This window comes from Streptomyces sp. PTL18, assembly GCF_059510295.1.
Window position 1 is genome coordinate 1 of record NZ_JCAJZO010000015.1, and the last position, 115343, is coordinate 115343.

85 protein-coding genes, 12 pseudogenes and 1 riboswitch (1 of these 98 running past the window's edge) are annotated in these 115343 nt (G+C 69.6%); of the genes and pseudogenes, 54 read left to right on the forward strand and 43 right to left on the reverse strand.

What is annotated here, in order from left to right:
• Positions 1-621: 621 nt before the first annotated feature.
• Positions 622-1089 (reverse strand): hypothetical protein, encoded by a 468-nt coding sequence (locus AC5WS8_RS25315; RefSeq protein WP_496105763.1) that lies wholly within the window; start codon positions 1087-1089, stop codon positions 622-624.
• Positions 1090-1512: 423 nt separating this feature from the next.
• Here AC5WS8_RS25315 and AC5WS8_RS25320 point away from each other — a divergent pair.
• The 4 genes and pseudogenes from AC5WS8_RS25320 to AC5WS8_RS25335 all read left to right on the forward strand — a co-directional run.
• Positions 1513-2915: pseudogene (locus tag AC5WS8_RS25320) on the forward strand (IS1380 family transposase).
• Between the two features lie 367 nt (positions 2916-3282).
• Positions 3283-4368, forward strand: a complete 1086-nt coding sequence (locus tag AC5WS8_RS25325) for an integrase core domain-containing protein (RefSeq protein ID WP_496105764.1) — start codon at positions 3283-3285, stop codon at positions 4366-4368.
• A gap of 244 nt (positions 4369-4612) precedes the next feature.
• Positions 4613-4851 (forward strand): annotated as a pseudogene (locus AC5WS8_RS25330) (telomere-associated protein Tap); the annotation flags it as partial.
• Positions 4845-5091: pseudogene (locus AC5WS8_RS25335) on the forward strand (transposase); the annotation flags it as partial. The pseudogenes AC5WS8_RS25330 and AC5WS8_RS25335, both read left to right, overlap by 7 nt.
• A 242-nt stretch (positions 5092-5333) precedes the next feature.
• Here AC5WS8_RS25335 and AC5WS8_RS25340 read toward each other — a convergent pair.
• Positions 5334-6425, reverse strand: coding sequence for an ArsR/SmtB family transcription factor (locus tag AC5WS8_RS25340; RefSeq protein WP_496105765.1), 1092 nt, complete (start codon positions 6423-6425; stop codon positions 5334-5336).
• Positions 6426-6555: 130 nt separating this feature from the next.
• Here AC5WS8_RS25340 and AC5WS8_RS25345 point away from each other — a divergent pair, with 130 nt between their 5' ends.
• Positions 6556-7200 carry a LysE family translocator gene (locus AC5WS8_RS25345; RefSeq protein WP_496105766.1) on the forward strand — a complete coding sequence of 215 codons (645 nt, stop codon included), beginning with the start codon at positions 6556-6558 and terminating at the stop codon, positions 7198-7200.
• 46 nt (positions 7201-7246) lie between these two features.
• Here the strand turns inward: AC5WS8_RS25345 and AC5WS8_RS25350 are convergent, their stop codons facing one another.
• Positions 7247-7834, reverse strand: a complete 588-nt coding sequence (locus AC5WS8_RS25350) for a TetR/AcrR family transcriptional regulator (RefSeq protein ID WP_496105767.1) — start codon at positions 7832-7834, stop codon at positions 7247-7249.
• Positions 7835-7943: 109 nt separating this feature from the next.
• Between AC5WS8_RS25350 and AC5WS8_RS25355 the strand changes: the two genes are divergently transcribed.
• The 6 genes and pseudogenes from AC5WS8_RS25355 to AC5WS8_RS25380 all read left to right on the forward strand — a co-directional run.
• The gene (locus tag AC5WS8_RS25355; RefSeq protein ID WP_496105768.1) at positions 7944-9536 is read left to right on the forward strand and encodes a CocE/NonD family hydrolase; all 1593 of its coding nucleotides are present in this window, start codon (positions 7944-7946) and stop codon (positions 9534-9536) included.
• 93 nt (positions 9537-9629) lie between these two features.
• On the forward strand, positions 9630-10010 hold the full coding sequence (locus AC5WS8_RS25360) for a DUF6069 family protein (RefSeq protein ID WP_496105871.1): 381 nt from the start codon (positions 9630-9632) through the stop codon (positions 10008-10010).
• A gap of 69 nt (positions 10011-10079) precedes the next feature.
• Complete coding sequence (locus AC5WS8_RS25365; protein ID WP_496105872.1) at positions 10080-10541, forward strand: cupin domain-containing protein; 462 nt, start codon at positions 10080-10082, stop codon at positions 10539-10541.
• Between the two features lie 52 nt (positions 10542-10593).
• Positions 10594-12093: a long-chain-fatty-acid--CoA ligase gene (locus AC5WS8_RS25370; protein ID WP_496105769.1), complete on the forward strand. Its 1500-nt coding sequence runs from the start codon at positions 10594-10596 to the stop codon at positions 12091-12093.
• A gap of 883 nt (positions 12094-12976) precedes the next feature.
• The gene (locus AC5WS8_RS25375; protein ID WP_496105770.1) at positions 12977-13363 is read left to right on the forward strand and encodes a hypothetical protein; all 387 of its coding nucleotides are present in this window, start codon (positions 12977-12979) and stop codon (positions 13361-13363) included.
• Positions 13364-13456: 93 nt separating this feature from the next.
• Positions 13457-14296 (forward strand): annotated as a pseudogene (locus AC5WS8_RS25380) (IS256 family transposase); the annotation flags it as partial.
• Positions 14297-14394: 98 nt separating this feature from the next.
• Here the strand turns inward: AC5WS8_RS25380 and AC5WS8_RS25385 are convergent.
• Positions 14395-14871 (reverse strand): MarR family winged helix-turn-helix transcriptional regulator, encoded by a 477-nt coding sequence (locus AC5WS8_RS25385; protein ID WP_496105771.1) that lies wholly within the window; start codon positions 14869-14871, stop codon positions 14395-14397.
• Between the two features lie 43 nt (positions 14872-14914).
• Between AC5WS8_RS25385 and AC5WS8_RS25390 the strand changes: the two genes are divergently transcribed.
• From AC5WS8_RS25390 to AC5WS8_RS25400, 3 genes are all read left to right on the forward strand, one after another.
• Positions 14915-15814 (forward strand): alpha/beta hydrolase, encoded by a 900-nt coding sequence (locus AC5WS8_RS25390; RefSeq protein WP_496105772.1) that lies wholly within the window; start codon positions 14915-14917, stop codon positions 15812-15814.
• Positions 15815-15958: 144 nt separating this feature from the next.
• Complete coding sequence (locus AC5WS8_RS25395; RefSeq protein ID WP_496105773.1) at positions 15959-16168, forward strand: transposase domain-containing protein; 210 nt, start codon at positions 15959-15961, stop codon at positions 16166-16168.
• A 126-nt stretch (positions 16169-16294) separates the two neighbouring features.
• Complete coding sequence (locus tag AC5WS8_RS25400; protein ID WP_496105774.1) at positions 16295-17371, forward strand: transposase; 1077 nt, start codon at positions 16295-16297, stop codon at positions 17369-17371.
• Between the two features lie 334 nt (positions 17372-17705).
• Here the strand turns inward: AC5WS8_RS25400 and AC5WS8_RS25405 are convergent, their stop codons facing one another.
• Entirely contained in the window at positions 17706-18686 is a 981-nt protein-coding gene (locus AC5WS8_RS25405) for a GlxA family transcriptional regulator (RefSeq protein WP_496105775.1), read from the reverse strand.
• 128 nt (positions 18687-18814) lie between these two features.
• On the opposite strand from AC5WS8_RS25405, the gene AC5WS8_RS25410 reads away from it, so the two are divergent.
• The 3 genes from AC5WS8_RS25410 (at position 18815) to AC5WS8_RS25420 (ending at position 21198) form a co-directional block, all read left to right on the forward strand.
• Positions 18815-19780 carry an NADP-dependent oxidoreductase gene (locus AC5WS8_RS25410; RefSeq protein ID WP_496105873.1) on the forward strand — a complete coding sequence of 322 codons (966 nt, stop codon included), beginning with the start codon at positions 18815-18817 and terminating at the stop codon, positions 19778-19780.
• A 31-nt stretch (positions 19781-19811) separates the two neighbouring features.
• A complete protein-coding gene (locus AC5WS8_RS25415) occupies positions 19812-20132 on the forward strand; it encodes an NIPSNAP family protein (protein ID WP_496105776.1) in 321 nt (106 codons plus the stop codon).
• A 79-nt stretch (positions 20133-20211) separates the two neighbouring features.
• Complete coding sequence (locus AC5WS8_RS25420; RefSeq protein WP_496105777.1) at positions 20212-21198, forward strand: SMP-30/gluconolactonase/LRE family protein; 987 nt, start codon at positions 20212-20214, stop codon at positions 21196-21198.
• Positions 21199-21276: 78 nt separating this feature from the next.
• Here AC5WS8_RS25420 and AC5WS8_RS25425 read toward each other — a convergent pair.
• From AC5WS8_RS25425 to AC5WS8_RS25435, 3 genes and pseudogenes are all read right to left on the reverse strand, one after another.
• A pseudogene (locus tag AC5WS8_RS25425) lies at positions 21277-22344 on the reverse strand (IS256 family transposase).
• A 169-nt stretch (positions 22345-22513) separates the two neighbouring features.
• The gene (locus tag AC5WS8_RS25430; RefSeq protein ID WP_496105778.1) at positions 22514-23569 is read right to left on the reverse strand and encodes a Ca2+-dependent phosphoinositide-specific phospholipase C; all 1056 of its coding nucleotides are present in this window, start codon (positions 23567-23569) and stop codon (positions 22514-22516) included.
• 273 nt (positions 23570-23842) lie between these two features.
• The gene (locus AC5WS8_RS25435; protein WP_496105779.1) at positions 23843-25108 is read right to left on the reverse strand and encodes an alkyl sulfatase dimerization domain-containing protein; all 1266 of its coding nucleotides are present in this window, start codon (positions 25106-25108) and stop codon (positions 23843-23845) included.
• A gap of 66 nt (positions 25109-25174) precedes the next feature.
• Between AC5WS8_RS25435 and AC5WS8_RS25440 the strand changes: the two genes are divergently transcribed.
• The 3 genes and pseudogenes from AC5WS8_RS25440 to AC5WS8_RS25450 form a co-directional block, all read left to right on the forward strand.
• Positions 25175-26335 (forward strand): RsbRD N-terminal domain-containing protein, encoded by a 1161-nt coding sequence (locus tag AC5WS8_RS25440; protein WP_496105780.1) that lies wholly within the window; start codon positions 25175-25177, stop codon positions 26333-26335.
• A 727-nt stretch (positions 26336-27062) separates the two neighbouring features.
• Positions 27063-30401, forward strand: a complete 3339-nt coding sequence (locus AC5WS8_RS25445; RefSeq protein WP_496105781.1) for a lectin — start codon at positions 27063-27065, stop codon at positions 30399-30401.
• Between the two features lie 111 nt (positions 30402-30512).
• Positions 30513-30644: pseudogene (locus tag AC5WS8_RS25450) on the forward strand (IS3 family transposase); the annotation flags it as partial.
• On the opposite strand, the pseudogene AC5WS8_RS25455 reads toward AC5WS8_RS25450, so the two are convergent.
• The 6 genes and pseudogenes from AC5WS8_RS25455 to AC5WS8_RS25480 form a co-directional block, all read right to left on the reverse strand.
• Positions 30608-30813: pseudogene (locus AC5WS8_RS25455) on the reverse strand (IS1380 family transposase); the annotation flags it as partial. The pseudogenes AC5WS8_RS25450 and AC5WS8_RS25455 sit on opposite strands and share 37 nt — an antisense overlap.
• Positions 30814-31304: 491 nt before the next feature.
• Positions 31305-31478: pseudogene (locus AC5WS8_RS25460) on the reverse strand (group II intron maturase-specific domain-containing protein); the annotation flags it as partial.
• 630 nt (positions 31479-32108) lie between these two features.
• Positions 32109-33383 (reverse strand): COG4705 family protein, encoded by a 1275-nt coding sequence (locus tag AC5WS8_RS25465; protein ID WP_496105782.1) that lies wholly within the window; start codon positions 33381-33383, stop codon positions 32109-32111.
• A gap of 38 nt (positions 33384-33421) precedes the next feature.
• Positions 33422-34690 carry a sensor histidine kinase gene (locus tag AC5WS8_RS25470; RefSeq protein WP_496105783.1) on the reverse strand — a complete coding sequence of 423 codons (1269 nt, stop codon included), beginning with the start codon at positions 34688-34690 and terminating at the stop codon, positions 33422-33424.
• Positions 34681-35334, reverse strand: coding sequence for a response regulator transcription factor (locus tag AC5WS8_RS25475; RefSeq protein ID WP_496105784.1), 654 nt, complete (start codon positions 35332-35334; stop codon positions 34681-34683). Before AC5WS8_RS25475 ends, AC5WS8_RS25470 begins: the two co-directional genes overlap by 10 nt.
• A gap of 189 nt (positions 35335-35523) precedes the next feature.
• Positions 35524-35865, reverse strand: a complete 342-nt coding sequence (locus AC5WS8_RS25480) for a hypothetical protein (RefSeq protein ID WP_496105785.1) — start codon at positions 35863-35865, stop codon at positions 35524-35526.
• 419 nt (positions 35866-36284) lie between these two features.
• Between AC5WS8_RS25480 and AC5WS8_RS25485 the strand changes: the two genes are divergently transcribed.
• A complete protein-coding gene (locus AC5WS8_RS25485) occupies positions 36285-38522 on the forward strand; it encodes a transglycosylase domain-containing protein (protein ID WP_496105786.1) in 2238 nt (745 codons plus the stop codon).
• Positions 38523-38666: 144 nt separating this feature from the next.
• Here the strand turns inward: AC5WS8_RS25485 and AC5WS8_RS25490 are convergent, their stop codons facing one another.
• Both AC5WS8_RS25490 and AC5WS8_RS25495 read right to left on the reverse strand, forming a co-directional pair.
• On the reverse strand, positions 38667-40205 hold the full coding sequence (locus AC5WS8_RS25490) for a sensor histidine kinase (protein ID WP_496105787.1): 1539 nt from the start codon (positions 40203-40205) through the stop codon (positions 38667-38669).
• Positions 40202-40969 (reverse strand): response regulator transcription factor, encoded by a 768-nt coding sequence (locus AC5WS8_RS25495; protein WP_496105788.1) that lies wholly within the window; start codon positions 40967-40969, stop codon positions 40202-40204. The genes AC5WS8_RS25490 and AC5WS8_RS25495 overlap by 4 nt, the downstream gene beginning before the upstream one ends.
• A 606-nt stretch (positions 40970-41575) precedes the next feature.
• Between AC5WS8_RS25495 and AC5WS8_RS25500 the strand changes: the two genes are divergently transcribed.
• The 4 genes from AC5WS8_RS25500 to AC5WS8_RS25515 all read left to right on the forward strand — a co-directional run bounded on the left by AC5WS8_RS25500 (position 41576) and on the right by AC5WS8_RS25515 (position 47552).
• Positions 41576-43159, forward strand: a complete 1584-nt coding sequence (locus tag AC5WS8_RS25500; RefSeq protein ID WP_496105789.1) for an IucA/IucC family protein — start codon at positions 41576-41578, stop codon at positions 43157-43159.
• A 111-nt stretch (positions 43160-43270) separates the two neighbouring features.
• Entirely contained in the window at positions 43271-44992 is a 1722-nt protein-coding gene (locus tag AC5WS8_RS25505; RefSeq protein ID WP_496105790.1) for an IucA/IucC family protein, read from the forward strand.
• Positions 44989-46200 carry a type III PLP-dependent enzyme gene (locus AC5WS8_RS25510; RefSeq protein ID WP_496105791.1) on the forward strand — a complete coding sequence of 404 codons (1212 nt, stop codon included), beginning with the start codon at positions 44989-44991 and terminating at the stop codon, positions 46198-46200. Before AC5WS8_RS25505 ends, AC5WS8_RS25510 begins: the two co-directional genes overlap by 4 nt.
• Positions 46197-47552 (forward strand): MFS transporter, encoded by a 1356-nt coding sequence (locus tag AC5WS8_RS25515; protein ID WP_496105792.1) that lies wholly within the window; start codon positions 46197-46199, stop codon positions 47550-47552. The genes AC5WS8_RS25510 and AC5WS8_RS25515 overlap by 4 nt, the downstream gene beginning before the upstream one ends.
• Before the next feature lie 279 nt (positions 47553-47831).
• Here AC5WS8_RS25515 and AC5WS8_RS25520 read toward each other — a convergent pair whose 3' ends face one another.
• Entirely contained in the window at positions 47832-48932 is a 1101-nt protein-coding gene (locus AC5WS8_RS25520; RefSeq protein WP_496105793.1) for a metallophosphoesterase family protein, read from the reverse strand.
• 109 nt (positions 48933-49041) lie between these two features.
• Between AC5WS8_RS25520 and AC5WS8_RS25525 the strand changes: the two genes are divergently transcribed.
• Positions 49042-49479: a hypothetical protein gene (locus AC5WS8_RS25525; protein ID WP_496105794.1), complete on the forward strand. Its 438-nt coding sequence runs from the start codon at positions 49042-49044 to the stop codon at positions 49477-49479.
• 44 nt (positions 49480-49523) lie between these two features.
• Positions 49524-50015: a hypothetical protein gene (locus AC5WS8_RS25530; protein ID WP_496105795.1), complete on the forward strand. Its 492-nt coding sequence runs from the start codon at positions 49524-49526 to the stop codon at positions 50013-50015.
• A gap of 63 nt (positions 50016-50078) precedes the next feature.
• Here AC5WS8_RS25530 and AC5WS8_RS25535 read toward each other — a convergent pair whose 3' ends face one another.
• Complete coding sequence (locus tag AC5WS8_RS25535; RefSeq protein WP_496105796.1) at positions 50079-50657, reverse strand: TetR/AcrR family transcriptional regulator; 579 nt, start codon at positions 50655-50657, stop codon at positions 50079-50081.
• 271 nt (positions 50658-50928) lie between these two features.
• Between AC5WS8_RS25535 and AC5WS8_RS25540 the strand changes: the two genes are divergently transcribed.
• Genes AC5WS8_RS25540 through AC5WS8_RS25555 form a run of 4 tightly spaced genes read left to right on the forward strand, consistent with a single transcriptional unit; the run spans position 50929 to position 55760 of the window.
• On the forward strand, positions 50929-51510 hold the full coding sequence (locus AC5WS8_RS25540; RefSeq protein WP_496105797.1) for a (2Fe-2S)-binding protein: 582 nt from the start codon (positions 50929-50931) through the stop codon (positions 51508-51510).
• Entirely contained in the window at positions 51507-52517 is a 1011-nt protein-coding gene (locus tag AC5WS8_RS25545; protein ID WP_496105798.1) for an FAD binding domain-containing protein, read from the forward strand. The genes AC5WS8_RS25540 and AC5WS8_RS25545 overlap by 4 nt, the downstream gene beginning before the upstream one ends.
• Positions 52514-54640: a xanthine dehydrogenase family protein molybdopterin-binding subunit gene (locus AC5WS8_RS25550; protein ID WP_496105799.1), complete on the forward strand. Its 2127-nt coding sequence runs from the start codon at positions 52514-52516 to the stop codon at positions 54638-54640. The genes AC5WS8_RS25545 and AC5WS8_RS25550 overlap by 4 nt, the downstream gene beginning before the upstream one ends.
• A complete protein-coding gene (locus tag AC5WS8_RS25555; RefSeq protein ID WP_496105800.1) occupies positions 54633-55760 on the forward strand; it encodes an XdhC family protein in 1128 nt (375 codons plus the stop codon). Before AC5WS8_RS25550 ends, AC5WS8_RS25555 begins: the two co-directional genes overlap by 8 nt.
• Before the next feature lie 184 nt (positions 55761-55944).
• Here the strand turns inward: AC5WS8_RS25555 and AC5WS8_RS25560 are convergent, their stop codons facing one another.
• Positions 55945-57174, reverse strand: a complete 1230-nt coding sequence (locus AC5WS8_RS25560; protein ID WP_496105801.1) for a hypothetical protein — start codon at positions 57172-57174, stop codon at positions 55945-55947.
• Positions 57175-57535: 361 nt separating this feature from the next.
• Between AC5WS8_RS25560 and AC5WS8_RS25565 the strand changes: the two genes are divergently transcribed.
• Entirely contained in the window at positions 57536-59242 is a 1707-nt protein-coding gene (locus AC5WS8_RS25565; protein WP_496105802.1) for a sigma-70 family RNA polymerase sigma factor, read from the forward strand.
• Between the two features lie 861 nt (positions 59243-60103).
• Here AC5WS8_RS25565 and AC5WS8_RS25570 read toward each other — a convergent pair.
• The 3 genes from AC5WS8_RS25570 to AC5WS8_RS25580 all read right to left on the reverse strand — a co-directional run bounded on the left by AC5WS8_RS25570 (position 60104) and on the right by AC5WS8_RS25580 (position 62670).
• The gene (locus AC5WS8_RS25570) at positions 60104-60511 is read right to left on the reverse strand and encodes an NUDIX domain-containing protein (RefSeq protein ID WP_496105803.1); all 408 of its coding nucleotides are present in this window, start codon (positions 60509-60511) and stop codon (positions 60104-60106) included.
• A 260-nt stretch (positions 60512-60771) separates the two neighbouring features.
• On the reverse strand, positions 60772-61881 hold the full coding sequence (locus AC5WS8_RS25575) for an MFS transporter (RefSeq protein WP_496105804.1): 1110 nt from the start codon (positions 61879-61881) through the stop codon (positions 60772-60774).
• Between the two features lie 219 nt (positions 61882-62100).
• The gene (locus AC5WS8_RS25580) at positions 62101-62670 is read right to left on the reverse strand and encodes a TetR/AcrR family transcriptional regulator (RefSeq protein ID WP_496105805.1); all 570 of its coding nucleotides are present in this window, start codon (positions 62668-62670) and stop codon (positions 62101-62103) included.
• A gap of 100 nt (positions 62671-62770) precedes the next feature.
• On the opposite strand from AC5WS8_RS25580, the gene AC5WS8_RS25585 reads away from it, so the two are divergent.
• Positions 62771-63679 (forward strand): alpha/beta hydrolase family protein, encoded by a 909-nt coding sequence (locus tag AC5WS8_RS25585; protein ID WP_496105806.1) that lies wholly within the window; start codon positions 62771-62773, stop codon positions 63677-63679.
• A 255-nt stretch (positions 63680-63934) separates the two neighbouring features.
• Here the strand turns inward: AC5WS8_RS25585 and AC5WS8_RS25590 are convergent, their stop codons facing one another.
• Complete coding sequence (locus AC5WS8_RS25590; RefSeq protein WP_496105807.1) at positions 63935-64387, reverse strand: hypothetical protein; 453 nt, start codon at positions 64385-64387, stop codon at positions 63935-63937.
• Positions 64388-64443: 56 nt separating this feature from the next.
• A pseudogene (locus AC5WS8_RS25595) lies at positions 64444-64633 on the reverse strand (transposase); the annotation flags it as partial.
• Between AC5WS8_RS25595 and AC5WS8_RS25600 the strand changes: the two are divergent.
• Positions 64617-64951 (forward strand): annotated as a pseudogene (locus AC5WS8_RS25600) (transposase); the annotation flags it as partial. The pseudogenes AC5WS8_RS25595 and AC5WS8_RS25600 overlap by 17 nt on opposite strands.
• A gap of 53 nt (positions 64952-65004) precedes the next feature.
• Here AC5WS8_RS25600 and AC5WS8_RS25605 read toward each other — a convergent pair.
• From AC5WS8_RS25605 to AC5WS8_RS25625, 5 genes are all read right to left on the reverse strand, one after another.
• On the reverse strand, positions 65005-66771 hold the full coding sequence (locus AC5WS8_RS25605; protein WP_496105808.1) for an FAD-dependent monooxygenase: 1767 nt from the start codon (positions 66769-66771) through the stop codon (positions 65005-65007).
• Between the two features lie 96 nt (positions 66772-66867).
• Positions 66868-67008 (reverse strand): hypothetical protein, encoded by a 141-nt coding sequence (locus tag AC5WS8_RS25610; RefSeq protein WP_496105809.1) that lies wholly within the window; start codon positions 67006-67008, stop codon positions 66868-66870.
• Between the two features lie 83 nt (positions 67009-67091).
• Complete coding sequence (locus tag AC5WS8_RS25615; RefSeq protein ID WP_496105810.1) at positions 67092-67442, reverse strand: DoxX family protein; 351 nt, start codon at positions 67440-67442, stop codon at positions 67092-67094.
• Positions 67443-67462: 20 nt separating this feature from the next.
• Positions 67463-69373 carry an acyl-CoA synthetase gene (locus AC5WS8_RS25620; RefSeq protein WP_496105811.1) on the reverse strand — a complete coding sequence of 637 codons (1911 nt, stop codon included), beginning with the start codon at positions 69371-69373 and terminating at the stop codon, positions 67463-67465.
• 130 nt (positions 69374-69503) lie between these two features.
• On the reverse strand, positions 69504-69632 hold the full coding sequence (locus AC5WS8_RS25625; protein ID WP_496105812.1) for a hypothetical protein: 129 nt from the start codon (positions 69630-69632) through the stop codon (positions 69504-69506).
• Between the two features lie 150 nt (positions 69633-69782).
• Here AC5WS8_RS25625 and AC5WS8_RS25630 point away from each other — a divergent pair, with 150 nt between their 5' ends.
• Both AC5WS8_RS25630 and AC5WS8_RS25635 read left to right on the forward strand, forming a co-directional pair.
• Positions 69783-70442: a TetR/AcrR family transcriptional regulator gene (locus tag AC5WS8_RS25630; RefSeq protein ID WP_496105813.1), complete on the forward strand. Its 660-nt coding sequence runs from the start codon at positions 69783-69785 to the stop codon at positions 70440-70442.
• A gap of 257 nt (positions 70443-70699) precedes the next feature.
• Positions 70700-71653, forward strand: coding sequence for a diacylglycerol/lipid kinase family protein (locus tag AC5WS8_RS25635; RefSeq protein WP_496105814.1), 954 nt, complete (start codon positions 70700-70702; stop codon positions 71651-71653).
• A gap of 43 nt (positions 71654-71696) precedes the next feature.
• On the opposite strand, the gene AC5WS8_RS25640 is transcribed toward AC5WS8_RS25635, so the two are convergent.
• Complete coding sequence (locus AC5WS8_RS25640) at positions 71697-71846, reverse strand: hypothetical protein (RefSeq protein WP_496105815.1); 150 nt, start codon at positions 71844-71846, stop codon at positions 71697-71699.
• 187 nt (positions 71847-72033) lie between these two features.
• On the opposite strand from AC5WS8_RS25640, the gene AC5WS8_RS25645 reads away from it, so the two are divergent.
• The 4 genes from AC5WS8_RS25645 (at position 72034) to AC5WS8_RS25660 (ending at position 78729) form a co-directional block, all read left to right on the forward strand.
• The gene (locus tag AC5WS8_RS25645; RefSeq protein WP_496105816.1) at positions 72034-74496 is read left to right on the forward strand and encodes a SpoIIE family protein phosphatase; all 2463 of its coding nucleotides are present in this window, start codon (positions 72034-72036) and stop codon (positions 74494-74496) included.
• Between the two features lie 67 nt (positions 74497-74563).
• Complete coding sequence (locus AC5WS8_RS25650; RefSeq protein ID WP_496105817.1) at positions 74564-76993, forward strand: SpoIIE family protein phosphatase; 2430 nt, start codon at positions 74564-74566, stop codon at positions 76991-76993.
• A gap of 313 nt (positions 76994-77306) precedes the next feature.
• The gene (locus tag AC5WS8_RS25655) at positions 77307-78224 is read left to right on the forward strand and encodes an NADP-dependent oxidoreductase (protein ID WP_496105818.1); all 918 of its coding nucleotides are present in this window, start codon (positions 77307-77309) and stop codon (positions 78222-78224) included.
• Positions 78225-78345: 121 nt separating this feature from the next.
• On the forward strand, positions 78346-78729 hold the full coding sequence (locus tag AC5WS8_RS25660; protein WP_496105819.1) for a hypothetical protein: 384 nt from the start codon (positions 78346-78348) through the stop codon (positions 78727-78729).
• Between the two features lie 306 nt (positions 78730-79035).
• Here the strand turns inward: AC5WS8_RS25660 and AC5WS8_RS25665 are convergent, their stop codons facing one another.
• Complete coding sequence (locus AC5WS8_RS25665; protein ID WP_496105820.1) at positions 79036-79692, reverse strand: TetR/AcrR family transcriptional regulator; 657 nt, start codon at positions 79690-79692, stop codon at positions 79036-79038.
• A 138-nt stretch (positions 79693-79830) separates the two neighbouring features.
• On the opposite strand from AC5WS8_RS25665, the gene AC5WS8_RS25670 reads away from it, so the two are divergent.
• Positions 79831-80670: a patatin-like phospholipase family protein gene (locus tag AC5WS8_RS25670; RefSeq protein WP_496105821.1), complete on the forward strand. Its 840-nt coding sequence runs from the start codon at positions 79831-79833 to the stop codon at positions 80668-80670.
• A gap of 305 nt (positions 80671-80975) precedes the next feature.
• Here the strand turns inward: AC5WS8_RS25670 and upp are convergent, their stop codons facing one another.
• From upp to AC5WS8_RS25695, 5 genes are all read right to left on the reverse strand, one after another.
• Entirely contained in the window at positions 80976-81698 is a 723-nt protein-coding gene (gene upp, locus AC5WS8_RS25675; RefSeq protein WP_496105822.1) for a uracil phosphoribosyltransferase, read from the reverse strand.
• Between the two features lie 26 nt (positions 81699-81724).
• Positions 81725-83566, reverse strand: a complete 1842-nt coding sequence (locus AC5WS8_RS25680; protein WP_496105823.1) for an HAD-IA family hydrolase — start codon at positions 83564-83566, stop codon at positions 81725-81727.
• A gap of 35 nt (positions 83567-83601) precedes the next feature.
• Positions 83602-84555 (reverse strand): pseudouridine-5'-phosphate glycosidase, encoded by a 954-nt coding sequence (locus AC5WS8_RS25685; protein WP_496105824.1) that lies wholly within the window; start codon positions 84553-84555, stop codon positions 83602-83604.
• A gap of 31 nt (positions 84556-84586) precedes the next feature.
• Positions 84587-88726, reverse strand: coding sequence for an amino acid adenylation domain-containing protein (locus tag AC5WS8_RS25690; protein WP_496105825.1), 4140 nt, complete (start codon positions 88724-88726; stop codon positions 84587-84589).
• Between the two features lie 303 nt (positions 88727-89029).
• Complete coding sequence (locus AC5WS8_RS25695; protein ID WP_496105826.1) at positions 89030-90274, reverse strand: CynX/NimT family MFS transporter; 1245 nt, start codon at positions 90272-90274, stop codon at positions 89030-89032.
• Positions 90275-90350: 76 nt separating this feature from the next.
• Here AC5WS8_RS25695 and AC5WS8_RS25700 point away from each other — a divergent pair, with 76 nt between their 5' ends.
• Entirely contained in the window at positions 90351-91028 is a 678-nt protein-coding gene (locus tag AC5WS8_RS25700) for a FadR/GntR family transcriptional regulator (protein ID WP_496105827.1), read from the forward strand.
• A gap of 9 nt (positions 91029-91037) precedes the next feature.
• Here AC5WS8_RS25700 and AC5WS8_RS25705 read toward each other — a convergent pair.
• Positions 91038-91333: pseudogene (locus tag AC5WS8_RS25705) on the reverse strand (transposase family protein); the annotation flags it as partial.
• Positions 91334-91542: 209 nt separating this feature from the next.
• On the opposite strand from AC5WS8_RS25705, the gene AC5WS8_RS25710 reads away from it, so the two are divergent.
• Positions 91543-91674, forward strand: coding sequence for a hypothetical protein (locus AC5WS8_RS25710; protein ID WP_496105828.1), 132 nt, complete (start codon positions 91543-91545; stop codon positions 91672-91674).
• A gap of 275 nt (positions 91675-91949) precedes the next feature.
• On the opposite strand, the gene AC5WS8_RS25715 is transcribed toward AC5WS8_RS25710, so the two are convergent.
• Positions 91950-93869 carry a hypothetical protein gene (locus tag AC5WS8_RS25715; protein WP_496105829.1) on the reverse strand — a complete coding sequence of 640 codons (1920 nt, stop codon included), beginning with the start codon at positions 93867-93869 and terminating at the stop codon, positions 91950-91952.
• Between the two features lie 100 nt (positions 93870-93969).
• Positions 93970-94836 (reverse strand): hypothetical protein, encoded by an 867-nt coding sequence (locus AC5WS8_RS25720; RefSeq protein WP_496105830.1) that lies wholly within the window; start codon positions 94834-94836, stop codon positions 93970-93972.
• Between the two features lie 315 nt (positions 94837-95151).
• Here AC5WS8_RS25720 and AC5WS8_RS25725 point away from each other — a divergent pair, with 315 nt between their 5' ends.
• A complete protein-coding gene (locus tag AC5WS8_RS25725; protein ID WP_496105831.1) occupies positions 95152-95742 on the forward strand; it encodes a hypothetical protein in 591 nt (196 codons plus the stop codon).
• Between the two features lie 441 nt (positions 95743-96183).
• Here AC5WS8_RS25725 and AC5WS8_RS25730 read toward each other — a convergent pair whose 3' ends face one another.
• Positions 96184-97980 (reverse strand): carbohydrate-binding module family 20 domain-containing protein, encoded by a 1797-nt coding sequence (locus tag AC5WS8_RS25730; RefSeq protein ID WP_496105832.1) that lies wholly within the window; start codon positions 97978-97980, stop codon positions 96184-96186.
• 407 nt (positions 97981-98387) lie between these two features.
• On the opposite strand from AC5WS8_RS25730, the pseudogene AC5WS8_RS25735 reads away from it, so the two are divergent.
• Positions 98388-98594: pseudogene (locus tag AC5WS8_RS25735) on the forward strand (hypothetical protein); the annotation flags it as partial.
• Positions 98595-98690: 96 nt separating this feature from the next.
• On the opposite strand, the gene AC5WS8_RS25740 reads toward AC5WS8_RS25735, so the two are convergent.
• Together AC5WS8_RS25740 and AC5WS8_RS25745 are read right to left on the reverse strand one after the other, a co-directional pair.
• The gene (locus AC5WS8_RS25740) at positions 98691-99209 is read right to left on the reverse strand and encodes a hypothetical protein (protein ID WP_496105833.1); all 519 of its coding nucleotides are present in this window, start codon (positions 99207-99209) and stop codon (positions 98691-98693) included.
• A gap of 109 nt (positions 99210-99318) precedes the next feature.
• The gene (locus AC5WS8_RS25745) at positions 99319-101271 is read right to left on the reverse strand and encodes an APC family permease (protein WP_496105834.1); all 1953 of its coding nucleotides are present in this window, start codon (positions 101269-101271) and stop codon (positions 99319-99321) included.
• Between the two features lie 487 nt (positions 101272-101758).
• Here AC5WS8_RS25745 and AC5WS8_RS25750 point away from each other — a divergent pair, with 487 nt between their 5' ends.
• From AC5WS8_RS25750 to AC5WS8_RS25780, 7 genes are all read left to right on the forward strand, one after another.
• Complete coding sequence (locus AC5WS8_RS25750; protein WP_496105835.1) at positions 101759-103672, forward strand: NAD-binding protein; 1914 nt, start codon at positions 101759-101761, stop codon at positions 103670-103672.
• A 519-nt stretch (positions 103673-104191) separates the two neighbouring features.
• Positions 104192-104281, forward strand: a complete 90-nt coding sequence (gene kdpF, locus AC5WS8_RS25755) for a K(+)-transporting ATPase subunit F (RefSeq protein WP_016434100.1) — start codon at positions 104192-104194, stop codon at positions 104279-104281.
• Between the two features lie 32 nt (positions 104282-104313).
• Positions 104314-105975: a potassium-transporting ATPase subunit KdpA gene (gene kdpA / locus AC5WS8_RS25760; RefSeq protein ID WP_496105874.1), complete on the forward strand. Its 1662-nt coding sequence runs from the start codon at positions 104314-104316 to the stop codon at positions 105973-105975.
• Positions 105975-108116, forward strand: coding sequence for a potassium-transporting ATPase subunit KdpB (gene kdpB / locus AC5WS8_RS25765; RefSeq protein ID WP_496105836.1), 2142 nt, complete (start codon positions 105975-105977; stop codon positions 108114-108116). Before kdpA ends, kdpB begins: the two co-directional genes overlap by 1 nt.
• A gap of 5 nt (positions 108117-108121) precedes the next feature.
• Positions 108122-108736: a potassium-transporting ATPase subunit KdpC gene (gene kdpC, locus AC5WS8_RS25770; RefSeq protein ID WP_496105837.1), complete on the forward strand. Its 615-nt coding sequence runs from the start codon at positions 108122-108124 to the stop codon at positions 108734-108736.
• A 94-nt stretch (positions 108737-108830) separates the two neighbouring features.
• Positions 108831-109514, forward strand: a complete 684-nt coding sequence (locus AC5WS8_RS25775) for a response regulator (RefSeq protein ID WP_496105838.1) — start codon at positions 108831-108833, stop codon at positions 109512-109514.
• Between the two features lie 2 nt (positions 109515-109516).
• Positions 109517-112063 (forward strand): DUF4118 domain-containing protein, encoded by a 2547-nt coding sequence (locus AC5WS8_RS25780; RefSeq protein ID WP_496105839.1) that lies wholly within the window; start codon positions 109517-109519, stop codon positions 112061-112063.
• Positions 112064-112149: 86 nt separating this feature from the next.
• Here the strand turns inward: AC5WS8_RS25780 and AC5WS8_RS25785 are convergent, their stop codons facing one another.
• Entirely contained in the window at positions 112150-113139 is a 990-nt protein-coding gene (locus AC5WS8_RS25785) for a helix-turn-helix transcriptional regulator (RefSeq protein WP_496105840.1), read from the reverse strand.
• Between the two features lie 93 nt (positions 113140-113232).
• Here AC5WS8_RS25785 and AC5WS8_RS25790 point away from each other — a divergent pair, with 93 nt between their 5' ends.
• Both AC5WS8_RS25790 and AC5WS8_RS25795 read left to right on the forward strand, forming a co-directional pair.
• The gene (locus AC5WS8_RS25790) at positions 113233-113631 is read left to right on the forward strand and encodes a VOC family protein (RefSeq protein WP_496105841.1); all 399 of its coding nucleotides are present in this window, start codon (positions 113233-113235) and stop codon (positions 113629-113631) included.
• 97 nt (positions 113632-113728) lie between these two features.
• Positions 113729-113909, forward strand: a riboswitch (M-box (ykoK) riboswitch).
• 353 nt (positions 113910-114262) lie between these two features.
• Positions 114263-115343, forward strand: the 5' portion of a protein-coding gene (locus AC5WS8_RS25795; RefSeq protein WP_496105842.1) for a magnesium transporter MgtE N-terminal domain-containing protein. It continues 266 nt past the right edge of the window; 1081 of the gene's 1347 nt are visible here — the first part of the coding sequence; the start codon lies at positions 114263-114265; the stop codon falls past the right edge of the window.

Sequence of the window (115343 nt, forward strand, 5' to 3'; positions counted from 1 at the left end):
AAAACCGTATTCGTGGGCCGCCGCACAGCCCTCTGGCGGTGGCCTGCACCCATTTTTGTGCAGCGACGAACGCGAGGCCCTGATAAGTCCCCGTTGCCGCCTCGGCGGACCGTCGGGCAAGGCCCTCGAGGGCGCCCGCTTCTTCGCCCGGCAGGACTCCCAGCACGCTGCTGCATGCCGGTCAGTCGGAGCCGTGACCGCTACGTACTACGCCGACGGCGGGCGCGAGAGGCTCAGGGAAGCCGCCGTCCCATCTTCGCTGAATGCCGGTTGTGTCCCTTTGTGTCCCACCACTCTTCGAGATGTGCATGGACGAGGTGCACTAGCTGCCGCAGTCGGTCGGGAGAGGGTGCAGGCGAGGTGAGCACATCGACCCAGGACTTGTCGCCCCAGGGTAGAGCGACCACCCAGCGCTCATCCGGGCGGCCTTGGCGGCCCACAGTGAGCCAGTACGTCAACGTCACGCTGCGGTCCGGATGGTGCTCGACCGACATCTTGTTGACGTCGAAACGGAGTCCGTCAGCGGTGACGTACGACCGACTCAGGGCCTGCTCGGCTTGTGTCTGTTCTCCCACAGGGGCCAACCACCCTTTCACCTCGTCCCACGCCCCCACACGGCGTCTAGCAGGCAGCAGCGCTGGCGACTGCCGGCTGATCGACCTTGTAGGCCGTCAGGAGGTCGTTAGTCCCGGCCGGGGTACCGATGATGGTGCGGAACTTCTCCACTCGCGGGCACTGATTGAGGTAGGTGGAGTAACCACCGCGCCCATTGGGGTCCCCGGACCAGATGGCAGCGCTTATCTTCCGGTCCATCGTGCTGTTCCAGCCGTGCCTCAGCTTAATGTGCTTCCAGCCCCACGTGTTTGTGCCACAGCGCAGGGTGAAGAACTGGGGCCCTCGGTAGTACTTCTTCAGGATGTAGGTGCGGCTGTGGCTCCTGCATGTGGCGTCAAAGCTGTCGGCAGATGCTGTGACGGTCTCCCCGGAGGCGGAGGATGCGGCAGATGCGGAACCGGCTGCCGGGATCAGCAGGGCCGACATGGCGACAGCAGCAGACAGCACTGCCTTGACGGAAGTGTTGAGAAGCATGCGTTCCCCTCTGTTCTCCCCGTGGTCAGCGGAGAGTTGGTGTGAAGCACCTCATTGGTGACGCCGTTTGACCGTTTCATCGCTGACTGCACACCGTCAACCTAAATACATGCCAGACCGTCCAACTGCAGGTTTCACAGCACCGATCAGGCCATCCCTCACACCACGCACCCGCGACTTCGGCTTCGCCGCTGACGACGTCTCCTCCGTATCTGCCTGGGGTGCACGGGGCGTCCGCCGCAGATGTCGTTCAGCCGCGCGGCCAGATCGCCGCTCGCTTGCCGGATCGCGTCTGGCGTTAACCTGCGCGTTTCACTTGCCACGGTGTCCGAATCTTGAGCGGGAAAGCGAAAGTGCCTTCTGAGCTGGGACGATGAGGCTTGTCTAAGGTCTCCGTCGTTCCAGCAGGAAGGCACTTTCTGCGTGCACACTACCGCCTCGCGCCCCAGGCTCGTCGTCTCGTCCGACGGGCGCGGGGTGATCAACCATGCTGGGGCCCGCCTGCTGGCCGATCTCGCCGATGCCACCGGCCTGACCGCATCCTTCACCGACGCGCTGCGTCGGCTGCGGCCACGCGGCACCGGGCACGCCCCTGGAAGAATCGCGGTGGATCTGGCGGTGATGCTCGCCGACGGCGGCGAGGCCATCACGGACCTGGCTCTACTGCGCGATCAGGCCGGGGTGTTCGGTCCGGTGGCCTCCACTGCGACCGCCTGGCGGCTGCTGGCCGGCATCGATCCGGCCGCCCTCGCGGCACTCGGGCGGCCCGCGCCGCCGCCCGCGATACCGCCTGGATGCAGGCCGCCGACACCGGCCCTGGGAGACCCGCGGCCCACGCGGGCGGACGCGACCTTGCGGGGCCGGTCCTGGACATCGACGCCACACTCGTCACCTGCCACTCCGAGAAGGAGCAGACGGCGGCCACCTATAAACGCGGCTTCGGCTACCACCCGCTGCTGTGCTTCCTGGACAACACCGGCGAAGCCCTGGCCGGAGTGCTGCGGCCGGGCAACGCCGGAGCCAACACCGCCGCCGATCACATCGCCGTTCTCGAGCAGGCCCTGGCCCAGCTTCCCGACGCCCACCGCCGCGGCACCGACATCCTCATCCGCACCGACAGCGCCGGAGGCGCGAAGGCATTCCTGACCCACTTGCGCAGCTTGCGCTCGCACGGCATCCACACGTTCTTCTCGGTCGGTCATCCCGTCACCGAACCAGTCCGCCGCGCGATCCGCGCCCTGCCCGAACACCTCTGGTATCCCGCGCTGGAGCAGGACGGATCCCTGCGCATCGGCGCGGAGGTCGCCGAGCTGACCGGCCTTGTGGACCTGGACGGCTACCCCGACGGCACCCGGGTCATCGTGCGGCGTGAGCGCCCGCATCCCGGCGCCCAACTGACTCTGTTCGACCTCGACGAAGGCCTGCGCCACCAGGTCTTCCTCACCGACACCCCCTACGACGAAGGCTCCTTGCAGCACCTGGAAGTCCGCCACCGGGCGCACGCCCGCGTCGAGGACCGCATCCGCTGCGGCAAGACCACCGGCTTGGGCCGCTTCCCCGCCCGCCACTTCGCCATCAACCAAGCGTGGCTGGAGTTGTCTCTGACCGCCGTCGACCTGCTCGCCTGGATGCGCACTCTGCTACTGGAAGGCGAACTGGCCGCCGCCGAGCCGAAGAAGCTCCGCTACCGGCTGCTGCACGCAGCCGCCCGCATCACCCGCGGCGGACGCCGCCTGCACCTGCGGATCTCCGCAACCTGGCCCTGGCGAAACGAGCTGACCAGCGCATCCGCCCGCCTCACGGCCCTGCCACGGCCGGCCACCTGAACCACGGCACCGTCCCTGACCACCCACGACCCGAGGACCCCGGAGCACCCGACCCGCGCGTCGGGCCCCAGCCATGCCCGACCAGCCATGAGCAACCGACACCACCACTTCACCGCGATCCGACCAGCTCAGCCACGCGAAGCGAAACAGGGAGGCTAAGCGGGCCACGGCTTTCTTCGCGCAGGAGACCCGGTGACGGTCCACCCGTTCATCGAGGCGGAGAAGCAGGCAGGCCACAACGTCAAGCGAGCGTGTGAGCTGCTCAAGGTCTCCCGTGCCTGTCCCGCTCGGAAATACGATTCTGAGCCTGGCCTGTAGCTTCTCCATGTGGGGCAAAGGCCTCCGCGGCGCCTGGGATGATCCTTCGATGCCGCCGTCGATCGTCACCGCACTGGTCCGGAATCTGATCAGAGTGCCTGCCGCCGTGCTGCGCAGCCGGGTGGCCAAGGATGCGGAGGTGCTGGCGTTGCGGCACGAGAACGCGGTGCTGCGCCGCCAGATCGCTCGGGTCCGCTACGAGTCCGCCGACCAGATCTGGCTGGCCGTCCTTTCCCGGCTGGTCCCGCGGGAGCGCCGGCGTCAGGTCTTCGCGGTCACGCCGACCACGCTGCTGGCCTGGCACCGACGCCTGGTCTCCCGGAAGTGGACATTCACCGAGCGTCGCCACCCGGGACGGCCCCCGACTGCGCCCACCGTCAGGCAGCTCATCTTGCGTCTGGCGCGCGAGAACAGCACCCGGGGCCACCGCCGCATACAGGGCGAGCTCGTCCGCCTTGGCTACTCCATCGCCCCGTCCACCGTATGGGAGATCCTGCAGTCCTCGGGAGTTGACCCCGCGCCGCATCGATCCGGCCCTACTTGGCGTCAGTTCCTCACCACCCAGGCCCACGGCATCATCGCCGTCGACTTCCTGCACCTCGACACCGTGGCGTTGGGGCGCCTGTACGCCCTGGTCTTCATCGAGCACGGCACTCGCCGACTACACCTCGCCGGCGTCACCGCCCACCCCACCGCGCAGTGGGCCGTCCAGCAGGCGAGGAATCTCGCCATGACGTTGGGGTGCCGGATGGACTCGCTGCGCTTTCTGCTGCGGGACCGGGATGCGAAGTACACCGACGCCTTCGACGCCGTCTTCCAGGCCGACGACGTGCAGATCCTGCTCAGCCCGCCGCAGGCACCGAGAGCGAACGCGATCTGCGAGAGAGCCGTGGGCACCCTCCGGCGCGAGCTCCTCGACCGGATCCTGATCTACAACGAGGCCCACGCCCAAGCGGTCCTGGCCGAGTACATCCGGCACTACAACCAGCACCGCCCCCACCAGTCCCGGCGGCAACTGCCCCCGGACAGCACCAAACCATCCCCTCCAGCCACCGTCACCGACCTCCAGGCCCACCGAATCCGGCGACAACCCCTCCTCGGCGGCCTGATCAACCAGTACCAGAGGACCGCCTGACCGAACGCCCTCGCCACAGCTCACAGCACCGAATCGTATTTTCGAGCGACACACGCTCGGGATACGGCGCGCAAGTTCCTCTGCGAGTACCTCCACCAGCCCCCACCCGGGCAGCTGCGGCCTGGTGAAGGCGTCATGAATTGACTGGAGCTGGCCACTCCGCTGCCGAGGGCACGAGCCAGCTCGCGCACCGAAGGCCATCCGGCCCGCCGGTGCAGGGCGTGCAGCTCGTCGTTGAACTGCCCTGCGGCACCTGGTCGGCACCGACGTGAACATGGCCTTCGCCGTCGGCGCCAACGGCCTGGTCGTCGGCCTCGGTGCGCCGACGCACGTCAAGGCGCCGGTGTTCGACCCGAAGTTGCCCGGCTCGTGGCTGGTGGATCTTCCCACGTCGACCTGTCGAGGGTGAAGGTCGGCAAGGAGTGGGTGGAGCTGGACGCCGGTCAGCTGCCCAGCCTGTTCACGCCGAAGGGCGAGAGGCCAAGGACGACCTGACCGCCTTCGCGGCCTTCCCGGAACGACATTGGAAGAAGATCCGATCAAGCGCCGCACCGACGTCGTTCAGGTCTTCCCGAACGACGACGCGCTCCTGCGGCTGGTCACCGCCGTGCTCTTCGAGATGCACGACGAATGGATCGCTTCCCCCGCCGCTACCTACCCGAGGGCAGCATGGAGCAGATCTACCCCGCCGAGCGGACTCGCGACGAACTACCGCCCACCACACGACCGTTGGCGCACGACCGCTCCGCCACTACACGGGACATGACCGCCCTGGTGGGAGGCGGTGTGCGGGGTACTGCTGCGGCGATTGAGGCTGGGCCGGGCCGGTCGGCGACCGCGCACAGGCGTCGACGGAGGAACTGGTTGAGCGCTGGACGCTGCCGAAGTCCGATCATCTGGAACACGACGACGGTTGCCGGTCCGCGGCTGCCGAGCCGGTTTCGGGGCTGCCGGGCTCTGCCACATCAGGCTCCGGGTCCGTCGGCGAGATCGTTCAGGGCCGCGGCGATGCGCCCGAGTCGGCTGCGGTCGACGGAGTAGAGGACGTAGTAGCCCTCGCGGTGGCTGGTCAGCAGCCCTGCTTGGGTCATCTGCTGGAGGTGGCGGGAGACCACAGACGCCGAGAGGCCCAGGAGGGTGGCGAGTTCCTGGGTGCTTCGGCTCTGTCCGGCGAGGGACTCGGCGATCTCCAGGCGCGGCGCGGCGGCCAGGGCTCGCAGGGCGGTGAGCAGTTCTTCGCGGCCGGCGGAGGTGGGCTGCGGGGCGAGCGGGGCCGCGGGGTAGGTCACCCGCAGGGGCCAGGGGGCGTCGCAGGTGACGCGGACGTGCGGCCATACGTAGTGGCTGGCGGTGAACGTCACCGGACGGGCGGGGGTGACGGTGATGTCGTGGTCATGCGGGCGGTCCAGGCTCAGCAGCCGCTTACCGGGGTCCAGGCGGATCTGCGGGAGCAGGCTGCGCAGCATGGAAAAGACGCCGGCGACGGCGATCCGGCGTCCGGCGCGGGTGAGTTCGTCGTGCAGTACGGGCTCGAGGCGTCCCCACTCGGTGGCGAAGGCGCTGTCCCAGTAGTCCGCCAGAACGGTGAGCGCGGCCTCCACGGCTGGAGCCGGGTCGGCGAGGACGTGGCGCAGCCGCTCGGCCCGGGCGGGGTCGGAGCGGTCGAGGTCAGCGAGGGCCGCGTCCCGCACGGAGGGGTCGGTGACGAGGTCGCGGCCGTAGCGGGTGGTGTCGACGAGGGTCTGGGACAGCTCGGTGGCGAGGTGTTCCGGGGGGACGGTGCGGACCGCGGCCAGTTGGCCGGCGAAATCCGCCTCGGGGGCGTCGGCGCCTGCCTCGAAGAAGGCGGGGATGTAGTCGGCCACCATCCAGCCGTGTTCGCGCAGTTCCCGGCGGAGCGCGGCGGGCAGCTCGCGGCACCGGCGCACCCAGGGAAGGTGCAGTGCGTGGTGCCCCGGGGCGGTCAGCACGTGCCAGGAATGGACGGCCTCCAGCAGGGGGGACACGGTCAGGGCCAGGTCTTCCTCGGCCGTTCCGCCGAACCGCACAGTGATCACGATTGCAGGATTTCACAATCAGTTGATCGGTTCTGTCCCGGTGTCCGAAGCTCGTGGTCGCACGCCCTCACCCGGCGCGGGCAGTGCCTGTTGACGCGCTGGCATCAACCTGACGGGAGACGACAGACCCATGGTGTCCACCGAGAGCATGCTGGCGTTCGCGGCGGTGTCCCTGCTGGTGATCGCGGTACCGGGGCCGAGCGTCCTGTTCGTCGTCGGACGCGCCCTCGCCCACGGCCGCCGCACCGCGATGGCGACGGTCATGGGCAACGTCCTCGGCGCCTACGCCCTGATCACCGCCGTCGCCCTGGGCCTGGGCAACCTGGTGCAGAGCTCGGTGACGCTGCTCATCGCGGTGAAGCTCGCCGGAGCCGCCTACCTCGTCCATCTCGGCGTGCAGGCCGTCCGCCACCGCGAGCAACTGCACGCGGCTGGCCTGACCGCCCCGGCCGGCGCCTGGCGCAGTGACCTGCGCACAGTCGTGGACGGCCTGTTCGTGGGCGTCACCAACCCCAAGGGCTTCGTCTTCTTCGCCGCGGTGCTGCCGCAGTTCGTGAACCACTCCGCAGGCCACATCCCCCGGCAGATGATGGTGCTGGGCCTGGTCCCGGCGGCCATCGGTCTCCTCTCGGACACCGCGTGGGGCCTGTCCGCCTCCGCAGCCCGTACCTGGTTCGCCCGCTCCGAGGGCCGCATGGCGATGATCGCTGGCGCGGGCGGCATTGCCATGATCGGCCTCGGCGTCAGCGTCGGCGCCACGTGTTGCGGCACATGAGCGCGGCCCGGCGCTTCCGGCGGCCGTGCCGGGGCTCTTGGGCGATTTATGGCAGAGGGTCGACGAGGTAGCGCTGGATGGTGGGGGCGAGGAGGTCGGTGACGGCGTCGGCGGGGAGGGCTGCGATATCGCCGACCTGCCAGATGTAGCGGTTCATGATCATGCCGTCGATCTGGGTGGCGATGAGGCTGGCGCGCAGGTTGCGTTCGGTGTCGGGCAGGCTGTGGGAGACGACGGCCAGGACGAGTTCGGAGAACAACTGGCGCAGGCGTTCCAGGGCGGCGGGTTCCTGGGCGGCGGTGAGGATAATCGACCGCAGGATCTCGGCGGAGGCGGCGTCTTCCCACAGTCGCAGGGTGGCCTGCACGAACGCGCGTCCTCGCTCGTGCAGGGGCTGTTCCGCGGCGGCGGCCACCGTCGCGCCGAATGCCTCGGGGGGTTGCATGACCGCTTCCAGCAGCCCGGTCTTGGTGCGGAAGTAGTAGAGCACGAGACCGGGGTCCACGCCGGCGTCCTGGGCGACCGAGCGGAGTGAGGTCGCCGCGTAGCCGCGGGTGGCGAAGGCTCTGCGGGCCGCGGCGATGATCTTGTCGGCCTGCTCTCCGCGTTCCCCTCGGGGGCCTCGCCCGCTCACAGCGCATCACCTTCCACGCTAGTTCGAAGAGGACTGCCCTTGCCGTCCCGCTAGTTTCATCATACGCTGAAATTAGTTTCCACAGATGGTGAAATTGGGGGTTGGTGTCATGCGCACGATCAAGAACGAGTGCATCACGGCGTCCGACGGAACCCGGCTCTACGCCGACGTGTACCTGCCCGAGGGGGAGGGCCCGTTCCCCGCGCTGTACGCGGTGGCGCCGTACCAGAAGGACCTGCTCTACCTCCCGCCGGTGTCGGTGTTCCGGTTCATCGAGACCGGTCCGCTCGACTACTGGACCGGCCACGGTTACGCGGTCGTGGTCGGCGACCAGCGCGGCACCGGCAGGTCCGAGGGGGAGTTCGAGCTGTTCGGGCCCGCCGAGCAGCGCGACTGCTACGACACCATCGAGTGGATCGCCTCGCGCCCCTGGTCGACCGGGAAGATCTCGATGGCCGGGGAGAGCGCCTACAGCGTGAACCAGTGGCTGGCCGCCGCGCAGCGCCCGCCGCACCTGACCTGTGCGCTCATCTACAACGGGTTCACGGACCTCTACCACGACGCGGTCTACCACGGCGGGGTCTACTCCATGAACTTCCTCGCGTTCTGGTCGACCGAGCACCTCCGGGCTGCCGCCACCCTCGGCGCCACCCCGCCCCGGCCCGGCGGCATCGCCGCCGACGTCATCGGCATAACCCTGGACCGGCCCGTCTTCGACGACTGGTGGGACCAGCGAGCGGTGAAGGTCGAGGACATCGACATCCCGGTGCTCAACGTCGCCTGGTGGTACAGCATCGGCCTGCACCTGCACGGTCAGCTCGACGGCTACGAGCGACTCAGCGGCGCCGACAAGCGGCTGGTCGTGCTGGCCGGCACCGACAGCCACGAGCGTTACTACCAGCCCGAGTTCCTCGACACCTACATCCGCCCCTGGTACGACCACTGGCTCAAGGGCATCGACAACGGGGTCATGGACGGCCCGCCCGTCCGGCTCCAGATCGGCAACGCCGGCAGTCGACTGCGCGAAGAGCCCGAGTGGCCGCTCCAGCGCGCCGTACCGACCCCGTTCTACCTGAGCCCCGAGCCCGCGGGCGCCGTCCGCTCACTCAACGACGGCAGCCTCACCACCGCGCCGCCCACCGCGGCGACCGGAGGGCCGACCGCCTACGACTTCCCCAACCCCGAATGGACGGTGGGCACCACCGTCATCACCGACGGCATCCCCCAACCCACCAGCGGCATCCTCACGTTCACCACTCCGCCGCTGGAACACGACACCGAGGTCACCGGGAAGATCACCCTCGTGCTGTACGCGGAGACGGACCAGAGCGACACCGACTTCCACGTCAAGATCTCCGAGCAGAAGGCCGTTCCGAAGCTCAAGGAGGCGCTGATGCGCAGGATTGCCAAGAACGTACCGCCGCCCTTTGCGATGGTCACCCGCGGCTGGCTGAAGGCCTCTCACCGCACCCAGCCGCCCCAGCCGGTCGAGCCGGGGGCCGTCGTCCGCTACGAGATCGAGGTCTGGCCGACCTCCTACCTCTTTCGCAAGGGCAGCCGCATCCGGCTGGAGATCGCCAACGGCGACTCCCCGGTCGCCGACGGCCTGTTCTACCACTACTACGGCCACCAGGTGGGCCGGGACCTCATCCACCACGACGCCGACCACCCATCCCACCTCATCCTGCCCCTCGTTCACTGACCCCGCCCACAACGGAGCAGCCACCATGGCCACCCCACCCTCCGCACCGACACCACCCACCCCTCGCCGCCCCACGGGCACCCCGCCCGGCTGCTGCGCGCCACTGCCGTCTTCATCGGCCTCCTCGCGAACCTCCTGTACATGCTCGCCCTCACCGGGGCGTTCGGGTACGACCTCAAGACGCCCGCGGTGTTCGGCATGCCGGTCCACTCCGTCCTGATCGGCCTGGTGAGCGCCTCCTCCATCGTCCCGACCCTGCTGGGCTGGGCGCTCCTGGAGCTGCTGGAACGGTTCTCCCCACGGCGGGCCACCGTCGTCTGGACCGTGCTCGCGGTCCTGACGCTCGTTGGCAGCCTCCCCTTCAGCGGGACCGGAATCAGCACGACCGACCGGCTCCTGCTGGCCCTGATGCACCTGATCGTCGGCGCGCTCGCGATCCCCATCTTCGTGATCACCTCGCTGCGCCGGTCCTGACGCACCACCCGCTCCCCGGACCGCACCGGTCCGGCCGGCACACCTTCACCCTGGAGACCCCCCGTGACCATGCCCTACCTCGCCCAGCCCGACCAGCAGCAGACCCTCGAATGGCTCCACGGCGGGCTGTTCACGATCCTGCTCGACAGCCAGGCCACCGAGGGCCGGCTCACCGTCGGACGGTTCGACGTCCCCAAGGACGAGGCCCCGCCCTTCCACATGCACACCCGTGAGGACGAGGTGTTCCTCCTCCTCAAGGGCGAGGCGCTCGTGTGGGTGGGCGACGAACGCCACGAACTGTCCGAGGGCGGCATCGTCTACCTGCCCCGCAACCTCCCCCACAGCTACCGCATCACCTCCGAGCGCGCGGACCTCCTGCTCATGACCACCCCCGGGGGCATCGAGGAGATGTTCCGGCACGCCGGACGCGACATCACCACCCCTCGCCCCGACGGGTTCGAGATCACCAAGGAGAAGCTCACCGAAGCCGCGGCCCTGCGCGGCAACGTCCTCCTCGGGCCGCCTCGCTGACCGGTTCACCCTCCTCTCCGCACCACTCGGTGCACAACCGCTAGGAATGACGATGACCAATCTCGCCACCCTGCTCACCGGCTCCGCGTCCGAGCACGATGACCGGATCGCGGTGCGGCACGAGAACACCGCGCTGACCTACGCCCAACTCGACGACCTCAGCGCACGGACCGCCGCGCTGCTGCGGGCCCGTGGCGTCCGCCCGGGCGACCGGGTGGCCGTGATCATGCCCAACGTGCCGCACTTCCCCGTTGTCTACTACGGCATCCTGCGCGTCGGCGCCGTCGTCGTACCGATGAACCCGCTGCTCAAGGCTCGCGAGATCGCCTTCACCCTGCGCGACTGCGGCGCTCGGACGGTGCTGGCCTCGCCGATGTCGGCGGCCGAGGCCGCCATAGCGGCCAGCGCCGCCGGAACCGGCTGGCTGGTCGTCGATCCGGCCGACTTCGACGCACGGCTCGAGCGCACCGAACCGCTGCCCGCCGTCGTCGACACCGATGACGCCGACCTGGCGGTCATCCTCTACACGTCGGGCACCACCGGCACACCCAAAGGTGCCGAGCTGACGCACCGCAACCTGCTCAGCAACACCGCCACCGCCGTGGAGACGCTGTTCCATGTCGCCCCCGACGACGTACTCTTCGGCGGCCTGCCCCTGTTCCACGCCTTCGGCCAAACCTGCGGCCTCAACACGGCCGTGGCAGCAGGGGCCACCCTGACCCTGCTCACGCGCTTCGATCCGGCGGCGGCACTGGAGACCATCCGCCGGGACGGTGTCACCGTCTTCTTCGGCGTCCCGACCATGTACGCAGCACTCCTGAACGCCGAACTCCCCGACGGCTTCGACGCCGCCCGCCTGCGCCTGGCCGTCTCCGGCGGCGCCTCCCTCCCGGTCGAGGTGCTGCACGGCTTCGAGCGGCGTTTCGGGGTCGACGTGCTCGAGGGCTACGGCCTGTCCGAGACGTCGCCAGTGGCCGCCTTCAACCCGCCGGACCGCCCGCGCAAGCCCGGCTCCATCGGTCTGCCCGTGCGCGGCGTCGAGCTGCGCCTGGTGGGACGGGACGGTACGACGACCGGGCCGGGCGAGGTCGGCGAGATCGCGGTCCGCGGCGAGAACGTGATGGCCGGCTACCACAACCAGCCGCGCGCCACCGCGAACGCGATCCGCGACGGCTGGTTCCACACCGGCGACCTCGCCCGGGTGGACGAGGACGGCTACTACTTCATCGTCGACCGCACGAAGGACGTGATCATCCGCGGCGGCTACAACGTCTACCCGCGCGAAGTCGAGGAGGTCCTGTACACGCATCCGGCAGTCGCCGAGGCCGCTGTCGTCGGCGTGCCGGACCCGCTGCTCGGAGAGGAGGTCGCGGCGGTGGTGGTCCTCAAGCCCGGGGCACACGCCACCGTCGAGGAGATCCGTGACCACGCGAAGGCACAGGTGGCCGCCTACAAGTACCCACGGGTGGTCACGCTCACCGACGCCCTGCCCAAGGGGCCGACCGGCAAGATCCTCAAGCGCGAGATCGTCATCGCCCCGGCTGCGGCCTGACCCGGTCCGGCGCCACTGTACGCGTGGGGCGAGCACGCCGTGCGGACCCTCCCCACCGTTCTCACCGGCGGCATCAAGGCAACTGCGGCCGACTCCGCGCAGCGTTGACCCGCCTGCCGGTCCGCGCCGCCTTCCGGCTGTGGGAGCTGTCCCAGAAGCTCACCGGCGTTCCATTCCGGCTGTCCGACGATGCCGCCTGCCTCCCCTGCCCAAGGGCCCTGGACGAACGAATCGGATGTCCAGGCATGACAGAGCATCCGACGACCACCCACCCGCACGCCGGGCACCGGGTTGCCGTTGTCACTCACTCAACTGACGTCCTTTCAGGCGCCCGGCGCAGCCCCGGGGCACTGCTCCATGTCACGTCCACCACGTCCACCGAATCGAGGTTCCGTCATGCCCGGCATCCGTCTGATCGCGGCTCTGGCCCCCCTGTCGCTGCTGGTGATCTCCGCCGTGGGCACCTAGTGGGTGCTGCGCCGGGAGCGTCGCCGCCCGTCGTCGTACATCCGCCACGGGGTGCCGGTGCAGCAGGATGGTGAGCCGCCGCTCGAGGAGTGGCGGCGGATGCCCACGCGTGCGCGGTGACCCCGCGCTGACGTGTCAGAGCCGCTGTGGCGGCTGGTCGAATAGTACGGCGTCACCGTCCGGCACGCCGGCCCGGTGGCGTTGACGGAACTGCTGCGCGGCACGCCCCGGACCCGTCGACGGTTACGATCTGCGCAGCCTCCGGCAGATCGCCGGGCTTGGCCCCGTCGCCCTGGTCGGCGGCTGGTTCTGGCGCCGGGAGCGGCTCGGCGCTGGCCGGAGCACCGCCTGGGAGCTGTGCGGCAGCGCCCGGCCGTGGCTTGTGACGCAACTGGTCGGCGGTGGTTGCCTGGCCGTGCCCGTGTATACCGTCGGCGGTGCCTACTGCGAGAGCGTGGACGGTAATGCGCCTTCGGTCAGCCACCCGGGGGCATGGGCTGCCGTGCCGCACGCCGGGACCATCAGGGCATACGCGCTCTATGACAGCGCGTCCGCGCCGACCAGCGGGGTTTCCGACAACGTGCGCAAGGGTGGCGACATCTCCTGTGCGACGTGTCCCGACGGCACGAGCCTCGTCACCGGCGGTTACGCCATCTCACCCATCTACAGCGTCGGCGGGACCTCCTACGACTCGGTCGACGTGAACGCCCCCTCTCCGAGTCGGCCCAATACCTGGGCAGCGAGGTCCCACGACAGCAGCGGAACCATCCAGGTATTCGCCCTGTGCCGGAAGAACAGCTGATCGGCCAGCCCTCCCGCTGGGTAAAGGGCCCGGTTCGTGAACGCGGCCGACTCGTGCTGTAGGCGGCGCCGTGCTTTCGAAGGCGCGGCGCCGAAGTCCCAGGTCAGCGCAATGGCCAAGCACCTGGACGAGCAGGTCGCCGCATTTCGCAACCGCCCCCTGAACACCGGCCCCTACGCGTTCGTCCGGGTCGATGCCCTGACCCAGAAGGTCCGCGAGGCAGGCCGCATCATCAACGTCCATGCCCTGATCGCGGTCGGCGTCAACACCGACGGCCACCGCGAGGTCCTCGGCCTGGACGTGGCCACCGCCGAGAACGGCGCCGGCTGGCCGGCCTTCCTGCGGTCACTCATCGCCCGCGGCCTGTCCGGCGTCCAACTGGTCATCTCCGACGCGCACATGGGCCTGGTCAACGCGATCGGCGCCACCCTGCCCGGCGCGAGCTGGCAGCGATGCCGCACTCACTACGCCCGCGCGTTGCTGAGCCAGGTCCCCAAGCCGGCCCAGCCGTGGGTGGCCACGCTGCTGCGGACCATCTTCGAACAGCCCGACGCCGACGCGGTCCAGGCCCAGATCCGGCACGTGCTGGACGCCCTGGAGGCCAAGTCCCCCAAGGCCGCAGGCCACTTGGACGCTGCTCAGGGCGACATGCCGGCGTTCACCGCGTTCCCGCGCGAGATCCGGCGGCAGATCTGGTCGAACAACCCGCAGGAACGCCTCAACCAGGAGATCCGCCGCCGCACGGACGTGGTCGGCATCTTCCCGGACCGCACCGCCTTGATCCGCCTGGTGGGCGCGGTCCTGGCCGAGCAGAACGATGAGTGGACAGAAGCCCGCCGCTACATGGGCCGCGAACTCCTCGCCAAGGCCCGACTCCACCCGATCGAGTCAGAAACCGACGACACCGTCCTCCCGACCGAACTCACCGCATAGCCTCAAAGACGAGATCACCGAGTGGCCGTCGATACACCACTCCAGCGGACGTGACCCCGTGTAGGCCCCCCGCCCGTCCGGGACCGGGGCGATGTCCGTCAGCCTGTGGGCGTGCCGATCTGGTTGCGTTCGAGCACGGAGCGCAGCTTCGAGATGGCGCGGACGGCGGCCGCGGCCGAGGAGCCGTCGAGCGTGTCTCCAATCAGCGCGGCGAGTCCGTTAGTGAAGGTTGGCTCCGCCGCGTCGACGAGTTGCGAGCCGTCGTCGGTCAGGGCCAGCAGGGAGGACCGGCGATCGGATGGATTCGGCTGCCGGACGACCCATCCCTGTTTCTCCAGGCGGTCGACGCCCTTGCTGGTCGCCCCGACCCCGATGGCGAACTCGGCGGCGAGGTCCGCCACACGAGATCCGGAGTGGTGGCGCAGGTAGCGCAGAAACTCGAACTGCGAGGTGACGATCCCGTGCCGCTCACGGAGACGGTCGTTGAGTGCGTTGTACAGACGTGTCTCGCACCTCACCAGATCTGCGAAGAAACCCGGAAGGTCGACCGCCTCACCGCTCGATTTAGATTCCATGGCATATAGTGTACCGGAAGCTACTTAGGGCGGGAGCACACCCATGAGCAAAGAACAGCGCGCCCGGATCGACGCGATGATGCGGCAGCCGCGGCCCGAGGGCCCCCGGTCGGTCGAGGAACTGCGCGCCGGATTCAAAGCGCTGATGGCCCAGATGATCGTGCCCGACACCATCCGGACCACGCAGACGACGCTCGGCAACCGACCCGGACTGCGTGTCGAGCCGGACAGCGGGCCCCGCGCAGGGACGATCCTGTACTTCCACGGCGGCGGCTTTGTCTTCGGCTCCCCTGAGACCGCCCTGTCGCTGACGGGACACCTCGTGGCCAAGACCGGCTTCGGCGCCTACTCGCCGGACTACCGCCTTGCCCCCGAGCACCCGTTCCCGGCCGCGATCGAAGACACCCTGAGCGCCTACTGCGAACTCCTCGACAGCGGCATGGACCCCTCGACCATCGCGTTCGCCGGCGACTCCGCCGGCGGCGGCCTCACCGTCACCACCTGCCTCGCCGCCCGTGACGCGGGCCTTCCACTTCCCGCCGCCATCGTGGCGTTCTCCCCGGGCCTCGACGCCACCCGCACGGGCGAGAGCATGCGCACCAAGGAAGGCATCGACCCGATCTTCACCCGTAAGGCCGTTGAACACACCGGGGCCATGTACCTCGCCGGAGCCGACCCCCACCAACCCCTGCTCAGCCCGGCCGTCCTCGCCGACCTGACCGGCTTCCCCCCACTGCTGATCCAGGCGGGCACCAACGAGATCCTGTTGGACGACTCCACCCGCCTCGCCGCCCACGCGAGGGCGGTCGGGGTGGACGTCATCCTGGACATCACCGCCGACGTGCCGCACGTGTTCCAGTCGTTCGCCGGCAGTCTGGACGAGGCGGACGAGGCACTGGACCGCGCGGCTCTCTTCCTCACCCAGCGCATTCACGCTCGGTAAACGGCACACACATCAGCGAGGTAGGTTCAGCCCAACGCCGTTGTGTTATGGCGTGTCTGTGCAGGTCAAGGGGCTTGAACGAGGCAACGGGACACCTGTAGATCAACGATCGGCGAAGAAAGTCGATCAAGCACAGGGGCCCCGTTGCAGGAGAAGTCTGTCATCACGCGGGTGATCGGGGCAGCGGCGGGGGTGTTCGCGCCGGGGCATCTGGGTGAGCTGACGCAGGTCGTGGACTTCGCGCTGGTGGACGCGGTGCTCGCGGAGACCCGGGCGGTGCAGCGGCGGATTCGGCTGCTGCCCGCGCGGGTGACGGTGTACTTCGTCCTCGCACTGGCCCTGTTCGAGGACTGATCGTACCGGGCGGTGTGGGGCAAGCTGACCTGCGCGCTGGATGGGCTCGCCTGGATGTGCCCGCACTCCTCCTCGCTGTCGCGGGCCCGGCGCCGTCTCGGCCCCCAGCGCTGCGGGTGCTGTTCGATGCCCTGGCCGGGGCCGCTCGCCTGGACGGACGACTCGGGAGCGTTCTGGTGCGGGATGCGCACGGTGGCCTTCGACGGCACCAGCCTGCAACTGCCCGACCGTGAGGCGGTCACGGCTCGGTTCCCCAAACGCCGGAGTGAGGAACGCGAGTTCGGCTACCCGCTATCGCGGCTGGTCACCCTGGTCGAGACCCCAACCCGCACGGTGATCGCCGCCACGTTCGGGCCCGAGGATGACGGCGAACTCCCCTACGCCCGGAAGCGGTTGGGCCACCTCACCCCGCGGATGCTCGTCCTGGCCGACGCGGGATTCGACGCCTTCGAGTTCCTGCACGGCGTCCAAGCCGCCGGCGCACAGGTCCTGGTGCGCTCCTCCGCCCGTCGACGCCCCGCCATCTGGCGGCGGTTGCCGGACGGGTCCTACCTGGCCCGCCTGTCCGCCCCTTACCGGGCCGGGCGCGGCTACGGGACACAGACCGTCCGCGTCATCGAGGCGTGGATCACCGTCACCCTCGCCGACGGCACGACCCGCCGCGAGCCCTGGCGGCTGGTCACCAGCCTCACGGACCCGACCCGCCACCCCGCCGACCGTCTCGTGACGCAGTATCACGCAAGGTGGCAGGCGGAGACCTGCTACGCGAGCCTGAAGGCGACCCTGCTCGACGGCTGGGTCCTGCGCTCTGGGCACCCCGCCGACCTGGAGCAGGAGGTCTGGGGGCTTCTCACCGTCTACCAGGCGCTGATCCGCACCGCCGCGGACGCCGCAACCGGCCGATCGGGCCTGGACATGGACCGGCTCGGCTTCACCGTCGCCCTGGCCGCTCGGGACCAGGTGGTCACCGCCAGCGGCGTGCTGCCCGACGGACCGACCCGCCTGGTCGGCGCGATCGGCCGCGCGCTCCGGGACAATCTGCTGCCCGTACGCCGTCGCCAGCGGATCAAAGCCCGCAGCTTGAAGAGTCACAGCAAGTACATCCCGAACATCGGCAAGCACCCCGCCATCGCCCAGGACTACACCTTCCACACCGAGATCAACGTGATGGAAGACGGTCTTGCACCCCGCTCATCACGCTGAACGCAGCGGGGTTGATGTGATATCCACCACAAGATCATGACCGAGGCGGCTACTCGGCGTCACCACCGACTACGACTACGGGCCAGAGCCGAAGATCATACAGACCCACGGTGTAGCCCGTGGGCGCGATCGCCGGACCGTCTTCCAGCGTGCCGTCGCAGTACTGGGCGAGGCACCGCCGCCTACGCGGTCCATGTCATCCACGATGTCCTCGGTAACCCGGTACATGAGGTCCGGGATTTTGCCCTAGAAGTGGTGGTGGAGGGCAGCAGGAGCCACTCGACGCGCCGGGTGATGGGTGGGGCGTTGCCGCAGCCCTGACCCGGCTGGGTGGTCACCGTGCCGTCATCGGCTCCGGTGCGTTGTGGGCGCGACGGTAGGCCAGGGGTGACAGGCCCAGGTATGTGTGGAAGTGCTTGCGCAGGGCGACGGGGTCGCCGAAGCCGCAGACGGTGGCGATTCGTGCGACGGTCAGGTCGGTGGACTCCAGCAGCAGGCGCGCGTGCGCCAGCCGCTGCTGCGCCAGCCACTTCAGCGGGCTGCTGCCCACCTCGCTGCGGAACCGCCGGGTGAAGGTGCGCACGCTCATGTGCGCGTGCCGGGCCATGTCCTCCAGTGTGACCGGCTCGGCCAGTCGGTCCAGCGCCCACTGCCGGGTCGCCGAAGTGGAACGGTCGGTGTCCTGCGGAACCGGGTGCTCGATGAACTGGGCCTGCCCGCCCTCACGCCACGGCGCCACGACGCAGCGCCGCGCGGCGGCCGAGGCCACCGCCGCCCCGTGGTCCAGACGGACCAGGTGCAGACACAGGTCGATGCCGGCCGCTCCGCCGGCGGACGTCAGGATGCGTCCGTTGTCGACGAACAATACGTCCGGATCGACCTCGACGTCGGGGAACAGCCGCGCCAGCGCGTCACACAGCCCCCAGTGCGTGGTGGCCCGCTGACCGTCCAGCAGACCGGCCGCCGCGAGCAGGAAGGCCGAGGTGCACAGGCTGACGATGCGGGTTTGCGGCCCTATCCGGTCCAGCGCCGCGGCGAGTTCCTCCGGGAGCGCGCCGGTCGCGAGCAGCTGCTCGCTGGGCTCCTGCGTGGCCAGAACGACGGTGTCCGCGGTCTCCAGCACCGACTCGTCGTGGTCGACGACGATCCGGTAGTCCTCGTGCGTGCGCACCGGCCGGCCGCCGAGGGAACAGGTGCTGACAGAGTACAGAGGGGTCCCATCCGGTTCACAGGCCTCGTTGAACACCCGGGCCGGGATGCCCAGGTCCAGCGGCTGCACTCCGTCGAGGGCGAGAACGACAACACGATGCGTCATGGCTGGAATAGTACGACAGGTGACCCTCCGGCCACTCACCTGCCTCCGTGAGCACACGCCACTGTTTCTTGTGCCGGGACCGCGGTCCGGGCGCAACAAACAGTGAGACGGACATGAGCGAGGACACCATGAGTGAGCACATCATGCGGGCAGTCACCATCAGCGAGTTCGGCGGAGCGGAGGTGCTGACCGTCGAGGAGGTCGCGCGCCCCGAGCCGCTGCCGACCGAGGTGCTGGTACGGGTGCACGCCGCCGGGATCAACCCGGTGGACTGGAAGACCCGCGAGGGCCAGGGCATGGCGGGGCTGCAGACGCTCCCGCTGATCCTGGGCTGGGACGTGTCCGGTGTCGTCGAGGAGGTCGGCTTCGGCGTCACGACCCTGAAGGTCGGCGACGAGGTCTACGGCATGCCGTGGTTCCCGCGCGCCGCCGGCGGCTACGCCGAGTACGTGACCGCACCGGCCCGCCAGTGGGCCCGCAAGCCGGCCACCCTCGACCACGCGCACGCAGCCGCCGTGCCGCTGGCGGCGCTGACCGCCTGGCAGACCGTGGTCGACACCGCCCACGTCCAGGCCGGCCAGCGCGTCCTGATCACGGCCGCCGCCGGCGGGGTGGGCCACTTCGCGGTCCAGTTCGCCCGGCACCTGGGCGCCCACGTGATCGCCACCGCCAGCGCCGCCCGCCACCCCTGGCTCAAGGAACTCGGCGCCGACGAGACCATCGACTACACCACCACCCGCTTCGAGGACGTCACCCAGGACATCGACGTCGTCATCGACCTGGTGGGCGACGCCCACGACCAGACCAGCACCCGCTCGCTGAAGGTCCTGCGCCCCGGTGGCCTGCTGGTCGCCGTACCGTCCGGTGTCGCCCCGGAACTGGCCCAGGCGGCCGAGGCAGCCGGCGTGCGGGTCACCCCGTACCTGGTCGAGCCGGACGGTCCCGCGCTGGCCACGATCGCAGACCTGATCGAGGAGGGCGAGGTCGCCGTCGAGGTGGAGGAGATCTTCCCGCTGGAACAGGTCGGCACGGCCCACGCCCGCGTCCAGGCCGGCCGCACCCGCGGCAAGGTCGTCCTCACCGTGACCGACTGAACCTTCCCTGCAAACAGTCAGGAGCAGCACCGTGTACTACGAGATCCGCCGCTACCAGGCGCAGCCCGGACGTCGTGAGGAGTGGGTGCGCTACATGGAGGACGTGGTCATCCCGTTCCAGGCCTCGCTGGGCATGGACGTGACCGCCTCCTTCGTCGACGCCGAGGACGAGGACGGCTACGTGTGGATCCGCAGGTTCGAGGACGAGGCCCAGAGCGAGGCCCTGTACACAGCCGTGTACCAGCACGACCGCTGGAAGAACGAGATCGGCCCGGTCGTCCACGGTCTGCTGATCCCCGAGAAGTCCGTCGTCACCCGCGTGGTCCCCACCTCCGCCTCACCCCTGCGGTGACCTGGCTTGCGGCCGCTTCATCCGCCACCGCACCGCACCGCACCGCGCAGCACAACAGCGAAGAGAAGGAACCCAACCCATGAGCAAGAAACTCAACCTCGCTGCGGCCGTAGCTGCCGCAGCGGCCGTCTTCGTGTCGGCCCCCTACGCGTCGGCCGCCGCGGGGCGGGAACACCCCAAGCCCGTCGTCACGGACGTCAAGACCGTGGCCCCGTTCGACTGGTCCGCCGGGGAGGTACCGGAGAACATCACCGTCAACCCGGACAGCACCCTGACGGTCTCGATGCTGGGCAGCTACGCCGGCAAGCGGCCGGAGCTGGTGCGGGTGAGCGCCGACGGGCAGCACAAGACTGTGCTGGTGACCGGCGTCCTCGGTGACGGCTTCACCGGGAACACCCGTGGCAGCGACGGGACCATCTACTACAACGTGTGGTCCAAGGACGCCTCGCGCGCAGGAGTGTGGAAGCTGCCCCCGGGCGGCCACCCGAGCCGCCTCGCGGCCCTGCCCGCGGACGGCCTGCCGAACGGGCTCGCGATCGACCCTTCCGGACACATACTCTACGTCTCCGACAGCTACAAGGGCACGATCTGGGCCGTCCCGGTCGCAGGGGGTCAAGCCAGGGCGTGGCTGACCGACCAGGCTCTCGCGCCGGTCCCGACGGCTTCGATACCGATAGGCGTCAACGGCCTGCGCTACCACAACGGGGCGATATGGGTCACGAATTTCAACAAAAGCACCCTTCTGCGGATTCCCGTGACCGCTGCCGGGAAGCCGGGCCGCATCCACCAGGTGACCGGTGGTGAGGTGGGCATTGACGACTTCAACTTCCTCTCTGCCCGCTCCGACATTGTGTTCACCGCGCGGAACACGCAGAACAAGGTGGACGTGGTCTACCCGAACGGCACGAAGGTCACCGTGCTCACTGCGTCCGACGGGCTGGCCGGCCCCACCGCCACCGCCGTACGCGGCCACGAGCTGTACATCACCGATGCCTCACTTGCCGCCCCGCACCACCCGCAGCTGCAGGGTGGCCGGATCAACCTCGCGGGGTTGCAGGGCAGATGACCGTGCAGCGCCGGAGCCACGGCCTCACACTTCGCCGCTGGGTCTGCGTAGCGAACGGTGGAACTCGGTCGGTTTTGTTCAGCGGCGTGCGGCGGTGAGCCGGCCGTCGAAGGTGATGTCGAAGGCTTGGAGCGCGGCCTTCCAGCGCATGGTCCAGCGTTTGCGTCCGGTGCCGGTCGGGTCCAGGCTCATGACGGCCAGGTAGACGCACTTGAGGGCGGCCTGTTCGGTGGGGAAGTGCCCCCGGGCCCGGACGGCCTTTGCGGATCCGTGCGTGATGCTCTCGATCGCGTTGGTGGTGCAGACGATCTTGCGGATCTCCACGTCGAACCGGAGGAAGGGCACGAACTCCGCCCAGGCCGCCTCCCAGAGCCGGACGATTGCCGGATACCTCCCGCCCCAGACGTCGGTGAACTCCACGAACCGCTCCAGCGCGGCCTCCTCGGTCGGCGCGGTGTAGACGGGCCTGAGCGCCTTCGCGATCTTCTCCCAGTCCTGCCGGGCCGCGTAACGGAAGCTGTTCCGCAGCAGGTGAACGACCCAGGTCTGGACGATCGTCGCAAGTCAGACAGTCTTCACGGCGTCCGGGAGACCCGTCGGACCGTCACAGACCAGCATCAGGACATCGGCCGCACCGCGGTTCTTGATCTCGGTCAGGACCTGGAGCCGGCATTTCGCGCCTTCCCCGCCGTCGCCGATCCACAGGCCCAGGATGTCCCGGTGTCCCTCGGCGGTGACCGCCACCGGTGGAGATGGTCTGCTTGGACACCTCCGCCCCGTAGACCTCGGCCAGGTGAGCTGCGATCTCCCCATGGGTGAGGCCCTTCGCCGAGAGCGACAGCACCATCTCGTCGACGCCGGTCGGCCTCCGCTGCCGCTTCCTGACGATCTGCGGCTCGAACGTGCCCGAGGTGTCCCGCGGGGCCTTGACCTCGACCGGCCCGACGTCGGTCAGCACCGTCTTGGCCCGGCTCCCGTTGCGGGAGTTGCCGCTGCCCCGGCCGCCGGCATCGTGTTCTCGTAGCCGAGGTGATCCGTGATCTCACTTTCCAGGGCAGATTCCAAGACCCGCTTCGTCAGCTGCTGCAGCAGCCCACCCTGCCCGGTCAGCTGCAGCCCCTCCGACCGGGCCCGCTCCACCAGCATCGCGACCAGCTGCTCGTCGGATACGGGCGCAGGCTGTCCAGGCTGGGTACTCTCGACAGGCTTCACGGTCTCCAACTCCAAGGCGGCGTCAGTATCTTGACGTCTCTCCGTGATCGTCGGATCCGCCGTTAGATTTACCCTCCCCGGGGAGCCGCCCTCTCCTGGTACGTCAGCAGTTCCGGGGCCAGATGGTGAATGCGCCGGGTGCGTTCATCCAGTCGAAGGTGGTGGCGCTGGAGTGTCCTTGCTGCGCGAGATACTGGACGCGTTGGGCCGCGGCGGTGGGGTCGGGGTTCGTGTCGTCGAGCGCGGGGACGACGCTTTCGGCTGAACCTTCGACAGTGAGGTAGTGGCTGCGGCAGTACCACGACAAGGTGTAACCGTCGTTCAGCCAGTGGGTGGCTTGGGTGTCGAAGATGACGAACCAGGGGCGCAGGTCGGCGTCATATATGAGGCGGGGGTCGCCGTTCGGGCTTGGTTTGGTCATGGCGGGCCACATTGAGGCCTGTTCGATCCGGCCGGCAGCCGAGAGGTCGGCGAGGTGCTGGGCGTATTCCTGTTCGGTGGAGAGGTTGTCCAGGTTGTAGCCCGCGAGCTTGTTTTCCACGGTGCCGGTGATCGGGAAGACGATAAATCTGCCCCGGAGCTGGTTCCAGGTGGGCCAGGCTCCCGCCTTGGCTGCGACGTCGAGATCGGGATAGGTGGTCCCGAGCATGTCCGCGGGTGTGAAGAGGTTGTTGACGCCGAGGTGTTCGGCCACCAGCTGGTCCAGTTGCGCCGGGCCCATTCCCGCCTTGGAGCGGAAGCCCCATTTGAGCTCGAGTTTGATGTAGACGGGGTCGTGATCCGGGTGCGCGTCACCCCAGGCCCTGAGGTCGTCGAGGCACGTTCTGAGGCTGCCGTTCTTCCAAGTGGTCTTGAAGACGCCGGATCCGGTGGTGTAGGTGCAGTTGTTGACATTGACCAAGGGATCGGAATGGCTGACGATCCATCCGCCGGGATTGCCGTACGTGCTGTAGGTGTCGATTTCCAGCAGGTGGGCTCCGAGGTCGAGGCCTGTGGTGATCGACTTCGACTTGCTTTTGTCGTAGGCGTTGTGCAGTCCGGACACGGAGATCTGGTTCAGCGGGACACCGTCGAACGCGGATGTGTCGGACTTCGGCTTGACGGTGGCGGCATGGCCGGGTGCCGTCGAGGCCCATGTCGAAGCCAGGCCGAGCAGCACGGTGGCAGCAAGACCACAGGCCGTGCGGCGCCATGGACGGGCTTTCGCGACAGCTGAGGACATGGGGGCTCCTGACGTCTGGGGTCGAGCGGTGAGCAGGCTGTACGAGAATCGATATGTCGCGATGACTCGTCGAGCGGCGCAGGCGGGGAGCACCGGCAGCGCAGCACCGAGGTTGCCTGACGGGTGCATGGCGATGCTGCCGCGTTCGCGATGCGGCGGCTGCGCCGCGGTCCGCCGCCGGGAAGAGCCTGCCGTCGGCGACGCACGGGGTCAGGGCTCGCCGCCACAGCGTTCCCGTGACTCGGCGGCGGCCCAGATGAAGATCCCTTGGGCCATCAGGGAGGACTCGGCCTCGGCACGTGCCTGGTTGACCTCTGCGCGTGCGGCGTGCGCGGCGTCGTCGTCGGGGGCGGCCTGTACCGCGAACTCGGCGAGGTGGCCGGCGACCCTCAGCTCGCCCGCGTCGGCGTAGCGTCGGGCCGCGTCCGACAGGGCTGCCGCACCGCCCACGAGGTCCGCCAACGCGGTCGCGAGTCGGCCCTCGGGTGCTGGCTTGAGGTGCGCGGGGTTGCCGTCGTACCACCCGGCGTAGCGCCGCCACAGGTTACGCACAATGAACTCCGGTTCGTCGTACTTGGCTTGCAGGTAGACCCGATCGGCCAGATGGGCCGGCGGGCGTACGGTGTGGAGCAGGTCCTCCAGCCGGGCCCCGGAGTTGAGCCCCTCCAGCGTCTGCTGGACCAGACTCTCCAGCCATTCCGCGGTCTCGGTGAGTGCCAGGCGGATCCGGTCGGCGCCGAAGACCGGTGCTCCGTGCGAGGGCAGCATGATCTCCGCGCCCAAGCCCGCCATGCGGCGCAGTGCGAGTGCCCACTCGCGTGGGTAGCGCTGCACCTTCTGCGGGTTGCCGCAGTTGGGGCTCACCCAGATGAACATGTCGCCGGGGCACAGAATGCGGTGTTCGGGGATCCAGGCAACGGTCGCGTCGTCGGTCTCGCCCTTTACGTGGAAGAGCTCGAAGGTCAGCTCGCCGTGGGTGAGAGTGAGCGCCTCCCGGTACGTCAGGTCAGCTCTGCGGTATTGAGCAGGCCAGGTCAGATCCGGTGCCTGGAACTGCCGTTGGTTGACGACCGTGTTGTAACCGCCCGTCAGCAGGTAGCGGTCGAACCTCTCCCCGACCCTTTCGTGGGCGAGCACGGTCGGGCGAGGAGCGTTCTCCGCATCGAAGGGGCCCATCCCGAAGACATGGTCGATGTGACCGTGCGAGAAGACGGCGGAGGTCACCGGGAGCCGACTCCAGGCACGGACGGCCTGGTGGAGTCTGCCCGCGGCCAGCGGATTGCCCGTGTCGAACAGGACGATCTCGCCGTCCGTGCGGAAGGTGATGACGTTGCCGAACCCCGGGTACCAGCCGACGCCGTCGAGCACCTCGATGACGCCGGAGCCCGCCTGCCCGGCATGGACGATGCTGTCGTCCACGGCTCCGTGCCAGACCCGGTCGGCGTAGTCGGTGAGGGAGAAGCTCATGCTGTCCATGCCACCGTGAACCACTGCTCGGAGCAATCGACCGTGAGGCCACCGAGGGCTGCCTACAGTTGTGACATGTCACAACGAGACGCTGCGCGAGACGGCGCGATGCGGCTGGCCGCACGCCTCGAACCGCGGATCAACCAGCTGGCCAGAGCCGTTGTGGAACGTCAGCGGGCCGAGGTGCCCGGCTTCGATCTTCTGCCCGGCGAGATGCGGGACGTGGAGATCGCGGCGACAGCACGCCACGCGATACGTGGGTTCCTCCGCCATGTGCAAGGCCTTTGGGACACCGACATCGAGGTGTTCCGGGAACGCGCAGCCCAGCGCGCCGAAGAAGGCCTTCCCCTGGTGCAGTTGCTCAGGGGGTACCACGTCGGGGCCGAGGTGCTGCTGGACGCGCTGAGCGAGTCGGCCCGTCCCGGCGAGGAAGCGGCATTGCAGTTCTTGACCCGGATGCAGCTCACCGCGCTCCACGCGACCGTCGAGAACGTCACCGCGGCGTACTTCGCGGGACTGGCCGACCAGCAGGCGGCGGCACGGGAACTGGCCCGGGCGCTCATCCGCGGTGAGCAGCCCGAGGAGGTCGCCGCCCGTTACGGACTGTCTCTGGAATCCGGCTACCTCGTGCTCAGTGTGCGATCCCCCGGGTCCCAGACACCGGTGGCGGCACGCAGGCTGCTGCGTCGGGTGCTCGCCCGGCTTGCGGCTCTCCCCGAGGGACACGTTCTCAGCCTTCCGGACGAATGCGGTGGCTGCGTCCTGTTGCCCGCCCGGACCGCACTCGACGCCGTCGCCGACCGACTCTCCTCCGGTCTTCCGACAGCGCCGATCGTGGGCGCTGCGACTGCGGGCACTGCCAAGGACGTCCCCGCAGCGGCCGAACGAGCACGCCGCATCGCAGCCCTTGCGGAGGGGCCCGGCGTGTACCGGTTGCGGGACGTGCTGCTCGACTACCACCTGTCAGGAGCCATGGACAGCGCGCCCGAACTGCGCGCCCTGCTGGACTCGCTGGACCGGCAACCCGGTCTGACCACGACGGTGGCCGCCTTCCTCGACTGTGACTTCGACCGGCGCCGAACGGCTCAGGCACTTGACGTGCACCCCAACACGGTCGACAACCGCCTGGCCCGTGTCACCGAGTTGACGGGCGTCGACCCGCACACCGCCCGAGGCGTCCAACTCTTCGGTGCCGCGTTCACCCTGCGCCGGATCGCCGGCCGGGAACGCCGGTGACACTTCCGACGTTGCCCCAGGAGGCGAACGGATCAGGTACAGCCCCGCTTTGAGACCCAGGGCGTGCAGATACGCGGCGAGCGCTGGAATACCGTCCTCCGCTGTGGAACCGCACATGTTCTACCGCTGATCCACCAGCGCGTGAACACATTTGTCCGATGAATCGTCGGACAGTGTCCGCGGTAGGGGATCTTCTGTGCGGCCCGCGCACCGTCGTGCCCTCCATGGCCGGCCCATTCAGTGCCGGTGTGGGCTCATCGACCACGCTGGCGGGCAGGCGCTGGACCCAGGCGTCACGGCTTGGTCGAAACGGTAACCGTCCAGGTGGGCCAGGAACCGGCCCAGGGTGGTGGCGACCGGCGTGAGGGCAGGACCAGGCCGGCCGCCGGATCCGTCAGGGGCCCCGGGCCGCTCTCCGGCCCCTGAGGTCGCGGCGCAAAGGTGTCGGTCTGCGAACCTCACGCCCCCAAAGTCCGGTTGGGCTCGTTGACATGCCGTCAGTACACGCGTTTCACTCGACACTCGTGCATGGCAACGTTGTCAGGCCGTGGGAGCGACCGGACCTGTTGCCTGTCGGCGGCGTTCCGGCAATTTTCGGCGCGCCTGCACCTGATGTGCGAAGCACGAACTGCTGCGGAGGCAACCGATGGTGAGACCTCGACGTTCAGCTGCGCCACCTACCCGAGAGAGATTGCGCCGACGCTCGGCCGTAGTCTCCGTTCTGGGCATGATCGTTCTCCCGCTTTCGGCGATCGGGAGCGCCCGTGCCGCGAGCACCGCGACGCCGTCCTTGGTGAAGGATCCCGCGTCCCTCGTCAACCCCCTCATCGGCACCTCCGGTGCGGTGGACACTTTCCCCGGCCCCGACATGCCGGCCGGCATGGTGCAATGGGGTCCCGACACGACGCCCGACCGCGCCGACGGCGGCGGCTACGAGTACGACGACGACAAGATCTCCGGCTTCAGCCTCACCCACCTTTCGGGACCCGGCTGCTCCGTCGAGGGTGACCTGCCCGTCCTGCCGGTGACCGGCTTGCTGTCGGGCGACCTCGGCAACGCGTCTGTCGGTTTCCGTCACGACGACGAGCAAGCCGGCATCGGGTACTACAAGGTCACCGACGCGGGCGGGGTCAGGACCGAGCTGACCGACACGACCCGCGCCGGCCTGGGCACCTTCACCTTCCCGGCGGGGCAGCAGGCGAACCTGCTGTTCAAGCTCAGCGGAGGCGCCACGCAGGTGGACGGGACCCGCGTCCAGGTGGTGAACAACAAGGAGATCAGCGGCGCGATCGACAGCGGTCACTTCTGCGGCGCGCGCAACCGGTACACGCTGCACTTCGACATCAAGTTCGACCAGCCATTCACCGCGAGCGGCACCTGGGTCGGCAGCACCATCAACCCCGACGCGACGTCGCTGAAGGCGGGCAAGGTCCAGCAGACCCCGCAGGCGCCCAAGCCGACCACGCTGAAGGAGAAGCACTTCACCGTCCCGGCGAAGCCGTCACCGACGATCCACGGGGGCGGTGACAAGCCCTCCGGTCCACCTTCCCCGGCCCCGAGCGCCGGCGCCGGCGCCGCACCACGCTCGTCCACCGTGGACAAGGCCGCCGAGCCTCCCGCAACGGGCGCGAACGGTATGTACCTGACCTTCGACACCTCCGCCAACCCGACGGTGAGCGCGAAGGTCGGTATCTCGTACACGAATGACGCAGGCGCGGCGGGCAACCTCGCCGACGAGATCAAGAACTGGAACGTCGACGCTGTCGAGCAGGCGAACCACGACGCCTGGAACGCGGTGCTGAACAAGGTCCGGATAGGCGGTGGGTCCTCCGACCAGCAGGTGCAGTTCTACACCGCGCTCTATCACGCGCTGCTGCATCCGAACGTCTTCTCGGACGACAACGGCCAGTACATGGGCATGGACAACCAGGTCCACAAGCTGACCAAGGGGCAGAGGGCCCAGTACGCCAACTACTCGGGCTGGGACACCTACCGCTCCCAGACCCAGCTGATGGCGATGGCCGAGCCCAAGGTCGCCGGCGATGTCGTCACCTCGATGCTCAACGGCTACGACCAGACCGGCCTGCTGCCCAAGTGGGCCTCCAACAACGGCGAGAGCTACGTGATGGTCGGCGACCCGGCCGCCGGCATCGTCGCCGACGCGTATGCCTTCGGCGCCCGGGGCTTCGACACGGAGAAGGCCCTCTCGGCCCTGCAGCACGAGGCCGCCGTCCCGAACAATGACCGCCCCGGCGAGTCGGTGCGGGAGGTGAAGGGCTACCTCCCACTGGACGAGCACGACTACGGCTGCTGCAACTTCTACGGCCCGGTCTCCACACAACTGGAGTACGACTCCGCAGACTACGCCCTGGCCGCCTTCGCCAAGTCGCTGGGCAAGACGGCCGTCTACGAGAAGTTCGCCGCCCGCGCCCAGGACTGGATGAACATCTTCAACCCGCAGACCGGCTACATGCAGGGCAGGAACATGGACGGCCGGTTCGCGGGCGGTTTCACCCCGGGGACGTCCGATGGCTTCGTGGAGGGCACGTCGGCCCAGTACACGCCGATGGTCCCGTTCAACCTGCAGCAGCTCATCCAGGCGAAGGGCGGCGACGAGGCGTACTCGTCCTTCCTGGACAGTCTGCTCGACAACATCACCGACCCCGGGAACACCAACGCCAACCTGAGCAACGAACCCAGCGTGGAGATCCCCTGGGAGTACGGCTACACCGGCCGGCCGTGGAAGACTCAGGCGGCCGTCCGTGAGGCCCAGCAGGACCTGTACTTCAACGCACCGGTCGGCTCGTTCGGCAACGACGACCTCGGCGCGATGAGCTCCTGGTACGTCTGGTCCGAACTCGGCATGTACCCCGAGACCCCGGGCACGGACACCCTGGTGCTGGGCAGCCCGGTGTTCCCGGTGGCCGAGGTGAGCTTCGGAGGCGGCAAGACGGTGCGGATCAACGCGCCGCAGGCCGCGCCCGACGCGCCGTACGTGCAGTCGCTCGACGTCAAGGGCAAGGAGTGGAAGACCTCCTGGCTCACGTACCAGCAGTTCAAGGGCGCAGGCACGATCGACTTCAGGCTCGGCACTCAGCCCAACACCTCCTGGGCGTCCGACCCGTCGGCGGTGCCGCCGTCGGACACCACGGGGGGCGACCGGGTGCTGGCCGCGACCGGTCCCTCCAGCGATGGCCTGGTGCTCCAGCCGGGCACGTCCGGTGACGGCACACTCGACCTGACCAACCTCAACAGCAAGGCCGTCACGGTCGACTGGGAGGCGACGGCGCCCTCCGGTGTCACACTCGACACGGCGTCCGGCTCACTGACGGTGCCCGCCTCGGGCGGCGCCGAGGCCAAGGTCCACGTGACGGCGGGCACGAGCGAGGGGACCTTCCCGGTCACCTTCAAGCTGACCGACCACACCACCGGTGCCGCGCTCAGCGGGGCGAGCCTCCGCGTGGCCGTGGCCAAGGCCGGAGAGCTGTGGCCGTACGACACCAACGAAGGCATCTACCCCGACGGCACCCGCTTCTCGGGAGGCTTCGACAGCGACGGTTGGGCGTTCTCGCAGAACGCGCTGTCGACGGCGGGCGTCACGAGCGGCTCCACCGTGACGGCCGACGGCGTCTCCTACACCTGGCCGACGGTGACGCCCGGTCAGCCGGACAACCTGGAGACGGCCGGCCAGACCATTCCGATGCCGACCGGCACGTCCGGTGCGTCGCTGGGCCTGCTGGGCACAGCGACCAACGCGCCGACCAACGGCAGCGGGGTCTCGGGCACGGTGACCGTCACCTACACCGACGGCACCACCTCCCAGGCGACGGTCGGCTTCTCGGACTGGACGCTCAACGCCGGGACGAGCAAGCCGCTCGCGGGTGACACGACGGCCGTCATGACGGCCTACCGGAACACCGGAAGCGGTGGCAAGGACAACGTGAAAACCTACGTCTTCGCCACGAAGGTCCCGCTCGACGCATCCAGACAGGTGGCGTCGATCACCCTCCCCGTGACGGGCTCGACGGGCACTGCCCACCTGTTCGCCTACGGCTTCGGCCGGTAAAGGACACTACAGGCACTGATGACGGCGGGCCGGTTCCCGGGCGCAGACCGGGAACCGGCCCGGCCAGGGCACGAGAGTGATCGGACCGTGCGTACGGCGCCCCGCACGGCGACCTTCTCCGGCTGGGTCTACGCCGCCTTCGTCATCGACGTCTTCTCCCGCATGGTCGCCGGCTGGCAGGTCGCCACCTCCCTCTATACCGACCTTGCCCTCGACGCCCTGGAGATGGTGATCTGTCCGCGCCGCGACCGCTTCGGCAACTGGGCCAGGGCCGGCTTGGTGGCCTCGATGTGGTCCGCGGCGGTGTTCGAGCCCGCGTTGCCGGGCCGCAGTAGGCCCACGACCGGCTCGCCGCACCCGCCGCGGCCGTGGTCGGCGAACCCATCAGCGGGTGGTGCCCGAACGTCTTCTTTCTGGGTGTCGCGCTCGCGGTGGCGCAGGCTCTCGGGTCTGTTGATGTCTCGCACTGTCCGCTCTCTTGCTTCGGATGCACGAGGCGTGGGCGAGGCGGAATTGCACCCCATCCGACGTTCCTACTCCCTGATAGGCGATGTGACGTGCCTTCATCGCTGCCCGGGTGGTGCGGAGCCACTGCTCCCACCCGGTCGGGGACTGGGGGGCCCGGTCGGCGTGCAGCAGCAGTTGGCCGCAGATCTGGCAGCGGCCCTTCTGCTCCTGCAGGAGTCGCAGAGTCGCCCGGTCCAGAGGGAGCGGGGCGGCTCTGCGTCGCCGCTGGGCCCAGTAGTCGGCCAGGGCGGGGTCGTCCGGGGACGCCGTGCCCTTGACCAGCTGGTGCCGGATGATCTTCGTCCAGGCGAACTTGACGAGGTAGGCGCCGGTCTCCCGGTCACCGAACACCCATCGGTCGTGCCGGGCCGTATTGAAGCGGCCGAAGTACCGGTCCATGATCCAGTGCCTCGACTTCTTCGGGTGCCTGGGCAGCGCCCACCGGTAGGTGAGCTGCCACAAGTAGCTGTCCAGGGAGGCGAATACCTCCTTGGACACCACCGTCCGGTAGTAGGCCGACCAGCCGCGCACGATCGGATTGATCATGCGCAGCACCGCGAGAGATGGCATCCCCGGCCCGGGCGGAAGCCATATGACCTCGCCTCGAACCGGGCCTCCCACTCGGGCTCCAGCGCGTTCGCCCCTTGCCTGTCACCCCCGGGTGGAACGGGAGTCCTTGGGCTTCTTCCTGGAGCTTCGCACCCCGCCGTTGCCAGCGACGCGCGTCCAGGCGGGGACGGGTCATCGGACACGAACCCGGGACTACCCTGTTATCGGCGACACCGCCGACCCCCTCTCCAAGAGCATCCACTCAACACACGCGACCTCGTGTCGCACCTTCACCTGGAAAGTGCCTCCGACAGGAGCGGGGAACAAGGGCCTCAGCAATCCTCATTCTCGCTGGCCAGAGGCGCTTTCTGCTTTCTTGATCACCAGCCGGACAGCCCGCCTCGTGGAAGCGCGAGGCTAGTCGGCTGCCATCGCGACTGACCAGCACAGGGCGGCAGCGGGGCGGTCGGAGCCATTGACGCCGGCTTCGACCGCCCCACGGGAGTCTGCGGACCTGCCCGGGCTGCGGGCGGCCACGGTGGCTGCACATTCCGTGGCTTGCGGCGTGTGCCGAGGCGGCGCGGTTCTCGGCGCCGCCTCGGCACACTGAGCCCATCGGCCGGGTGGCCCGGCCGGGCGCTGTGCGGTCGGTCAGCCCATGTCCGTCAGGAGGGCGTTCAGTTCCTTTTCCTGCTGTGCAGGCGACATCGGCGGGTTCGAGTGGTCGATGCCGAACGTCTTGAGCACCTTGTCCATCTGGGCGTCGATGGAGGTCCAGCCGGTCTGGTCCAGCGGCTGCAGCGATGCCTGGTCGGCGTCCCACAGGTCGCGCAGCGACTGGGCGGCCGCGTGCGCGCCGGTCGCGTTGCCCGAGCGTGCGTCCTTGAGCGAGGTGGAGGCCAGGGTCTTCAGCGCGGTGACCTTGGCTGGCGGGAACTTCTTCACCGCCTCGCCGGGGGCCATCTGGACGGCGGAGGTGTTGTCGGTCTCCGGCGCCGGGCCGACGTGCGGCTGGTCGTGGGCCCAGATCAGCAGGCCCATGGTGGCGACGGCGAGCAGTCCGAAGCCGGCCAGCGCGACGCGCTCCCTGCGCGGGTCGCCGGTGGCGTGTGCGGCGTGGGCCGCCTCGTAGGTCTCGGTCACGTCCGAGCGTGTCACCGTCAGATAGACCACCGTGGCCAGGATCAGGCCGAGGAAGATCAGGCTGGTGGTGAACGTGCCCAGGTCGAGACCGGTCGGGTCGCCCGGGTTCTGGGCGACCTTGGGGGAGGCCAGCCAGTCGCCGATGTTCGCGCCCAGCGGGCGGGTCAGGATGTAGGCGAGCCAGAAGGACAGCACCGGGTTGGCGCCGAACTTCCACAGCAGCGTGATCGCCGCGATGAGGCCGAGCGGCAGCAGGACCGAGACTCCCGGGCTCCAGCCGGTGAGCTCGAGGGTCCAGTCGCCGGTCGCGGTGCCGAGCGCGAAGGTGACGAGAACGGCGAGCCAGTAGAACGACTCCCGCGGAAGCGTCGTGACCGAGTGGATCGAGAGGGTGCGCTCGCGCAGCCACCACACGCCGAAGACCACCGCGAGCAGCACCGAGAACACTGCGGAGCTGATCCACAGCGGCACGTTCAGCTGGTCGGTCAGGATGTCCGTGTACAAGGTGCCCGTGACGCTGACAACGACCACGGTGAGCCAGTAGGGGAAAGGAACGTACCGCTTCAGCCGCAGCTGGACGGCCAGGACCACCACGAACACCGCGGTGAAGATCCAGGCCGTGTTCACCAGGCCGACGCCCAGCTTCATGTTGATCCAGTCGGCGAAGCTCTCACCCACGGTGGTGCACAGGACCTTGATCACCCAGAACCAGATGGTGACCTCGGGGACCTTGTTCAGCATGAGGCGCCCGCTGCGCGTGTGTGCTTCCGTTGTCGTTGTCATGCAGGGAGGTTTGCGCGGGGAACCTGCAAGCAACCTGACTACGTGCTCGCCCGCGCGGCCGGGAGTGTCACCTCGACGTGGCCGCGGCCGTCCGCGATCGCACGGACCTCCACACCGGCCGAGGCGGCGATGCGCCGGACCACAGGCAGCCCCAGCCCGTACCCGCCGCCGCCGGTCACACCCGCTTCGAAGACCCGGTCGACGTCCGCGGGATCGAACCCGGGTCCGTCGTCCAGCACATCGACCACGATGGCCTCACCCTGGTTGCGCGCGATGATCCACACACGGGACTTCGCATGCCGCAGGCCGTTCTCCAGCAGGGGTGACAGCAGCGACACGGCGACGTCGGGCGCCACGGCCACCTCGATCTTCGCCGGAATGGCGACCTCGACCGCGCGGCTGCCGATCGCCTGCCGCGCGGCGGAGCGCAGATCGCATCTGGTCCCGTCGTCCGTCCGTGCGCGCGCTGCGCGCAGAATCGTCGAGATCGCCGTATCGAGGCGGTCGACCTCGCTCAGCACCGCCTCCGGCGCCACCGGCTCGCCCGACAGCTGTGCCAGCTGCGCCTCGGCCCGCAGGACCGTGAGCGGTGTCCGCAGCTCGTGGGCGATCTCGTCGGTGAGCCTGCGCTCGTCCGCCAGCGCGGTCTCGACGCGCTCCAGGAGGTGGTCCAGAGTCTGTCCCAGTTCCCCGAACTCGTCGCGAGGGACTCCGAGGTTGAAGCGGCGCCCGGGTTCGTGATGACCCCAGTCGTCGGCGAGGGCGGCCATCTCGTGCACGACCCGCAGCGCGCGGTGCACCACGAGGTGCGCGACACCGCCGGCGAGGAGGATCGTGAGGCCGCCCAGGATCAATGACAGGGTCAGGCTGCGCTGCTCGGATGTCTCGTAGGGCATGAGGTCCACCCGGACGATCACCATGACGTGGTGGCCGTCGATCGGGACCTGCCGCGCGTACAGGAGGTAATCGCCGACCGACGCGGTCTGCGACCGCCCCGAGTCCGCCAGTTCCTCGACACGATCGACCACGCTCGGCGGTACGTTCCCGTCGATCAGGCGGCCGTCGGCATATACCCAGGCGACCTCGTCCAGCGCCTCGCTGCCGTTCTCCGTGAGCGCGACACGGCCGCCCTCGGCGGTGATGTTCCCCGCGACCGCCTCGGCACGAGTACGCGCCAGGTCGCGCGCGTCGGCGTCCGTCACCCGGCTCAGCAGCACGTGCGAGACCACGACCAGCACCGCGACCACGGTGGTGGCGATCAGCACAGTGAGCGCGACGACCCGCTTACGGAATCCCGTCACTGCCATCGGTAGCCCACGCCACGGACGGTCACCAGACGCTCGGCCACACCCAGCGGACCGAGCTTGGCCCGCAGCCGACGCACAAACGAGTCGAGGGTGTTGTCGCTGACCTGAGCCCCGTGCGGCCAGCCGGCAGCGATGAGGGCGTGGCGGCGTACCGCGTCGCCCGGCGAGGCGATCAGGCGGCCCAGCAGCCGGAACTCGGTCGGGGTCAGGCTCATGCTCACCGAATCGTAGGTCACCACGTGCTTCGCCGGATCGAGGACGACCTCCCGCGGTGCGGGTGCAACGGTGGCCCGGCGTAGCAGGGCACGGACGCGGACCAGCAGTTCCGGGATGTCGAAGGGTTTGGTCATGTAGTCGTCGGCGCCGGCCTCGAAGCCGCCCACCTTGTGATGCAGGCCGTCCAAGGCGGTGAGCATCAGTACCGGCGCGTCGACGCCGCGAGCCCGCAGAGCCAGGCAGACGTCGCAGCCGTCGGCGTCCGGCAGTCCGAGATCCAGGATGACCAGATGGGGCGCCGGTGCGAGCTGCCGCAGCAGGCTGTCGGCCGTGGCGGCGACCGACACGGTGTGGCCGTCGTACTCTAGGGCACGCTTGAGGACGCCGCGGACCGCCGCGTCGTCTTCGCACACCATGATGAAAGCCACGTGCTGACCCTAGATACTCCCGTCCCAGTTCTCCATCTGCCCTGGTCAGCTGCCTGACAGTCGGGAGCGGGCCGCTGGTGCCGCACGCCCCTGCCCTGCCATGAACCAGCGACAGTCAGGCGCGACCGGCCGAGCCGCAGCAGCGGGGGTTCGCGGGAGGGAGCAGTACATCGACGCCATCGCGCCAGGTCACCGCTCGCTCTCCGACCGGGTGAGCGCGCTGATCCTGAAGGAATCCCCGCAGGCGAGCGTGGCGCTGTCACACGGAATGCCCACCTTCCAGGTCGAAAAGCGCAGGCTGCGCATCGGAGCGCCGTATGTGCCGGCGAGGAGCAGGGCGGTGGTGCCGCGGCCGGAGCCGACGTCGAGTATCCGGAGGTCCTCGGCCTGGTTCAGGGCAGCGGTGAGGCGCGCCGCCGCGCGAAGGGCTGAGCAACGGCTGACTGCTCTGCCGCGCCGGACGCCGGGCATGCCGTGCAGCGCCTCCCGGGCGAGGGCAGCCAGGGGCCAGGTGCTCCGTATTCGTGCCACGCACCCGGCACGGTGTGACTTTTCCCGGGGGCACTTGCCGCCGCATGACCAGCACCACTTAGTCTTACAACTTGTAGTAGTTGCCAAGAGTGTCAGCCGGCCCCAGGCCAGGTCCCCCGCCCACCACCAAGGGGGGGTCCGTGACAACGGTGGGTACGCCTGTGCCTGGCAGAGGAGTAGCGAGTATGAGTGAACACCGGCGCCGAACGTCGGAGAGGACCGGGCCGTCAGTCTCGGACGGCGTGCCGCACGGCGGTCGGGCAGCGGCGCGCAGGGCCGCCCGGGGCGGCGCCGGACGGGGCCGCCGCGCGGCGGACACGCGACGTGCGGAGGCCGGGCGCTCCGGCCGGCGCGGCCTCAGCGCCCACCCGCGGGCGGGTAGGCGTGGCCTTCGGCGGTGGCTGCCGTCGTGGAAGCTGGTGTGCGGCACGTTCCTGCTGTTCTTCGGCGGCCTGGTGGGTCTGGTCGGGTACGCCTACGCCACGACGACGGTTCCCAGCGCAAACCCGAGCACGCAGGCACAGAGCAACACGTACTACTGGTCGGACGGCTCAGTGATGGCCACACAGGGGTCGACGAACCGTCAGAACATCGACGTCGCCCAGGTCCCCAAGCTGGTGCAGTGGGACTTCCTCGCCGCGGAGAACGCCACCTTCTACACCGACCCCGGCATCGACATGCAGGGCATGCTCCGTGCTGTCTACCACATGGCCATGGGCGGTGAGGTGCAGTCCGGGTCCACCATCACCCAGCAGTTCGTGAAGAACACTTACCTCAGCCAGAACCAGTCGGTCACCCGCAAGCTGAGGGAGATCATGATCTCCCTCAAGATCGGCGGCCAGATGTCCAAGCAGCAGATACTGCAGGGCTATCTCAACAGCTGTTACTACGGACGGGACGCCTACGGCATCGAGGCCGCGGCCCGCGCCTATTACCACGAGCACGCCTCCCAGCTGACCGTCAGCCAGGGCGCGTTCATCGCGGCCACGGTCAACGAGCCGAGCCTGCTGATGCACGCCGACACCGACCCGCAGGCCAGGGCCCAGGCCAAGGCCCGCTGGACGTACGTGCTGGACCGCATGGCCAAGATCCACAAGATCACCGATGCTCAGGAGCAGCAGTACCTCGCCGCCGGGTTCCCCACGCCCAAGCCGTACACGCCGTCGGCGGGGATGTCCGGGCAGACCGGGTATCTGGTGGACACCGCGAAGAAGTACGTCGAGGCGCACTCGTCGATCACCGAGCAGCAGCTCGGCCACGGCGGCTACCAGATCTACACCACCTTCGACAAGAAGAAGGTGAACGCGCTGTCGGCGTCCGTCGCGGCGATGGAGCAAAAGCACCTCGATCCGAAACACCGCTCGGCCGACAGGAACGTCCAGGTCGGCGCGGCGTCCATCGACCCGTCCACCGGCGCGGTCGTGGCTCTGTACGGCGGAGCGGGCTGGAACAAGGGCCACTGGACCGACAACGCCGACGCCACGGGCGTGCCGGTCGGCTCCACCTTCAAGCCGATCGACCTGGCCGCCGCCCTCGACCACGGCGCCGTGCTCTCCCCGGGTCAGCCGGCCTCACCGATCACCCCCGACTCCAAGTTCAACGGCGACGACGGCATCACCATAAAGAACCAACAGGGCAGGGAACTGCCGGACTCCAGCGACCCCACAGGGCTCCTGCACCAGCGCAATGACGTCACCACGAAATGGGGTTACATCACCCTGCGCAAGGCCATGGAGCAGTCGGTCAACACCCCTTACGTCCAGCTCGGCGAGTACGTCGGCTACGACAACGTGGAGAACGAAGCACTCAAGGCGGGTCTGCTGCGCAAGAGTCTGCAATACGACACCCCCGGCTTCTACATCGGCACCTCCACTCCCTCGGCGATCCGCATGGCCGGGGCGTACGCCACCTTCGACGACGGCGGAGTCCAGCACGAGCCGTACTCGGTGACCAAGGTCGTCGCCGACGGCCAGCAGATGCCCGGCTTCGACAAGCCCAAGGGGGCCACGGCCATGCCCGCTTTGACCGCCGACACCGTCACCGATGTCCTGCAAGACGTAGTCAAGAACGGGACCGGTACCAACGCCCAGGTTCTGGGTCGCCCGGCGGCCGGCAAGACCGGCACGACCGACGACTACAAGTCCGCCTGGTTCATCGGCTACACCCCACAACTGGTCACATCCGTCAGCATGTTCAAGGAGGACCCGAAGAACGCCGGCCTGCAGTCGATGCAGGGCGTCGGCGGGTTTTCCAAGGTCTTCGGCGCCGACATGCCCACCGAGGTGTGGACCGGCTATATGACCACCGCCCTCCAGGGGCAGCCCGTCCGGCAGTTCCCGCCCGCACCCCAACTGGGCCAGGGCACCGACGAATACGGCGCACCCTCACCCACCCCCTCCGCCACCTTGAGCACACCCTCGGCCACCCCGACCCCAGCCAAGCCGAGCCCCGCCTCCGGACCGTGCCGCAGTCGGAAGAAGGTCTGTGCCTCCCCAACCCCGACCGACACCTTGGGCACCACGACCGGCGGGAACGGCGGCCTGACCGGTGGCGCGGGCGGCGGGGGGCTGCTCGGCGGCACCACCGGCGGAAGCACCTCACCCACCCCCACCCCCACCCCCACACCCACCTACACCGGCCCCGGCCGGCATCCGTAGAGCGGTGGCCCGGTAAGACATCCGACAGGCAACCGAGAGACCGCATGGCCAGTTGGCCCATCCCCGGTCACCCACACGATCTCCTCGACGAGGGGGAGGTGAACGTTGCAACTCGTCGAGATGGACACGGCTCTTGCCGATCCCTCAATTTCTACGATACGTAGCAGGTTCCTGGATGGCAGGAGTTACTGCGCCCAGGAGGTGCGCCCGCGCGTGTACCTGGTCGGCCGGCCCGGCACGGGGGAAGTGTGGTGGGCCCGCGCGGTTGACGGGATGTCGTCGGGTGCGGGTGACTCGTGCGGGCCGGAGCCGGATGCGGGCGTCGAGGCCGCCGTGAGGTGCGGCGTCGAGGGTGACGTCGCCCCCGCCGGCCTGGGTGAGCCGCCGGACCATGGACAGGCCGAGGCCGGTGCCGTCGTGGTGGGCGTCGGTGGCCCGCCAGAACCGGTCGAAGGCGCGTTGCCGTTCGGTTTCGGTCATTCCGGGGCCTTGATCGATGACATGCAGCTCGGCCATGGGTGGTGTACAGCGGTTGTCGGCGGATGCCGGGGCGGTTGCGAGGGTGATGGTGGTGCCGGGAGAGGACGCCCGCAGCGCGTTGGAGAGCAGGTTGTCGATGATCTGCTCGAGTGCTCCCGGGACTGCCCACACCGGTCCGGCCCTGGTTCCGGCCACGGTGATGTCGACGCGCTGTTCACCGGCGAACGCCGTCCAGATGGCCGCGCGGTCGGCTACGACGGCGTCGAGGTCGATGACCTCCGGTCTGATCGCCGAGTTCTCCAGCCGGGCCAGGGCGAGCAGTCCCTGCACCATGCGACTGAGCCGTCCTACTTCGCCAATCGCTTCACCCAGGCTGCGCTGGGCGCAGGGAGCGAGATGGGGCTCGAAGTTCTCAAGTCGCAGGCGAAGTGAGGTCAGCGGGGTCTTCAACTGGTGTGACGCCTCGGAAGCGAAGGCTTCCTGGGCGCGGAGCAGGTGCTGGAGCCGGCTTGCCATGCGGGTGAAGGAGGTGGCCAGCTGTCGCAGTTCCGGCGGCCCGCGATCGGCGGCAGGAGGGTCGGTGAGGCGGCCGTCGGCGAGTTGCCCGGTGGCGCATTCCAGGGCTCGGAGAGGTCGGGTGATCCAGCGGGCCAGTGCGAAGCCGATCAGAGCGACCACGGCCATCACACCCAGCCCGACGAGGGCGAGAGCCATCCAGGTGGCGTGGACTTTCCGGGCGAGCGGGTCAAGGGAATACAGGGTCCGCACGACGCAGGGCACCGTGTCGCTGGAGGTGCCGGGCGCGGTGGCGAACAGGACTTTGCCGCCTGGGACGAGGTCGTGGCTGATGCCGGTGGTGGGCCGGTCGCTCAGGGCGGCGGCGATGTCCGGTTCGGAGGAGAGGTTCCTTCCCACGGTGGTGGCGGTGGTGGTATCGGTGAGGACGATGCCCCTCCGGTCGGCGACGACCACGCTGCCGCCGGTGCGCCGAGCGTAGCTGCGGGCCAATTGGGGCAGATCGGAGGCCAGTCCGTGCTCGAGCTTCTCCTCGCACACCGCGGCGAGCGTCACCGCGCTCAGCTCCGCGTTGTGGGAGAACCGGCTCAACTCGCTGCGGGCGTAGATGAAACCGAATGGCACTTCGAGGGCGAGCAGGACGAGCATCATCAGGCTGAGGTAGCTGAGCAGGAGAAGGCGGGTCATCGAACACCTCTGCGGGGCTGAGGGGGCGATGCCTGCGACGTGGCGCCGGCCTTTTCCGGCGGCGTTACGAGACGGAATCCGATGCCGCGGATGTTCTCGATCCAGGAAGGATCACCGAGTTTGCGGCGCAGGGCGGCGATGTGCACGTCGAGCGTCTTGGACGGGCCGAAGTAGTGCGGCTCCCAGACGATGTCGAGGATCTGCTGGCGGGAGAAGACCGCTCCGGGATCCTCGGCGAGGCAGGCAAGGAGGTCGAACTCCTTGGGAGCCAGGGCGATGGGCGACTGGTGCAGGTGCACTTGACGGGTGCGGCGATCGAGAGTCAAGGGCCCGATCCGCTGGGCGCCCGGTACGCCGTCCCGGCCCGGGCCGCTGGAGGACTCCGCCACGGGATCGCCCGGGCCGAGGGACGGAGCGCGGGTCCGGCGCGTGACGGCGCGGATCCGGGCCACCAACTCCCGGATTCCGAACGGCTTGGACAGATAGTCGTCCGCGCCCAGTTCCAGGCCGAGCACGCGATCGACTTCGGAGTCCCGGGCAGTGATCACGATGATCGGGACGGCCGAACGGGCCCGCAGTTCCCGGCAGACGTCGATGCCGTCCATGTCGGGCAGCCCCAGGTCCAGCAGCACCATCTCCGATTCCCCCGCGGACAGGCCGTCGGCACCCGTCCGGGCGTGTTCCACCGTGAACCCGAAGCGGCACAGCCCTTCCATCAGAGGTTCGGCCACCCGGTCGTCGTCCTCGATCAGCAAAACATGCATGCGGTAAGACTCACAAACGGCATGCGTACCGTGCGGGTCAATCGCCGCTGTATTCCCCGTGTCGGTGACCCTGTCCGAGTCGGTTCTGTGACGTCGGGGCAGGTGAGGTCCCCGATGGGCCCGTTGGAATTCCGCCGGATGGCGCAGTCGGAGGCCAGGAGTGTGCGCGGACATCCAGTGTATCGACAGCGGATGGTTAGCAAACAGTTAAGAACCCCGGATGCCGGGGCGCGTCGAGTGACGTGTGGCCAAGAGCTGTTGACGAGCCGGATGCCGCTTGTATACCGGGCTTTGGGCTCGTGGAACTGCGGTGCTGTTCCGCCGTCCGTTCGTTGCTGCGGCGCGACAGCTCCCTGAGCCGAACGCGGGACAGGGAAGTGTTCCGGTCCGGGTAGTCCGCCCGGCCTGCGGTCTTCCTTGTAGTGCTTGCTGTAAGTGCGCTGGATATTCGTTTACACGCTTCCCCGTAGTGTCGATGTGCGGGCGGGCCACAGGCACGCCGCGCGAAAGCAACCCCACATAATTTCTGGAAATAGGCATGCCAAACACAGACTCAAACGCATTCACGAATCGGCCGTCTCCTTCTTGTCTTCCGGGACGGTGATGATGTCTCAGACCGCAGTCGAAGAGCTGCGCCGGGTGCGCCCGGATCTGGTGGAGCCGTTCTTGCACGCGCTGCCGGCAGCACGTGCCACCGTGCTGGGCCGGCTGTGGGGCGCTTTCGCCCGGGAGCCGGTTCCTGGAGTGACCGGCCGGCGGCGAGAGGCGGAGACACTGGTGGTCACTCTGGACGGCGGCGGCCGTCTCGCCGCCTCCGCCGCGTGTGCCCAGCGGTTCGCCCAGGTTCCCGAGGACTTCACCGTCATGGGGCCCGAAGGGCCCCTCCGTGGCCCGGCAGAGCTGCTGGCGCAGCTGAAGTCGCGTACCGCCGCGGCGAGCCGGCTTGCCGCGGAACTCGACAACAGCGTCGTCAACCTTGCTCTGGCCCGCGCCGCGAACGCCGGAGGACGCCCTGGGCTGAGTGATTCGGTCGACGCGGAGCAGGCGGTCATCGACGGCCACCCCCAGCACCCGTGCTGCCGCACCCGCACGGGCATGTCCGTCGCCGATGTGCTCGCCTACGCGCCCGAACACCATCCGGTGATCCAGCTGGCCCTGCTCGCCGTCCCGGCCGACCGCCTGCAGAAAGCCGGCACATGGCCCGCCGAACTGCGTGACGGGGACACGTTCCTGGTCCCGGTACATCCCTGGCAGCGGGACCACGTACTGGTACGCCACCGCGACCTCACCCTGACGCGGCGCACACTCCCGGCCCGGCCGCTGCTGTCACTGCGCACCCTGGCACCCTTGGCCGATCTCGCCGGCTGCCACATCAAGACCGCGCTCGACGTACAGGTCACCAACTACCGCCGCACCATCTCACCGGTCGAGGTCGCCGACGGGCCGCCCCTGTCGGAGCTGGTCTCGGCGGTCGTCGACAAGGCCGGGTTCGGCGGAAGCCTGCGGGTCCTGCGTGAGCTGGGCGGCGGCGCGGTACGGGTGGACGGCAAGGCGTCCGCGAGCCTGGCCGCGATGGTCAGGGAGTCCACCGAGTGCCACCTCGACGACGGCGAGATCGCCGTTCCGCTGACCGCGGTGCACGCCACCGGCGCTGCTCCGGTGGCAGGTGATCCTGTGCGCTGGCTGGCGGACTTCGCCGAGCTTGTGCTCCCTCCCGCGCTGACGCTGCTGTCCATGGGGGTGGCCCTGGAGGCCCACGGACAGAACACCCTGGTAGTACTGCGAAACGGACGGCCGGTGCGGGTGCTGTACCGGGACCTGGACGGGGTACGGATCAGTCCCCGCCGACTGGCCGCCTGCGGGTTCACACTGCCGGTTCTGGAAGGCACCCGTGCCGGCGACGACCTGGACGCGCTGCGCACCAAGCTGTTCGGCGGACTGCTCAGCGGGGTCTTCAGCGAACTGGTCGACGTCCTCGCCCGCACCCGTGCCGCAGACCCCGGGACACTGTGGGAGACGGTGGCCGAGACCGGCCGCCGCGTGTACGGCGACCTGCCCGACGACGAGGACGCGGCAGCCTTCTTCGGCGACACGCTGCCACTGAAGGCGACCATCGCCATGCGTCTGGCCCAGGACACCGGCACGGCGCAGTGGGCTCCCGTCCCCAATCCTCTCGCGCAGCACCGCTGACCCCCGCAGACCCGGGTGCGGCCGGGGCGACCGGTCCAGCCGGTCCCTCCATGGCCGTACGACGGCCGGCCGAGGACCGACACACGACTTCGTACGTACTGGAGCCACCGCATGACCACTTCCACCACTGCCCCCGGCGACACAACCACGACCGTCACCGCCGCCACCGCAACCGCAACCGACAGTTCCGCGCAGACGGCTGACAACGTCACCGCTCACACACTGATCAACTGCCTGATCCGCGAGGTCTCCGCTCCTGAGCACCAGGTGACTGTGGACCAGGACCACCTCCTGCTGCGCCTGCCTCGACGTGATGTGTTGTTGCGCACCCGGCTGCGCAGGGTCTCGCTGATCGGCGCACATCGTTTCCACGGCCCGGCCGAGCGGCTCGACGGTGACGGCTGGGTCACCATCGGCTGGCAGGAACTGGCCGGCTACGTCCAGAACGAACTGGAGCAGCGCACCGGCACGACCAACGACGAGTTCCTGGACCAGGTCTGCGATAGCCGAGAGACCATCCGCACCGCCCTGGAGCACCGGGCCGACGCGATGCCGCCCACGGACCTCTACCTCGCTTCGGAACAGTCCCTCGTATTCGGCCACCGCTTCCACCCCACACCCAAAGCCCGCTCCGGGGACCCGGCGGACTGGCTGACCTACGGGCCGGAAACCGGTGCCCGCTTCCGGCTTCGCCATCTGGCAGTGCGTCGCCACCTGGTGCGGCAGGAGGGCGACCTGAAAGATCTCGACGCGCTGTGCCCGGGGGTGGATCCGGACTTCGTGACGCTGCCGGTGCACCCCTGGCAGTTCCGACTCCTGAGTGACCACCACCTGCTGCGCGCGGCGATGGACGCGGGCGAGGTCGTGGACAGCGGCCTGAGGGGGCCGGAATGGGTGCCCACCGCATCGGTGCGCACCCTGTACCAGCCGGACGCGGACACCTTCCTGAAGTTCAGCCTGAACGTCCGCCTCACCAACTGCGTACGCAAACACGCCCGTTACGAACTGCCCGGCGCCGTCGCCCTGAACCAGATGGTCCAGCCCATCATGGCCCGGATCACCGACCGCTATCCCGGCTGCGCGCTGCTCGCCGAGCCCGGCTACCGCACGCTCACCGCCGCCGACGACACCGCCCTGCTGGAGGGCTTCGGCGTCATCGTCCGCTCCGGCCTGCACCCTCACCTGCATCCCGGCGTCACACCCCTGCTCGCCGCCGCGGTGGCGGACGAGTACCCCACCAGCGCAGCCCACGTCTCCCATCTGCTCGCCCGCGGCGACGGAGACATCCTGGTCTGGTGGGACGCGTACCTGCGGCTGCTGCTGCCCCCGGTGCTGGCCGCCTACTTCGAACACGGCGTCGTCCTGGAACCTCACCTGCAGAACGTCATCGTCGGCGTGAACGCCGACGGCATGCCCGCCCAGATGCTGTTCCGCGACCTGGAGGGCACCAAACTCCTGCTTCGCCACCACCGGCGGGCCCTCGCCACTCTGCCCGAAGACGTCAGCGGGCCCCTCACCTACGACGCCGAACGCGGTTGGAACCGGGTCGCGTACTGCCTCCTGGTCAACCACGTCGCCGAACTCCTCGCTGCCCTCGCCGACCTTCAGCCAGCACTGGAGCCGGCCCTGTGGGGCCTGGTCCGCGACCACCTCGACGCCTACGCCCACACCGCCGATGAACCGCCGCGGCTCCGCGCCCTGCTCTGCGGAGTGCCGCTGCCCGCCAAGGCCAACCTCCTTCTGCGCTGGGCCCGCCAGGCAGACCGGCACGCCACCTACGTCCCCCTGACCAGCCCGCTCGGTGCGGACTTCTTCCGCGAGGTGACCCTGTGAGACCCGCCCTGCTCCACCACGTCCACCAGGTGGCCGACGACGACCTGCCCGCCTACGTCTACGACCTGCCCGCGCTGCGCGATCACGTGCGCGGCATCCGGGCCGTGCTGCCACCACGCGTCGAACTGCTGTATGCGGCAAAGGCCAACTCCGATCCGCGCCTCCTGCAGGCCCTCGCCGAGCACCTCGACGGTTTCGAAGTGGCCTCCGGCGGCGAGATCCGCCACATCCGCGGGCTCTTGCCCGATGCGCGAATCGCCTTCGGAGGCCCGGGCAAGACACCGGCCGAGCTGGCCCAGGCCGTGGACGCGGGCGTAGAACGGCTTCACGTCGAAAGCGAACACGAGCTGCGCACCCTCGCGACCGTGCTGGGCGAGCGCACCGCCGATGTTCTGCTGCGCGTCAACGTACCCGTCCACCTCCGTTCGGTGGCCCTCGCCATGGGCGGCGGGCCCAGCCCCTTCGGCCTCGATCCCTCACAGATGGACCGGTGCCTGGACATCGTCGCCTCCGACCCGCGCATCCGGCTGCGCGGCTTCCACACCCACCTGGCCAGTGGACTTGAGGCCACCGCCCACCTCGCCCTGGTCGACGAGGTCCTGGCGTGGGCAGCCGACTGGGCACACCAACGCGCCATCGACCTGACCGAGGTCAACATCGGCGGCGGGATGGGCGTCGACTACACCCGGCCGCACCAGGTATTCGACTGGCCCGCCTTCGGCGCCGGACTGCGCTCTGCCCTGACCCGCCACCCCCACCTCACGCTGCGGATCGAACCCGGCCGATCGGTCACCGCGTACTGCGGCTGGTACGTCACCCAGGTCCTGGACATCAAGTCCAGCCGCGGCCAGGCGTTCGCCGTCCTGCGGGGTGGCACCCACCACCTGCGCACCCCCGCCGCGAAACAGCACGACCAGCCCTTCGAAGTCATCCCCGACGACTCCTGGCACCGGCCATGGGACCGCCCCCAGGCCCGCGACAAGCCGGTAACCCTGGTAGGCCAACTGTGCACGCCCAAGGACGTCCTGGCCCGCCGAGTCATGGTCGACCGCTTGCGCGTCGGCGACCGCATCGCTTTCGCCCTCGCCGGCGCCTACGCGTGGAACATCTCCCACCACGACTTCCTCATGCACCCCCACCCGAGCTTCCACCACGTCGACGACACGGAAGCGCCCATCCCAGCTCCGTACGCCTGTCATACGTCATGAGCACGGACCGTCGACTACGCTCACCTCGTAGAAGGAGGACCCCGAACGCCGGGCTCGGACCGCTCACCGTCCGGCCCTTTCGGCGCTACCTGCTCGGCCAGATGACCTCCAACACCGGGACCTGGATGCAGCGCGCAGCCCAGGATCTGCTCGTCCTGCACCTCACCGGCAACAGCGGAGGTGCGGTGGGCATCGTGACCGCACTGCAGTTCCTGCCCCAGACCTTGTTCGGCCTCATCGGAGGCATCCTCGCCGACCGCTTCCCCAACCGTCGGCTGCTGTTGATCACACAGACCACCATGGCAGCACTGTCCCTGCTGCTCGGAATCCTGACGATCACCGGGATGGTGAGCCTGGCATCGGTCTACGCACTCGCCTTCGCCCTCGGCACAGCCACCGCCGTCGACAGCCCCACCCGCAACGCCTTCATCTCCGAACTGGTCAGCCGGGAGCGGGTGGCCGCCGCGGTCGCCCTGAACTCCGCCCAGTTCAACATCGCCCGCTTCCTCGGCCCCGTCATCGCGGGACTGGCCGTGGCCGCTGCCGGGACCGGCCCGGTCTTCCTCATCAACGCCGTCTCGTACCTGGCCGTCCTGTACGGGCTCATCACCATCCCCGCCGACGAACTCCGCCGGCCCAGCGGGCCCCGGCCCGGCATCACACGACTGACCGACGCGTTCCGGCACATCACCGCCACCCCGGAACTGCTCCTGCCGATCTCCGTCATCGGCCTCGTCGGCACCTTCGGGCTCAACTTCCAGGTCACCATCTCCCTCGTGGCGATCAAGGTCTTCCACTCCGGCGCGGCCGCCTTCGGTTACCTTTCGGCCGCCTATGCCGCAGGCAGCCTCATAGGCGCGCTCCTCACGGCCCATTGGGGGCGGACTCCCACCGTACGACGTATGGTCACCGCCACCGTCATCTTCGGGATACTGGAGTCCGCGCTCGGCCTGATGCCCGGCTACGGCACGTTCATGGCGCTATTGATCCCGACCGGACTAGCCGCGGCGACCGTCACCACCACCGCCAACACCCTCACCCAACTCCACGCCGACCCACAACAACGCGGCCGCGTCCTGTCCGTCTACTTCCTCGTCCTCCTTGGCGGCACCCCCATCGGCGCCCCCCTCGTCGGCCTCGTCTCCGACGCCCTCGGAGCCCGCTCCAGCCTGATCCTCGGCGGCCTGGTCTCGGCCTGCTCCGCGCTCATCTTCTCAGCGCTGGCCACTGCGCGGCGGTTGCCGGATGGGGCAGGAGAGGTGACCGGCCCTGCTCTTGGACCACGTACCGGCACACGGGACGACCCAGCCGGCACATCCGGCACGACTGCGATGAGCCGGTCCACGACCTGAGCGTGGCGCACCCGACGATCGAGTACGGGTGGCCTGCGCGACGCCACTCACTGATCTCGCCCTGAGCCGAGGGCAGAGGGCTCTGTGGAAAACCGGTCGTGACAGCGGTGTCAACCATGCCGGTTTGGCAGCGGTGTATGAGCGAGGGCAGCCGACCAGCACCACTGATACAGCCGGCAGAGCGGCGGAGGTGACAGAGGTTCCCACGCCGAGTCCGCCCCGCCACAGAATCTCCACGGGTGGGGGCCGTGGCCGCACGGACCCCACCCGACGGAGCGGTCAGCGGTGTGCGGGGCCGTGGCAGCGGGCGCTGCCGGAGTCGGTGTACCCGGTGCCGTTGGCGGCCTGGTAGGTCCACGAGTAGCCCGTCGGTCCGAGTGCGAAGCGGCTGACGCCGTAGGAGGTGTCGTTGCCGGTGACCCGGTTGGGGGACTGCTCGGCGGGGGCCAGGGTGTCCAGTCCCTCGCCTCCGGTGCCGATGATGAACTCGGTGATGCCCTTGTGCGGGTCCGCCTTGCCTTGGGGGCTCTGCGGCGCGAACCGGGCGTAGAGGTGCTCGTGGCCGTTGAGGACGACGTCGACGCCGGCCTTGTAGAGCAGTGGCCACCACGCGGTCTGGGACATCTTCCCCTCGTCGGAGAGGTCCGCGCTGGCGCTGAACGCGGGCTGGTGCCAGTAGGCCAGGGTGCAGGGGGAGTGGTCGGCGGCGAGGTCGTCGCGCAGCCATGCGGTCTGCTGCTTCACCCAGGCGCCGTCCGTGGAGCAGCCGCCGATCTGCACCTTGCACTCGGCGTTGAGGGAGATGATGTGCCAGGCGCCCAGGTCGTAGGAGTACCAGCCCCGGCCTGCGGTACCGGCCTGGCCGTGCGCGCGGGGAACGGGCTGGCCCTGGGCGTCGGTGAGCGGGCTGCCCGCGGAGTCGAGGCTGCGGCCGTTGTAGTACGAGTAGTAGCCGGAGCCGTCGACTCCCTTCTCTCCGTCCTTGTAGTCGTAGAACTCGTGGTTGCCGGGCGCCGGCCGCTGCAGGTACTTGAACGCACCGTAGGTCCGGTCGAAGGAGCCCATGAAGTCGTTGTAGCGGCCGACCTGGTACTGCTCGTCGCCCAACAGGGCCACCAGATCGGGCTGCATGGCCTCGATCTGGTTCGCCGTGAGCGTCTGGGCGCTCTGGCGGGTGCCGTTGCACAGGTACTTGGCATCGACGCCCTGGTCGTCCCCGTCGGGCTCGCACGCGATGTCCCCCACCGCCGCGAGGACCGCCGTCCGGTCCGACGTGGCCCGGTACGGCCAGGGGTTATGGTCGATCTCGGCGGTCGCGGCGGTGGCGGTGAGCAGCAGCGCGCCGGTGGCGGCCAGGGCGGCGAGGGTGCGGCGTCTCATTCCAGCAGGCTCCTTCCCCGCCCCGTCCGATTGGAGCGGACGGAGCGTCATCGTCGCGGTCATCGGCACACGCCACGCGACCGGAAGGCAAACTGCCGGAACGGTGAAGATGACCGTTCGGGGTCGACGCGCGTCCTGGTCGACCGGGACGCGCGTCGACGCCGGTGCGGCCGCGACCGGCGAGCCCCGGCAGCGCTACGACCTCGGACACGGCTACTGCACCTATACCTTCTTCGAGCAGTGCCAGCACCGCATGGCCTGCGCACGCATTCACTGCGGCTTCTACACCTCCAAGGACTCCACCAAGGCTCAACTCCTCGAAGGAAAAGCCAACTTGCAGAAGAGGCGTGCCGCCATCCCGCTCACCGAGGACGAGCAGGCTGCCGTCGACGACGGCCAAGCCGCCCTCGACCGCCTCCTGGAACGACTCGCCGACGTCCCCACCCCATCCGGGACGACGCCACGTCAGCTCGACATCCCAGCGGCCGCCACCTTCCTGCCGGTCGTGGACGTCAAGCAGGGCAGGGAGATCTCGAGGCCGAGCTGATATCGGAATGCAAACAGACCCAGGGGCGTGTCACAGTCACTGCCGTGACCTTGATGGACGTCCTCGTCGCCTTCGCCCGCACCGGCCGGATCGGGCCTCTTCACTGCGGAATGCCCCTGACCGAGGCTGAGGACCTCCTTGGCCCGGGTCGCCCGCACCCCGCCATCCTCATGAAGGGGCCCGATATCGACGGCTACCCGTACTCCTGGGACGGGCTCGAGTTGGTTGTCACACAGCGGGCGGTCAGCGGCATCTGGATCAACCTCTGGCCCGGCTCGACCGTGAAGCTCCCCCCTCTTGTCCTGCCCGAATCAGAGTCGTTCGAGGCCACCGTGCTCCGCGAGGAACTGGTCACGGCCCTGGACGCGGCAGGCTGCGAGCACCACGTCAACGACGCCCTCACGTTCGGCCACCAATCCAGCATCCTCACCCGGACCGCTGACGTCTGCGCGGTCTTCAGCCTCCCCGGCCGAGACAACCACGTGTCTCACCGAGACCGTCACTACCTCGACGTGATGCACAAGCACACGGCTTGACATCGCTGATTCCACAGCATCCCAAGAGGGAGGGTGATTCGTCCGCCGTCGGCGGCGCGACACTCACGTGGTGGGCGCTCCTGCCCGCAGGCCGTCCATGACCAGGTCGAAGAGCCGGGTGGCGCGCGAATGCCAGTCGTCGTGCGGGTCGAGCTGCCACAGACCTGTGATGGCGAGGAGGAAGTCGTCCGCGGTGACTCCGGGCCGGATGGTGCCGGCTTCCTCGTTGGCGCGGAGCAGGCGTTCCGCAGCGGAGGCCACCGGCGTGGGGGACGGCTTCGCCGGGCCGCCCGGTGCGCCGGTCACCTGCCGGAGCGCGTCGGCCAGTCCGGCTTTGGCCATGGCGAACTCGGAGAGCCGGTCCATCCAGGCGCGCAAGGCCACGTCGGGTGCCCGGGTCACGAGAAGGTGGTCCGCGCAGTCCGCGACCTGCTGCATTTCGTGGCGGTAGATTTCGAGGACGAGTGATCCGCGATTGGGGAAGTTGCGATAGAACGTGCCCTGTCCGACGCCGGCCTTCTTGGCGATCGCGCTCAGCGGGGTGTCCGCGCAGCGCGACAGTTCGGCGAGAGCCACTTGAAGGATGCGCTCACGGTTGCGTTGCGCGTCCGAGCGCCGGGGTGAGTCCTTCTGCTGAGGCACTCGTCCTCCTCGATGGTTCGCGACCGAACCTCGCCCTTGCTAAGCGGACAGCTGTCCGTTAGATTTCCTGTAGTGGACGCCTGTCCGCTTACGTTCACCATAGCTGTGGACGCGACGCTGCGGCAGTCGCCAACTGCCACTGTTCGGTCCGAGAAGCCGCACGCTTGCTTCGCCTTCATGGTGCACGCCCGCACGATGCACTTTCCGCGCGCCCGGCACTCCGGCTGCCGACCCCTTCCGTCTGTCCTGGAAAACGCGAAAGAAGCACCCCATGGCCTTAGCGACGTCCAGTTCCATCACCTTGAAGATCAACGGCGAGAAGTACACACTGCCCGTCGACCACCGCACCACCCTGCTCGACGCGCTGCGCGAGCGTCTCGATCTCACCGGCACCAAGAAGGGCTGTGACCAGGGGCAATGCGGCGCCTGCACCGTTCTGCTCGACGGGCGCCGGGCCGTCGCCTGCCTGCAACTGGCCGTCGCGGCCGAGGGCCGCGAGATCACCACCATCGAAGGCGTGGCCGACGGTGAGCGGTTGCACCCCGTTCAGCAGGCGTTCTTGGATCTGGACGGCTTCCAGTGCGGCTACTGCACTCCCGGACAGATCTGTTCGGCGATCGGGGTGATCGAGGAACACGCGGCGGGCTGGCCCAGTGCCGTCACCGAAGACGTCCGTCCCGAAGCGGGGCCACCGGCCCTGACCGCCGACGAGATCCGGGAGCGGATGAGCGGCAACCTGTGCCGCTGCGGCGCGTACGTCTCGATCGTCGAGGCGGTGGCCCGCGCGGCGGAATCCCGGACGGGCGAAGGACGCGTGAACCCCGCAGCGGGTGCGAAGGAGGCCGTGGCATGAGGGAGTTCGGCTATCAGCGGGCGTCCGACGTCGCCGACGCCGTCGCCCTGCTCGGCGCGGATCCGGACGCACGCTTCCTCGGTGGCGGCACCAACCTCGTCGACCTCATGAAGACCGGTGCCGAGCGACCCGCCCGGCTCGTCGACATCCGTGAACTCCCGCTCGATGAGATCGAGACGACGCCCGAGGGCGGTCTGCGCGTCGGCGCGACCGTCACCAACGGGGACCTGGCCGCCCACCCCGAGATCCGGCGCCGCTACCCGGCGCTCGCACAGGCGGTGCTGGCAGGCGCCTCCGGGCAACTGCGCAACATGGCCACGGTCGGGGGGAATCTGCTGCAGCGCACCCGCTGCGGCTACTTCACCGACGTCACCAAACCCTGCAACAAGCGTGTACCCGGCAGCGGTTGCCCCGCGGTCGAAGGTGAGCACCACAACCACGCGATCCTGGGCGCTTCCGACCGCTGCGTGGCCGTACACCCCTCGGACATGGCCGTGGCCCTGACCGCATTCGACGCCGTCGTGGCGTACGAAACGGCCGACGGGCCTGGGGGTGCCCCCTCGGGGGGAGAGTTGCCACTCGCCGAGTTCTACCTGCCTGTCGGCGGCACCCCGCACCTGGAGACGGCCCTGCCCCCGGGCGCGCTGATCACCGGCGTCACCCTGCCGCCCTCCCCGGTCGCCGCGCGCTCGCGTTACCGGAAGGTACGCGAACGGGCTTCGTACGCCTTTGCGATCGGATCGATCGCCGCCGCGCTGGACGTGCGGGACGGCGCCGTGCACGACGTGCGCCTCGCCTTCGGGGCCGTCGCGTCGCGACCCTGGCGGGCCCGGACGGCCGAGCGGGTACTGACCGGGGCACCGGCCGGTCCCGAGACGTTCGCCGCCGCCGCGGACGCCGAACTGGCGGCGGCGAAGCCGCTGCCTCACAACGGATACAAGGTCACCCTGATGCGCAACCTCGTCGTGGCCGTCCTGTCCGAACTCGCCGAGGAGACCGCCCGATGACCACCGCGACATCCCGCACCACGGCGGCGAAGGGCTCCGTCGGCACCGCGCACACCCGTGTGGAGGGTCGCGAGAAGGTCACCGGCGCGGCCCGCTACGCCGGAGAGATCCCCTTCGCGGGCCTCGCCCACGGCTGGCTCGTGCTGTCCACCGTCGCCCGCGGCCGCATCCGGTCGATCCAGACCGAGCCCGTTCTCGCGATGCCGGGCGTTCTCACCGTGCTGCACCATCACAACGCCCCGCGCCTCGACACCGACTACGTCGGCCTGCTGGGAGCCCCGGACCCAACCGTGGCCGTCTTCCAGCACGACCGGGTACCGTACCTCGGCTGGCCGGTCGCGCTGGTCGTCGCCGAGACCTCCGAGCAGGCGAGGGAGGCCGCCGAGGCGCTCGTGGTGCACTACGAACAGGAGCCGCACGACATCGCGTTCTCCGCGGACCGCCCGGACGCCTACGCGGTGGACGGCCATATGCCGGGAGTGGCGGAAAAGGGCGACCTGAACGCCGAACTCGCCGCGTCCGCCGTCGTCGTGGACGAGGAATACACCACGCCCGAAGAGCACCACGGCATGATGGAGCCGCACGCGGCGGCGGCCCGCTGGGACGGCGGCCGGCTCGAGGTCGTCGACTCCAACCAGGGAACCACCTGGGTCGCGTCAGAGTTGGCGAACCTGTTCTCGCTCGACCCGGAGTCGGTGCGAGTACGGTCGGAACACGTCGGCGGCGGTTTCGGCAGCAAGGGCGTCCGCGCACACCAGGTGGCCGCCGTGATGGCCGCGACCGTCCTCCGGCGTCCCGTCCGGGTCGTCATGACACGCCGGCAGATGTTCTCCCTCACCGGCTACCGGAGCCCCACGACGCAGCGGATCAGGCTCGGCGCCGACGCCGACGGGCGGCTGCGCGCGCTGGAGCACCGTTCCTTGAGCCTCACCTCGACCGTGCACCAGTTCGTCGAGCCGTGTGCCGGCGTGGCCAGGGTGATGTACGACGCCGACGCCCACCACACGGCCAACCGGGTCGTGCGGCTCGACCTGCCGACGCCGACGTTCATGCGCGCGCCGGGTGAGGCACCGGGGTCGTTCGCCGTGGAGTCGGCGCTCGACGAACTCGCCGAGAAGTGCGGGATCGACCCCATCACGCTGCGGATGCGCAACGAGCCCGAGCGGGGTCCCCTCTCCGGGCTGCCGTTCAGCAGCCGCAATCTGCTCGCCTGTTTCCGGGAGGGCGCCCGCAGGTTCGGCTGGGCGGACCGGGACCCGCGCCCCGGCCTGCGCCGCGACGGGCGCTGGCTGCTCGGGACCGGCACGGCGGCGGCGTCCTTCCCCGCTGGAGCCATGCCGTCCACGGCGGCCGTGACGGCCGAGGCCGACGGAACCTTCACCGTACGGATCAACGCGGCGGACATCGGAACGGGCGCCAGGACCGCGCTCACCCTGGTCGCCGCCGACGCGCTGGGGACGGAACCGGACCGCGTCCACGTATGCATCGGGGACAGCGATTTCGGGCCGGCTGGGATCGCCGGCGGTTCGATGGGCACCCGGTCCTGGTCCTGGGCCGTCACGGCCGCGGCCGGGGAACTGCGGGAGCGGCTCGTGCCGGGCGCCGACATCCCCCCGGAGGGCATCACCGCACGGTCGGACACCACCGAGGCCCTCGCGGCCCTCGCGCAGAAGGAACGGCACTCCTTCGGAGCGCAGTTCGCCGAGGTCGCTGTGGACCCCGCCACCGGCGAGGTGCGGGTGCGCCGCATGCTCGGAATCTTCGCGGCGGGCCGGATCATCAACCCGCTGACGGCCCGTAACCAGTTCCTCGGAGGAATGGTCTGGGGCATCTCCATGGCCCTGCACGAGGAGGCGGTCCGGGACCGGGCCTCGGGTGGCCACTACGCCGCCGACCTCGCGGGCTACCACGTCGCCGTCAACGCCGACGTGCCGCACCTCGAGGCGGACTGGATCGACGACCCGGACCCCGACGATCCGGTCGGGATCAAGGGCATCGGCGAGGTCGGCATTGTGGGTGCCGCGGCGGCGGTCGCCAACGCGGTCTGGCACGCGACGGGGACCCGCCACCGGAACCTGCCCATCCGGCCTGACCGCGTCCTCATGGCGGGCCGGAATGCTTGACATCGCCTCCGAGCTGAACGGCTGGATGGAGGAGGGACGGGACTTCGCCGTCGCCACCGTTGCGGCCGTCGGCGGCAGCGCTCCCCGGGGTCCCGGGGCCGCCCTGGCGGTCGACAGCGCCGGCGCGGTCATCGGCTCGGTCTCCGGCGGCTGCGTGGAAGGAGCGGTGTACGACCTGTGCGTCCAGGCGCTCGAGGACGGCGAAACCGTCCTCGACCGGTTCGGCTACAGCGACGAGGACGCCTTCGCCGTCGGGCTGACCTGCGGCGGGGTCATCGACGTGATGATCACGCCGGTCCGCGCGGAGGCGCCCGCCGCGGCGGTGTTCCGGCAGGCGCTGTCGGCCGCCGTCCGGGGCGAGCCGGTCGCCGTCGTCCGGGTCGCCCGGGGCCCGGCCGGCCTCCTCGGTGCGGCCCTGCTCGTACGTCCGGACGGAACGCACGAAGGCGGGCTCGGTGGCCACCCGGAGCTGGACCGGACGGCGGCGGCCGAGGCCCGAGCCATGCTGGACACCGGGCGCACCGGCACGGTCGGTCTCTCCGAGGACGGTTCGCGCTGCCCCGGCGGTCTCACGCTGCTCGTCGAGGCGAACGTACCGCCGCCCCGCATGATCGTCTTCGGCGCGATCGACTTCGCCGCGGCGCTCGTGCGCGCGGGCAAGTTCCTCGGCTACCACGTGACCGTGTGCGACGCCCGTCCCGTCTTCGCCACCCGGGCCCGCTTCCCCGAGGCCGACGACATCGTCGTCGACTGGCCGGACCGCTACCTGCGGCGCACGGCGACGGACGGACGCACGGCCCTGTGCGTGCTCACCCACGACGCCAAGTTCGACGTCCCCCTGCTGGAGTCGGCCCTGAGGATGCCGGTCGCGTTCGTCGGCGCGATGGGCTCACGCCGCACCCATGAGGACCGCACCCGGCGGCTGCGTGAAGCCGGCCTGAGCGATCATGAACTGGCCCGGCTGAGGTCGCCGATCGGCCTGGACCTCGGCGCCCGTACGCCCGAGGAGACCGCGCTGTCCATCGCGGCGGAGATCGTCGCGACCCGGCGCGGAGGGACGGGCGTCCCCCTGACTGATTCGAGGACGGCGATCCACCACGACGGACCACGTGTCGCGTAGGGGGAGGCGGGCCCACGGCACGGGCTCGCCCCTCCTCCGCCACCGCTTCCCGGTCTTCCGGCCAAGGGGCTCGGCAGCCGGCCGGTGCTGCTTCGGCCGAAGCCGGCCTGCGCCCGACCGTCAGGGATCCGCCCGGCGTGGATGCGCGGAAGCTCCGCGATGGCCATCGGGTAGCGGCGCCGGATCAGTGAGACAGGTCGCTGGGATCGGTGTTGGCGCCGCCGGCTGTGTTCACGAGAGCGGACAGCAGATGGCGACCACTTTGGGAGGCACGAGGGCCTGAAGCTGTTCGACTGCCAGACGGCTGGAAGAGGTCCGTCGAGGTGCCCTGCGTGAGGTTCTCGAGGATCTTGCGCAGCCACGGGGTGCGTACGGCTGGCAGCCGGACCAAGGTGTCCTGGAACGTTTCCCGGTCGGCCCGGAACAGGTAGTTGGGGCGCGGAGGAAGCGGGTCGTCGTGGAGTACGTCTTGGGGTATGCGGCCTGACGCGGGAACCGGCAAGTACGGCTGGGGAGAGACCAGCCACAGCCACACCCCCAGCGGCAGGGGCACCAGGTATGCCGACGCAGTGGGGCTGGCGGGGGTCCAAGTCTGACCTGTCTGGGGATGCACCGGTACAAGGAGGATGTCGGCGCCCGCGTCCGGGGAGGGTTGTCCCGGTCCAGCCAGGACGGCGCGCCGCTTCGGGGGGCCAATCGGCAGCAGAATGTCAAGCGCGCGTTGGAACACATCCGCGGTCAGACCGCGCGGGACCTTCACCGGCTGCCCTTGGGAGGCAACCAGCAGGTGGGCGAGCGCCTGGCCGGCTGCCGCCTCCCACCGCGGGCTCCACGACCAGTAGTGGTTCGACGACCCCATCCGTCCTCCCCACGTGGCAATCGGCTCGATCGGGGGCGTTTTCTCCTCCTTCTCTGCCAGCTCCGCCCAGGAGAGGGGCGCAGCGTGGATACCGTCGACGGGGACGCGGTGCACGGCGTCCGGGCTGAGCCGCACTGCCTGCCAGAGCGAGCAGTCGTCGACCCTGGTCGCCACGGGGAGGTCGCACGTCTCGCAGGCCGTGTTGGGCCCGTCGGCTCCGTCGAGGCCGCAGCAGGCACCGCCGCACTTCTCAGGAATCAGCCGGGTTCCACGGATATCACCGGGCGCGATGACACTCGCCCCGGGCGTGCTGTCGGACAGGGCGTAGACCGGCGCGTAGATGCCGCGCGCCTCGGCCTCGCCCGGATCGATCTCGTCCCACATCCACCACGGCCCTCCCCAGGGGTCCGGGTCCACGGCAAACGTCCCGGACTCCATGAGCACCGGAAGCTGGACCCCGTTCCCGTACTTCTGACGGGCGTGGGCTGGCAGTGCGACCTGGGACAGCGGGGTGGTCAACTCGGCGCCGCATCCCGCACACACAAAAACGAACAAGTGTCCTCCGCCTGGGAAACAGACGCATCGTCGCAGCTCGCGGGCAGCCAGCCAACACGTTTTCTCATCCGTTGCGGGAACGGCACCTGCCACCGTCGTGGAGTCTCAACGCACCGCGGGCGAGTGCCAGCCGCCGCCTCTGACTACGGCAAGCGGCTCACTCGGTGTTCGAATCACCGAGACGCCCGATTCGATCTGACCAGCGTCGCCCTCATGACGGCAGGCACGTGCGTCCTGACACCGACCGGCCTGGCCGACGAGTGACGGAGCCCACAGATTTTCCCGTTTCTGTGACCGACACGCCGACGGAGGATCTCCTCTTGTGTACGGCCGAGCCGGAGTCACCGGAGGGTATACGGAGATGAACCACATAGCCGCGGACGCAGAACTCGTCGTCGCAGCACGCGAGGGCAGCCAGGAGGCACTGGAAGAACTGGTGGCCCGGCACCTGCCACTCGTCTACAACATCGTCGGTCGCGCGCTGAGCGGGCAGGCCGACGTGGACGACGTCGTCCAGGAGACGATGCTGAACGTCGTGCGGGGCCTGCCCGGACTACAGGAGGAGCAGGCGTTCCGGTCATGGCTGGTCGCGGTGACGATGAATCAGGTACGCAAGCACCACCGGAACCGCACCGAGCAAGCGCGTCCCCTGGACGAACTCGCCGTCGTGGCAGACCCGGGGGCCGACCTCGCCGACCTCACCCTCACGGAACTCGGGCTGTCCGGACAGCGGCGGGAGACCGTCGAGGCCACCCGTTGGCTGGACGAGGACGACCGAGAGCTGCTGTCGCTGTGGTGGCTCGTGACCACGGGCCATCTGATCCGCACGGAAATGATCGACGCGATCGGCCTGGACAGCCATCACGTCACCGTACGGGTGAGCCGGATGAAGGCACAGCTCGACACCGCGCGACTGGTGGTCCGATCGCTGACAGCGGTTCCCCGCTGCGCCGAGCTGTCCTGGGTCATCAGTCCCTGGGACGGCAAGCCGAGCGCCCTGTGGCGCAAACGGCTGGCCCGGCATGTGCGCGAGTGCGCCCACTGCGGAGGTCTGGGCACCGATCTGGTACCGGCCGAGCGGCTCCTGGTCAACCTGGCCTTGGTCCCGCTGCCGATCGGTCTCGCGACGTATGTCCTCGCGCGCACCACGATCCCTGCGTTCCAGGTCGTGTCGGCCTCGACGAGCGCACCGCGAGCCCGGGAGGGCACCCATCGGGGCAAGCACGCCGGCAGGCACCGTGTGTCACGCACCCGCGTCTCGGGCAACGGAGGCGGACGCTCGCTGGCATCCCTCGGCGGCAAGCCGCTGCTGGCTGCCGCGGCGCTCGCGGCCACCGTCACGGCGGCCCTCGGCGCGGGGGCATTCGCGAGCCCGGACAGCGGGAAATCGGCGGGACACCAACCGGGCGGTCTCAGCGCCGCCGACGACGACGCGCCCGCCTTGGCGTCAACTTCCAAGAAGGCCGAGACAGGTACCCAGAGCACGCCCACGCCCAGGGCGACGCCGAGCAAGAAGCCCATGGCCAGGCACACCGCGCGCCCGAGCGGCCCCACGCACAGCGCCCCTGCGCACACCCCCAGCCCCGCCCCCGCGCAGCCCACACCGTCCCAGCCCACCGTGCACCCCTCCGGCACGAGCGCCGAGCAAGCCGCCGCCATGGCGGTCCTCCACCTCATCAACCAGGCACGCGCCGAGGCACACCTCGCACCTCTGCAGCTGAGCTCCGGCCTGGGTACGAGTTCCGAGCAACACAGTCACACCATGGCGTCGGGCTGTGGCATGCAGCACCAGTGCCCGGGCGAATCACCCTTCACCGTCCGCGAGACCGCGGCCGGCGTCCATTGGGGGACTGCCGGCGAAAACATCGGTGAGGGTGGCCCGGTGGCCGACGCGCAGCCCGACATCACGAGCATGGTCGTCGGTATCACCCAGCAGATGCTCGCCGAACAGCCCCCCAACGACGGACATCGACGGAACATCCTCAACCCGGACTTCCACCACATAGGAATCACCGTGCTGCGCGACAGCGGAGGCACGGTCTGGATGACCCAGGACTTCTCGGATTGACGAGCTCGTGCACGGTTGGCGGTGAGGCGTCGGGCTCTCGATCGTCGATCACAGTCGTGTGGTGGAGGTCGTCGACCTTCCCGGCCGGACGGGCAAGGCCAGGCCCGTTGCGCCCCGGTCACCGGTCAGCCGGTCGGCGGTCGCGTTCCCGTCTCCGCGGGCGGGCAGTGCAATGAGCGGCACACCCCGTGGCCCCTGCCGGGGGGCAGGGCGACGGATGATGTCATCGGCGTACGCGGTCTGCACGGGTACTTCCGGTGCGAAAGCATGGCGGGGAGCCCTGTGCAGGACGGCCTTCACAGCGCGCCTCCTCGCCGGGGTCGGCTCAGCTCCCGGAGAGTCGGTGTGGGCAGCCGCCGCGCCATGGTGACCATGATCCGCACAGAGGCCCCGCGGCTGGACTGGTCTCGGTACGAGCGCTCCTCACTCCGGGCCACGTTATGGAGGGTCGCAGGTGCTGGTGTCCTGGCCGAAGTCATGAGGTCCCCCTTGACGGTTGTGTGGCTGCTCCTGCGGCTCAACGAGCGGGTCGGAATTTCGAACACATGTGTTTCGGTCGTGTTGGTAACCCTGGGATTGAGCGCGCGCCGGAGCTTGCGGGTTGCATCGACCCTTGCGGCCCCTGGGCCAGTGACCGGAGCGGCGGTGGCCAAAACGCCGAGCGTGCCGCTGTTCAGGCGCCCGGGGCTGGAGCGTGACCTGGTGGAAGCGGGCGAGCAGAGTGATGGATCCAGGGAGCGGCGGTCGACCGCGGTCACCAGGAGCAGCGGGCGATCGCAGGCCTGGTGCGAATCCGCAACAAGGTGCCGGCCCTCACGAGAACGGCTCGTCGCCCCGGACGTTGATGCACCGATGCGCTCGTCATCGGTGGCGACCACCACCCCGTCGAGGCACTCTGCCTCCAGGCAGCGCTGGGGAATGAGTGGGGCGGGGGAGGAGGGCCGGCTTGGCGCGGACGGTCGGCGAGGCGGAGTCCTCGAAGGACCGCCACTCGTAGCCGCTGACCTCTTCGGTTTGGAGCCTCACGGCGTGTTGGGCCCGAAGAAGGAAGGCCCAGCGGAAGTCCACGTGCTGGTGTGCCGGCTCGCCCTTCGCGGGGTTGGCGGCGATGTCGTGTACGTCGATGTCCAGCGGCACGGTCTCGAAGCCGGGGAGGGGGACGACGGCATCGCGAGGAATGCCGGCCTCCTCGCGCAGTTCACGAAGGGCGGCACCGGGAAGGTCGTTGTCGCCTGGTTCGTTGTGGCCGCCGTTAGTAACAGTTCGCATGTCTCACGGATCGGATCCTCCTGTCTCAGCGAATGACCTGCCGCGCACCTCAGCTGTACCTGCGGCATCGGTGGTGGCTGGTGTCTCAGTCGAAACGCCAGATGCTGCCGTCCCGTGATCTGGCGCGAGCGCCGCCGGCGGCCCGACGCACCGCCTGTCAGCAGATCGAGCGACGCCAACGACCGGCCCGGTCCGGTGGCCCCAGCCTTGGGGCATGGCGGACATGAGACGGCATCCAAATCCCTTGACGGCACGGCCTTCTACGGAGCCATCGCGACATCTGACTCGCCCGCCATCAGCGCCCGGTCCGGGCCGGCTGAGTGGGGCTCAGGTTCAGGTGCGCGAGTAGAACCGCGGAGAGAACGCAGTTCGGTGTCGCGTGTTGTGACACCGGGTTGGGCTGATTGCTTCATGGGGCGGGTGTCGCTGCTCGGGCTCGGGGCATTGATCAAGAGGAAGGCCACTACGGCGGCAGTGGCGATGAGTCCGGAGGCGAGGCCGAAGGCCGCGGTGTAGCCGTGTACCAGTGCCTGCATGGAGGATGGTGCAGACGCTGTGGCTCCTGCCGTGTGTGTCGAGGTGAGGCGCGCGGTGGTGCTGACGGCCACGGTGGACAGCAGTGCGGTGCCCACGGCGCCGCCGATCTGCTGCGATGTGTTGATCATGGCGGAGGCGACTCCCGCGTCCTGCGGCCGCGCTCCGCCGGGAGCGAGTGACATTGCGGGCATGAACGCCGTGCCCAGGCCGATGCCGAGGAGGATCAGGCTGGGCATGACGTCGGTGGCGTAGCCGGCGCCAGGGGTGAGCTGCGTCAGTCGGCCGACTCCGAGAGCGGCGAGGAGAAACCCGGGCGCCGTGACGGCACGGGCCGGTACGCGCTGCATCAGCCGGGGGCCGATCTGCGTGGATCCGGTCAGCATGCCCGCGACCATGGGCAGGAAGGCGGTGCCGGCCAGCAGGGGACTGTATCCCTTGACGACCTGCAGGAAGTACGTCATGAAGAGGAATTGTCCGAACATGCCGGTCACGGCCAGGGCCATGGAGAGGTAGACCCCGCCGCGGGTGCGGTCGAGCACCACCCTCAGCGGCAGCAGAGGCGCCGCAGTGCGGGCTTCGACCAGGACGAACAGGGTGAGCAGGACGACCGCCGCAGTGAACAGGCCGAGCGTCGGGCCGGCCGTCCACCCGTGCGACTGTGCCTGTGCGAAGCCGGACACCACGGCCGCGAGAAGGAGCGGGCAGTTGGCGCTCATCTCCCCGTAGGACCCGCGCCGACCTGTGTCGCCGCGGGATCTGCCACACCCTGTCGGACAAGGCCGACCACGCGCGCTGCCGTCGGAAGCTCGGCGCCCGTAGGTCGGCCGCCGCATGTCGGCCCGACCGGCTCTCGCGAGCGACGGGCGACCGAGTACCGACGGCGTCAAGAGCCACCGCGCTGTCGCCACGAGATGCGACAAGCTCGCGCCCCAGTGCAAGGCAACGGTCCTGATCGCAGTCCCTGACGAGTGGCTGGGACTTCCGCTGTCGCGCGAAGGGCTCACCCCGGACCCAGGCGGAAATCAATGCTGCCCGCAGCGAGGCCCGTTGCGCTATGCCTTGTGACGGCATCCAGCGAGGAGCAGGGCGACCATGTGCTCGGCGTCGACCTGATGGTAGTCGGGGCCCGTGATGCAGAGATTCCCGATGGCTCGCATGAGCCTGTGGGCGGTGATGCCTGGGGCGAGTTCATCAGTGGCCGCGCAGGCATCGAGCAGCGCTGCGCAGGCCGGGACCAGGGTGTCGAGCATGAGGGTGTGGAGGTTCTCCAGCCCTGGATCACCGGACCCCAGGGCGGCACCGAGGCCGTGCTTGGTCACGAGGAACTCCACGAACGCGTCCGCCCAGCGGGTCAGGGCGGCGAACGGCGAGGTTGACTCCTCCAGAAGACGGGGCGCGAGTGCGGCGCAGGTGTCGATCTGGTGCCGGTAGACGGCGGTGACGAGTTCTGCCCGGGTCGGGAAGTTCCGGTAGATCGTGCCGACGCCGACTCCGGCGCGTTCGGCGATGTCTCGGATCGGGGCCTGGACGCCCTGGTCCACAAAGACCGCCGCTGCGGCCGCCAGTACGGCACCGCGAGTGCGCTGCGCCTGCGCCTGACGCAGTCCGACCGGTTCAGGCATGGATCCTCCACTTGCTCGCGGAACAACGTTCCGCTAAATTGGCGGAACAACGTTCCGTCAAGTATGGCAGAGCGATCCCGTGAGAAAGCCCAGGTCCCCCATGTCTTCCCACGCCCTCGACCAGCGGATTGTCTCGGTCAAGCCCATCACCGTCCCCGCCCCCGGCCGCAGCTTCGAACTGCAGGTGAAGGTCACCGCTCCGCTCTCAGGTCAGAACCGGCCAGTCATCGTGTTCTCCCACGGCAACGCCTGGTCGATGGACGGATATGAGCCCCTGGCCGACCGGTGGGCCGCCGCCGGATTCGTCGTGGTGCAGCCCACCCACCTGGACTCCCGCCGCAACGGGATCGGATGGGACGACCCGCGCTTTGCCACCATCTGGCGTGTCCGGATCGCCGACCTTCACGCGGTCCTCGACGGGCTCGGTGACATCCTTGCCCGGGCCGGCCTGGAGGACCGCGTCGACCGTGAGCACATCGCGGTCGTCGGCCACTCCTGGGGAGCCCAGTCCGCCGGCGCGATCCTTGGCGCGCGCGTGCTCGACGCCGACGGCGTGCCCGGAGAGGACCTCTCCCACCCCGCGGTTTCGGCCGGCGCGCTGATCAACGTCACCGGAACCGGCGACTCGCTCACCGCGTTCGCCGCCGAACACCTTCCGTTCATGAGGCCGGACTACTCCACCATGACCACCGCGGCCCTGGTGATCGCGGGCGGCAAGGACCAGTCTCATCTCTCCACCCGGGGGCCGGAGTGGTTCACCGACGCCTACCACCTCAGCCCGTCCCCGAAGAGCCTGCTCGTCATCGCCGAGGGCGAGCACACCTTGGGAGGCCTCGCCGGCGAGCTGGTCGCCGAGACAACCGACGAGGACCCCGCCCGCGTCGCCCTCGTCGCCGATGCGATTTCCTCCTACCTCCTCGACGCATTCCAGCTCAACGATGCCGCCTGGACCGCCCTCAACAACGCCGCTGCGGCAGGCGACGGCACCTGGAGCATCTCCAGCAAGTGAACCCGGCCAGACCACGACGTCGAACGGGCCGACAAATCCATGCAACCGCAACTGGCCGCGCCGACGCGGAATCCGCTTGCCCTGCAGGGAGAACTGCCCCGCCGTTGGCAACCTCGCCCGCGCCACCAGGGCGGGGTGATCTTCGCTCGGTTGATGTACGCCGGCCGGATCGGCGTTGTTTGCGCCGCGGCGCCAGCCAGGCCTGCTCAACGGGTTCAGCGCGGATACCGAAGTGGTGTCGGCCCCACCATGACGTCACCCCTCACCGACTACCTCGGTAGCTGGTGCAGTCACCCCGGCGGCCTCCCGCGCACCGCCTGCGAGCACCGCGCACGTGAACGCGATCGCAGGGGCCTTCCAGCCCCAGGGGGCGAAAACGATCACTGGTATGACGAACATGGAATGGACGGCGGAGACGAAAAACGCCCCCCGCGCCCAACCTCCGCCGATCATCGGCCGGCGTACGGTCGCCCAGTGGCGCCACCACAGCCCGGCAGCCACCGCGGCGATGCCGGCCATCGCGCCAGCGCCCAGCCGGTCCAGGGCGGCATCGGTCACACTGTCAGGGTCCAGTGCGGCCGAGCCGGTCGTGTGCACGCTCAGTGCAACCGCAGTCCAACCGAGGGCCGCCACACTCAGCAGGGAAGCCAGAACTGCTGTGCGACGCTGGTCCCAACTCATCCCAGAATGCGTGGAGTTCGATTTCATGACTCATTCTAGCCACCGACGCCGGCTGGACCACTTACCCGTGGGCATCGGCGCGGCGGGAGGTATTTCCAGGGGTTTTCCCGTGCGGTTCACGTAGGGGATCGCGTTGAAGACGGCCCGTAAATCGACCTTGGCCGGCTGCCCGGTCGGCCTGCGGTCCGGCCGGGCCTTTCTCCAGGCCGTCAACGTCGGCTCGATCGGGGTCCATCGGGCGTCGGACAGGTCGCGCGTGAAGACCTGTACCAGCGTCCCGGCCGCCGGGCAGGGCACGGGTGCGGCGAAGAAGGTCGTGGGCCGCAAGCGGAGCACGTCACCGACACCCCGGGCCTGCTGCTCGCGGTCCTGGTCACGGCCGCGAGCGAGCAGGACTCCGTCGCCGGCACCGACCTGATCGATCAAGTGGCTGCCGTCCATCCCACCATCCGCAAAGTCCGGGTGGACGGCGGCTACCGCCGGCACCTCGTCGAGCACGCCGCCACCCTCGGCATCCACATGGAAATCGTCCAACGCCCCCGGGCCAGGGGGTTCACCCCGCTGCCCAAGCGCTGGACCGTGGAGCGCACTCTGCCCGAGTAAGGCGGAGGCGATCGGGGGGCCGGCAGGCCCGTGATCGTTCCTTACCGTGCGAGCACGGTGTCCAGGGCAGTGGTGAGTTCCGCCAGGGGGTCGGTGGCCCCTCCCTGGGTGCGCCAGGCGATGAAGCGGTCGGGGCGTACGAGGACGGCACCGTGCGGGGTGTGGCCACGGGCGGCGGTCCAGGTGGAACGCAGGTCGCGGTAGTCGCCGTGGAGGTGGCCGACCCGGATCGCGTCCAGCGGCAGTCCGCTCCGGGCGGCGATCTTCTCGGCGGCTTCGCACCAGGCCCGGCCGTCCTCTCCGGCGATCAGCAGGAAGCGGCCGGGGCGCACCAGACGGGCCAGGGCCACGCGGTGGCCGTCGAGGTCCTCCAACCAGGCGTGGGGCAGCGGGTGTCCGGGGCGGGCGGCGGGCTGGTGGATGCGGACGGGGTCGGGGTTGGCGGGTGCGGGAGTGCCGTCGGAGACCACGGCCGTGGAGTCGTAGGTGTAGCCGAACTCGACGCCCAGTTCGTTGAACTCCATGGACTGGGCGGCCACGGTGGCCAGGAAGGCGCGGCGGAAGTCGGTGTCGGCGGGGTCCTCGCTCCACAGTCGGCGAGCCTGCCGCCAGTTCTCTTCCTCGCCGGCCTGCGGCCCGCCGCCGAAGAGGGCGCTGATGGCTATCTGGTTCATGGCGTTCTCCAGCGAGCGCTGGACGTTGGTGGCGTCCACCGGGCGCCGCTCGGCCTCGTAGGTGTCCAGCAGGGCGTCGTCGGCGTGGCCGTTCAGGACGGCGGCGAGTTTCCAGGTGAGATTCTGGACGTCGTGCATGGCCGAGGTCAGGCCGAGGCCGCCGGTGGGCGGGTGGCGGTGGGCGGCGTCGCCGGCGATCAGGACGCGGCCGGCGCGGTAGTGGTCGGCGACCACGCCTTCCAGGGTCCAGCGGGAGATCATGTGGACCGTCAGGTCCTCCTCGCTCAGCCCCAGTCCCGTGCGCAGGTCGGCCAGTACGGAGTCGTCGTCCAGAGCGCGGCCGTCGTCGGGCCCGTAGTTGAGGTGGAAGACCCACTCCTCGGACTCGGGCCCCCAGTGGTCGGGGCCCATGGGAACGAGTACGCCGGGGATGCCGAGGCCGGGCAGCCACAGCCAGCGGATCAGCACCTCCGGGTCGCGTGCCCAGCGGGACAGGTCGGCGGAGAGGTGGAAGGAGACCACGCGGGCGAGGTTGCGCACGCCCTCTTGGACGATGCCCACGGCGGGCCCGACGGTGCGACCGCCGTCGCAGCCCAGCAGGTAGCGGGCTCGCACCCGGTAGGTTTCGCCGCTGTCGCGGTCGGTGACGGTGGCCGTGACGCCGTCGTCGTCCTGAGCGAGCGCGGTCAGCTCGTGGTGAAAGCGGACTCTGCCGGGCGCGAGTTCCTCGGCCCGGGCACGCAGGACCGGCTCCAGACGGATCTGGGGCAGGTTGGCCTGTCGCTCGGGGCTGGCCGCGAGCCACTCCGGGGAGCGGCCGCCGACTCCCCAGGCCTCCATCCGGGCGACGCGGCGGCCGCAGTCCTCGTGGTCGCCGGCCAGGCCCACGTACCAGGCGGTGTGGGACATCTGTTCGGCCGGGGTGGAGGCGGCGTAGACGGTGTCGGCGACGCCGGCGTCGCGCATGATCTCCATGGCGCGCTGGTTGAGGACATGGGCCTTGGGCAGGACGGAGGTGCTGGGCCAGGCGGTGACCAGCAGGGATTCGATGCCCATGCGGCTGAGCAGCATGGAGGCGGTGAGCCCCGCGCCGCCTCCGCCGACGATGAGGACGGGCACGTCGATGTCGTTCATGGGTACTCCGTGGGATGGCGCGGCTCTGGGCCAGTGGGTGGGGACGTCAGGACAGGTGGCCGGGGTGTACGGGGACAGCACTCTGGTTCCGATGGCCTACGTGTCCATCAGGGCGATGGCGTGTTGCGTGCTCCAGTGCGGTAGTTCACGTCCGCCGGGAGCGTCGATGCCCTTCGACCTCAGCCGCAGTGACTGGGCCGGGGGCAGCGGATGCTGGTGGACGTCGGCGCGGCTCACGGTGGTGCTCCGCCCGGTGCCCAGCGGGCGACTGGACGGTCGCGGACGCGCGCTGACAGCAGTGGCCACGGCGTCGGCGACTGCTAGCCGGCGGCCAGCAGGACCAGATGGACTGCGGCCAGAACGCCCATGACGGCGGCAGGCAGGCAGCGGGCGGCCGGATCGCCGCTGCGCAGGTGGACGACGACGGCACCGGCCATGAACAGGATCAGGCCCACTGAGGCGGCGGCACCCAGTGCGGTGATCCGCAGGCCCGCCAGCAGCCCGGCCGCCGCCGCCACCTCCAGAGCGCCCAGCAGGCGGTAGTGGGTGGTGGTCATACCGACGTGGCCTGCGGCCTGGCGCATGGCGGGGACTGCCGCGAGTTTGGCCGACCCCAGCAGGAGGAAGATCCCGGCGAGGAGGACGGCCAGGACGACGCTGGTGGCTTTCATGAAGGTCTCTCTCAGGTTGCTTACGGGGCGTACTGCCAGTGCAGGGCGTACCGGTCGAGAGCCGCGGTGACCCTGTGCCGAACGGCTTCGTCGGCAGGGGCGGGCAGCATCACGCGGACTCCTCCGTCGTATGGCCGGCACACGATCCGTTCGGGGTCGCAGTCCTCGCCTTGAACGGCCAGTTCGGTCAGGACCGCGCGGCGGGTGGCGTCCAGGCGCAGCCCCAGCTTGTAAGGCTTGCCGACGGCGGTGAGCGGGATCGCGTCGATCACGAGCACTTCCCGCGGGGCGGCGGCGCGTTCGGGGACCCGTTCGGCGGCCCAGGCGATCAGTCCGGCGGGCTCCACGCGGGCGCCGGGGGCAAGGGTGACGTAGGCGACGGGCACCTCGCCGGCGTGCGGGTCGGGGCGGCCGACCGCCACGGCGGCGGTGACGTCGGGGTGGAGGAGGAGGGCGTCCTCGATGACGGCGGGGTCGATGTTGTGGCCTCCGCGGATGATCAGGTCCTTGGCTCTGCCGACCAGTGAGATGAAGCCGTCCGCGTCGATACGGGCCAGGTCGCCCGTCTCCAGCCAGCCGTCGCGGATCTTGCCGCCGTTCTCCAGGCGCGGCCCGTGGGCGGTGTGCTCGGCGACGTAGCCGGCGAACACCGTGGGGCCGCTGACGGCCAGCGTCCCGGTGGCGTCCGGCGGCAGGTCGTGCCACTCGCCGGTGTCCGGGTCGATCCGCACGGTTTTGATCTGCTGGTAGGGCAGGCGCCGGCCGACGGTGCCGGGCCGGAAGCCGTCGGGCAGACCGAGTGCGGAGGCGCAGGTCGCCTCCGTCAGCCCGTAACCCTCGCACAGCGGGACAGCCGTGTGTTCCTCGAAGGACTCCCGTACGGCGGGCGGGAGCGGGGAGGCGCCGACGGCGGCGAACCGCATGCTGGAGACATCCGCGTCGACGGGGACACCGGCGAGGACGGAGTACACAGTGGGCACCGCCGACATGGCGGCGATGCGGTAGTGCTCCACCAGCTTCCAGAACACCGGATACAGCGCGGGGTCGCGGTAGCCCAGCGGCCCGGCCCACACCACCCGCTGGCCGCGCAGCAGCGGGCCGAGCAGGGTGACGATCAGGGCGTTGACGTGGAACAACGGCAGCGCCGCGAACATCACCGAGTCCGTGTCCAGTGGGATGCTCGCGGTCACCATCCAGGCATTGACGACCTCGTTGGCATGCGTGTGCGCGGCCAGCTTGGGAGTGCCAGTGGTGCCACCGGTGTGGAAGTAGGCGGCCAGGTCCTCGGCGGCCGGCGGCTCGATGTCCGCCAGCCGGTCGGACGGATGGGAAGCGGCCAGCTCCGCGAGGTAGCCCACGCATACGCCTTCGACCGGTTCCAGGGCCGGGGCGGGGGTGTCCGCCCCGGTGGGAGCCAGGGCCAGCAGTGCATCCAGGCGCAGCGAGGCCGCGACTTTGCGAGCCGTGGCCCACACCTGCGCATCCAACTGCGGACCGGCGGCGATGAGGACCCTCGCGCCGCCGCGCCGCAGCAACTGCTCCACGTGCTCGCACGTCAGGCCGGGGTTGACCGGGGCGGCGATGCCCGCGGCCTGCGCGGCCAGCAGCGCGGCGGGCAACTCCGCGGTGTTCGGCGTGAGCAGGCCCACGGCGGCACGGCGGGTGACGCCGAGAGAGCGCAGCAGGTTGGCGGTGCGATGCACTTGGTCGCGCAGCTGCCCGAATGTCGTGGTGGTTGCGTCCAGGAAGCGCGCGGCATCGGGCAGCACCGTCAGCGCCGGCCGGTCGGGCCACAGGCGGGCGGCGCGCAGCAGGGTGTCGTAGGTGGTGGCGGGCAGGCCGCGCTCGTGCAGGGGGACGGCCTCGACGGCGGGCAGGTCCGCGGGACCGTCGTGGGCGGGCCACAGCAGGTCGGTGGGTGTGCGTGTCACCGGTGCGCCTTTGCAGGGTGAGGGATGGGGTCAGGTGGCCGGCCCGGTACGGGGAGCCGGGCCGGCCGGTCCCGGGCGGGGTCCCGGGAGTCGTCAGCGGGCGCGCACCACCGTGCGCTGCTCGCCGAGGTCACATGCGCCGTCGTCGGTCGGCGAACAGGGCGGTTGTGGTGTCCGCAGCGGTGTCGACGCGGTGCAGCCGTCCTGTGCCGCCCACCACCCACCAGCTGTCTGCGGTGCGGACGACCTGGACACTCATCGGCTCTCCCGAGTCCTGGACAGCGTCGACCGAACTGCTCCAATGGGAGCCTCCGGTCACTAGTGATGAAAGAATCAGTCCAGATGATGCGCTCGTCAAGAGATACTGATGTAACAATCACCACTGATTGCCTGTGGGTAAAATGCGGGGATGACTACCGACGGACAGGGCAGGGTCAACAGCCGGGCGCCCAACCGCCTGGACCGGCGCAAGGCACGCACCCGGGCCGCACTGGTCGCCGCCGCGCAGAGGCTTCTCGCCGAGCAGGGGCGGGCCGACGTGAGCATCCAGGAGATCACCGAGGCGGCGGACGTCGGCTTCGGCTCCTTCTACAACCACTTCACCAGCAAAGACCAGCTGTTCGACGCCGCCGTCGCGCTCACCCTGGAGGAACACAGCGCACTCCTGGACTCCGTCGTGGGAGACCTGAAGGACCCGGCCGAGGTCTTCTCCGCCAGCGTCCGCCTGACCGGCCGACTGCAGCAGACCCACCCGCAGATGGCCAGGATCCTCGCGCGCACCGGTATGCCGTATCTGACCTCCGAGAGCGGATTGGCTCCGCAGGCGATGCGGGACCTCACGGCCGCCGCCGACAGCGGGCGACTGGACATCGACGATCCCCATACCGCCGTCGCCATGGCCGGCGGCGCCCTGCTCGGAGTGCTGCACCTCCTGGAGACCCGTCCCGACCTCGACGCCGAGCGGGTCACCGATCAACTGGCCGCCCGCCTCCTACGGATGTTCGGCCTGACGCGCACCGAGGCACAGGAGATCGCCACCCGGCCCCTGTCGGCCCTGCCCGCGACCTGACCTGGCCGCCGCGATGGCCTGCTTCGTGCCCGGGAGCCTGGCCTGCAACATCGCACCCGCCGGCTGAGCTGACGCGTGGACGGCCGAGTGGTGCCTTCCTCCGTCTTCCCGAACACCCGGAATCCCCGCGCCCGATCTGCCGGGGCATTCTCGAGCATCGGCCCGTCAGGGCCGTCCTCATGTTGCGCCCGAGCCGGAGGGGTGGAAAATCCTGGCATGTGCGCCGGGCTGACACATCCCGCTTTCGGGTACGCGCCGTGACCGAGAACGCGTCGCGGTCGACGACCGGCGCACGGCGGCCCTACCTGATCGTGAATCCGCGTTCGGGAGGAGGGAAAGCGGGCCGGTTCCGGATCGCGGAACGAGCCCGTGCGCTCGGAGCTCAGGTTTTCCTGGTCGATCATTCCCTGCCCCTGGATCTGGCGGCTGTCGCCCGACGTGCGGTGGAGGACGGCGCGGATCTGCTGGGGGTGGCCGGCGGAGACGGTACGCAGGCGCTTGTCGCCGAGGTGGCCGCAGAGAGCGGCCTGCCCTTCGTGGTCGTTCCCGCGGGTACCCGCAACCACTTCGCGATGGATCTCGGTCTGGACCGTGAGGACCCTTCGGCCGCGCTGGAGGCCCTCGTGGACGGCGTCGAGCTGCGCGTGGATCTGGGATACGCAGGCGAGCGGGTTTTCGTCAACAACGTGTCGTTCGGTGCCTATGCCGCCCTGGTGCAGGACCCCGCCTATCGGGACGACAAACTTGGCACGGCAGCGCGGATCCTTCCGGAATTCCTGGCCCGCCACGAGGGCCCGGAGCTGGTGGTCCGCGCGGGGCCGCTCACCGTGGACGGGCCTGATGCCGTGTTGGTGAGCGACAACCCTTACCAAGTGGGTGACCCGGTCGACCTCGGCAGGCGTGCGCACCTCGACTCCGGCCTCCTGGGAGTACTGGCCGCCAGGGCAGAGACGCCGGCAGAGACGGCCACGAGGCTGCTCAGCAGGCAACCGGGAGGCGTCACCCGTATCGCCACGCCCGACGACGTGGTCGTGTACGCCGACGTCCCCGTCCTCCCCGCCGGGCTGGACGGCGAAGCCGTCAGCCTGCCGACTCCCGTGCGGTGTCGCATCAGTCCTCGGGCTCTCCGGGTACGGGTTCCCCGGCGTCGCCCCGGCGCCAGGACCGCCGGGCGACTACCGGGCTGGGCCGCCATCCGGCGGGCGGTCTGAGACTCGGGCGAGTTGTTCCTGGCCGTCATACCGAATGAGCAGGTCACTCGGCGCCCATGCCGCCACCGGCGTGGTCGAAGCCGTCGGTCATCCACCACCGCCGCTGTTCCGCGCCGAGTGGGTGCTCGCCTGCCGGTTCACCTGCATGCGGCGTGGCCGTGAGCTGCAACCCGCTGTCTGACTGTTCGATCACATATGAGGCCCTTGACGTCCGGGCCATTACATCTGATGATTTCATCATAAATGCGCGAATTGCTCTGATACGACACATACCGCACCGTGTGCCGCTCACCGGGACATCGCTGGTCACCACCGCTGCACACAGGGCCGCCGGGCCACATGCCGACGCTCCTCCTTCCGCACCGATGGGACGGACCGCGATGACCAACACCGACCAGACCCTTCTCGCCGAGCCGGTGGGCCTTCCTGAAGTGCCCGATTCCGCCATAGCGATTCTCGATGCCGAGGGCATCGTCGTGGGGTGGACGCACGCCGCCCAGCAGCTCGTCGGCTATGCGGCCGGGGAGGTGGTGGGCCGGTTCGCCGCACACGTGCTGCCACCTCCCGAGGACGCCCGGAGGGCTTCGGCGTTCGCCGAGCAGTGCCGTGCGCGGGGCGGCTGGTCCGGCACCGTCGCGATACGCCACCGCGACGGCCACACGCTCAGGATGACGCTGCGGGTCTCGCTGCTGCGGGGGCAGGGCGACGACACCCGGTGGCTGGTGTCCGTGACGGACATAGGTTCCCTGTCCTCGGGGGCGACCGGGGGACCGGTGCGGGAGTCGCTCCTTGCCCGCGCCCCGATCGGCATCGTCGTCTATGACGCGCAGCTGCGCTGTGTCTGGGTGAACGACGCCATGGAGCGGCACGACGGCGTGCCTCGTCACCGACGCTTCGGGCGCGGTCTGAAGGACTCACTGCCCGCCGTCGAGGCCGAAGCGCTCAAGGTGGTGATGCGGCAGGTGCTGGAGAGCGGCACGACGACGGTGCACGAGTACCGTGCGTGGCCGCCTGCGGACCGGCCCCGTGAGCACGCGTTCTCCGCCTCGTTCTTCTGTCTCCAGGGTGCGGACGGCACCCCGTTGGGCGTGTGCTCCATGACCGTGGACGTCACCGGGAACCGGCGGGCGCGTGAGCGCCTCGCCATCCTCAGCGAGGCCAGCACACACATCGGGAGCACCCTCGATGTGATGCAGACCGCGCAGGAACTTGCAGAGCTCACCGTGCCCCTGCTGGCCGACCACGTCGTCGTCGACCTGGTGGAGTCGGTTCCGTTCGGACTCGAGCCCGCCGCACGGATCGGCACGACGAGCGGACGCCGCCCTGTGTTGCGCCGTGCCGGGGTGGCCTCCGTCGACCAGGGTGTCCTGGAGTTGCCGGCGGTGCGTGAAGAGGTGATCCACGTCCCGCCGACCTCGTCGTTCGCCGCCGTCCTGCGCACGGGCAGGTCTCACCTGGAACCGGTGCTGGACACCCGTGTCGGTCCCTGGGTCGACCATGATCCGACGCGCGTGCAGAAGGTACGCGACAGCGGCGTCCACTCGCTGATGGTCGTGCCCATCCGCGCGCGGCGCTGCGTGCTGGGACTGGCGCTCTTCGGCCGCTCGGTGGAACAGAAGCCGTTCCAGGAGGACGACCTGCTCCTCGCCGAGGAGCTGGTCACCCGGGCCGCACTCTGCCTGGACAACGCGCTCCGGTACGCGCGTGAGCGCACTGCCGCCCTCACGCTGCAACGCGACCTGCTCCCTCAGCGTGTGCAGGGCGGTGCCGCCGTCGAGGTCGCCTCGCGCTACGTGCCGGCCGACCTGGACCACGGTGTGGGGGGCGACTGGTTCGACGTGATAGAGCTGTCGGGCGCCCGGGTGGCCCTCGTCGTCGGCGATGTGGTGGGACACGGCATCAACGCAGCGGCGACCATGGGCAGGCTGCGCACCGCCGTGCGCACGCTCGCGGACCTCGACCTGCCCCCGGACGCACTGCTGCGGCACCTCGACGACACGGTCCGTCGGCTGAACGACCAGGACGCCGACGACTCCGACCAGGTTTCCGCGGTGGTCGGTGCCACCTGTCTGTACGCCGTCTACGACCCGGTCACCCGACGGTGCACGCTGGCGCGGGCCGGGCATCCGCCGCCCCTGGTCGTCGACGCCCAGGGCAGGGTCACCGTCCCCGACCTGCCCGCCGGGGCCCCGCTCGGCCTCGGTCTCGGCCTGGTGCCCTTCGAGTCCGTGGAACTGGAACTGCCCGAAGGAAGCATGCTCGCCCTCTACTCCGACGGCCTGGTGGAGTCCCGCGGCGAGGACATCGACGTCGGCCTGCGGCGTCTGGGCGCCGCCCTGGCCCGGCCGGGGACGTCCCTGGAGGACCTGTGCTCGCGGGCGATGGAGACCTTGTCGCCGCAGGCACCGGCCGACGACGTCACCTTGCTCCTGGCGCGGACGCGCGCACTGCGACCCGCCCAGGTCGCCTACTGGGATCTGCCGAACGAACTCTTCACCGTCCCGACGGCCCGGCATCTGGCCGCCCGCCAACTCCGTGAATGGGGTCTGGAGCCGCTGGTGACACCCGTGCAGTCGATCGTGAGTGAACTGGTCTCCAACGCGATCCGCCACGGCGACGGCCCGATCCGCCTACGGCTCATCCGGCACCGGGTGCTCACCTGCGAAGTCTCCGACACCAACAGCGGTCAGCCACACCCCCGCCATCCCGGCACTCTCGACGAGCACGGCCGCGGCCTTTACCTGGTCGGTCAGCTGTCGCGCAGGTGCGGTTGCCGCTCCGCGGCAGACGGCAAGGTCGTCTGGGCCGAACAAGACCTGCCGTCCCGAGCCGGCGCCCGCTGAACCCCGACAGCCGCCACAGGATCCCCATCTGCCGTAGCCGCGGATCCACGTCATGGAAGCCAGAGACATGGACACATCGAATGCTGAAAACGCCAACCCGGCAGGCGCCCCCCAAGGAGCGACGAGCGTCTCCGGCAGCGGCCCCGGCTGTCGGCCGCCCGCCTTCGACGGGCTGGCCGCTGCCGTGCTCGACGATCGGGGCACGGTGGTGGGATGGACCGGCACAGCACAGGACCTGACCGGGTTCTGCGCCGACGAGGTCCACGGCCGCCCCGTGCGGGAACTCGTGGCCGACCTCCCGCACGACAGGGCCGCGCAATGGCCGACGACCGGCCGGGTACGACTGCGACACCGGTGCGACGACACCATCGAGGTCACGTTCCGGACCACACGGGTGAACGGCTCGGCGGACTTCCTCGTGCTCGCGGCCCCCACTCCCCACGTCGCCGACCACCGGCACGGCGCGGCGCTCCTGCGCGCGTTGTCCGCACAGAGCCGTATCACGATCGCTCTGCACGACACGGATCTCACCACCGTGCAGACGAACGCCACGCCGGACACTCCTGACGGCCGTCCCGTACAGCCGGGCACCCGGCTGGGCGACGTGCTGTGCGCCGAGGACGCCCGGAGCATCGAGGCGGTACTGCGCCAGGTCCTCGACACGGGCATCCCGGTGCTCGGCAGGAACCAGCACGTGAGCTGGCGGCACCATCCGGTGCCGCGGCACACGCTGTCGCTGTCCGCCTTCCGTCTGGAGGACGCGCGAGGACGCCCCGCCGGCGTCGCAGCCCTGTACATGGACGACACCGACCAACTGCGTGCCCGTCGCCACCTGGATCTCGCCCGCGAGGTTGCCGAACGCCTGGGAGAATCCCTGGACATCGTGCGCACCGCGCAGGACCTCGCGGACGCCCTCGTACCCGCCTTCGGCGATCTCGCAGCAGTCGACCTCGCGCGGGCCGTCTTCGACGGTGACGAACCCGGCGAACGGCTGGGCGGAGGAGACCTGCATCTGCGCAACGCGGCCCTGGCTCCCGCCGCCGCTGCGTGGCCGCCCGGCATCAAGCCGGGCAATCCCGTCCCACCGCTGGTCGACCACCCTCTTCTGCGCCGCTTCCAGCACGGCGAGACGGTCGTCTACGGCCGAGACGACTACATCGCTCTGATCGGCGGCCCACAGCCGGCCGAGCAACTCCTCCCGCACGACACCGACGCGGTGATGGTGGCACCGCTGCACGCCCGCGGCCTCACCCTCGGCGCGATCGTGGTCTGGCGCACCGTCCCGTCCGACCCGTTCACGGTGGCCGAGACGGATCTCATGCGGCAGATCGCCTCACGGGGAGCACTCGCCATCGACAACGCCCGCCGCTACACGCGCGAGCACACAGCGGCCATGGCCCTGCAGCAAAGGCTCCTTCCCCCGGCCACGACCGACACTCCGGCAGCCGAGACCGCCGGCGTCTACCTGCCCACAGGCCGGGGTGCGGGCACCAGCGGCGACTGGTACGACGCCATATCCCTGCCCTCTCTCCGGCTGGCCCTCGTCGCCGGAGACGTGATCGGCCACGGCATAACCGCCAGTGCCACCATGGGCCGTCTGCGCGCCGCCATCCAGACACTCGCCGACCTCGAACCGGAACCGGACGAATTGCTCACCCGGATTGCCGACCTGGTCCAGCGTCTCGCGGCGGAAGCGCCGCCCGGCGATCACGACGTCATGGGCGCCACCTGCCTGTACGCGGTCTACGACCCGGTCACACGGCGTTGCGCCATGGCTAGTGCCGGGCATCCGCCGCCCGTGGTCGTGCGGCCCGACGGGAGTGCCGAAGCCGTCGAACTTCTCCCGGGGCCACCCCTTGCCGTCTGCGGCATGCCGTACGAGACGACCACGATCGACCTCGAGCCGGGCAGCGTCCTCGCGCTCTACACCGACGGCCTGGTCGACCGGGGCGCTCACGACGTCGGCGACGGGCTTGGGCGGCTGACCGATGCGCTCGCCACCTCCTGCCGCCCGGACCGCGCTCTGGACGAGACCGGCAGAGCGCTCCTCGCCGATCTGGTGGACGAAGCACCGCGTGACGACGCGACCCTGCTGCTGGCACGTACCCGCGCCGTACCGGGCGAGGACACCGCTCACTGGCCGATACCGGCCGATCCGGCTGCTGTCTCGGACGCCCGGGCATGGGCGACCCGCCAACTCACCGCATGGGGGTTGGACCCTCTCGTGATCACCACGGAACTCATCGTCAGTGAGCTGGTCACCAACGCGATCCGCCACGGTCGTTCGCCGGCGGAGCTGCGACTGATCCGCCACCACGTTCTGGTCTGTGAGGTTATCGACTCCAGCAGCGCCCAACCTCGCCTGCGCCGTGCTCGCACCACCGACGAGGGTGGACGCGGTCTGTTCCTCGTTGCCCAACTCTCCGAGCGCTGGGGCTGCCGCCATGGCCAGAACCGCAAGACCATCTGGTCCGAACAGCCCATCGCGTGCGCCTGAGGCTGATCCTTCGGAGTGGACACCGGGTTTCATGCGACGAGTGACAGCGTACGTGACGTGATCTGTTGCTGTTCGTGGCTCGACATGCGGGCCGAACCCTGAGTGGCCCAAGGTTTTATCATGGAAGTGGACCACACCCTTGGGCTGCTCCGCTCCTAAGGTCGGAGACATGACGACGAACGAATAACAGCCCGGCCGACGCTGTCCAGATCGCCAGTCGCGTCCTGTCAGCCCCGCCGAAGGTGATGTCGAACAGGCTTTTCGTCGCTCCAGTATTTCCACCAAAGAGACAATTGCCGAGGAGACAATCCACATGAAAGCGATAGTGGTGACGGACCAGGCCGCGGGAACGGCCGGGATGACGCTGGTGGAGCGGCCCGAGCCGCAGGCAGCGATAAACGATGTCGTCGTTCGGATCCATGCGTCGGGATTCGTCCCGACTGAGCTGGCGTGGCCCTCGACCTGGACCGATCGCCTCGACCGTGACCGAACACCGTCGATCCCTGGGCACGAGTTGGCCGGGGTGGTCACCGCCCTCGGCTATGGCACGACGGGACTGTCGGTGGGACAGCGGGTGTTCGGCATCACGGACTGGTATCGCGACGGCACCCTGGCCGAGTACGCGGCCGTCGAGGCACGCAATCTCGCGCCGCTGCCGGGCGATGTCGAATTCACGGTGGGCGCGAGCCTGCCGATCTCGGGCCTGACCGCGTGGCAGGGACTGTTCGAGCACGGCCGCCTTCAGGCGGGGCAGAGCGTGCTCGTGCACGGTGCGGCCGGCGCAGTCGGGTCGATGGCGATGCAGCTCGCACGTGAGTTCGGTGCGTATGTCATCGGCACCGGACGCGCCGCCGACCGTCAGGCGGTGCTCGACTTCGGCGCGAAGGAGTTCGTCGACCTTGAGAACGACGTCCTCGGAGAGGTCGGCGGTGTCGATCTGGTGTTCGATAGTATCGGCGGCGACATCGGGAAGCGGTCCGCAGGCCTGATTCGGGCCGGAGGAACGCTGGTGTCCATCGTCGGGCCGCCGGAGGCAAGGCCCGCCGACGGCCTGGCGGTTGACTTCGTCGTCGAGTCCGATCGTGCCCAACTGGCTGAGGTCGCCCGGCGGGTGCAGGACGGACGACTGCGGACGAACATCGACAACGTCTCGGCCCTCGACGATGCCGTCGCGGCCCTCAATCCGACCGGGCGACGCAAAGGGAAGACGATCATCCGCGTTCGTCCGTGAGGACTCGGGGACAGCGGCCGGTCCTCCCCTCGTCGTGGATCGGCGATCAGCGCCGGACTCGGTGGACGATCGCGCCCGCAGCTCGCAAGGCGGCCCTGGCCACCGCCAAGGCCGGCCGCCCGTGGAGCCGGTCCGCAGCTCTGGTCGCTTCGGGGCGTCCGCCGACTTCGCCAGTGCCGTGCTTTGCCTCACGGGAGTCGGCTGCCTGGTCGGCGCACCGGCCATCGCTGCAAGCACCACACTGATAGTCGGCGGCGCCTACGGCATCACAGACGGGATCAGCCGGTTCAGCAGCGGACTCGGACAGGCACTCCGCGAGGCCGGCGAAGCTGACCGTGCGGCGGGCGGTGGTGGAGCTGAGGCAGGTGCTCGCGGCATCACTCTCGCCCTTCCTGGAATCGGTGTCGCTACCGTGATCAACGTGGATGGCGACGATATCCCCATCGATTTCGAGGTGCTCGACCTGATCATCGGCCTCGGGCTTCCATCGGTCAGCATCAATTGATGGATCTCGGCAGACGCCAACGTCGTAAGCTCGTATACACGCGAACCACTCGGCTGTGAAATTCAGACTTTCTGGGTGGATGGATTGACAGCAGAAGAAGCGCGAACCTTCAATTCTGCCGTCATGTCGGCCATGTCTCGAGTGCAGACGCCGACGCGCGCTCTTGTGTGCGATCACCGGGGAATCAGTGACGCTGACGACTGGGATTCGCCAATGAGCCTTTTCCAACCTGATCGTGATGCCGAGGCGGAGAAGTTCCTGGTGAAGGGTTGGTCTACCAGGGCAGCCGTGTGAGTCAGGAGCCTCTCAACGCCGCCTGTGCGGGCCCAGCTTGAGCAGCACCTTGCCAAGCTGGTCGGAAGTGAGGGCCGGCGCGGGCAGACGGGGCGCGGCCGGGTTGGTGCGAAGTCCGTCGAGGAGCAGGGCGAGTGGGCGGAGCCAGGCATCCGGGGTGACCGTGGTGAGCGCGGGAACAGCCCTGCCCAGTGCTGCCAGGGTGAAAAGCAGGTCCTCGGTGGTGATGTCCGGGCGGATGGCGCCCTGTTCCTGACCGCGCCGGAGTAGTTCGTCGATGGTTGCGCGGTTGTGGGCGTGGATCGCCGTGAGGGCGGTGACGCCCTCCAGATTCGTGGTCATGAGGTCGTTGGTGCCGCGGTCTTCGGCCAGGCCCGCGAACACTGTTCGTAGGTACTGCGTCAGTCCCGTCCACGCGTCCTCGGCTGTTCGTGCCCGTTCGCCGGCCGCGGTGGTCTCCGCGAACGCATCCCGGAAGACCTCGTCGACGAGCGCGGCACGGGTCGGGAAGTGGCGGTAGAGGGTGGCGTTGCCCACGCCCGCCCGCTGGGCAATTTCGTCGAGTGGGGCGTCCAGGCCCTGTTCGGCGAAGACCTCGCGGGCCTTGTCCGTCAGTAGTTTCCGGTTGCGCAGCGCATCGCGGCGCCCTACCGGCGAGCTGTCGCCCATCGTGCCTCCCTCTTCTTACCCCGTACCGGGGAGTAGTCCCCGGTACGGATGCTATCGTCGGCCAAGTAAATGGGGACAGTTCCCCGTTTTACTTCCCGCGGGCGGGATGCCCGCGGTCGTTCACGGGGAGGGGAAAGCATGCCCGGCACCGCACTCGTGCTCGGCGGCGGCGGACCAGTGGGCGGAGCCTGGTTGACGGGGGTGCTCGCTGGGCTGGCCGAGGCCGGGATCGATCTCGGCAGCGCCGACGTCGTGATCGGCACTTCCGCCGGTGCCGTCTTCGGAACCCGGCTCCGGTCCGGCGTCCCGGCCTCGGATCTCTACGAGCGTCAGCTCTCCGGAGCAGACGCGGTCCGTCTGCCGGTGACAGCGCGCCAGACGGCGCGCTTCCTTTGGGCGGCGCTCGGGTCCCGCGATCCCCAGCGATCCATCGAACGCCTCGCCCAAGCAGCGTTGCACGCCCGGACCGGCCCGGAGTCGGACGTCTTCGACACGGTCGGCGCGCTCCTGGGCGACGTACGCGACTGGCCCGAGCGGGAGCTGCGGATCGCCGCGGTCGACGCACAGAGCGGACAGACCGAGATGTTCGACTCGCACTCCGGAGTGACACTCCTCGAAGCCGTCGCGGCGAGCTGCGCCGTACCCGTCGTATGGCCGCCGGTCACCGTAGCCGGCCGGCGCTGGATGGACGGCGGCAGCCGTTCGACCGCCAACCTCCAGCTCGCACGCGGGTACCGCCGGGTATTGGCGGTCACGCCAGTCCCCCGGGCGGTCGGGCCGCATCCGAGCGCCGCGCAGCAGGCTGCGGAACTGTCCGACGACGGGGCACGCGTCATGCTGCTGTCCCCGGACCGCGCCGCGCGCCGCATGATGGGCCGCAACATGGCGGACGACACACGCCGGCCGGCTGCCGCCCGCGCGGGCCACGCCCAGGCCAGTGCGTTGGCCCCTGCAGTGGCCGATGTCTGGCAGGGGTGAGGTGCGTCAAAGCGCACACAGCCTCTCACATTCGGTGGTACGGAGCGTGCTGCTGTCCGAGGAGGATGCGGTGGCGAAGAAGGGTAAAGCTTGCTCGTCCGTGCATCTGGCGCGCGATCCGCTTGGGGCTCGGCCGGCGGACGCGGGTCGAGCGGTGGTTCCGGCAGGGTGCCGAGGCCAGTGAGGACGACGCCGTGCAGACGTTGGTGTTTCTGCTCGCCGTGGACTGGCTGTTCGGTGAGGCCGCCGAGTGGCGCCGCTGCCCGAAGCCGTGCAGCGGCGCGATTGACCTGCCCCTCCGTCGGCTATCGGTCCGTTCCGAAGTAGCGGTCTCCGAAGTCGCCGATGCCTGGCACCATATAGGCGTTCTCGTTGAGCCTCTCCTCGATGGCGGAGGTCACGATCCGCACCCCGGGGAAGCGTGCGCACACGGCCGTGATGCCTTCCGGCACGGTGATGAAGTTGACGAAGACGACGCGCTCCTCGGGCACGCCCAGTTCGAGCAGCAGCTCGATGGCGGCCACGGCCGTGCCGCCGGTCGCCAGCATCGGGTCGAGCAGGAGGACGTGGCGGTCGGCGATGTCGTCGGGGAGCGCGTGGTAGTACAGGTGCGGTCGCTTGGTCGTCCTGTTCCGCTGAATGAGGATCTTGCCGATCCTGACGCCCGGGATCACCGCCCGCACTTCGCTCTCCATGCTCTCCCCGGCACGCACGATGGGGACGGCGAGCAGCCCGTCGGCGAAGCGCAGCCCGTGGTAGGTACTGCCGACGGGCGTCTGGACGTCGTACGGCTCGAAGGGCAGGAGGTCGAGGGCGGCCTCGGCCAGGAGGCGGATGATGCGGCCGGCGTGGAAGACGAAGTCCTGGCGGCCGGCGTCACGGTTGCGGATGACGGTGTGCAGGGCGCGTAGCTGGTTCGTCTGGGGCAGCAGGTGGACGTTTCGGCCGAGGTACTGCTCGATGGGGGCGACGGGCGCGGGGCCGGTCCACGCGGTCGCATCGGTGGTCGGCTGCAGTGTGGCGGTCATCTCTGCTCCTTGCGTCGGGAGGGTGGTCAGTCGACCGGCGGCTGTTCGAAGGTGGGCGGAAGCTCCGGGGTCGCGGTGAACTGGCCTGCGGCGACCCGGTAGATCGACCTGCCGCCCGTGCGGTGCCACAACTCGCGCATCACGTGGACGAGCTTGGGGTTGTGCTCTTCCTCCTCCTCGACAGCTCTGGCGATGTGCCAGTCCCATTCACGGGCCCAGCGGGGGTCGGAGAGGTCGTCCGTCGCGGTGTCGAAGAGATCGTCGAGCGCGGTCAGCTTTCCGGGGCGGGAGAAGCGGCCGCGGGAGAACAGCACGCCCAGGATGCCCGTCCAGTAGGCCTTGACCACGTCGGGGCGCTGGGCAGCGGGGAGGGCGTCGGAGATGGCCCGCATCGCGTGCAGTGCGGTGATGAGATGCAGGAGCAGGAAGTCCCCTGGCTCGGCCATGTACAGCAGGGTGACCACGTAGGCGAGCTGGTCCCAGCCGGCAGCGGGGTCCTGCCCTTCGATCCAGCCGGGGATGTCGTGGATCAGGGGGTGGCCCTCGCCGAGCATCCGGGCGATCCGGTACTGCAGTCCGGACCTGAGCAACTCCGGGTGGACGTCGGCCGAGGTCTCGCCGACCAGGTTCTCCACCCATGCGCCGAGCTGCGGCTGGTGCGCCTCCCAGTAGCCGGCGATGCGCAGCAGCGACTCCTTCGGCCCTTCCGCGCCGAGCGCGCCGGAGGGGGCTGAGCGTTCGGGATGGCAACTCACATAGGAGAAGGCCAGGTAGGAGATGCCCTCGATGGCCATCCAGCGGTGGCCCGCGGCCAGTGCCCAGCCCAGATGGATGGTCGCGTGCTGGAGGGCTCCGGCCCAGCCGGGGAGCAGGTGCGGCAGGTAGCGGCGCAGCAGTTCGGGCATCCCGAGTTCCCGCTCGCGCCGGTCGAAGAACTCGCAGTAGGCGGCCCAGTCCTGGCGCTTGCCGACGAGTTCGAGCCAGTTGCCGTCGTCGATGGTCCGCCCGGGCGGCCTGGCCGGTTCGACCGCGCAGCCGTACGGCGTCATCCTGATGTAGTTGTCGTGGTAGTCCTTGATCCGCTGCGGCGCCACGCCGAGGCCGGCGAGCGCGACCACGGCGTGCTTGACGTGGTTGGTCAGGTGCCCGTTGAACTCGATGTGGTACGTACGGTCGTTCAGCAGCCCGTCGACGACCCCGTCGTCGGTGAGCGTGCCGAGGATGTACCCCACGACCTCGGGAAACGTCTCGGCCACGTGTGACGGCCGGGCGGAGGCGAGTTCCGTCCGCCCGTGCACTCCGTAGGTGACCGCGATCGAACCGGTCCCCGCCGCGTGCGCCATCTTCAGGTCGTGGGTGGTGTCGCCGACCATCACGGCGTGCTCGGGACGGGCGCCGAGCTGTTCGAGGATGCGCAGCCCCGACTCGGGGTGTGGCTTGGGGTGGGTGACGTCGTCCGCGCCGATCAGCACGGCGAAGTGGTCACGCAGTCCGGCCGCGGTGAGCAGGGCGTCGGCGCTGGCGTGGAACTTGCTCGTCGCCACCGCCAACGTCACGCCGCGACGCCGCAGTTCGGTCAGCCCTTCGGCGACGCCGGGGAAGACCAGTGAGCGGGCGCGGGGCAGGATGACGGTGCGGAACGCCTCCTGGTAGCGCGCGACGCCGTCGGCGACGCGGGGGTCGTCCTGCGGGACGCCCAGCAGCTTGGCGAACGCCTGCTCCAGTGGGAGACCTATGGTGGCCCGGACGTCCGCCTCGTCCCGGGGGCGCTCGCCGAGCGCCTCGAAGGCGGCGGCGAAGGTCTCGACGATCGCCCGCGGGGAGTCGACCAGCGTCCCGTCCAGGTCGAACATCGCCACGTGTGTCACGGCTGCCTCTTTTCCTTCCGTTTCGTCGGCGGTGCTCACTGCGTCTCCTCGCGTCGGAGCCGGGCGTGGGCGGCCGCGAGCCGGCCGCCGACCTCGGCGGTGTTGATGAGAACGGCCATGTTGGCCGTGGCGGAACGGCCCTCGGTGGCGCGATCCACGGCGCGCATCACGTACTTCGTCACCGCACCGCCCCGCACCCCGTCGGTCTCGGCACCGCTCAGCGCCGCGGCGATGGCCTCCTCGATGTCGTCCCCGTCGATCGCGTCCTCCTCGCGGGTGGGGCTGGTGATGAGGACACCGCCGGGGCTGCCCAGGGCCCAGTGGGTGTCCACGGCCCTGGCGATCTGTGTCTCGTCGTCCAGCCGGTGCGGTGCGCGCAGACCGCTGGAACGGCAGTAGAAGGCCGGGAAGTCGTCGAAGCCGTAGGAGATGACCGGAACGCAGTGGGTCTCCAGGAACTCCATGGTCAGGCGGAGGTCGAGGATCTTCTTCGCGCCGGCACAGACCACCGCCACCTTGGAGCGAGTGAACTGGATCAGATCCGAGGAGATGTCCATGGTGGTCTCGGCGCCGCGGTGGACGCCGCCGATGCCGGCGGAGGAGAAGAAGGTGATGCCGGCGAGTTCCGCCGCGACCAGCGAGGAGGCGACGGTGCTGGCGCCCATGCCGCCGGAAGCGAGGACGGCCGGCAGGTCCCTGCTGCTGACCTTGGGGATGTTGGGGGTGGAGGCGAAGCGTTCGATGTCCGTGTCGGTCATCCCGATCAGGATCCGGCCGCCGTCGATACCGATGGTGGCGGGTAACGCGCCACCGGCTCTCACGGCTTCCTCCACCTTGCGGGCGGTGGCCGCGTTGTCCGGGTAGGCGAGTCCGTGGGTGATCACGTTCGATTCCAGGGCCACCACCGGGTCGCCGTCGGCGAGGGCCGCGGCCACCTCCTCCGTGAAGACCAGCGGGACGGAATGCGGGCCGGGTATGCGTGTCGTCATGGGTTTCCTTCGAGGAACCGGGGTGCGGCGGTCAGTAGTTGGGCGTCTTGCGGAGCAGGTCCTGGCGGCGGACGATCTCTGGCTGGTAGACCTGCTCGTGCCAGGCCTCCTGCTCGACCGGTTCGATGGCGATGGAGACGACGTCCTCCTTGCAGCCGAAGGCGTTGCTCACCGCCGAGGTGAGTGCGGCCAGGAGTTCCTTCTCCTGTGCTTCGCTGAGGGCGACGGGGAAGTGCTTGATGTTGATGTGGGGCACTCCGACCTCCTGGGAGATGACTCGGGACGGGGAGACCTGGCCCGCGAGCGGGGAGCCGGCGGGGGTGCGCAGCCGGTCGTTGACCAGCGCGGCGAGTTGGGTGACGTGCGGCTCGCGCAGCAGTTCGTAGTGGCCGGACGGCAGTTGGTGCACAGCGGGCGGCCGGACGGAGAAGGCGCCCTCGTTCTCGACGAAGGAGTAGGTGTCGTCGTTGGCCTTGACGAGCGTCACGGGGGTGTTCAGGCGTCGCCCGGCCAGCTCGTGGAAGTCGTACGTCGGGGAGTAGGTGCGCTTGACGATGCCGGTGACGGCCCGGACCAGTTCCGAGCCGAGGCCGGGCAGGCGGCTGGTGACGAAGTCGACGAAGCCGTCCTCGTCGGTGACGGTGCGCAGGCAGTCGTCCAGTTGCGCACCGCTGAGGGTGCCGGCGAAGACGGAGTGGAGGACGGCGACGAAGGCCCGGTCGGCGAAGTCCGCCCGGCCCGTCGAGCCCGCCGTGTCCTCCTCGCGCAGGCGCGGCATGCCCGGGGCGACGAGGAAGAGGTGTTCCACCCGCTGGCCGGCCTGCTCCAGCAGCCGGGCCGCCTCGAAGGCGACCCGGGCGCCGAACGAGTAGCCGCACAGGATGTAGGGGCCTTCGGGCTGGACGCTGCGGATGGCCTCGACGTCCGCAGCCGCCATCTCGCGGACCGTGGTGCAGGGGACCTCGCCGCGGTTGATGCCGTGCGCCTGGATGCCGTGGACGGGCCGGTCCTTGCCCAGGGCGGCGGCCAGCGGGCGCAGGTTCATGGGGTAGCCGCCGAGGCCGGGCCAGCAGTGGATCGGTGTGCCGGTGCCCTCCGGCTGGAGCGGGACGAGCCGGGTGAGGGGCTCCGACGACTCGGCGTCCAGCCGGGCGGCGAGCTTCTCGACGGTGGGCGCGTCGAACAGCACCTGGAGGGGAAGTGTCGCTTCGAACGTCCTGTTCATCCGGTTGACGAGCGCCACGGCGAGCAGGGAGTTGCCGCCCAGCTCGAAGAAGTCGTCCGTGACGGAGATCTGCTCCTGCTTCAGGACGGTCTGCCACAGATCGCGGACGCGGCGCTCGGCTCGGGTGCGAGGCGCGACGTACGTCCTGGCGGCCAGGGAGAGTTCGGCTTGCTGTGAGGCCTCCAGGGCCTTGCTGTCGATCTTCCCGTTGGCGGTCAGGGGCAGCCTGTCCAGGACGGTGATCCGGTTGGGCAGCATGTAGCGGGGCAGCAGTCCGGCGAGGTCCTCCTTGATCAGCTCGGCCGGTCCCTGCATGTGGACCACGTCCTCCCTCATGTCCTCGCCGTGCAGCTGCTCGTCGCTGACGCGCCCGCCGACGAAGAAGTACGACGGTCCCGTGGGCAGTCCGCGGTCGGTGAGGATCCTGTTCAGCCGCTTGGCCGCGGGCAGGTCGTTGCCGGTCTTGGAGCTGTAGCCCGAGGACATGAAACCGAGGTTCAGGCCGTTCATCTGCAAGCGCTGCAGCTTGCTGCCCAGGTCGAGGTAGTGCCGCCAGGAGTCCGGGCCGGTGGCGACCAGGCTGATGCCGAGGCTCGCCCGCTCGTAGACCCGCTGGTTGATGGCGATGACGTGCTTCTTGAGCACCAGGTCGTCCGAGATGCGCACCAGGGAGCCGTCGGCGTACCGGTACTGTCCGGCCCGCAGACCGTCGACCCGGCCCGGGAGCGCCTGGACGTAGATGTCCAACGTGTCGGTGCTCCCGTTCGCCTCGTACGGTACGAGATCGAACGTGCCCAAGTAGTGGTCTTCCTCAGCGCACTGGAGTCGGCGCAGGACCGCGGGCCGGTACTCGGCGGCGGCGATGCCGAGGCCGTAGGCGGGGAGCACCTCCTCGAACAGGCCGACCATGTGCCCCGCCTCGATCTCCAGGACCTCCCGGATGTTGTTGCGGTAGACCGGCTCGATCGCGCTGTGCCTGCCGAGAAAGTGGATCCTCGCCTGCGGGCCGGACTGCCGCGGGGCGGGGCTGATCAGCACCAGGTGGTGGTGGAGCGGGTGATAGTAGTACAGGCCTGGGTCGATGCCGCCGATGCCGTCGAGTTCGAGGTACATCTGGGCGGCGTAGAGGGAGCCGGGCGAGGCGTAGGCATACTTGGGCAGCAGCCGCTGGTCGCTGAGGTACTGGCCGAAGTTGCGGAGGATCGCGCCGAGTTCGGCCCGACTCAGGCTCCCCGGGGTGCGCGGCGCGACGCCCGGCCGGGCGGCCGGGGCCAGCAGGCGAAGGATGTCGTCCCGGTTCACCTGTCCGCCCTCGTAGCAGCGGTACGTCTTGCGGGCGAAGGCCAGGGCCCGCTGCTCGGGCGTGGCCTCGGCGCCGGGGAGCGCGGTCACCGGGCGGCCGGCCAGGTCGGCGGCGTCGCGGCAGCCCGCATGCGACAGCTGCGCCCTGACCTGGAGCCTGCTGCGCTTGGACTGGTGGTGGGCGCCGTGGTTGCCCTGGTCCATCAGGGCGGCTTCCTTGGGGTTCAGCTCCACGAACGCGACCAGGTTCTGGAAGCCGGTGGCCTCGTCGTCCCTGAGCAGGACGGCCGAACTGCGGACCCAGTCGTGCGTCTCGATCGCCTGGCGTATCTCGTCCAGCTCGACCCGGTAGCCGCGCAGCTTGACCTGGTTGTCCGTTCGCCCGACGAACTGCACCGTCCCGTCGGCGTTGAAGTGGGCGAGGTCGCCGGTCCGGTACAGGCGGGCGTCGGGGGCGGACGAGAAGGTGTCCTCGACGAACCTCTCGGCGGTGAGGTCGGGTCGGCCGAGGTAGCCGCGGGCCACCTGGATGCCGCCGATGTGCAGTTCGCCGACCTCGCCGACCGCCGCCTGACGGCCGGCCGTGTCCAGGACGTGGAAGGTGGTACCGCTGACCGGCGTGCCGATCGGCATGACGCGGGGGCCGTCCTCCACCGCGGCACGGTCCACGACGAAGGCGGAGGCGTTGATGGTGCACTCGGTCGGGCCGTAGAGGTTGACGAGCGAGCAGTCCGGCACGGTGTCGAGAAACTGAGCGGCGAGGCTGCGCGACAGCGCCTCACCGCCGCTGAACACCTGGCGCAGCGAGCGGCACTCGGCGAGGGTGTCTGTGTCGAGGAGCGCCTGGAGGAGGGTGGGGACGCACTGCAGGGTGGTCACACCGTGTCGTTGGACGGTGGCCACGATCGCCTCGGGGTCCCGGTAGATCCCGGGGGCACCCATCACGACGGTGCTGCCGCACGCGGGGGCGAGGATTTCCCACTGGGCGGCGTCGAAGCTCAGCGGGGTCTTCTGGAGGATCGTTTTTCCGCCGTCGATTCCGAAGGCTTCGGACAGCCAGCGCATCTGGCTGACGATGCTCCGGTGCTCGATCATCACCCCTTTCGGTTTCCCGGTGCTGCCGGAGGTGTAGATGACGTATGCCAGGTCTTCCGGACGGGCCGCTTCGCAGGAATCCAATCCTGATGGCGAAATCTCCTCGCCATTGTTCTCCGTCGAATGGAAGGCATCCGAGGTGACGATCCGAACGCCAGTCGGCGACAGTTCCTGAAGGCGGGAACGTACTAATTCCTGAGTAAGGACGACTTCCACCCCCGCGTCCGCCATCATGTACGCGATCCGCTCCTCGGGATACTCCGGGGAGAGCGGGACGTACGAACCGCCGGCCCAGAGGATTCCCCAGACGTTCGTCATCAACTCCAGCGAGGGCTCCATGAACACGCCGACACGGCTGCCTCTGGTCACTCCGGCGCGCCTGAGACGGGCTCCCAGTAGCCGGACTCGGTCCAGCAGTTGGGCGAACGTCAGGCTCTGGTCCTCATGGACCACGGCGGTCCGGTGTGGTGCGGCACTCGCCTGTTCGGCGAGCAGCGTGGTCAGGCAGATGTCACCACGTCGGGTGTGGGTAATCGCGTGGGGGCTCATGGACCTCTCTTTTCCGCAGTAGCGGCATTTCCCAGGAACTCGCGCACTCGTGGTGCCCTGAGCTAATCACCGATGGAAGGCTAGGAGAAATTTTCCGGCCAGGTCAACAACTTGGGTGCACGTTCGCGGAAGTTGCTGCCGAATTATTCGATAATTCACTTGGCAGGCGCAGCCGCTGATTCCAGGCATGGCGAATTCACGCCCATGCTCGGCAGGGCAGGAAGTGAACAAGAGAAACAATGACTCCGGTCGCCCTCGGCAGGGACCGAGCCGGGGTGGATTCGCCGTGGCGACGAGAGTTGCTCAGCCGATCTGGCGGTCGCGGCCCGCGAGCAGGCCGGCGCCGATCTGCACCAGGGTCATCACCAGGATGAAGGCCAGGGGCGCGCGCCAGCCGCCCGTGTGGCCGTAGAGCACGCCGACGACGAGGGGGCCGGGGATCGAGAGCAGGTAGCCGAAGCTCTGTACGAACCCGGAAAGCCGGACGACGGTGGCGCTGTCACGGCCGCGCATGCTGATCATCGTCAGCGCCAGTGGGAAGGAACAGTTGGCGACGCCCAGCAGGAAGGCCCACAGCCAGGGCGTGGTGGATGCGGAGGCCCACAACCCGGCGAATCCCGCCAGTCCGCACAGACCGATTCCCGCCGCAATCCCGCTCTGGTTGCGCAGCTTTCCGGCCGCGGCCGACAGGGCGAAGGACAGCGGTACACCAAGGAGCGAGGTGCCGGAGAACAACAAGCCGGCACTTTGAGCGGACAGTCCGGCATCGCGGAACATCTGCGGCAGCCAGCCGATGATGACGTAGGCGGAACTCGCCTGCAGCCCGAAGTAGGCGGTGAGCGCCCAGGCGGTGGGATCCCGGGAGATCCGGCTTCGCGGCTGTGCCTGCGGTTCGCCCCCACCTTCGACAGCACCCGCCGCCCGTCCTTGGTGGCGGGCGGCAGCGAGCCAGGGCGGAACGGCGATCGCCGCCAGAATGGCCCAGACTCCCAGGCCGTATCGCCAGTCGCCGCCGAACGCCGCGGTCAGGGGAACGGTGACGGCGGCAGCGGTCGAGGCGCCGACGTTCAGCGCCATGGAGTACAGCCCCGTCACCGCACCCACCCGGTCGGGGAAGCGATGCTTGACGACGGCCGGAAGAAGCACGTTCGCGATGGCGATACCGGCCAGCGACAGCGCGGTCAGTGCGACGAACAGGGCGGCGTCGTGGGCGAACGGACGCGTCACCAGCCCGGCCGTGAGCAGCGCGGCACCGGCCGCGATCGCGCCACTCGCGCCGAACCGCCGTGCGAGGGCGGGGGCCGTCGAGCCGACCAGGGCGAAACACACGGCCGGGATGGACGTCAGCAGTCCGGCGACCGTGCCGCTCATGGCAAGGCTGTCACGGACCTCTTCAAGGACGGGCCCGAGGCTGGTGACGCCCGGGCGGAGATTCAACGCCGCGATCACGAGCGCCACCAGCGTCAGTCTGCGCAGCCGCTGTGAGCGGTGGAGGGACGCCGCCCGGTCGGTGCGTAAGACGGTGTTCTTGAGCTCTTCCTTCGTCACAGGGCCGATCATAGACTCATCCCATGACTCTAGGTCTAGTGGTTCAACCAATTCTTCAAACTCATATGATGATGGGATGACTATGGATCCCGTTCGCCGAACACCGCTGTCGGACCAGGTGATTGCCCGCCTCCGACGGCAGATCACCTCCGGCACCTGGCCCGTGGGCTCGCGTATCCCCACCGAGACGGAACTTGTCGAGCAGCTCGGTGTGGCGCGCAACACGGTGCGCGAGGCTGTGCGGGCCCTGGCCCACACGGGCCTGCTGGACATCCGCCACGGCTCCGGATCCTACGTCCGGGCGACCGGCGAACTGGCCGGAATGATGCGGACTCGCTTCGAGGAGGCACACACGGACGACATCGACGAGGTGCGCGGCGCCTTGGAGGTCCGCGCGGCCCGCCTGGCCTGCGCACGCCGCACGCCGGAGGATCTGGAGCGGCTGGACGCCCTGCTGACCCAACGGGACAAGGCCTGGTCGGACGGGGACCGGGTCGCTTTCGTGAACTCGGACGTGGCCTTTCACCTGGCCGTCGTCGCCGCGTCCCACAACACGGTCCTGGCCCAGTTGCACGCAGACCTGGGCGAGGTGATCCGGGTCTCGCTCCTGGACCACTTCGGTGAGGAGCTACGCCCCGAGCAGTTCCAGGACCACGCACGCCTCGTCGAGGCCATTCGGGAACGCGACGGCGACAGGGCGGCCCGCGAATCCGGTTCCTACATGGGCTGTGCTCCCACCCTGGGGGGCGACTGAGGCTCTTCCGCGTTGCCGCGGCAGAGCGAGGACGGCCGCAGGCGTCGACGACATTCGATGCGGACTGCGTCGGGGCCTGCGGAAGATCCGCCACGACTTCAGTCGTGCGACGCCGCCCTCGACCGGCGTCCGCGTTGCGGACAGCGCTCGGTTGACGGTCCGCTGGGCCGGCGTGAGGTCGCGGCCCGACGGGCGTCCGAGGGATGTCGTCGCCCAGGGGCCGACTCCCAGGTGGGCGCGGTCGGCGAGGAGGGAAGGCTCTGGCGTTCGCAGATCCGTTCGCAGATCCGGATGATCCGATGGGCGCCGGAGCGGGCTGGAGCGCCAGGCCCACCAGGGCGTCGACGACCCGTGCACGTCTTCCCCTCGGTCGCCCTCGCCGGCCCACCGGGGGTGGTCGGCGACATGCGGCTCGTGAGGTGACGGACAGCCGGCGGAGGGTACCCGGAACCACGGAATCCCGCGTTTCCCCGGCTGGAGTCACTGACGGGCACCCCAGAAGGAGGCGATCTCGATGACCTTCGTGGACGGAAAGATCCTCTGTGCGGCAGCCGGAGCGGAAGAAATCTTCCCGTGGTTCGCCATCATGTTCGGGATTTTGTTTGTGGCCCTCGTTGTCATGCTGCTCAAGACCAGGCACCGTTGAGCGGGCTCAATCGGATGCCCGTCCGGCCGCGTGAACACGTGCCCGCTGCCCTGCCACTCCGAGCCCGCTGGCCACGCTCCCTGGCGCCGCGGCTGCTGGCGGCGAACTTACGTATGTGCTGCGGCCACTCTCCGAGGGAGCCGCCGTGGGCAGGTCGGCGGAGGGGCGCGATGGCGTTGAGTCCGCTTGCGCGGCGCCGCCGCTGCCTCCGCGGGCTGTCAGGAGGGAGTGCGCCCCGGCCGTTTCCGACCGGAGCGCACCTTGCGCCGTGCTGGTCAGCGGCGGGCTGGCAGGGGCCTGGAGCCCACGGCCGAGTGCGGTGCGGGAACGCTGGCGGCGCCTCGGGTGGTGGAGGCGAGGCTGCCGCCGGTGACGGTGAGCGGCCCTGCGGTGTAGAGGGCCTCGTCGAATGCCTGGCCGCCCGTCGGTGTCTTGCCCACGGCGAAGACGGAGACCGCCTTGCCGCTGACGACGGAGGTGGAGAGGTAGTCGCCGACCATGCTGCCCTGGGTGGAGTCGGCGATCTGGGACAGGGACATGGGTCCGGCGACGGTGGTCGGGCTGCTCCAGGTGCTGCCGCCGTTGGCGGAGGATAGGTAGCCGACCTCCAGTTGGCAGGTGGAGGCGGTGCAGTTGGCGGTCGGGTAGAAGTAGTAGTAGAGACCGATCTTGGCCGTGCTGCCGGAGGTGGCGGGGTCGATGCCGATGCCGGGGATGAAGTGGTCGACGTCGCTGGTGGTGGCGTCGATGGGGACCCGGGTCACGGCCGACCACGATGTGCCGTTCGTGGAGGTGGAGTACACGATGTCGTTGGCCGGGCAGCCGGAGCGGAAGCGGCAGTCCTGCCAGGCGACGTACACCTTGCCGCTCGCGTCGATCTCGGCGGACGGCAGGCCCTCGCCGTCACGCAGGTTGCCGGCCACGCCGTGGCTGCTGACGTTGGCGACCAGAGTGCTGGAGCTCCAGCTCGAGCCGCCGTTGGTGGAGGTGAAGGCTCGGATCGCGCTGCCGTTGGCGGAGTAGGGGACCACGACCGTGCCGTTCGGCTGGACCAGGGGCTGGCCGCCGAGACCGGCCGGGCCGCCGGACGGGGCGACGGGTGCCGCCCAGGTGGCGCCTCCGTCCGTGGAACGGCTCATGACGACGGCGTTGCCGGACGAGGTGACGTCGACCTCGACGTAGCAGGTGCCGTAGTAGGGGCTGGTGGTGGAGTTGTCGCAGACGATCCACTCCTTGTCGTAGCCCTTGCCGTCGTTGCCGACCGCGATCACCGGGTTCTGCCAGGTGATGCCGTTGGTGGAGCGGCTGACGCTGACGCCGGCGCCGTTGACGTTGGAGTCGATGACCAGCCCGGCGACCATCCAGGTGCCGTGCTTGGCGTCGTAGGCCACGGCCGGGTCGGACACGCGGGCCCAGCTGCCGCCGCCCTGGTAGGTGGTGATGCCGGGGAGCATGCCGTGCTGCCAGGTGGTGCCGGCGTCGGTGGAGGTGTTCCAGCCGATGTCGGAGGCGCCGCCATCGGTGAACCGACCGACCTGGGAGGAGGCGACGATCGTGTTGCCGTAAGCGAAGGTGTCGGGCTCGAGCTCGGTGGCGTGCTGGCTCGAGGTGTTCGTGAACGGGTCGGTGCTGACCTGGGTCAGCCCGGGCGGCGGGGTGACGGTGGTGAAGGCGACGTCGTCGTAGAGCGTGTAGGTCGCGTCGCCCGGGTAGTTGTCGTCGTGGCTGACCAGGGTGAGCTTGTAGCTGTGCCCGGCCGTCACCGACGAGGTGACCTGCTTCCAGCCCCGGCCGTTGGTGCAGGTCTTGGCGAGCACGGTCGTCGTCGTGCCGGCGGTGGTGTCGGCGAGGGTGGCCGTGGCCCAGTCGTAGGTGACCGTGTCCGGGCAGGTCACGCTGTACCAGAAGGACAGCTGACTGCTGCCGCTCGGCGCGGTGAAGGTCTGGGCCACGGAGGAGTCGCCGTTGGTCGGCGAGGTGGTGCCGACCCGGGCGGCGTACGTGCCGCTGTGTGCGCCGGAGTTGACCACCGACGCGGTCCCGGTGGAGGTCCAGCCGGTCAGGCTGCCGGACTCGAAGCCGCCGTTGGAGACATCGGCCAGGGCCGGGTGCGACGCGAGCAGCACGCCGCCCAGGGAGAGCAGTGCGGTGGTGGTGGCGGTCGCGACGGATCTGTGGAAAGCGGTGTGCGACATGAGGAGACCCCTTGTCGTGAACGGGGGTACGCCGGACGTGCCGGCGTCCGAGGGCGGGGCGGACCGACGGGCGGCCCGCCCCGGGGGGACGACGCCTCTGTCAGGACAGGGTCACGTCGTCGTAGCGGGTGTAGGTGGCGTCGCCGGTGTAGTCGTCGTCGTGGCTGACGAGGGTGAGCGTGTAGCTGTGCCCGGCCGTGATGGAGGCGGTCTTCTGGATCCAGCCGGAGGAGGACACGCAGGTCTTGGCCGGCACCGTGGTGGTCGTGCCGGTGGTGTCGTCCTTGAGCGTGGCCGTGGCCCAGTCGTAGGTGACCGTGTCCGGGCAGGTCACGTTGTAGTGGAGGCCGAGCGTGCTGGTCCCGGACGGGGCGGTGAAGGTCTGCGCGATCGAGGAGTCGCCGTTGGTCGGCGAGGTGCTGCCCACCCGGGCCGCGTACGTTCCGCTGTGCGCGCCGGAGCCGACCACCGACGTGGTCCCCGCCGACGTCCAGCCGGTCAGACTGCCCGTCTCGAAGCCGCCGTTGGCGATCCCGCCGCCGCTGCCGCCGGTGACGGTCAGGGTGTAGGTCGCGGTGTGGGTGGCCGAGGCGCCCGTGCCGGTGACGGTGATGTTGTAGGTGCCCGCCGGGGTGGACGAGGACGTGGCCACCGTCAGCGTCGAGGAGTTGCCCGCGGGGACCGAGGCCGGGTCGAAGGTCGCGGTCGCCCCGCTGGGCAGCCCGGACGCGGACAGGCTCACCGACTGGGCCGAGCCGGAGGTGACCGCGGTGGAGACCGTGGTGCTCGCCGAGGAGCCCGGGGCCGGTGCGGTGGAGGCGCCCGGGGCGGGAAGCGCGGCGTGGGCCACGGGGGCGGAGAGCCAGAGGGTGGGGAGGGCTGCCAGGACCGCGGTGAGCGCGGCTGTCCGGCCGCGTCTGTGTCGGGATCTGGATCTGGATCTGGATCTGGATCCGAGTCGGGTCATTGAACATCCTTTGGGGCAGCCGGGGTTCACCCGGCAGGTGGGGAGTGAAGGACGTTCACGCCGAAGGCGCGCGTGTTCGCAACGCGGGATGCTTGCACCGGACATGTCACACAACAAGATGGATGACGCCAGTGCGGCCGGAAGCAACCGAGAATTTACGGAGTGCAGTCAACACCCAGCAAAATCACAGGGTTTTCCCTGTATCGGTGCAGGACCTTCCGGCCGCGAGTGAAGCCCCGGTGCCGCCGGGAACCCGTTGGAACGCGGCGGCGTCCAACGCCTGGCCTGCCTTCCCGAACTCCGCCTGGGGGCACCATGAGACAGCACGGCAACGGAATCCGGTTCCTCGCCGGCCCCGCCCTGGCGGTCCTGGCGGTCGGCTGCGCCTCCGGCGCCGGAGCCGGGCCCCCGGCTCCGAGCGGACCGTCGTCATCCCCCTCTGCCCAGCCGTCCACGGCGAGTTCGTCGTCGACGGGGACGGCCTCGGCCTCCGGTTCCTCCCTCGGTGGCACCGCGTCACCCGACCGCACGACCACGGCTTCGGTACGCCCCGGCACCTCGGCCACCACGTCCGCAGGCAGGAAGCGCCCGTGCCTCAGCGGCACCGTCTCGGTGCTCGACCCGGCCACGGACAACCCGTTGCGCAGCACGTGCGTCCATGTCGGCACCCGCATCCAGGTCACTCTGCGGCCGCCGAGCAACTACCGATGGGCGCCGGTCACCAGTTCCACCCCGAGTGTGATGACCGTCCTCGACAACCACCTCGCGCCCGACGGAACCCGCGCCGCCACCGCCCGCGCCGACTTCCCGGGCACCGCGACCCTCACCTCCGCCGACATCTACACCCCTGACCCCCACGGCCCGCCGTCCCGGCCCTGGCAGCTGACGATCACCGTTGTCCCGTAACCGCACCCCACCCCCGTTACGGATCGACGTGCGCGTGTGGCTGCCGTTCGTCTCCAGGAGCACACGTACGGTGTCGCGCAGGTGGCGGGTGCCTGAGTCGTGGCGGCGAGGTCGCCGAGGACGCGTGCGATCCAGCGTTCGTGGTCCTCGCTCTCGGCGGTGAGGAGTGCGGCGACGGCGACATTGTCGAAGGCCAGGACTCGCGCGCTGCGGTCACGGGCGGTCTCGGCGACCGCCCGTGACCCGGATCGCCTCGCGCAGCGAGCCGCGAAACCCGTCGGGACCCGGCGCCTGTGAACCCAGCGCGAGCCGGACGCCCGAGGTGAGGCCCCGATACCCGCAGTCGGCGGCAATCGGGGAGGAGGTCCGGGCGCCCCGGCCCTCCTCCCTCACCGCCGGACATCGGGACCCGGATCCTGGCGGTTCGTCGGTGGCGGTGGGCTACCAGGTGTCGTTCAGCGTCCCGCCGCCCGAGCTTCCCGTGGTGAAGGAGTGGTTGTTGCCCGGCTCCCACGTGATCGAGCCGTCGGAGTTCTTGATGATGTATTTGTACTCGATGTAGGTGTTGGCCGGCAGGGTGACCGTGCCCTTCCAGGTCGGGTAACTGGCCGAGGACAGCGGGACGGCCTGGGAGGTGTTCCAGCTGCCCAGGGCAGGGATCGAGCCGACCAGGTAGACGTTCTGGCCCCAGGTGGTCGTCTCGTTCACGTTGAAGGTCTCGCCCGCTGTTCCGGCGGTGGCGGTCGGGGTGTAGAGCGCGACAGCGTCCTGGGCCGGGACGGTGACGGTCGCGGTGCCGTTGCTGCCCACCGTGACGGTCGAGCCGGAGCAGGCGCCCGTCGAGACGGTCAGGTCGCCGTGGATGATGTCGCAGTACGTGCCCGCGGGCAGGCCGGTCTCGACGGTCACGGCCTTGGCGCTGGACTCGTTGTTGATCGCGATCCAGCCGCGGTTGCCCCGGCTGAAGGCGATGAGGTTCGAGCCGTCGTCGTACCAGTTGCTGACCGATTGGCCCGCCACGGCGTTGTGCCAGCCGACCATGTTGGCGACGCCCTGGTTGCGGTCGGTGCAGAACCAGCCGTTGGAGCAGTTGGTGTCGGTGATGTACCCGTTGGAGTCGGACGGCGGGGAGTCGTCGCTGTTGGTCCAGGTGAAGCCGGCGTATACCTGGGGCACGTCGTAGCCCCAGGCCAGTTCGAACAGGTTGGCCAGGATGTAGGGGGTGCCGGACTTGTAGTTGAGCGTGCTGCCGTCCCGCTCGGTGTCGTGGTTGGTCACCATCGAGGTCGAGGCGGACGCCGGCTCCAGGCCCCAGCTCCGACCGAAGCTCTTGAGGTTGGCGATGTCGCCGGTGAACTGGCTCTTCAGGTCTCGGGCGTAGGTGAACTCGATCACGCTGCCGTTGGACTCGAACGCGCTCGGCTGCAGCGCGGAGTTGCTGCTGCCCGGGATGACCTCCTGGTACACGTACGGTCGGGAGCCGGTCCAGGTGGTGTTGTTCACCTGAGACAGGACGGCCGCCATGTCGGCTGCCGCTATGTGCTTGGCGGCGTCCATGCGGAAGCCGTCCACACCCAGGTTGATCAGGCTGTTGAGGTAGCCGGCCTCGGCGGCGCGGACGTGGCTGGTCTCGGTGTGGAGGTCCTCCAGGTTGGACAGGTCGCACTCCTGGACCTGGGTGGTGTTGTTCCAGTCCGAGATGGACAGATCCGAGGTGGGGCAGTTCGAGGGATAGCTGTGGAAGTCGGCCGAGGAGTAGCCGGGCTGGGAGTATGCGTACGTCGAGGCGTTGAAGCTGTCGCCGCCGTAGGAGTCGGTGCTGGTGTTGCCGGCGCCGGCCATGTGGTTGAGCACCGCGTCCGCGTACACCTTGACGCCGGCGTTGTGGCAGGTGGTGACCATGTCCGCGAACTGGGCGGCGGTGCCCATCCGGCTGTTCAGGTCGTACCCGACCGGCTGGTACACCTCCCACCACGGGTGGCTGGTCTGGTTGAGCCGGATGGAGTCCTCGGGCGGGGCCACCTCGACGGCGCCGTAGCCCTTCGGGCCCAGGACGCCGGTGCACTCGGCGGCCACGGACGGCCAATTCCACTCGAAGAGGTTGGCGATCACGTCGCCGCCGTCCGGTGCGCCGGCGGCACGGGCGGTGGTCTGAACGGTGAGCGGCAGGACGGCACCGGCGAGCAGGGCGCCGACTGCTACCAGGACGGTTCTGCCGCGTTGGAGTGGTTGCTTCATGTCCGGGTCTCTCCTGTGCTGACGGCCCGGCCACGGACAGTCAGGCAGCACGAGGCGAGCACGCTGTCGTGCGGAGGAGGCCGTGGTGGAGCCGGGATGGGTGGAAAGCTCCGGGCCGAATGGCGATGGCCCGGACGGCGATGGCCGCACGACCCACCGAGGTCCCGCCCGGCGGAGTCGACAGCCCGGGAGCCATGCGGCCGCGGACCCGCCTGGCACCTCACCGTGCGGCGGCCCCCCGGTGGCCGGGGGACCCGCCGCGAGCAGACCTTCTCGCGCCCTGTGTTACGGCGTCAAGAACTTGAAGCAAATACTTTCTGCAACTTGCGAAAAATTCTTGCGGGCCGCCGGTGTCGCCGCCAGGGGAGCACTCCAGCAGCAGGTCGGCGGTGTGCTCCGAGGACATGCTGGGCCGCTGGTGGGAGCAGCTCCTGCGCAACCAGAGCGCGCTGCGGCTCGAGGTCCGGCTGCTGTTCATGCCCGGCGTGATGGTCACCGGCGTCCCCTACCGGCGCGACTACGCCCTCCCGCCTCCAGCGAGTCCGGGGCGGGCTGACGGCCGGCGTCGAACGTCCCGCCGCACCGGGAAGTGGGGGAGGACGGCCACGCTGTAGTGCCGGTCGCCGCGTACCGCGTCCGTCCACCGGTCGGCGGAGATGTGGCCCCCGGCAGGCAGGCAGCGGGACCATGCGCGTGGCGCTCGGGTGAGGTCAGGAGAGTCCGGACGCCCGGAGGACCGCCTGCAGCGCCTCGTCGTCGACGCGGTGGCCCAGCCGTTCCAGAACCTCGGCTCCCTGACGCAAGGTGCCACGTTCCATGGAGCGGCGGACACCCGTGTCGAGTTGGTGCCAGAGCAGCGGGTTGGCGGTGAGGACGCGGGGGTCGAGTTCCAGGCGGTTGCCGTGGACGTCTCGCAGGACCAGGTGCGAGGAGACGCCGTCGTATTGCCGTACCGCCGTCAGCGCGTCGGTGCGTACCGTGCGCCGGCGCCAGGGCGTGCGGACCGCCAGCCAGCCGGGGCCCGCGCTCACCCGCTGGGGAAGCAGGACGGCGCAGACCGCGGCCGACAGGGCGATCCAGAGCAGGGCGCGCGGGGGCGTGAGGCTTCCCGCGTCCCAGTCGACCAGGAGGCTCAGGGCGCAGAACAGCAGGGCGCAGCTCGCCGCGAGCCGTGCGCTGCCACGCCAGTGGCGGTCGCCGGCCGAGCCTGGCGGTCCGCTCCGTCGCATGACGCCGACGCTAGGTGCCCGCACCCGGTGCGGCGACCGCTGCTTACGGCCCCCTAACGCCGTACGGCCGATTTTGACGGAATCCTGACGCGGTCGCCGGAGCCGGTCCTCAGCCGGTGTGCACGCGCGGCCGGCGGGCACGGTTCGGTTCGGCCTCGCGCAGTACCTCGCGGGTGACCGGGGCGACCTCGCCCTGGCCGAAGAGGAAGAAGCGGAGGAAGTTGGCGAAGGGGTTGCCCTCGGTCCACTCGAAGTAGATGTGCGGGGTGCAGCCGGTCATGTCCCGGGCGTGCAGGACGAGGGCGGCCAGGGCGTTGGGGATGGAGGAGGACTCCATGGTCAGGACGCGGTAGCGGTCGTGCAGGACCTCACCGCGGACCGCCAGGCTCTCCTCCTCGAACTCGGAGGGGTCGGTGACCGTGACCTCGACGAAGACGAAGTCCTCCTGCTCGGGCATGTCGTTGTCGGCGCGGATCTGCTCGACCTTGTCGCGGTACTCGGCCTTGTCGCGCTGGTCCGGCTCGTTGGCGATGAAGCGGAGCTTGCGGCTGGCCATGTCCCGGATGAATCGTTCCGCCATGGGGTCCAGTTCGACCTGCGTGACGCGCAGCTCGAAGGCGCGGGCCAGCCGGGACAGTAGTGAGACCAGGATGATGGCGACGATGAAGCAGGCACCGATCTTCACACCGTCCGGGCGCTCGACGATGTTGGCGCCGGTGACATAGAGCAGGACCGCGGTCACCACCGAGAAGCCGATGAGCCACCCGCGCTGTCCGGCCCGGTGGGCGGCGATGGTCACCGCGATCGAGGCCGAGGACATCAGCACCAGCACGCCGGTGGCGTAGGCGCCGCCCTGCGCGTCGACACTGGCGTCGAAGAGCCAGGTGATCAAGAAGGCGATCAGGGTGAAGACGATCACCATGGGGCGCACGGCGCGCGCCCACTGCGGCGCCATGCCGTAGCGCGGCAGGTAGCGGGGCATGAGGTTGAGCAGGCCGGCCATGGCGGAGGCGCCGGCGAACCACAGGATGGCGATGGTGGACAGGTCGTAGACCGTGCCGAAGGTGCCACCGAGGTATTCGTGCGCCATGTAGGCGAGCGCGCGTCCGTTGGCCTGGCCGCCCGTCTTGAACTCCCTCGCCGGGATCAGCACCGTGGTGACGAAGCTGGTGAGGATCAGGTAGATGCTCATGATCACAGCAGCGGTGGTCAGCAGTTTCCTGGTGTCCCGGACCCGGCCCCTGGGGTTCTCCTCGGTGTCGTCCGGGTCTCCTTGGATGTGCGGCATGACCGCGACGCCGGTCTCGAAGCCGGACACACCGAGTGCCAGCTTCGGGAAGACCAACAGAGACACGCCGATCATGACGAAGATGTTCCCGTGCTCAGCGGTCAGACCGTTCGTCCAGTCGGCGACCACATGGCCTGCCGTGGCCACGTGCCACAGGCCGACGGCCACCACGACCGCGTTCAGGCCCAGGTAGGCCACCACCAGGACGACCGCGACGCCGATCGCCTCCATGAAGCCCTTGAGGAACACCGCGCCCAGCAGAGCGATGAGGAACAGCGTGACCCACATCTGCTGGTTGTGCAGCAGGCTGTTCAGATGCGGGTTCTCCACCAGGTGGGTGGAGGCGTCGGCCGCGGACAGGGTGATGGTGATGATGAAGTCGGTGGCGGCGAAGCCGAGCAGCGCCAGGACGAACAGCTTGCCCTTCCAGAAGGACAGCAGCCGCTCCAGCATCGCGATCGAGCCCTCACCCCGGGGGCTCTCCACGGCCACCCGGCGGTAGACCGGGAGAACGCCGAAGAGGGTGACGACGACGAGCACGATGGTGGCCACCGGGGACAGCAGACCGGCCGCAAGTGCCGCGATGCCCGGCTGGTAGCCGAGGGTGGAGAAGTAGTCGACGCCGGTCAGGCACATCACCCGCCACCAACGCTGTCCCGAGTGCGGCGCACCCGCCTCGGCGTACGGCCCCTGCTGGTGTCCTGCCCTGTCGGACAGACCCTCCAGTATCCACATCCGCAGTCGGCTCGGCGGCGGGTGTTCGGTGGTGGCCATCGACGTGCTCTCCTGGTGTGCGGCTCAGCGGCTCGGTTGGGGTCCGACCGTCCCACGGACGGCGGCATCAGCTAAGCAGAGAGTGGCCCATCGGCACATGAGCGATCTCACCGAGCGCGTCAAGCTTCCGTTAAGACCGGCCGCGCACAACCGGTGGCGCATCCCGATCAAGAGGCAACCATCGCCAAGGCGCGGGTTGGGCCGGATGAGCCAGCACGACGGCCGGGTCGTGTGCCAGTGAGGGAGATCCAGTGTCGTGTCGTACGAGGTCTCTCTGCCTGACCGTGCCGTACACGGCGTGCAGCTGGAGCCTTGTGCGGGCGTTGGTGAGCCGGTCGCCCCGGCCCACCCCTGGCCCCTCAGGGACCGGCCGGCCCTGACGGCCGGCCTGGCCGCCCCGGGCGCGGACGGATTTCTTGACGTGTTCCTGACGTCGGGCGGGCCGTTCGGTGGAACGACGCCGCGTCCTGTGCCGTTCCTCTCCGATGTGACGTCAACTCTCCCTCCACGCCCCGACCTTGGCCGGCGCTCCCAGCACATGGTGATCTGCGGCGACGACGGACTCGCGCACCGCCTCGCGCTCGAACTGGACGCGGTGTGCGGCGAAGTCGTCACCGTGGTGCTGCCCTCCCGGGAGGACGAGTACGGAACCGAGATCGCCGCGCTGCACGCCGACCCGCGCTCGCCGGTCGAGTTGCTCGTCTCCGCGCGCCCGGACGAGCGGACCCTGCGGGCGGCCGGGGTCGAGCGGGCCGCCGCGCTCGCCCTCACCTACCGCGACGACCAGGTCAACATGACCGCCGCCCTGTTGGCCCGCACCCTCAACCCGTCGGTACGGCTGGTGGTGCGGATGTTCCACCACGAGCGCGGCCGGCACCTGGAGCGGCTGCTGGACCGCGCCGCCGGACTGGTTCCTGGGGCGGCGCAGGACACCTCCACCACGGTGCTGTCCGACGCCGACACCGCCGTACCGGAACTGGTGGCGGCAGCCGCCGTGGGCCACGGCCACACGCTTCAGGTCGAGGGCAAGGTCTTCCGCGGTGCCGTACGCCCGGCCGGGGCGCCGGCGCAGGCCACGGACCTGGCCACGCTTGCCGTCCTGTCCGGCGCCCACCAGGACGACCCGGCGAGCCAGGACAGCCCGGAGACACCCGGCGAGGACGGCACCCAGCTGCTGCCGGACACCCGGATCGCGTACCGCCGCCAGTTCACGCACGGCCGGCTGATGCTGGAGGAGGTCACCCACCACCACCTGCCCGACCCCGCCCGGCAACGACGGCGCGCCCGCCCCGGTGCCTGGCTGCGGGCGCGCCTGGCACACCTGCCGTGGAAGGTTTTCCTCTCCCGCGAGCTCACCGCCGTCTTCGGCGCGCTCGGCACCATGGTGCTCGCCCTCGCCGCCGCCACCGCGCTGTTCGCCGACGAGCACCCGTGGTGGAAGAACCTGTACCTGCCGATGCTCGACATCTTCACCATGGGCGACCCGGCCACCAACGAGTCCGTCGCCCGCCGCATCCTCCAGCTCGTCGCCGGTTTCGTCGGCCTGGCCGTACTGCCGCTCGTCGTGGCCGCGACGCTGAACGCCACCGAAGCCTTCCGCGCCGCCTCCGCGAACCACCCGCCCGACGAGGACACGGCCGGCCACATCGTCCTCGTCGGCCTCGGCAAGATCGGCACACGGGCGCTGGCCCGGCTGCGCACCACCGACCACCAGGTGGTCGTGATCGAACGCGACCCGCACGCGCGGGGTGTCACGCTCGCCCGTGAACTGGGCGTGCCGCTGATCCTGCAGGACGCCACGGCCCCGGACGTGCTCGACCTGGCCCGGGTCCGGCACAGCCGCTCCCTGCTCGTCCTCACCCGCGACGACGGCCAGAACCTGGACATCGTCATGGCCGCCCGGGAGCACAATCCCGCGGTCCGCGTGGTCATGCGGCTGTACGACGACGACTTCGCGGCGACGGTCCAGCGCACCCTGCGTGCCTGCTACCCCGACGCGCTCACCCGCAGCCGAAGTGTTTCCGCGCTGGCCGCCCCGTCCTTCGCCGCCGCCATGATGGGCCGCCATGTGCTCGGTGTGATGCCGGTGGAACGCGGATCACTGCTGTTCACCTGCGTGGATGTGGCCGGGCACCCCGAACTGGAGGGGCGCCCGGTGCACGAGGCGTTCCGCGAGAACGAGTGGCGGGTACTGGCCGTCGGGGCCGCCGGTGCTGCGGCAGATCCTTCCTCCCCGGACCCCCTCACCGGGCTGCGTCCCGACCGGTCCGGCTTCGACTGGCGCCCTCCGCAGGGGCGGGTGCTGCGCGCCGGCGACCGTGTCGTCCTGGCGACCACCCGGCGCGGGCTGGACATCCTCATGACGGGCGTACAGCCGCATCCCTCGAACCGACGGGACTGAGGAGCGCCCGGAGGAGTCACTCCGGTCCGGATGCCTCGAACACGGTCAGCGCGGCTTCCCGGTCGACGCGGGCAGCCGGCCGCCCCGGCGCGGTCCGCCCGCACAGCAGCGGCCCCTCGGCGGCCGCTCACGTCCCCGGAGGATGCCGCCCGCGCGCCGACCGGCGACCCGCGGGCTTGCTCACCGCGTCTCATGCCTGACGTCAGAGACGCCGAGGACCGGAACAAATGATCTCGACGCCGTTCGGTGAGGACCCCACGGTCCCGGTGCTCCTCACGCGTGAGTGTTACCGGTCGGTAGGGATCAGCGGCCGTATGGGTTCCGTCAAAGCCGTGGGCGCAGCCGTATGAGGGCCGTCAAGGGGTGACCAGGTCCGGCCGGAGAGGCTGTTTCCTCTAAGCGTCCGTGTTCCACCCCCGAACCTCTTCAGGAGTTCACGATGGCCGATCTGGCCTTCGTCGCCATCACCGTCGCGGTCTTCGCGCTGGTGGCCCTCGTGGCCCGGGGGGTGACGAAGCTGTGACCGCCGAGAACATCGTCGGCCTGGTCGTGGCCGTCGCCCTGCTGGGTTACCTCGTCCTCGCCCTGATCTTCCCGGAGAGGTTCTGACTGTGACATCAGCTGCTGTCGCAGCGGGCGACATGGGTCCCGTCCTTGCCGACGTGCTCTTCGTGACCGCGCTGATCGGCGCGCTCGCGTCGGCGCACCGTCCCCTCGGCGACTACATGGCCGCCGTCTTCCAGTCCGAGAGACACCTGCGCGTCGAGCGGTGGATATACCGCTCCGTGGGAGCCAACCCCGACGCCGAGATGCGCTGGCCGGCCTATCTGCGCGGGGTGTTGTTCTTCTCCGCCGTCAGCGTGCTGTTCCTGTACCTGCTCCAGCGGGTGCAGGACAAGTTGCCCCTGTCGCTCGGTTTCAAGCCGATCAGCCCGGACCAGGCGTTCAACACGGCCGCCTCCTTCGTGTCCAACACGAACTGGCAGTCGTACTCGGGCGAGGTGGCGATGAGCCACGTCACCCAGACCATGGGCCTGGCCGTGCAGAACTTCGTGTCGGCGGCCGTCGGTATCGCCGTCGCGGTGGCGCTGGTGCGCGGCTTCGCCCGGTCCCGCACCGGAGACCTGGGCAACTTCTGGGCCGACCTGGTGCGCTGCATCATCCGGATCCTGATCCCGATCTCCGTGATCGCGGCCGTGGTCCTGATCGCCTGCGGTGCCGTCCAGAACTTCGGCGGCATCCACCACATCACCACCCTGACCGGCCAGCGGCAGGCCATCAGCCCCGGCGCGGTGGCGTCGCAAGAGGCCATCAAGGACCTGGGCACCAACGGCGGCGGCTTCTTCAACGCCAACAGCGCCCACCCCTTCGAGAACCCCAACGGCTTCACCAACTGGCTGGAGATCTTCCTGCTCCTGGTGATCCCGTTCTCGCTGCCGCGCACTTTCGGCAGGATGGTCGGCTCGGTCAAGCAGGGCTACGCGATCCTCGCCGCGATGGGCATCATCTGGTTCCTCGCCGTGGTCGCCGTGACCTGGCTGGAGTACGCCCACCCGGGCACCGCCTCGCAGCTGGCGGGCGGCGCCATGGAGGGCAAGGAGCAGCGGTTCGGCGAGGGCAACTCGTCGGCCTTCGCCGTCTCCACGACCATGACATCGACGGGCTCGGTGGACTCCTTCCATGACTCCTTCGGTGGTCTTTCCGGCGGTGTGCTGCTGCTCGGCATGATGCTGGGCGAGATTGCGCCGGGCGGCACCGGCTCCGGCCTGTACGGCATGCTGATCATGGCGATCATCGCGGTGTTCATCGCCGGTCTGATGGTCGGCCGTACGCCCGAGTACCTGGGCAAGAAGATCGGCGCCCGCGAGATGAAGCTGGCCGCCGCCTACATCCTGGTCACCCCGGCCCTGGTGCTGATCGGCGCGGCGCTGGCGATCGCACTGGGCAAGGGCCAGTCGTCGATGCTGAACTCCGGTGCGCACGGCTTCTCCGAGGTGCTGTACGCCTACACCTCTGCCTCCAACAACAACGGTTCGGCCTTCGCCGGATTCGCCGCGAACACCGAGTACCACAACACGATGCTCGGCCTGTGCATGCTGCTCGGGCGCTTCGTGCCCATGGTTTTCGTGCTGGCGCTGGCCGGCTCGCTCGCCGAGCAGCAGCCGATCCCGGCCACCGCGGGCACCCTGCGGACCGAGAAGCCGCTGTTCACCGGTCTGCTGGTGGGCGCGATCCTGATCATCACCGGTCTGACGTTCTTCCCGGCGCTCGCGCTGGGCCCGCTGGCCGAAGGATTGGCGTGATGACCACCAACACCTCGAAGACAGAGATCAAGAAACAGGACTCGATGTCCACTCCCACCCTCGCGCCCCACCAGGACGCGCCGACCGGGCACAAGGCGCCCGAAGGCCGTGTCGGCGGCGGACTGTTCGACCCCAAGCAGCTGGTCACGTCCCTGCCCGACGCCTTCCGCAAGCTCGACCCCCGGGCGATGGTCAAGTCCCCCGTGATGTTCGTGGTCCTCGTCGGCTCCGTCCTGACCACGGTGTTCTCCGTCCAGCACCCGGGCGACTGGTTCGGCTGGACCATCAGCGCCTGGCTGTGGCTGACCGTGATCTTCGCCAACCTGGCGGAGGCCGTGGCCGAGGGCCGCGGCAAGGCGCAGGCCGACACCCTGCGCAAGGCCAAGACCGACACCGTCGCCCGCCGCCTCCTCGCGGACGGCTCCGAGGAGCAGGTTCCCGGTACCGCGCTGACCATCGGTGACCTGGTGGTCTGTGAGGCCGGTGACGTCATCCCCGGTGACGGTGACGTCGTCGAGGGTGTCGCCTCGGTGGACGAGTCGGCGATCACCGGTGAGTCCGCCCCGGTGATCCGGGAGTCCGGTGGTGACCGGTCCGCGGTGACGGGCGGTACGAAGGTGCTGTCCGACCGGATCGTCATCAAGATCACGACGAAGCCCGGCGAGACCTTCATCGACCGGATGATCAACCTGGTCGAGGGCGCGGCACGGCAGAAGACGCCCAACGAGATCGCCCTGAACATCCTGCTGGCGTCGCTGACCATCGTGTTCCTGCTGGCGGTGGCGACCCTGCCACCGTTCGCCGACTACGCGCACTCCAAGCTGAGCATGGTCGTCCTGGTGGCGCTGCTGGTCTGTCTGATCCCGACCACGATCGGCGCCCTGCTCTCCGCGATCGGCATCGCGGGCATGGACCGGCTGGTGCAGCGCAACGTGCTGGCCATGTCCGGACGTGCGGTCGAGGCCGCCGGTGACGTGTCGACCCTTCTGCTGGACAAGACCGGCACCATCACGCTCGGCAACCGCCAGGCGGCGGAGTTCGTGCCGGTGCGCGGGACGACGGAGGCGGAGGTGGCCGACGCCGCCCAGCTGTCCTCCCTCTCGGACGAGACCCCCGAGGGCCGATCCGTCGTCGTCCTGGCCAAGGAGAAATACGGGCTGCGCGAGCGCCACCAGGGCGAACTGGTCGGCGCCGAGTGGATCGAGTTCACCGCCCAGACCCGCATGTCGGGTGTGGACGTCGACGGCCGCAAGGTCCGCAAGGGCGCCACCGCCTCGGTCATCGCCTGGGTCAAGGAGCAGGGGGGCACCGTTGCCGAGGACGCCCAGGAGCTGACCGACCGGATCTCCGAGGCGGGCGGCACGCCCCTGCTGGTCGCCGTCCACGACGACAACGGCGCCCGGGTCCTGGGTGTCATCCACCTGAAGGACGTCGTCAAGGAGGGCATGCGGGAGCGGTTCGAGGAACTGCGCCGCATGGGCATCAAGACGGTCATGATCACGGGTGACAACCCGCTGACCGCGAAGGCGATCGCCGAGGAGGCGGGCGTCGACGACTTCCTCGCCGAGGCCACGCCCGAGGACAAGATGGCCCTCATCAAGCGGGAGCAGGCCGGCGGCAAGCTGGTCGCGATGACCGGCGACGGCACCAACGACGCCCCCGCGCTCGCGCAGGCGGACGTCGGCGTGGCGATGAACACCGGGACGTCGGCCGCCAAGGAGGCCGGCAACATGGTCGACCTCGACTCCAACCCGACCAAGCTCATCGAGATCGTGGAGATCGGCAAGCAGCTGCTGATCACGCGCGGTGCGCTGACGACGTTCTCCATCGCCAACGACGTCGCGAAGTACTTCGCGATCATCCCGGCGCTGTTTGCGGCGGTCTACCCGGGCCTGGACAAGCTCAACATCATGCACCTGTCCTCGCCCGACTCCGCGATCCTTTCCGCGGTCGTCTTCAATGCGCTGATCATCGTCGCGCTGGTACCGCTGTCCCTGAAGGGCGTGCAGTACAAGCCGGTCAGCGCCGACCGGATGCTGCGCCGGAACCTCGGCATCTACGGGCTGGGCGGCCTGATCGCGCCGTTCATCGGCATCAAGATCATCGACCTGCTCATCTCGCTCGTCCCCGGGATCAGGTGAAGGACATGAACAACTCCTTTGTGAACCTCGGCCGTATGACGTGGGCCGCCCTGCGCATGCTGCTCGTCCTCACCGTCGTGACCGGCGTCGTCTATCCCCTCGTCGTGACCGGTATCGGCCAGGCGGCCTTCCACAGCAAGGCCGACGGATCGGTGGTCGAGGTCGACGGCAAGGAGGTCGGCTCCTCGCTGATCGGCCAGAGCTGGAACATCAAGGGCACCGACAAGCCGGACCCGAAGTGGTTCCAGCCCCGTCCCTCCAACAGCAACTACGACCCGCTGACCACGGGTTCCAGCCAGCTCAGCGCCAGTAACCCCAAGCTGGTCGAGAGGGTGAAGGACGCGAAGAAGCAGGTCGCCGAGTTCAACGGCGTACCCCCGTCCGAGGTGCCCAAGGACGCGGTGACCGGCTCTGCCTCCGCGATCGACCCGGACATCTCCCCGGCTTACGCCGACATCCAGGTGGGCCGCGTGGCGAAGGCGAACGGCCTGCCCGCTGCCCAGGTGCAGAAGCTGGTCGAGGAGCACACCGACGGCCGCACCCTCGGATTCATGGGTGAGCCGCACGTCAACGTCCTGGCGCTCAACATCGCGCTCAAGGACCTTCTGGCGAAGCAGTGACGGGAGTATGCGACATGGGCGGGAGTCGGCGGCCAGGGGGGAATCCCGGGTCCGTCGACTCCCGCTGTCATGACGACAGGAGAGGCGCACACCCATGACCAGGGTGCTCGTGGTCGAGGACGACCCGCAGCTCGTACGGGCCCTCGTAATCAACCTTCAGGCACGCCAGTACGGCGTCGACGCCGCCCCCGACGGCGCCACCGCGCTCCGCCTGGCGGCGGCCCGCCAGCCGGATCTGGTGCTGCTCGACCTCGGCCTGCCCGACATGGACGGCGTCGATGTCATCAGGGCCCTGCGCGGCTGGACCCGCGTTCCGATCATGGTCCTGTCCGCACGTCAGTCGTCCGACGAGAAGGTGGCCGCCCTCGACGCGGGCGCCGACGACTACGTCACCAAGCCGTTCAACATGAACGAACTGCTGGCCCGGCTGCGAGCGGCCGTCCGCCGCACCGAGGACACCCCGCTCGTCCCGGAGACGAGGCTGGTCGAAACGGAGGACTTCACTCTCGACCTGCTGGCCAAGAAGGCCGCGCGGGACGGGCGGGACGTACGGCTGACCCCGACCGAGTGGCACCTGCTGGAGATACTGGTGACGAACCCCGGCCGCCTCATCACCCAGAAGCAGCTGCTCCAGGAGGTGTGGGGCGTCTCCCAGAGCAGCAAGACCAACTACCTGCGTGTCTACATGGCCCAGCTGCGGCGCAAACTGGAAGCAGATCCCTCCCATCCCCGCTATCTCATCACCGAGCCCGGCATGGGCTACCGCTTCGAAGGGTGAACATGGCACGCGGCAAGCTCCGGATCTATCTCGGCGCGGCACCCGGCGTCGGCAAGACGTACGCGATGCTGTCCGAGGGGCACCGCCGGGTTGAGCGGGGCACCGACTGTGTCGTCGCCTTCGTGGAGCACCATGGCCGGTCGCGTACCGAGGTGATGCTGCACGGCTTGGAGCAGGTGCCGCGCAAGGAGATCGAGTACCGGGGCAGCGTCTTCACCGAGATGGACGTGGACGCCGTCCTCGCCCGCCGCCCCCAGGTGGCCCTTGTCGACGAACTCGCGCACACCAATGTCCCCGGCTGCCGGAACAGCAAGCGTTGGCAGGACGTCGAGGAGCTGCTCGCGGCCGGCGTCGACGTGGTCTCCACGGTGAACATCCAGCACCTGGAGTCGCTGGGCGATGTCGTGGAATCCATCACCGGGATACGGCAGCAGGAAACCGTCCCCGACGAGGTCGTACGGCGAGCGGACCAGATCGAGCTGGTCGACATGTCCCCGGAGGCGCTGCGGCGCCGGATGGCGCACGGCAACATCTACAAGCCGGACAAGGTCGACGCGGCTCTGTCGAACTACTTCCGCCCCGGGAACCTGACGGCGCTGCGGGAGCTGGCACTGCTGTGGGTCGCCGACCGGGTCGACGAGTACCTGACCGAGTACCGCAGCCAGCACCGGGTCTCGAAGATCTGGGGCTCACGCGAACGGATCGTGGTCGGGCTCACCGGTGGCCCCGAGGGCCGCACCCTCATCCGCCGGGCCGCACGCCTGGCCGAGAAGGGTGCGGGCGGCGAGGTCCTCGCCGTCTACATAGCTCGCAGTGACGGCCTGACCTCCGCCTCGCCGAAGGAGCTGGCGGTCCAGCGCACCCTGGTGGAGGACCTGGGGGGCACCTTCCACCACGTGGTCGGTGACGACATACCGGCCGCCCTGCTGGACTTCGCGCGGGGCGTGAACGCCACGCAGATCGTGCTCGGCGTCTCCCGCCGCCGCAGCTGGCAGTACGTCTTCGGGCCGGGCGTCGGCGCCACGGTCGCCCGGGACTCCGGCCCCGACCTCGACGTCCACCTCATCACCCACGACGAAGTGGGCAAGGGCCGAGGACTGCCCGTCGCCGCCAGGGGCGCGCGGCTCGGCCGGGCCCGGCTCATCTGGGGATGGCTGACCGGAATCGCCGGACCGCCGCTGCTGACGTGGCTGCTGAGCAGTGTCGTCCCCGCCGTCGGGCTCGCCAACGACATGCTGCTGTTCCTGACGATGACGGTGGCGGCGGCCCTGCTCGGCGGGCTCTTCCCCGCGCTGGCCTCGGCGGTGGTCGGATCCGCCCTGCTGAACTGGTACTTCACCCCGCCGGTCCACACCTGGACGATCGCCGACCCGAAGAACATCGTCGCCATCGCGGTGTTCTTCGGCGTCGCCGTCTCCGTCGCCTCCGTGGTGGACCTGGCCGCCCGCCGCACCCACCAGGCGGCCCGGCTCCGCGCCGAATCGGAGATCCTCTCCTTCCTCGCGGGCAACGTCCTGCGCGGCGAGACCACCCTGGAAGCACTGCTGGACCGGGTCCGCGAGACCTTCGGGATGGAGTCGGCGGCCCTGCTGGAACGCGAGAACGACGTCGCTCCCTGGACGTGCGCGGGCAGCGTCGGCCCCCGCCCCTGCGTCACCCCCGACGCGGCCGACGTGGACGTCCCGGTCGGTGACCACCTGACCCTGGCCCTCTCCGGCCGTGTCCTGCCCGCCGAGGACCGCCGCGTGCTGGCCGCCTTCGCGGCCCAGGCCGCCGTCGTGCTGGACCGCCAGCGCCTGCAGCAGAAGGCCGACGAGGCGAAGGCCCTGGCCGAGGGCAACCGCATCCGCACCGCCCTGCTCGCCGCCGTCAGCCACGATCTGCGCACCCCGCTCGCCGGCATCAAGGCCGCCGTCACCTCCCTGCGCTCGGACGACGTCGAATGGTCCGCGGCCGACCAGGCCGAGTTCCTGGCTGCCATCGAGGAGGGCGCCGACCGCCTCGACCACCTCGTCGGCAACCTGCTCGACATGTCCCGCCTCCAGACCGGCACCGTCACACCGATCATCCGCGAAACCGACCTCGACGAGGTGATCCCCATGGCGCTCGGCGGCGTACCCGAGGACAGCGTCGACCTCGACATCCCGGAAACGCTGCCCATGGTCGACGTCGATCGCGGCCTGCTGGAACGTTCGGTCGCCAACGTCGTGGAGAACGCGGTCAAATACAGCCCGCCGGGCGAACCGGTCCTGGTCTCGGCCAGCGCCATGGCCGACCGCGTGGAGGTCCGGGTCGTCGACCGCGGCCCCGGCGTCCCGGACGAGGCCAAGCCCCGCATCTTCGAACCGTTCCAGCGCTACGGCGACTCACCGCGCGGCGCCGGCGTCGGCCTCGGCCTCGCCGTGGCCCGCGGCTTCGCGGAGGCCATCGGCGGCACCCTCAACGCCGAGGACACCCCCGGCGGCGGCCTCACCATGGTCCTCACCCTGCCGACGGCACCACAGCGCCGCCCGGAAGAACCCGAGCACGCGTCCGCCGCCAGCATGTGAGGGGCGGGGCCCCGAGAGCCTCGGGCGCGGCCCCGGTCGGAAGGTCCGGCGCCGTCGGCAACGAACGTGACATCGGTTCCTCGCGGTCAGGCTCGGCGGGCGTGGGACGCGAGGCGATCGGCGAACGCGATGACGAGGTCGCGCAGTTCGTCGGGGCGCTCGATGACGAACGGCCGGTCGAGTGAGGCGAGTACCGGAGGCAACCAATCGAGCCGCTCCGCCCGCAGCTCGACGCGCAGCCAGCGTTCGGCCGCCCGGTCCTCGCCCGGCGTGGGCGCGTACTCCTCCAGGCTCGCGACGCTGGCGGGAAGGTGGGCGCGGATCTGCCCAACCGTCCCGTGGATCCGCAAGGTCACCTCGTGCCGGTACTCGGCCGTGGCGAAGGCTGACAACACGCGCTGTGCCGGATCGGGACCCGTGGGCGCTTCGAACGAGCCGGGCAGGGTTCGTGCGTCCGCGACGCGATCGAGCCGGAAGGTTCGGTCCTCGCCGATCCGGGCGTCCTGGCCCGTGACGTACCACCGGCCCGCATGGGCGACGATCCCGTACGTGTGCAGCGTGCGTTCGCTGCGCCGTCCGTCGCGGTCGGTGTAGCGGATCGAGACCGGTCGGCGGTGACGCACCGCGTCGGCGAGGGTGAGCAGGACGTCGGCGTCCGGGGTGTCGAAATCATGGGGCTGATCCGTGAAGGCGAGGGCTTCCAGGAGTGTGTCGAGCCTGCGGGCGAGGTGCTTGGGCAGCACTCGCCGGATCTTCGCCGATGCCGTCTCACCAGCCGCATGCCGAGTCGTCGTCAGGCCTGTTCGTCGGCCGGCGACCAGGCCGAGCAGCACGGCCAGCGCCTCGTCGTCGCTGAGCATGAGCGGAGGCAAGCGGTACCCGGGGGCGAGCCGGTACCCGCCGTAGCGCCCGCGCACCGATTCCACCGGCACGTCCAAGTCGATCAGATGGTCCACGTACCGCCGCACGGTGCGCCCTTCGACGCCGAGCCGGTCGGCGAGTTCGGCCACCGTCCGGGTGCCGCCCGACTGCAGCAACTCCAGGAGGGTCAGCACGCGGCCGGTGGGTCGAGGCATGTGCACAGCCTAACGCGAAAAGGGGACCGATTCTGTCCACTATTTCTCCTAGCCTGCGACGTGCACGCATCCGGCACTGCCAAGGAGATCCCCATGGACTTCGTCTCGATCCGCATCATCACCGGCGATGTAGCACGCCTTGTCGAGTTCTACGAGCGCGCCACGGGGGTGCGGGCCACGTGGGCCACCGAGGACTTCGCCGAACTCAGGACCGCGGGCGCCACCCTCGCGATCGCCGGCACCCGCACGGTCCCGCTGTTCGCCCCGGGCTCTGCCCGCCCGGCGGACAACCACAGCGTGATCATCGAGTTCCTCGTCGACGACGTCGACAGCGTTCACCAGAACCTGACCGGCTTCGTCACCGACTTCGTCACCAAGCCCACCACGATGCCCTGGGGCAACCGGTCGCTGCTGTTCCGCGACCCCGACGACAACCTCGTCAACTTCTTCACCCCCGTCACCCCGGCGGCCATCGAGAAGTTCGCACGCTGACGGCCGACACCTTCCTGGTCCCGTAGGAACTGGGTCAAGGGCTGGTCATGGATTGGGGACGTGGTGTGGTGGGGGCGTATTCTCCAGGCGGTTTGAAAAGACACCTCGTTCGGTGAGGCGTCTTCACGGACACAGGCCACTGATCCCACCCGTCGAGAGACGCTCCGGATCAGGACAGGTCTCCCCGGCCCAAGGGGTGACCCCAAGTGGCTTCCCTCGCGGGATCGCGGGGGGATCACGCCGTGGAGTGCCAAAGCTCTGACGAGTTGGGGTGCGCCGGGACCGTTCCCGTCCCGGCTGCCCCTTGCCGCACGACCGCGACGCCCTGTTGCGCGGCGGAGACCGGAAGGAGGCGACATGGACAGTAGTCCGGGCCATAGTCGGCCCCTCTTCGTGTTGTCCGCGCCGTCCTTCCGCGGCCCGGGGCAGCCCCCTCTTCCCTGATCTCTGATCCGCCGACTTCTCGGCCGGCGATCCGCCCAGCTCACCGGTCTCGGCAGGCCGCGTACCGGCGTGTGCCCGGGGTGCCTGCCACGGCCGACTGGGGGAGGAGGAGCGCTGCCGTGGGCCGCCCGATGCCCCGCCACGCCGGGGCAAGGGGGTGTTCACCTTGGCTGCCCACACTCTGCTCATGTCCACCACCGCTCGCCTGCGCGACCGCCGGGTCCACCTGGAGCGCCGCGCCACCGCCTCCAAGGCGGTCCGCACCTCACTGGTCTCGCTGGCCGGTCTGATCGGCGGGCCCGTCACCAACCAGGCCGGCGAAGAGGTCGGCCGCGTCGTCGACGTCGTCGCCCGGCTCTACGGCACGGACGCATACCCGCCGGTCACCGGCCTGATCCTGCGCATCGGCCGACGGCGCGCCTTCCTCGCTGCCGACGCCGTCGGCAAGGTGCACGCCGGGCACGTGCGGCTGAGCACCGCGCGGGTCGACCTGCGCGACTTCACCCGCCGCCCCGGCGAGGTCCTGCTTGCCAAGGATGTCCTCGATCACCAGCTCGTCGACGTCGACGGCGTCCAGGTCACCCGGGCCGCCGACCTGTACCTGGCACCGCTGGTCGACCGGGTGGTGCTGGTCGGCGTGGACGTGTCGCTGCCCACCCTGCTGCGCCGGCTCGGCCCCCGACGGTGGCAGGCCCGTCCGACCCCGGAGCGGGTGCTGGACTGGCAGGCGGTGGCCCCGTTCGCCGAGCAGGCCACCGAGGGCCCGCCCGAGGTACGGCTGCGCGCATCCCGGGCCGCGCTGCACCGGCTGCGCCCGGCCGACCTGGCCGACATCCTCGAAGACCTCGGCCGCGCCGAGCGACAGCAGCTGCTCGGCTGGCTGGAGCCCGAGCAGGCCGCCGACGCGCTGGAGGAGATGGAACCGGCCGAGCTGGAGAACCTGCTGCGCGAGGCGAAACCGGAGCACGCCGCCCGCCTCGTGGACGAGATGGAGCCCGACGAGGCCACCGACGCCCTGCGCGACCTCACGCCCGAGGAGCGTGAGGCCCTGCTGATGCGCATGCCGGCCGATGGAGCCGCGGAGCTGCGTCGGTTGCTGGCGCACCGGGAGGGCACCGCGGGCGGCGCCATGACCACCCTGCTGATCACCGCCGGTCGGGACGAGACCGTCGCCGAGGTGCGGGGCCGGCTGGCCGAGCAGGCCGAGCACCGCACCGAGATCGACGCCGTCGCCGTCCTGGACGAGGAGGGCCGTCTGGTCACCGACA

Coding starts and splice junctions, on each gene's coding strand:
- AC5WS8_RS25545 (WP_496105798.1), top strand. CDS start 51,507: ATGAGGGAGTTCGGCTATCAGCGGGCGTCCGACGTCGCCGACGCCGTC.
- AC5WS8_RS25650 (WP_496105817.1), top strand. CDS start 74,564: ATGGACACATCGAATGCTGAAAACGCCAACCCGGCAGGCGCCCCCCAA.
- AC5WS8_RS25440 (WP_496105780.1), top strand. CDS start 25,175: ATGTCACAACGAGACGCTGCGCGAGACGGCGCGATGCGGCTGGCCGCA.
- AC5WS8_RS25555 (WP_496105800.1), top strand. CDS start 54,633: ATGCTTGACATCGCCTCCGAGCTGAACGGCTGGATGGAGGAGGGACGG.
- AC5WS8_RS25365 (WP_496105872.1), top strand. CDS start 10,080: ATGCCCTACCTCGCCCAGCCCGACCAGCAGCAGACCCTCGAATGGCTC.
- AC5WS8_RS25745 (WP_496105834.1), bottom strand. CDS start 101,271: ATGGCCACCACCGAACACCCGCCGCCGAGCCGACTGCGGATGTGGATA.
- AC5WS8_RS25740 (WP_496105833.1), bottom strand. CDS start 99,209: ATGCGACGGAGCGGACCGCCAGGCTCGGCCGGCGACCGCCACTGGCGT.
- AC5WS8_RS25445 (WP_496105781.1), top strand. CDS start 27,063: ATGATCGTTCTCCCGCTTTCGGCGATCGGGAGCGCCCGTGCCGCGAGC.
- AC5WS8_RS25495 (WP_496105788.1), bottom strand. CDS start 40,969: ATGCATGTTTTGCTGATCGAGGACGACGACCGGGTGGCCGAACCTCTG.
- AC5WS8_RS25470 (WP_496105783.1), bottom strand. CDS start 34,690: ATGGCAGTGACGGGATTCCGTAAGCGGGTCGTCGCGCTCACTGTGCTG.
- AC5WS8_RS25525 (WP_496105794.1), top strand. CDS start 49,042: ATGACCGTTCGGGGTCGACGCGCGTCCTGGTCGACCGGGACGCGCGTC.
- AC5WS8_RS25385 (WP_496105771.1), bottom strand. CDS start 14,871: ATGGAATCTAAATCGAGCGGTGAGGCGGTCGACCTTCCGGGTTTCTTC.
- AC5WS8_RS25550 (WP_496105799.1), top strand. CDS start 52,514: ATGACCACCGCGACATCCCGCACCACGGCGGCGAAGGGCTCCGTCGGC.
- AC5WS8_RS25405 (WP_496105775.1), bottom strand. CDS start 18,686: ATGACGCATCGTGTTGTCGTTCTCGCCCTCGACGGAGTGCAGCCGCTG.
- AC5WS8_RS25435 (WP_496105779.1), bottom strand. CDS start 25,108: ATGGACAGCATGAGCTTCTCCCTCACCGACTACGCCGACCGGGTCTGG.
- AC5WS8_RS25565 (WP_496105802.1), top strand. CDS start 57,536: ATGAACCACATAGCCGCGGACGCAGAACTCGTCGTCGCAGCACGCGAG.
- AC5WS8_RS25720 (WP_496105830.1), bottom strand. CDS start 94,836: ATGACCCGACTCGGATCCAGATCCAGATCCAGATCCAGATCCCGACAC.
- AC5WS8_RS25790 (WP_496105841.1), top strand. CDS start 113,233: ATGGACTTCGTCTCGATCCGCATCATCACCGGCGATGTAGCACGCCTT.
- AC5WS8_RS25515 (WP_496105792.1), top strand. CDS start 46,197: ATGAGCACGGACCGTCGACTACGCTCACCTCGTAGAAGGAGGACCCCG.
- upp (WP_496105822.1), bottom strand. CDS start 81,698: ATGACCGCCACACTGCAGCCGACCACCGATGCGACCGCGTGGACCGGC.
- AC5WS8_RS25580 (WP_496105805.1), bottom strand. CDS start 62,670: ATGCCTGAACCGGTCGGACTGCGTCAGGCGCAGGCGCAGCGCACTCGC.
- AC5WS8_RS25325 (WP_496105764.1), top strand. CDS start 3,283: ATGCCGCCGTCGATCGTCACCGCACTGGTCCGGAATCTGATCAGAGTG.
- AC5WS8_RS25630 (WP_496105813.1), top strand. CDS start 69,783: ATGACTACCGACGGACAGGGCAGGGTCAACAGCCGGGCGCCCAACCGC.
- AC5WS8_RS25500 (WP_496105789.1), top strand. CDS start 41,576: ATGTCTCAGACCGCAGTCGAAGAGCTGCGCCGGGTGCGCCCGGATCTG.
- AC5WS8_RS25780 (WP_496105839.1), top strand. CDS start 109,517: ATGGCACGCGGCAAGCTCCGGATCTATCTCGGCGCGGCACCCGGCGTC.
- AC5WS8_RS25505 (WP_496105790.1), top strand. CDS start 43,271: ATGACCACTTCCACCACTGCCCCCGGCGACACAACCACGACCGTCACC.
- AC5WS8_RS25570 (WP_496105803.1), bottom strand. CDS start 60,511: ATGCGAACTGTTACTAACGGCGGCCACAACGAACCAGGCGACAACGAC.
- AC5WS8_RS25590 (WP_496105807.1), bottom strand. CDS start 64,387: ATGAAATCGAACTCCACGCATTCTGGGATGAGTTGGGACCAGCGTCGC.
- AC5WS8_RS25655 (WP_496105818.1), top strand. CDS start 77,307: ATGAAAGCGATAGTGGTGACGGACCAGGCCGCGGGAACGGCCGGGATG.
- AC5WS8_RS25540 (WP_496105797.1), top strand. CDS start 50,929: ATGGCCTTAGCGACGTCCAGTTCCATCACCTTGAAGATCAACGGCGAG.
- AC5WS8_RS25585 (WP_496105806.1), top strand. CDS start 62,771: ATGTCTTCCCACGCCCTCGACCAGCGGATTGTCTCGGTCAAGCCCATC.
- AC5WS8_RS25730 (WP_496105832.1), bottom strand. CDS start 97,980: ATGAAGCAACCACTCCAACGCGGCAGAACCGTCCTGGTAGCAGTCGGC.
- AC5WS8_RS25605 (WP_496105808.1), bottom strand. CDS start 66,771: ATGAACGACATCGACGTGCCCGTCCTCATCGTCGGCGGAGGCGGCGCG.
- kdpB (WP_496105836.1), top strand. CDS start 105,975: ATGACCACCAACACCTCGAAGACAGAGATCAAGAAACAGGACTCGATG.
- kdpA (WP_496105874.1), top strand. CDS start 104,314: ATGGGTCCCGTCCTTGCCGACGTGCTCTTCGTGACCGCGCTGATCGGC.
- AC5WS8_RS25410 (WP_496105873.1), top strand. CDS start 18,815: ATGAGTGAGCACATCATGCGGGCAGTCACCATCAGCGAGTTCGGCGGA.
- AC5WS8_RS25645 (WP_496105816.1), top strand. CDS start 72,034: ATGACCAACACCGACCAGACCCTTCTCGCCGAGCCGGTGGGCCTTCCT.
- AC5WS8_RS25700 (WP_496105827.1), top strand. CDS start 90,351: ATGACTATGGATCCCGTTCGCCGAACACCGCTGTCGGACCAGGTGATT.
- kdpC (WP_496105837.1), top strand. CDS start 108,122: ATGAACAACTCCTTTGTGAACCTCGGCCGTATGACGTGGGCCGCCCTG.
- AC5WS8_RS25685 (WP_496105824.1), bottom strand. CDS start 84,555: ATGACGACACGCATACCCGGCCCGCATTCCGTCCCGCTGGTCTTCACG.
- AC5WS8_RS25710 (WP_496105828.1), top strand. CDS start 91,543: ATGACCTTCGTGGACGGAAAGATCCTCTGTGCGGCAGCCGGAGCGGAA.
- AC5WS8_RS25715 (WP_496105829.1), bottom strand. CDS start 93,869: ATGTCGCACACCGCTTTCCACAGATCCGTCGCGACCGCCACCACCACC.
- AC5WS8_RS25390 (WP_496105772.1), top strand. CDS start 14,915: ATGAGCAAAGAACAGCGCGCCCGGATCGACGCGATGATGCGGCAGCCG.
- AC5WS8_RS25315 (WP_496105763.1), bottom strand. CDS start 1,089: ATGCTTCTCAACACTTCCGTCAAGGCAGTGCTGTCTGCTGCTGTCGCC.
- AC5WS8_RS25490 (WP_496105787.1), bottom strand. CDS start 40,205: ATGACCCGCCTTCTCCTGCTCAGCTACCTCAGCCTGATGATGCTCGTC.
- AC5WS8_RS25785 (WP_496105840.1), bottom strand. CDS start 113,139: ATGCCTCGACCCACCGGCCGCGTGCTGACCCTCCTGGAGTTGCTGCAG.
- AC5WS8_RS25520 (WP_496105793.1), bottom strand. CDS start 48,932: ATGAGACGCCGCACCCTCGCCGCCCTGGCCGCCACCGGCGCGCTGCTG.
- AC5WS8_RS25775 (WP_496105838.1), top strand. CDS start 108,831: ATGACCAGGGTGCTCGTGGTCGAGGACGACCCGCAGCTCGTACGGGCC.
- AC5WS8_RS25370 (WP_496105769.1), top strand. CDS start 10,594: ATGACCAATCTCGCCACCCTGCTCACCGGCTCCGCGTCCGAGCACGAT.
- AC5WS8_RS25400 (WP_496105774.1), top strand. CDS start 16,295: ATGCCCTGGCCGGGGCCGCTCGCCTGGACGGACGACTCGGGAGCGTTC.
- AC5WS8_RS25690 (WP_496105825.1), bottom strand. CDS start 88,726: ATGAGCCCCCACGCGATTACCCACACCCGACGTGGTGACATCTGCCTG.
- AC5WS8_RS25670 (WP_496105821.1), top strand. CDS start 79,831: ATGCCCGGCACCGCACTCGTGCTCGGCGGCGGCGGACCAGTGGGCGGA.
- AC5WS8_RS25625 (WP_496105812.1), bottom strand. CDS start 69,632: ATGAGTGTCCAGGTCGTCCGCACCGCAGACAGCTGGTGGGTGGTGGGC.
- AC5WS8_RS25575 (WP_496105804.1), bottom strand. CDS start 61,881: ATGCGGCGGCCGACCTACGGGCGCCGAGCTTCCGACGGCAGCGCGCGT.
- AC5WS8_RS25355 (WP_496105768.1), top strand. CDS start 7,944: ATGCGCACGATCAAGAACGAGTGCATCACGGCGTCCGACGGAACCCGG.
- AC5WS8_RS25615 (WP_496105810.1), bottom strand. CDS start 67,442: ATGAAAGCCACCAGCGTCGTCCTGGCCGTCCTCCTCGCCGGGATCTTC.
- AC5WS8_RS25420 (WP_496105777.1), top strand. CDS start 20,212: ATGAGCAAGAAACTCAACCTCGCTGCGGCCGTAGCTGCCGCAGCGGCC.
- AC5WS8_RS25725 (WP_496105831.1), top strand. CDS start 95,152: ATGAGACAGCACGGCAACGGAATCCGGTTCCTCGCCGGCCCCGCCCTG.
- AC5WS8_RS25465 (WP_496105782.1), bottom strand. CDS start 33,383: ATGACAACGACAACGGAAGCACACACGCGCAGCGGGCGCCTCATGCTG.
- AC5WS8_RS25345 (WP_496105766.1), top strand. CDS start 6,556: ATGGTGTCCACCGAGAGCATGCTGGCGTTCGCGGCGGTGTCCCTGCTG.
- AC5WS8_RS25665 (WP_496105820.1), bottom strand. CDS start 79,692: ATGGGCGACAGCTCGCCGGTAGGGCGCCGCGATGCGCTGCGCAACCGG.